Genomic DNA, 115,343 nt, shown 5'->3' on the forward strand with positions numbered 1-115,343 from the left:
TACGACACCCTCATGGCCGACCAACTCGACACCGCCATCGAACAACACGGCAAAGGCGACCTCACCCACCTCCTCACCGGCAACGACACCTGGACTCGGGATGCGTGACACCGACGCCGGCGGTGACCACGGTCCGGTCGGCCGGAACTTCCTGAGCGACAACACCTTCGGCGCCTCTCCCGAGATCGGGGAGGCGGTGGCGGCGGCCGCGGCGGGGCACGCCATGCCGTACGGCGCCGACCCCTACACGGAGGCCGCCCGCCGACGGCTCAGGGACGTCTTCGAGCGGGATCTCGACGTCTTCCCGGTCTCCTCCGGCACTGCCGCCAACGGCCTCGCCCTGGCCGCCCTCGCCCGTCCCTGGGGAAGCGTGCTGTGTCATTCCGGCAGCCACGTGCACCACGACGAGTGCGGGGCCGCCGAGTTCTTCACGGGCGGTTCCAAGGTCGTCACCGTCCCCGGCGCCGACAGCAAGGTCGACCCCGAGGCCCTGCTGCGTGAGATCCGCCGTCGCGCCGGTGACGTGCACAGCGTGCAGCCCTCGGCGCTGAGCATCAGTCAGGGCACCGAGACCGGTGGCGCGTACACGGTCGAGGAGATCCGCAGGCTCTGCCTGATCGCCAAGGCCGCCGGGCTCGGCGTCCACATGGACGGAGCGCGCTTCGCCAACGCGCTGAGCCATCTCGACGTCAGCCCGGCGGAGATGAGCTGGAAAGCCGGCGTGGACGTCCTGTCGTTCGGTACGACCAAGAACGGCACGATGACCGCCGACGCGGTCATCTCCTTCGACCCGGCCCTCTCCGCCGAGCTGGCCGCCCGCGCGAAGCGCGCCGGTCAACTCGCCGCCAAGGCGCGCTTCCACGCCGCGCAGCTCGCCGCCTACCTGACCGACGGGCTCTGGCTGCGCAACGCCCACCGGGCGAACGCCCTGGCCTCGCGCCTCCGGGAGGGACTCGAGGGCGTACCGGGCGTCGAACTGCCCGGCGCGGAGCCCCGGATGAACCTGGTCTTCTGCGTGCTCGCGCCCCAGGTCACCCAAGGGCTGCTCGCGGACGGCTACACCTTCTACCACGACCGCTGGGAGCCGGGCGTCGTCCGGTTCGTGACCTCGTTCTCGCACTCCGCCGCCGACGTCGAGGCCCTGCTGGCCGCGATCCACCGGCACGCGGCCGAGCCACCCAGGGGCCGGCCCCCGGCAGTCCAGCGACCGGGAGTCCAGCCACCAGCGGTCCAACCGCCGGCGGCCGAGCCACCCGTCGAACCCCCGAGGCCGGGTGTCCCGCGCCCGCGCGACCGGTCACGCCACCACTGCGTACGGGAGTGATCCCGGCCCGCCGCCCTGCGAAGGGGAGTCAGGACGAGCCGGAGAAGCGGGAGCCGGACGCCGTCAGGGCGGGCTCCGGGCGGGCCGGGCCGTTCAGCAGGGTGTGCAGCAGCGCGGGCCGACGCTCCGGGGAGACGTCCGCGAGGAGGGTCGCCAGGACCGCCATCCGGGTCTGTCCCGCCCGCAGCGTTCCGGCGGGTACGGCTCCGGCGGCCACGAGGTCCACCGCGCCGCCGCCCGTGTACAGCTCGGCGATCGGGCCGGAGGGGACCCGCGTGCTCAGGGCCACCAGGGCGCCCTGGGCGACGGCCGCGCCCACGGCCGTGGCGATCTCGGGGGTGGCGTTGCCCGCCCCCGTGCCGACGAGCACGACGCCGCCCGCGCCGGCCGCGACGGAGGCGTTCAGGAACAGCGGGTCGCCGTCGCTGTGGTGCATGACCACGTCGACCCGGGGCAGGTCCGCCGCCTCGGGGTCGGCCGCGGGCAGCGGCAGCGGGGCGGGCCGGTCCGGGGTGCGGCGCATGTGGACGCTGCCGAAGCCGACCTTCCCGAGCGCGGTGTCGGAGGGGTCCGCGAACGCGTCCGCGGCGAGGGTCTGCGTCTTCACCGTGCCGCGCGCCGCGTGCACCCGGCCGTCGAAGACCACGAGCACGCCGAGGTCGCGCACCGAGGCGGCGACCTGGAGGGCGTCGTACACGTTGCCGGGGCCGTCGCCGTCCCCCGTGCCGAGCGGGCGCTGGGCGCCGGTGAAGACGACCGGACGGGGGTCCGCGTGGTGCAGGTCCAGGAAGAAGGCGGACTCCTCCAGGGTGTCCGTGCCGTGCGTGACCACGACGCCGTCCACGCCGGGGTCGGCGAGCGCCGCGTGGACCGCGCGCAGCAGGGTGAGCTGCCGCGCCGAGGTCATCCGGGAGCTGTTGACGTTGAACAGGTCGACGACCTCGACCGTCACGCCCTCGGGCAGCGCCGAGGTGGCCAGGACGTCGTCCCCGGACGCGTCGGCGGCGTAGCCGGTGCCCTGCCAGCGGCTGGCTATGGTGCCGCCCGTGCTGATGAGGGTGATCCGGCGGGGCCGGTCGTCGCGTGTCCACTGCATGGCTGTCTGTCCCGGAGATCGAAGGTCGTCGCCTTCGCAACGATAGGTCAGCTGGTGGGCAAGGTGATTGCGAGTTCGCGGCCGGAACCATGAATTCCGCTGTGCATAATTGCGCCATGGACCGGATCGACCGCAGTATCTTGCGCGAGCTTCAGGACGACGGCCGGCTGACCAATCTGGAGCTCGCCCAGCGCATCGGCCTCAGCGCCTCCGCCTGCCTGCGGCGCGTGCGCCAGCTGGAGGACGACGGGGTGATCCAGGGGTACCGCGCCGTGATCGACCCCTCGGCCGTCGGACGCGGCTTCGAGGTCCTCGTCTCGATCGAGGTCCGGCGCGACCGCGAGACCGTCGAGGCCTTCGAGGCCGCCCTGCAGGACATCCCGGACGTCGTCGAGGCCTACCGCCTCTTCGGCAGCCCCGGCTGCCTCCTGCGGATCGCGGTCGCCGACCTCGCCGCGTACGAACGCCTCTGGATCGAGCGGCTGACCTCGCTCGCGGGCGTCACGGAGGTCAACTCGCAGATCATCATGAAGCGGGTCAAGGAACCGCGCGGGCTGCCGGTCGAACGCTGACGTCCCTGGGGGGGTGTTGACGTCTGTGGAGGGAACGCTGACGGGTCGCGGACGACCCCTCGGCGGGACCGGTCGGAGTCCCCTCGTGTCGGTGTTGGGCCGAACGGGTGAGAAACGGGAGGATGGGCGCATGAGTAGGTACGAGAGGTACGACGTCACCGACGAGCAGTGGGAGGGCCTCGCCCAGGTCGTCCCCCTGCGCGGCCGTGACGAATGGCCGTCCAGGATCGACCACCGCGCGATGGCCGACCCGTACGAGGCGGCCGAGCAGCGCCGCATGGTCGTCCTGCGCGTGCAGGTCTTCGCCGACGCCCGCGAGGTCGCCGAGTACCTCGTCGCCCGGATCCCGGTCCTCCTCGACCTGACCAGCGCCGACACCGACGTCGCCAAGCGCATCCTGGACTTCAGCAGTGGCGTCGTGTTCGGTCTCGGCAGCGGCATGCATCGCGTCGACCGCAACGTCTTCCTGCTCGCCCCGGCGGGTACGGAGGTCGAGGGCACGTCCGACGCGGCGGACGCGGAGGACGGGGACGACGCGACCGAGGTGATCGTCCCCCGATCGTAGGAAGATGGACAGGGCGTAACGGTTCGTCATCCACGGCTCTGCGTACGGTCCGATCATGGACCCCACCGGCGGCCCCACGCCCGATTCCGTCTCCGGCTTCTACCCCTCGCTCGCCTCGCCCGCCGCCGCTGCCCGCGCGCGTACGGCCCCGGTGCGGGCGCCCTTACGCGGCCCCGCCGGGGAACGGGCACCGGCCGGTGGTGGCGGCGAGGCGCGTGGCGCGACCGGCGGCGGCGAGGCGCGTGGCGCGACCGGCGGCGGCGGTGAGGCGCGTGGCGCGGCCGTGGGTGGCCAGGTGGCCTCCTCCGCGCGCCGTCCCGCCCGCCCCGCCGTCACCGAACTCCGGCTCTCCGCCTTCGCCACCCACCGCGCCGCCGTCCACCCGCTCGGCCCCGTGACGCTCTTCACCGGGGCGAGCGGCAGCGGAAAGTCCAGCGCCCTGCGGGCCTACGAGGCGCTCGCCCGGCTAGGCGCGGGCGAGGACCTGGCCACCGCGTTCCCCGACGCCGTCGCCTGTGTGCCCGAACGGGCCCGCCCCGACGCGGAGGGCAGGCGTGGCTTCCGGATCGGCTGCACCGTCGACGGACCCGCCGGACCCGTCCGCCTCGACCTCGCGGTCCAGGCCGAACCCACACTCCGTATCGTCGGCGAACGGCTCACCTGCCGTGGCCGTACGCTGCTCACCACCGCGCTCCGCGACCCGGGCCGCAGCACCGTCCAGGCCGAATGGCACACGGCCGGCACCACCCCCGTCACCCGCGCGCCCTTCCCCGACGACCTCCTCGGCACCGCGCTGCTGCCGCTGCGGGTGGCCGGCAAGACCCCGGGGCAGCTGGAGGTGCTGGCTGCGGCCGAGCAGGTCGTGGTGGCGCTGCGCTCGGTGTTCCCCTGCGATCCCCGGCCCGCCCGGATGCGGGGGCCGGTGCCGATCGGGGAGGGGCGGCTGCGGCGAGGCTGCGACAACCTGGCCGAGGTGCTGCACCGCACCGCCGCCGAGTGCGCGCGCCGCCATGCCCGGCTCGTGGCCGCGGCGAACGCCGGCTGCGCGGGCGTCGTGACCGGTCTGCGGGCGGAGGAACTGCCCGACGCGACCGTACGGGCGCTGCTCGAACGCGAACCGGGAGGCGCCACGCGGCCGGGCCCGGCGGGCTCCTCGGCGTGGCCCGGGAGAGCGGAGTGGCCCGGGAGAGCGGAGTGGCCCGGGGGTGCGGAGCGGGCCGGGGGTGCGGTGGTGCCGGCGCCGCGCCGGGCGTCCTTCGCCACGCCGCTCGGTCGGCTGGGCGACGGCGAGCTGCGCTATCTCGCGCTCGCGCTGGTCCTCCTCACCGGGCCCGGGGTGCTCGCCATGGACCAGCTCGGCGAGGTGCCCGCCGCGATGCGGACGCTGACCGTCCTCGCCGACGGACTCGACCGGTCGCTCGACGGGCCGCAGCTGCGCGCGCTGTTCGGCCTCGCCGCCGACATCTGCGCCGACGGGCACATCCGGCTCGTCGGCGCGGTGGGGGAGCCGGCGGCGGGACACGCGCGTGAGACACCGGGGGTGTCGGTGGTAGACCTGGGGCGTGAGTGAACTGGATGTAGCGGGATTGCAGCGCAGGCTGGCCGACTTCGCGGCCGCGCGGGAGTGGCAGCCGTTCCACACCCCGAAGAACCTGGCGGCGGCGCTCAGCGTCGAGGCGGCCGAACTCCTCGAGATCTTCCAGTGGTTGACACCCGAGCAGGCGGAGCGGGTGATGGACGAGCCGGAGTCCGCGCACCGGGTCGAGGACGAGGTCGCGGACGTGCTGGCGTATCTGCTGCAGTTCTGCGGGGCGTTGGGCGTCGATCCGCTCGCCGCGCTGGCGGCGAAGATCGACAGGAACGAACTCCGCTTCCCCGCCGCACGACCCCCGGGCCGGAACGGGAGCAGCTGACGCCCCCGGGCCGCCGGAACGGGAGCAGCTGACGCCCCCCGGATCGAAAACGGTTTTCGTCACTCTTCGGAGTGATCGGGATTTCCCCATCGAGCTTCCTGTCCACAGATTTCCGAATTCCTCTGGAGTTTGGGCTCAGGCACCTTCACGCTGGGTAATGGAGTCAGTGGGCAGTAAGTCGTATGAACGGGGGCGGCGTCCATGGAAGCGGAGCGACTGATCGCGACAGGCCGGAACGCGCTCGCACGGAGCGACACGGCGTGGGACATCCTGGCGGAGGCCTGGCAGGCCCAGGCCCTCGCACAGGCGATAGGGAGTCATCTGGCCCTCTGCGGCCCGCAGGAGGTGCGGAGCGAGGCGCGGGGGCTGAGCGAGATCGTCGGCGGGCTCGGGGTCGTCACCGACCACCCCGTCCTCGGGGCGGCGGCCGGGCCGAGGGCCGCCCAGCTCACCGAAGTGGTCAATCCGCGCGTGGCGTTGACCGCGCTCGGGGCGCTGCTGGGGGAAGTGGGGATCGCGCTGGTCGGCGTGGCCTGCGCGACCGACGAGGAGGGGCTGTACTGGCAGTGCATCGAGGCCATCGACGCCGCCGACGAGTCGAACGACCGGGTGCGCGGGATGCTGCGCAGGCTCGCGGTGCGGGAGCGGGACCGGCCGCCCGATGCCGCCCGGGGCCGGGCGGGGTCGTCATGAGTCGCCCGCGGGCGGCCGGGGCGGGGTCAGTCCGCGCGAGGCTCGTCGCGCGCGCCCGTCTCCAGCCGGTCGGTCGAGGACTGAAGGTCGGCGTCGAGCCGCGACAGGTCGGCGGTGAGCGCCTCCATCAGCTCCTCCATCTGCTGCAGCAGGCCCTTGGGGGCGCCGGAGCCCTTCTGCTCGGGCACGGACTGCTGCACCGGCTGCTCGGGCATCGCCCTTTCGGGCGCGGCTTCCTGGGACATGGCGGCCTCCTCGGCCCTGGCCCTTCCCCCGGGGGGAGGGGCCACACGGGAGAACGACGCACCGGCAGCGGCCGCCGGCACGCGGGCGCCGGGCGGTCCGGCTCCGCCCGAGCCAACGACGTGCGCCGGGCCACGGTCACTGGGCAGCCGGGCCGCGCCCCGCCAGGGGGCGGGATATTCACCCGACCGGGCCGGAGCGGCCGTGCGGCTGACGGGGAGGTTGACGGCCGCCCGGAGGTGCAGGATGGAGGCATGGATCTTCGAATCTTCACCGAGCCCCAGCAAGGGGCGGACTACGACACCCTGCTCACGGTCGCCAAGGCCACCGAGGACCTCGGTTTCGACGCCTTCTTCCGGTCCGACCACTACGTCAGCATGGGCTCCGCCGACGGGCTGCCCGGGCCGACCGACGCCTGGATCACGCTCGCCGGGCTGGCCCGGGAGACCCGCCGGATCCGACTCGGCACGCTGATGACCGCCGGTACGTTCCGGCTCCCCGGCGTCCTGGCCATCCAGGTCGCCCAGGTCGACCGGATGTCCGGCGGCCGGGTCGAACTGGGCCTGGGGGCGGGCTGGTTCGAGGAGGAGCACCGGGCGTACGGGATCCCGTTCCCCAAGGAGAAGTTCGGCCGACTGGAGGAGCAGCTGGCGATCGTCACGGGCCTGTGGGGCACCGCGCTCGGCGAGAAGTTCTCCTTCGACGGCGAGTTCTACCAGCTCACCGACTCGCCCGCGCTCCCCAAGCCGGCGCAGGAGCGGATCCCGGTGCTGGTCGGCGGGCACGGGGCGACCCGGACGCCGCGGCTGGCCGCGCGGTACGCCGACGAGTTCAACATCCCCTTCGCCTCGCTGGAGGACAGCGAGGCGCAGTTCGGGCGCGTCCGGGCCGCCGCCGAGGCCGCCGGACGCCGGGCCGACGAGCTGGTGTACTCCAACGCCCTGGTGGTCTGCGTCGGCAAGGACGACGCCGAGGTGGCCCGCCGCGCGGCGGCCATCGGGCGTGAGGTGGCGGAGCTGAAGGCGAACGGGCTGGCCGGCTCGCCGGCCGAGGTCGTCGACAAGATCGGGCGGTACGCGGCGATCGGGGCGTCCAGGATCTATCTCCAGGTGCTCGACCTGGACGACCTGGACCACCTGGAGCTGATCTCCGCCCAGGTCCAGGCTCAGCTCGGCTGAGCGGAGGCGCACCGATGAGGCCCGTCCCCACCCTCGCCGAGGCGCTCGACCGCGAGGTGCTCGTCCTCGACGGCGGGCTCGCCCACCAGCTGGAGGCCCAGGGCTGCGACCTGGGCGACGAGCTCTGGTCGGCGCGGCTGCTCGCCGACGGGCCCGAGCAGATCGGGGCGGCCCACACCGCCTATGTGCGGGCGGGCGCACGGGTGCTGATCACCGGGAGCTACCAAGCCACCTTCGAGGGCTTCGCCCGGCGTGGTGTCGCCCGGGCGGAGACGGCGCGGCTGCTCGGGCGGAGCGTGGAGCTGGCCCGGGCGGCGGCGGAGGGCGCGGCGGCGCCGGTCTGGGTGGCCGCGTCGGTGGGGCCGTACGGAGCGATGCTCGCCGACGGCAGCGAGTACCGCGGCCGCTACGGCCTCACCGTGCGCGAGCTGGAGCGGTTCCACCGGCCCCGGGTCGAGGCGCTCGCGGCGGCCGCGCCGGACGTGCTGGCGCTGGAGACGGTGCCGGACACGGTCGAGGCGGAGGCGCTGCTGCGGGCCGTCGAGGGGTGCGGGGTGCCGGTCTGGCTCTCGTTCACCGTCGCGGGGGAGCGGACCCGGGCCGGGCAGGGGCTGAGCGAGGCGTTCGGGCTCGTGGCGGGGAACGACCAGGTGATCGCCGTCGGGGTGAACTGCTGTGAGCCGGCGGACGCGGCGCGGGCCGTGGAGATCGCCGCCGAAGTGACGGGCGGGCCGGTCGTCGTCTACCCCAACAGCGGGGAGGAGTGGGACGCCGGAGCCCGTGCCTGGCGCGGCACCGGCTCCTTCGACCCGGGGCGGATGAGCCACTGGCCCGCGGCCGGGGCCCGTCTGCTCGGCGGCTGCTGCCGCGTGGGACCGGACCGTGTCGCGGCCCTGTCCGCCGCGCTGGCGTCCCGGGCGCGGTGACGGGCGACCGCCCTCTGCGGTGACGGGGAGACCGCCGCCGTGCGGGGGCGCGAGCGGCGTGACTCGGCCCCGCACCCGGTGCGGGTACGGGGCCGAGAGGACGGTGCCCGGAGGCGGGTGCGTCAGCCGTCGGTCGCCGTACGGCGGCGCTTCCACCAGACCAGGGCCGCGCCCGCCGCCGCGAGGACGGCGGCCAGCCCCACGAGCAGCCCCACGGGCGTGTCGGAGCCCGTGTCGGCGAGGCCGCCGTCAGGGTCCTTCGCCGGCGGGGTCTGACCGCCGCTGCCGTTGCCGTTGCCCGGCGTCGACGGGCTCGGTGCCGGGGTCGACGGCGGGTCGGTCGGATCGGGGTCGCCGGGGTCGCCGGGGTCGGACGGGGTGGGCGTCGGCGTGGGGTCGGTGGAGCCGGAGTCCTTGCCGGTGTTGTTGCCGCCGAGGAAGGCGGTGTCGGTGTCGGCGTAGGCGGTGGTCGACTTCACGGCCGCGTTCACCGTGTCGGGCATCTCCGGGTTCTCGGCCTCGAAGCGCGCCTTCGGGATGTTCTGCTTGGGCTGCTTGGAGAAGTCCACGCCACCCAGGTAGAAGGAGAACTCCAGGACCGAGCCGTCCTGCGGGTACTCCCGCTTGAAGTGGAAGTCGCCCTCGCGGTACGACTTCATGTAGTCCGCGTAGATCTTGTCGCGGTCCCACTTCGTGCGCGCGGGCCACGCGCTCGCGTCGTCCGAGCCGATGATCTGGTGGAAGTCACCGGGCTTCACCGCGTCGCGCTGCTTGATCCACTCCGCGGCGATCCGGGAGGTGTAGACGCTGCGCAGATCGGCGTACTGAGGCGCGGTGTTGACGAGCTTCTCCACCTCGGGGATCGCGATCTGCTGGATCTGCCGGAAGTTGTACTCCTGGACGGCCTCGGGCTGCTTGCACTTGAAGCCCTCGTCGAAGTCGATCTTCGCGGCCTTGACGTCCATCGGCGCGTCGAGGATGTAGAGCTTGCCGTCCTCCTCGCGGACCTGCGCCGGAGCCGGCTCGATGTAGTAGCGGTACGTCTTCCAGCAGGGGGCCCCGTTGACGTGCTGGAAGGAGTCCCACAGCCGGTTGCCGACCGGGTTGTCCGGGACCATCACCCGGGCCAGGTCGTGCTTCATCTCCAGGTCGGCCTCCAGCAGGATCCGGCCCGCGTCGGTCTTGGCGAGCTTGTCGTCGGTGACCTGGTCCGGCTGGTCGGGGTTGAGGTTCACCCAGAACCGGTTGGGGTGGAGCGCCAGCCACGTGAACATGGCGTCCGAGGAGAGGTCGATCTTCGCCCCGCCGCCCCACGAGGGGTTCTCGTCCTCGTCGTCGTTCATCCGGGCCTTGAAGCCGTAGTCCATGCCCTCGCCCTTGACGGGCTCGGTGATGTACCGCAGTTCCATGGTGGTGAAGTCGATGCCACCCGGCCCACGCATCCGGAAGGGCGCGCCGGGCGCCTGCCGGGCGGCCGCCTGGCGGCGCTGGGCCTCTTCCTTCGTCCGACCGGAGTTGCGGGCGAAGTCGTTGGCCGCGCCCCGGGAGCTGCCGCAGCCGGCCGCCTTGGCCGAGGCCAGGGTGGTGGGGCAGGTCTTGCCGCTGAAGGCCGGGTCCTTGCGCGTGTACTGGGGGTGCGGGGTGTACTTGGCGTCCGGCACCGCACGGTGCTGGTACCAGGAGACGCCGTGCGCCCGCAGCCGCGCCTCGACGGCCTTGGTCGGCGGCTCGCCGAAGACGTACACGACCCGGTAGCCGCGCTTGGCCAGGGCCTTGTCCACGAGCAGCTGCTTGCTGTCGATCTGCTTGGTGCCGGACTTGAACTCGTAGATGACCTTGTCGCGGCCGGTGGTCTTGATGGCGTCGAAGCGACGGTCCTTCTTGACGTTGTCCTCGCCCAGCTCCTCGACCAGTTCCTGGAAGAGCTCGGGCATCTCCTCGGCCATCGAGTACTGGCAGTACCAGTTCTGTCCGCCGAGCTTGAAGTACCGGGCGACCTCGCGCTCGTAGGCGTTACCGCCCCGGCTGTTGGCCTCACCGTTCACGTAGAAGCTGTTCACGTACTCGTTGAAGGTGCCCGGATAGGGCCGCGTCCCCGCCTGGTTCTGCTTCCAGTACGCCCAGGCGTGCTCGGGCGAGGCGTTGGGGTACTTGCTCGGGTCGCCCACGATCTTGTCCAGCTTCTCGGGGCTGGGCAGGTCGAGACCGGAGAGGCTCTTGCGCGGATTGTCGAAGGAGTACGTGCGCCTGGTGTCCCCGAGAGTGCGCCACTGGTACTTCCCCGCGGGTTTGAAGCCGGGCAGGCTTCCCAGGCGGGGAGCCTGGTTCGGCGTCTGGTACATCTCGGTACAGCGCTTGGCGGCGGCCGCGGCCTCCTGGACGTTGTCCAGGAGCGGCAGACCGCCGGAGAGGATGCCGACGCCCAGGGCGAGGACGGCCGCACGGCCGAACCAGCTGGAGCGCCGCGATATGGCGGTGGTCAAGGTGACGGTCCCATGGTCAGGGGGCCACGGGTCGATGGTGGGTGTCCGCCTCGTCGGTCGCGCGCGGACGCGTACAGGCCACGGCCCCCGTGGAAGTGACCTGTTGGGGACTCACCATAGGAGGAGTGATGTGAAGATTCTGGCAGGGACACGCCAAGGTTCTGCGACGTAACTCGCTTGCCCGCCCCGCCAGTTCACCTCCCACGGCCACCCGCTGTCTAGAGTGGCGGGCATGTCAGACCATACGAACGGGGCGACGGACGACACCGCGGACGAGCCGGGCGGGCAAGGCGGGCAGGGAGAACAGGGCGAGCAGGGCGGGCAGGTGGCCGCCTGGATCGACGACGTACCGGCGCGCGTGATGCGGCTGGACACCTGGTACACCCCGGAGGAGTTCCACCCGGACCTGTCCGCGGAGTCGCTACGGCTCCTGGAGGACGCCCTCGTGTTCGCGTACCGGCCCGAAGGCACGCCCGAGTCCGAGGACTTCCTCCAAGGGGCGATGGCCTACCTCGGCGAGGCGCTGATGGCGGTCGGCGGCGGCCGCTGGGGATGGCGCGAGGGCCGGCCGGTCGTCCTGCCCGACCCCGGTCTCGGCGCCCCGGCCGCGATCGACCCGCTGGAGCTGATCATCGCCGCGCAGGAGCGGGCCGAGCCCGGTGCCTTCACCGAGGCCGCCGACCGACTGCACGCGGCGGTCGCCGCCCGCCGCGCGCGCGAGCCCGGCTGGAAGCCGGTCAAGGAGCCGACACCCGGCCTGGATCCGACGGCCCCCGGCGCCCCGCACCCCTGGCTCGCGCGCTGGCTCACCGAACGCCGCGACAGCTTCCCCGCGTGGACGGCCGCGACCCGCACCGACGCGGGGGCCTGGGACTTCTCCCCGGAGTCGCTGGAGACCCTCGGGCGACTCACGACCGAACGGTTCGGCACCAAGGCGGCGTTCAGGGCCGCCGAGGACTCGGCCTTCGTCCAGGGCGCGGTCTGGTACGTCGGCGAGGTCGCCGTCCGCCACCGCCACGGCGCCTGGACCTACCGCAGGGCGGCCGAAGGGATCCCCAGGGAGGAGGTGGAGAAGAACATCTACCTGGAGCGGCCGTTCGTCCACCAGCCGACCCTTCGCAACGGCGTCGGCGAGGTGCCGTTCTACGCCCTGCTGGCCACCGTCGGCGACGAGGACCCCGCGGTACTCACCGAGCGCCTCGCCCGCTACCGCGACGACGACCCCGACGACGAGCCGGTGGAGTACCGGGGCACGTGAAAATGCCTGGTCGGAGCGGGGGCACCGGGTCATACTCGGACGCGTGTTCCTGACGATCAGTACCACCGGCACCCCCGAACGTCCCGCGACCGATCTGGGCTTCCTGCTGCACAAGCATCCCGACAACGCGCAGACGTTCTCGACCTCGCACGGCACGGCGCACGTCCTCTACCCCGAGGCCACCGCCGAGCGGTGCACGGCCGCCCTCCTCCTGGAGGTCGACCCCATCGGTCTGGTGCGGCGCGGCAGGGGCAAGGGCCGGGGCGGCGCCCCCGACTCCGCGCTCGCGCAGTACGTGAACGACCGGCCCTACGCCGCGTCCTCGCTGCTCGCCGTCGCCCTCGCCACCGTCTTCAAGAGCGCCCTGCACGGCGCCTGCAAGGCGAAGCCCGAGCGGGCGGCCGCGCCCCTGCCGCTGCGCATCGAGGTCCCGGCGCTCCCCGCGCGCGGCGGAGCCGACCTCGTCCGCACGCTCTTCCGTCCGCTCGGCTGGGACACGGTCGAGGCCGTGCCGGTGACGCTGGACACGGCGTTCCCGGAGTGGGGCGACTCGCGGTACGTCCGCCTCGTCCTCGAAGGGGAGCTGCGGCTCGCCGACGCGCTGAACCAGCTGTACGTCCTGCTGCCCGTCCTCGACGACGCCAAGCACTACTGGGTCTCGCCCGACGAGGTCGACAAGCTGCTGCGGGCCGGTGACGGCTGGCTGGCCGACCACCCCGAGCAGCAGCTGATCATGAGCCGCTACCTCGCCCGCCGCCGGGGCCTGACGCGGGAGGCCATGGAGCGCCTGGAGCTGGCGCGACTCGCCGAGAGCGACGGGCTCGACGCCGAAGACCTGGACAACGCCGTCGAGGACGGCGAGGACGTCGACGGCACCAACGACAGCGACGAAAGCAACGGCGCCGTCTCTCCCTCCGTCTCCGTCTCCGTCGACGGGGCGGCCGGCACGGCGGAGAAGCCGGTGCCGCTCGCCGAGCAGCGCCGTGCGGCGATCCTCGCCGCGCTGCGCGCCGCCGACGCGGCCCGTGTGCTCGATCTCGGCTGTGGGCAGGGGCAGTTGGTGCAGGCGCTGCTCAAGGACGTGCGCTTCACCGACATCGTCGGCGTCGACGTGTCCGTGCGGGCCCTGACGGTCGCCGGGCGGCGGTTGCGCCTCGACCGGCTCGGCGAGCGGCAGGCCGGCCGGGTGAAGCTGATCCAGGGCTCGCTCGCGTACACCGACAAGCGGCTCACCGGCTACGACGCGGCGGTCCTGAGCGAGGTCGTCGAGCACCTCGACCTGGAGCGGCTGCCCGCGCTCGAGTACGCGGTGTTCGGCTCGGCGCGCCCCCGGACGGTCCTGGTGACCACGCCGAACGTCGAGTACAACGTCCGCTGGGAGTCGCTCCCGGCCGGGCACGTGCGGCACAGCGACCACCGCTTCGAGTGGACCCGTGAGGAGTTCCGCGGCTGGGCCGACCGCGTCGCCGAACAGTACGGGTACGGCGTCGAGTTCACGCCCGTCGGCCCCGACGACCCCGAGGTCGGCCCGCCCACCCAGATGGCCGTCTTCACCCAGCGGACCACCACGACCCCGAAGGAGGAACAGGCATGACCACCGGGTCCCACGAGTCGACCGAGCCCACCGGGCGCACCGAGCCCAGCCGCGCGACCGAGTCGATCGCGCCGACCGAGCCGATCGGGCCCACCGGGCGCACCCGGCCCACCGAGCCGACCGCGCCCACCCGGCCGACCGGGTCGACCGGGCCCACCGAGCCGATCGAGCCCACCCGGCCGACCGGGCCGACCGCGCCCGCCGAGTCCACCGGCCGGGGCGCCGGTGTTCGCCGGCTGCCGGTGACCGACCTGGCCCTCGTGGTCCTGATCGGCGCGAGCGGCTCCGGCAAGTCCACCTTCGCGCGCCGCCACTTCAAGCCCACCGAGGTCATCTCCTCCGACTTCTGCCGGGGCCTGGTCGCCGACGACGAGAACGACCAGAGCGCCAGCAAGGACGCCTTCGACGTCCTGCACTACATCGCGGGCAAGCGCCTGGAGGCGGGCCGGCTGACCGTCGTCGACGCCACCAACGTCCAGCAGGAGGCCCGGCGGCAGCTCGTCCAGCTGGCCCGGCAGTACGACGTCCTGCCGATCGCGATCGTGCTCGACCCGCCCGAGGAGATCTGCCAGGCCCGCAACGCGGCCCGCCCTGACCGCGCCGACCTGCCCCGTCACGTCGTCCAGCGCCACCGCCGCGAACTGCGGCGCTCGCTGCGCGGCCTGGAGCGCGAAGGCTTCCGCAAGGTGCACGTGCTGCGGAGCGTCGAGGAGGTGGAGGCCGCCCAGGTCGTCCTGGAGAAGCGGTTCAACGACCTGCGCCACCTCACCGGTCCCTTCGACATCATCGGTGACATCCACGGCTGCCGCTCCGAGCTGGAGACCCTGCTCGGAAAGCTCGGTTACGTCGACGGCCACCACCCCGAGGGCCGTACGGCGGTCTTCGTCGGCGACCTCGTCGACCGGGGCCCGGACAGCCCCGGCGTCCTGCGCCGCGTGATGTCCATGGTCGCGGCCGGCGACGCGCTCTGCGTGCCCGGCAACCACGAGAACAAGCTCGGCCGGTGGCTCAAGGGCCGCAAGGTCCAGGAGACCCACGGCCTCGCCGAGACCATCGAGCAACTGGGCGGCGAGAGCGAGGAGTTCCGCGCCGAGGTGGGCGCCTTCATCGACGGCCTCGTCAGCCACTACGTCCTCGACGAGGGCAAGCTCGTGGTCTGCCACGCCGGTCTGCCGGAGAAGTACCACGGCCGGACCTCCGGCCGGGTGCGCTCGCACGCGCTGTACGGGGACACCACGGGAGAGACCGACGAGTTCGGGCTGCCCGTCCGCTACCCGTGGGCCGAGGACTACCGGGGCCGCGCCACCGTCGTCTACGGCCACACCCCCGTCCCGAACACCTCCTGGGTCAACAACACCATCTGTCTGGACACCGGCGCCGTCTTCGGCGGGAAGATGACCGCGCTGCGCTGGCCGGAGCGCGAACTCGTCGACGTACCGGCGGAGAAGGTCTGGTACGAGCCGGCCAGGCCGCTCGTCACCGACGCGCCCGGTGGCCACGAGGGGCGTCCGCTGGACCTCGCCGACGTGCACGGACGCCGGATCGTGGAGACCAGGCAGATGGGCAACGTGTCCGTCCGCGAGGAGAACGCGGCGGCCGCGCTCGAAGTCATGAGCCGGTTCGCGGTCGACCCGCGGCTGCTCGGCTACCTGCCGCCGACGATGGCGCCGACGGCGACCTCGAGGCAGGACGGCTACCTGGAGCACCCCGCCGAGGCGTTCGCGCAGTACAGGGCGGACGGAGTCGGGCGGGTCGTGTGCGAGGAGAAGCACATGGGCTCGCGGGCGGTCGCGCTGATCTGCCGCGACGCGGACGCCGCGCGCGAGCGGTTCGGGGTCGACGGCCCCACCGGGGCGCTGCACACCCGCACCGGGCGGCCCTTCTTCGGCGATCGGGAGGTGACCGAGGAGGTCCTCGCGCGGCTGCGGACGGCGATCACCGCCGCCGGGCTGTGGGAGGAGCTCGACACGGACTGGCTGCTGCTCGACGGCGAGCTCATGCCCTGGTCGCTGAAGTCGGCCGGGCTGCTCCGCTCGCAGTACGCGGCCGTCGGCGCGGCCTCCCGCGCCGTCTTCCCCGGCGCGCTCGGCGCGCTGGAGCAGGCGGCGGCGCGCGGGCTCGCGGGCGTGGACGCGCTCCTGGCCAAGCAGCGGGAACGGGCCGAGGACGCCGAGGCGTTCACCGAGGCCTACCGTCGCTACTGCTGGCCGACGCAGGGGCTCGACGGCGTGCGCTTCGCGCCGTTCCAGGTGCTCGCCGCGCGCGGCCATTCGCTGGCGGACGTCCCGCACGACCAGCAGCTGGGCCTGCTCGACCGCCTGGTGGACGCCGACCCGACCGGGCTGCTCCAGGTCACGCGTCGGCTGATCGTCGACACCGGGGACGAGGAATCCGTACGCGCCGGTGTCGACTGGTGGCTGGAGATGACCGGGGCAGGCGGCGAGGGCATGGTCGTCAAGCCGCTCGCCGCGCTGGTCCGCGGCTCCGGCGGCCGGCTCGTCCAGCCGGGCGTGAAGGTCCGCGGCCGCGAGTACCTGCGGATCATCTACGGCCCGGAGTACACCCGCCCGCAGAACCTGGAGCGGCTGCGCAACCGTTTCCTCGGCCACAAGCGCTCGCTGGCGCTCCGTGAGTTCGCGCTGGGCCTGGAGGCGCTGGACCGGCTTGCCGCGGGCGAGCCGCTCTGGCGGGTGCACGAGGCCGTCTTCGCCGTCCTGGCCCTGGAGTCGGAGCCGGTGGACCCGCGTCTGTGACGGAGCCCCCCGCGCGTGACGGGCGGCTCGTCGTGGTGGGAGCCCGCGCGTGACGGGCGGCTCGTCGTGTTCGGAGAACCACGCGCGAGCCGCCCGGCTCCGTCAGGATGGGCGCATGGGATTCCATGTCGATTCCGAGACCGGGCGGCTCCGCCGCGTCATACTGCACCGGCCCGATCTGGAGCTGAAGCGGCTGACACCGTCCAACAAGGACGCTCTCCTCTTCGACGACGTGCTCTGGGTGCGCCGCGCCCGCCAGGAGCACGACGGCTTCGCCGACGTCCTGCGCGACCGGGGCGTCGAGGTCCATCTCTTCGGGGATCTCCTCGCCGAGACCCTCGCCCTGCCCGCCGCCCGCAAACTCGTCCTCGACCGCGTCTTCGACGAGAAGGAGTACGGGCCCCTCGCCGCCGACCACCTCCGCGCGGCCTTCGACTCGCTGGACGCGGCCACGCTCACCGAGGCGCTGGTCGGCGGCGCGACGAAGCGGGAGTTCCTGGCGGCCCACCGCGAGCCGACGTCGGTCCGCTTCCACGTCATGGACCTGGACGACTTCGTGCTCAGGCCGCTGCCGAACCACATCTTCACCCGGGACACCTCCGCCTGGATCTACGACGGCGTCTCCATCAACGCGATGCGCTGGCCCGCCCGCCGGCGCGAGACCGTCCACTTCGAGGCGATCTACAAGCACCACCCCCTCTTCACCGGCCCCGAGGCGGGCAACTTCCACCTCTGGTCCGAGGGGCAGGCCGACTACCCGTCCACCATCGAGGGCGGCGACGTCCTCGTCATCGGCAACGGCGCCGTCCTGATCGGAATGAGTGAGCGGACGACCCCGCAGGCGGTGGAGATGCTGGCCCGGGGGATGTTCGCGGCCGGCTCCGCCCGGACGATCGTCGCCCTCGACATGCCCAAGCGCCGGGCGTTCATGCACCTGGACACGGTGATGACCATGGTCGACCACGACACCTTCACCCAGTACGCGGGGCTGGGCATGCTCCGCTCGTACACGATCGAACCGGGCGACGAGGGCCAGTCCCTTCGGGTCACCGACCATCCGCCGGAGCACATGCACAGCGCGATCGCCGCCGCGCTCGGCCTCCAGGACATCCGGGTGCTCACCGCGACGCAGGACGTCCACGCGGCGGAGCGCGAGCAGTGGGACGACGGCTGCAACGTCCTCGCCGTCGAGCCGGGCGTGGTCGTGGCGTACGAGCGGAACGCGACCACCAACACCCATCTGCGCAAGCAGGGCATCGAGGTGATCGAGATCCCGGGCAGCGAGCTCGGCCGGGGGAGGGGCGGCCCGCGCTGCATGAGCTGCCCGGTGGAACGCGACGCCGTGTGACCGACGCCGGGTGAGGGCCGGTGGCGTGAGGAGCGGCGCGTGAGGTCGACACCGGGCGGGGCGGCCGGGGCGAACAAGTGGGCGGGCTCACTGTATAGCCATACTGGATTACGTATAGACTTCCAGTGCGCAGCCCCGCTGACATGTCCGCCGCCGTCCCCGACCGTATCCAGGAGCGCCCCATGGCCACCGACCTCATCGGCCGCCACTTCCTCAAGGAGCTGGACTTCACCGCCGAGGAGTTCCGCGGTCTGATCGACCTGGCCGCCGAGCTGAAGGCGGCCAAGAAGGCGGGCACCGAGGTCCAGCGGCTGCGGGGCCGGAACATCGCTCTGATCTTCGAGAAGACCTCCACCCGGACCCGCTGCGCCTTCGAGGTCGCCGCCGCCGACCAGGGCGCCTCCACCACCTACCTGGACCCCTCCGGCTCGCAGATGGGCCACAAGGAGTCGGTCAAGGACACCGCCCGGGTCCTCGGCCGGATGTTCGACGCCATCGAGTACCGCGGCGACAGCCAGGCCAAGGTCGAGGCGCTCGCCGCGCACGCCGGCGTCCCGGTGTTCAACGGCCTCACGGACGACTGGCACCCCACCCAGATGCTCGCCGACGTGCTCACCATGACCGAGCACACGGACAAGCCGCTCGACGCGCTCGCTTTCGCCTACCTCGGCGACGCCCGCTTCAACATGGGCAACTCCTACCTCGTCACCGGCGCCCTCCTCGGCATGGACGTCCGGATCGTGGCCCCCCGGGCGTACTGGCCCGCCGAGGCGATCGTCTCCGCGGCGCGCGCCCTCGCGGCGACCAGCGGCGCGACGATCACCCTCACCGAGGACGTCGCCGAGGGGGTCCGGGGCGCGGACTTCGTCGCCACCGACGTCTGGGTCTCCATGGGGGAGCCCAAGGAGGTCTGGGACGAGCGGATCGCCGACCTCGTGCCGTACGCCGTGACCATGGACGTCCTGCGCGCCACCGGCAACCCGGCCGTGAAGTTCCTGCACTGCCTGCCGGCCTTCCACGACCTCGGCACGGCTCTCGGCCGTGACATCCACGCCCGGCACGGGCTGACCGAGCTGGAGGTCTCCGACGAGGTCTTCGAGTCGGAGCACTCCGTCGTCTTCGACGAGGCCGAGAACCGGATGCACACGATCAAGGCGGTCCTCGTCGCCACGATGGCCCCCGGGGGATCCGCGCAGGGCGGCGCCGCGCAGCCCCTGGAATAGCGATACGCCCGATTGGGTGGATATGTGGCCCGATGGTTACCATCGGTCGAAAGGTGGGGTTCGAGCTCGCACGCTCGGACCCCTCTCGCGCGTCCGGGCCCCGCCTGCCCTGTTCGACCCGCTCCCCGTGCGACCAGAGATGAGTACCCCCGCATGTCCCCGTCCGCGCCGCGGATCAAATCCCCCCAGCAGCTGATCGCCGAATCCGGCGCGGACCTGGAAGGCCATGGCCTCAAGCGCACCATGGGCCTCTTCCAGCTCGTGTGCTTCGGCGTCGGCGCGATCGTCGGCACCGGGATCTTCGTCGGGCTCTCCGACAGTGTCGCCGAGGCCGGCCCCGCCGTCGTGGTCTCCTTCGTCCTCGCCGCGATCACCTGCGTCTTCACCGCCTTCTCCTTCGCCGAGCTGGGCGGTGCGATCCCGGTCTCCGGTTCCTCCTACTCCTTCGCGTACGCGAGTCTCGGCGAGCGGGCCGCCTTCCTCGTCGGCTGGTGCCTGCTCCTGGAGTACGGCGTCTCGGTCTCCGCGGTCGCGGTCGGCTGGAGCCAGTACCTGAACGAGCTCCTCGACAGCCTCGTCGGGCTGCGCCTGCCGGAGGCGCTCTCCGCCGGACCCGGCGACGGCGGCGTGATCAACCTGCCCGCCGTCGTCGTCATCGCGCTCGCCGCCGTGCTGCTGGTGCGCGGGGTCCGTGAGAGCGCCCGGGCGACGGCCGCGATGGCCGTGCTCAAGCTCGGGATCCTGGTCCTCTTCTGCGTGATCGGCTTCACCGCCTTCGAGGACGGCAACCTCGCGCCGTTCGCCACGCACGGCGCGGCCGGGATCACCGCGGGGGCCTCCGTGGCGTTCTTCTCGTACATCGGTTTCGACGCGATCACCACCGCCGGCGAGGAGGTCAAGAACCCCCGCCGCAACATCCCGATCGCCATCCTCGTCTGCATCGGCGTCGTCACGCTGCTCTACTGCGCGGTCGCGCTCTCCGCGATCGGCGCGCTCGGCGCCGACGCCGTCGCCGACAGGCCGGCCGCGCTCTCGCTCGTCGTCGACCAGGTCACCGGGTCCTCCATCGGTGGCGGGATCATCGCCTTCGGCGCGGTGGTCGCGATCGCCTCCGTCGTCCTCGCGGTGATGTACGGGCAGACCCGCATCCTGATGTCGATGTCCCGCGACGGGCTCGTCCCCCGGGTCTTCGAGCGGGTCTCGCCGAAGAGCGCGACGCCCGTGGCCAACACCTGGATCGTGGCGGCCGTCTTCGCGGTCCCCGCCGCGTTCGCCTCGCTCGACGTGGTGGTCGGCCTGACGACCATCGGCACCCTGGCCGTCATGGCCGTCGTCAACATCGCGGTGATCGTGCTGCGGCGCCGCGACCCGGAGCTGCCGCGCTCCTTCCGGGTGCCGCTCCATCCGCTCAGCCCGATCCTCGGGGTCGGCTTCTGCCTCTACCTGATCTGGGGCACGGGCTGGGCGACCTGGGTCCAGTTCGTGGTCTTCCTGGCCGTCGGCGCGCTCGTCTACACGTTCTACGGGCGCCGCAACTCGCGGCTCGCCCTCAGCGCCCCGGCCGACGCTGCGCCGGCACCGCGGGAAGGGTGAACCAGACCGCCTTGCCGTGCGCGGTGGGGCGGTGGCCGCAGTCGCTGCTGAGCGCGCGGATGAGGAGCAGTCCGCGGCCGTGCTCCTGCCAGGGGTCGGGCATCTCGACCGGCCCGGTGCCGATCAGCTCGTGCGGGCCGACCGGGTGCCGGTCGTGCACCTCGACCTGGCAGGCGCCCGGCATCAGCTCGACGACCAGCTCGATGGGGTCCCCGTCGTCCGTGTGCTCCACGGCGTTGGCGACGAGCTCGGCGGTCAGCAGCTCGGCGGTGTCGCTGTCGGCGGGCGCGGCCAGCTCCACCAGGGCGGTGCGGACCAGGGCGCGCGCCAGCGGCACCGCCGCGGTGGTGTGCGGAAGCTCGATGCGCCACGAGGTGCGGGCGGGGGCATCGGGTGCTTCGACCATGGCAGGGTCCGTTCGCCGAGGGCTGGGGGAGGGGGGAGGGGTGTCCCGGGACGTCCTGCTTTCCACCCTACGAAGCGCCCCGGCGCCATTCATGGGCACCCCCTCCTTCGTGGCGGGGCCCGGCGGCCCCAAGGCGCCGGGACCTTCGGCCCCGCACCGGCCGGCGGCGCGCCCCACACCGGCCGGCGGCGCCCCACACCGGCCGGCGGCACCCGCGCCCCGGCATATCGCGTACTCGTGACGACAGTCACGATGCAGTGATACGCTCCGGTGAGGAGGAAGGGAGGGCGTCGCCCATGAGCCCCTTTACCGGCTCCGCACCCCGCACCGAGCGCTGGCGGCATCTGCGCCTGACCGTCGACGACGGCGTCGCCACCGTCACCCTCGACCGCCCCGAGAAGCTCAACGCGCTCACTTTCGGCGCCTACGCCGACCTGCGCGACCTGCTCGCCGAGCTCTCCCGAGAGCGGGCCGTCCGCGCCCTCGTCCTCGGCGGCGAGGGGCGCGGCTTCTGCTCCGGCGGAGACGTCGACGAGATCATCGGCGCCACGCTCGCCCTGGACACCGCCCAACTGCTCGACTTCAACCGGATGACCGGCCAGGTGGTCCGCGCGATCCGCGAGTGCCCCTTCCCCGTGATCGCCGCCGTCCACGGTGTCGCGGCCGGCGCGGGAGCCGTGCTGGCCCTCGCCGCCGACTTCCGGATCGCCGACCCGACCGCCCGGTTCGCCTTCCTCTTCACCCGCGTCGGTCTCTCCGGCGGCGACATGGGCGCGGCGTACCTGCTGCCCCGGGTCGTCGGCCTCGGCCACGCGACCCGCCTCCTCATGCTCGGCGAACCGGTCCACGCGCCCGAGGCGGAACGCATCGGCCTGCTCAGCGAGCTCACCGAGGAGGGCGCCGCCCCGGCCCGCGCCGCCGCGCTCGCGCGCCGCCTCGCCGACGGACCGGCCCTCGCCCACGCCCAGACCAAGGCCCTGCTCACCGTCGAGCTCGACATGCCGCTCGCCGCCTCCGTCGAGCTGGACGCCGCCACCCAGGCGCTGCTGATGAACGGCGAGGACTACGCCGAGTTCCACGCCGCCTTCACCGAGAAACGCGCCCCGAAGTGGCGGGGGCGCTGACCGTGCCCGCGACCGGGGCCCGGCCGGCCCCCGCCGCACCCCTCCGGATCGCCGTCGTCGGCGGGGGTCCCGGCGGGCTCTACGCCGCGGCCCTGCTCAAGCGGCTCGACCCCGCCCGCGAGGTCACCGTCTGGGAGCGCAACGCCCCCGACGACACCTTCGGCTTCGGTGTCGTCCTCTCCGACGAGACCCTCGGCGGCATCGAGCACGCCGACCCCGTCGTGTACCGGGCCCTGCAGAACGAGTTCGTGCGGTGGGACGACGTCCACGTCGGCCACCGCGGGCATCTCCTCACCTCCACCGGCCACGGTTTCGCCGCCCTCGGCCGCCGCCGGCTCCTGGAGATCCTGCACGACCGCTGCGCCGGACTCGGCGTACGGCTCAACTTCCGCACCGAGGCCCCGCCCGCCGCCGAGCTGGCCGCCGACCACGACCTCGTCATCGCCGCCGACGGCGTCCACAGCGCGACCCGCGAGGCCCACGCGGACGTCTTCCGCCCCCAGGTCACCACCCACCGCTGCCGCTACATCTGGCTCGCCGCCGACTTCGCCCTCGACGCCTTCCGCTTCGAGATCGCCGAGACCGAGCACGGCGTGATGCAGCTCCACGGCTACCCCTTCTCCGCCGGCCCGGCACCCGACCACCGGCCCTCGACGGGGCCCGCCGGATCGCCGTATCCGCTCGGAGCCTCCACCGTCATCGTCGAGATGCGCGAGGAGGTCTGGCGGGCCGCCGGATTCGACGAGCTGGACGCGACCGAGTCCACCGCACGCTGCGCCAAGCTCTTCGCCGACGTCCTCGGCGGCCGGCCCCTGCGCTCCCACCGCTCCACCTGGACCGCCTTCCGCACGGTCGTCAACGCCCGCTGGTCCCACGGCACCACCGTCCTGCTCGGAGACGCCGCCCACACCGCGCACTTCTCCATCGGCTCCGGCACCAAGCTCGCCGTCGAGGACGCCCTCGCGCTCGCCGCCTGCGTCGAGGAACAGCCCACGATCGCCGAGGCGTTGACGGCGTACGAGGCCGAGCGCAGGCCGGTCGTGGAGTCCACCCAGCGCGCGGCGGCCGCCAGCCTGCGCTGGTTCGAGGAGATCGACGGCCATCTCGACCAGCCGCCCCGCCAGTTCGCCTTCAACCTCCTCACCCGCAGCCGCCGCGTCACCCACGACAATCTGCGGCTGCGCGACCCCCGGTTCACCGACTCCGTGGAGCGCGACTTCGGCTGCCCGCCGGGCACCCCGCCGATGTTCACCCCCTTCCGACTGCGCGGGCTGACCCTGCGCAACAGGGTCGTGGTCTCGCCCATGGACATGTACGTCGCCGAGGACGGCCTCCCCGGCGACTTCCACCTCGTCCACCTGGGCGCGCGGGCGCTCGGCGGCGCCGGGCTCGTCATGACCGAGATGGTCTGCGTGAGCCCCGAGGGCCGCATCACCCCCGCCTGCACCGGCCTGTGGACCGACGAACAGGCCGCCGCCTGGAGCCGGGTCACCGCCTTCGTCCACACGCAGGCCCCCGGCACCGCGATCGGCGTCCAGCTCGGCCACTCCGGCCGCAAGGGCTCCACCCGCCGCATGTGGGAGGGGATCGACCAGCCGCTCCCCGAGGGCAACTGGCCGCTCACGGCCGCCTCGCCGCTGCCCTACCGCCCCGGCGTCAACCAGGTCCCGCGCGCCCTGGACCGGGCGGGCATGACGGCCGTGCGCGAGGAGTTCGCCGCCGCCGCCCGGCGCGCCGCCGGCTGCGACTTCGACCTCCTCGAACTGCACTGCGCCCACGGCTACCTGCTCTCCGGCTTCCTCTCCCCGCTGACCAACCACCGGGACGACGCCTACGGCGGCCCGCTGGAGAACCGCCTCCGCTTCCCGCTCGAGGTCTTCGACGCCGTACGGGAGGTGTGGCCCGAGGACCGCCCGATGACCGTGCGCCTCTCCGCGACCGACTGGGCGGACGGCGGGACCACACCGGAGGACTCCGTCGAGATCGCGCGCGCCTTCGTCGCCCACGGCGCCGACGCCCTCGACGTCTCCACCGGCCAGGTCGTCCCCGACGAACGCCCCGAGTACGGCCGCTCCTACCAGACCCCGTACGCCGAACGGATCCGAGGCGCGCTCGGTGTCCCGGTCGTCGCGGTCGGCGCGATCTCCTCCTGGGACGACGTGAACTCCCTGCTCCTGGCCGGCCGCGCCGACCTCTGCGCCCTGGCCCGCCCCCACCTGTACGACCCGCACTGGACCCTGCACGCGGCGGCCGAGCAGAACTACCAGGGCCCTGCGGCGCCCTGGCCCGCCCCGTACCGCGCGGGCAGCCGCACACCCCCGGCCGGCCGCACGGACGCCCCGAAGCCGCGGCTCACCCTGAACTGACGGTCAGGACGTCACCGTGAACTCCGCGCCCCGGTCCCGCAGCCGCTCGTGGAGCTCCGCGAAGACCGCCGCCGAGCGGGCGCCCGGCCAGTCCTGCGGCAGCAGCTCCGCCGGCAGGACGGGGTCCGCGTACGGCAGTCGGCGCCAGGAGTCCAGGGCGAAGAGGTAGTCGCGGTAGGCATCCTCCGCCGAGCCGGGCGTGGCCTTCCAGGCCCGCAGCACCGGCTCGTGCGCGGCCAGGAAATCCTCGTGGAGCTTGGCGATCGACGGCAGGTCCCACCAGCGCGCCACCGCCTCCGCCGTCGGCGCGTACCCCAGGTGCGCGCCCCGGAAGAGGTCCACGTACGGGGAGAGCTCAAGCCGCTCCAGGGTGTTCCGGGTCTCCTCGTAGAGCCGCGCCGGGGCGATCCAGACCCCCGGCGCCGCCGTGCCGAAGCCGAGCCGGGCGAGGCGCGAGCGCAGCAGATGGCGCTTGTGACGCTCCGCCTCGGGGACCGTGAAGACGGCGAGGACCCAGCCGTCGGAGAGCGCCGGTTCCGTACGGGCGTAGATCCGGCGGTCTCCGTCGTCCAGGAGCTGGCGGGCGTCGTCCGACAGCACGTAGCCGGCCGCGCCGTCCGCTGTCCGCCGGGGCAGCAGCAGCCCCCGCCGCTTCAGCCGGGACACCGAAGAGCGCACCGACGGCGCGTCCACACCGAGCACCGCGAGGAGGCGGATGAGCTCGGCCACCGGCAAGGGCTCCTCGCCCGGCGCGAGGCCGCGGCCGTACGCGCCGTACAGCGAGACGATCAGGGAACGGGGGGTGTGCTGCTCGGCCACGTGATCACTCTAGGCGGTGTCCTCGGCGCCCGCCCGCAGCCGGAAACGCTGGAGCTTCCCGGTGGCCGTCCGGGGCAGCGCGTCCAGGAAGACGATCTTCCGCGGGCTCTTGTACGGCACCAGCCGGGACCGTACGAATGCCCGCAGCGCCCCCGCGGTCTCCGCGTCGCGCGGCACCCCGTCCCGTACCACCGCGTACGCCACCACGATCTGGCCGCGCAGCGCGTCCTCGTGCCCCACCACCGCCGCCTCGACCACGTCCGGGTGGGCGAGCAGCGCCTCCTCCACCTGGGGGCCCGCGATGTTGAACCCCGCCGAGATGATCATGTCGTCGGCGCGGGCCACGTAGCGGAAGTAGCCCTCGGCGTCGCGGACGTACGTGTCGCCCGTGACGTTCCAGCCCCGGTGGACGTACTCGCTCTGGCGCGGGTCGGCCAGATACCGGCAGCCGACCGGGCCGCGCACCGCGAGCAGCCCCTCCTCGCCGTCCGGGAGCTCGGCGCCCGAGCGGTCCACCACCCGCGCCTGCCAGCCGGGGACCGGTCGCCCCGTGGCGCCCGGGCGGATGTCGCCGTCGGCCGCCGAGATGAAGATGTGCAGCAGCTCCGTCGCCCCGATGCCGTTGATGAGCTTCAGGCCGGTGCGCGCGTGCCAGGCGTCCCAGGTCGCGGCCGGCAGGTTCTCGCCCGCCGACACGCAGCGGCGCAGCGAGGCCAGCACGGCGACGTCGTGACCGCCGTGCCGGTCGATCTCCTCCAGCATCACCCGGTACGCCGTCGGCGCGGTGAACAGCACCGACACCCGGTGCGCGGCGATCGCCTCCAGCAGCTGCTTGGGGCCCGCCTGTTCGAGCAGCACCGCGCTCGCCCCGGCCCGCAGCGGGAAGAGGACGAGTCCGCCGAGCCCGAAGGTGAAGCCGAGGGGCGGGGAGCCGGCGAAGACGTCGTCCGGCTCGGGGCGCAGCACGTGCGCGGAGAAGGTGTCGGCGACGGCGAGCACGTCCCGGTGGAAGTGCATGCACCCCTTGGGGCGCCCGGTGGTGCCGGAGGTGAAGGCGATCAGGGCCACGTCGTCGGCGGCGGTCTCCACCGCCCGGTAGGTGCCCGGCGCGGCGGCGGCGCGGGCGAGCAGGTCGTCCGGGGCGTCGCCGCCGAAGGCCGTGATCGCGAGCCCCGGCACCTCGGCCTCGACCAGGTCGTCCACCGTCCGGACGTCGCAGAGCGCGTGCGTGCAGCGGGCCATCTCGCACATGACGGCCAGTTCCCGGCTGCGCTGCTGGGCCAGGACGGTGACGGCGACGGCGCCGGCCTTCATCACCGCCAGCCAGCAGGCGGCCAGCCAGGGGGTGGTCGGGCCGCGCAGCAGCACCCGGTTGCCGGGCAGGACACCGAGCTCGGCGGTGAGGACGTGGGCGATCCGGTTCACCCGCTCGCTCAGCTCGCCGTACGTCCAGACGGCGCCGTCGCCGTCCCGGAAGGCCGGGCGCTCGGCGCCGAAACGTTCCATCGTGCGGTCGAGCAGCTCGGTGCCGCAGTTGAGCCGCTCCGGGTAGGCGAGCCCCGGCAGATCGAAGAGCAGCCGGGGCCACTGGTCGGCGGGTGGCAGATGGTCGCGCGCGAAGGTGTCGTGGTGGGCCGAGGGGGTCAGCTCCATGAGTTCGTCCCCTTGTCGTGGTGGGGTCGCCCCACGAGCGTATCGTGATGGTGACGACAGTCAACGGTGCGCGATAGAAGTGATGTCGGAGAGCGAGACAGAGGGAGACAGGGGTCCGAATGTCCGTATTCTCACTCGATCCACAGCAGACCACCCGCTGCGCGGAGCTTCGCGCGCTGGCGGCCGAACGGCTGCGACCGCTCGCCGACAAGGGCGAACCCGGCCGCGTCAACCGCCCCCTCGTGGCCGCCCTCGGCGAGCACGGTCTGCTCGCCGGGCTCTTCGACGCGGGCGCCCTCGGCCTCTGTCTGCTCCGGGAGTCCCTCGCCCACGCCTGTACGGAGGCCGAGACCGCCCTCGCCCTCCAGGGCCTCGGCGGCCACCCCGTCGCCGCCTTCGGCAGCAGCGAGCAGCGGGCCCGCTGGCTCCCCGAGATCGTCGCGGGCCGCGCCGTCGCCGCCTTCGCGCTCAGCGAGCCCGACGCCGGCTCCGACGCGGCGGCGCTCGCCCTGGAGGCCCGCCCGGACGAGGCGGGCGGCTGGCGGCTGCACGGCGAGAAACGCTGGATCTCCAACGCCCCGGAATCCGACTTCGCCACCGTCTTCGCCCGGACCACCCCCGACGCGGGCGCCCGGGGCGTCACCGCCTTCCTCGTCCCCGCCGACCGGCCCGGCCTCTCCGGCAGCCCCCTGGACATGCTCGCCCCGCACGCCATCGGCACCCTGGTCTTCGACGGAGTCCCGGTCGGCCCCGCGGACCTCCTGGGCGAGCCCGACCAGGGGTTCCGCGTCGCCATGACCACGCTCAACCGCTTCCGGCCCAGCGTCGGCGCCTTCGCGGTCGGCATGGCCCAGGCGGCATTGGACGCCACCCTCGCCCACACCGCCACCCGAGCGGCCTTCGGCGGCGTGCTCGGCGACCTCCAGGCCGTCGCCCACCAGGTCGCCGAGATGGCCACCCGTACGGAGGCCGCCCGGCTCCTCGTCTACGCGGCGGCCGCCGCGTACGACGCCGGGGCGGACGACGTGCCGCGCCGCGCGGCGATGGCGAAGCTGCTCGCCACCGAGACGGCCCAGTACGTCGTCGACGCGGCCGTCCAGCTGCACGGCGCACGCGCGCTGCAACGGGGCCACCTGCTCGAACACCTCTACCGGGAGGTGCGTGCCCCACGCATCTACGAAGGCGCCACCGAGGTCCAGCGCACGATCATCGCCAAGGAGCTGTACAAGGAGCTGCACAAGGCCACAGCGCTCGACGAAGCCCCCTCGGAGCGGGGGCGCGCCGCCGAGCCCCGCCGCCCCCAGGAGGCCACGGCATGAGCCTGCACCGGCACAACCCGGCCGAACTCTCGCCGCCCACCGGCTTCTCCCACGCCGTCACGGCCAGCGGCTCCCGACTCGTCCTCCTCGCCGGGCAGACCAGCCTCGACCGCGAGGGCAAGGTGGTCGGAGAGACGCTGCCCGAGCAGTTCGAGACCGCCCTGACCAACCTGCTCACCGCGCTCCGCCACGCCGGCGGCTCCCCGGCCGACCTCGCCCGCGTCACGGTCTACGCCACCGATGTCGCCGACTACCGGCGCCACGCCTCCGAACTGGGCCGGATCTGGCGGCGGTTGGCGGGTCGGGACTACCCGGCGATGGCCGTGATCGGTGTCGTACGGCTGTGGGACGAGCAGGCGCAGGTGGAACTGGACGGCCTCGCCGTCCTGGAGTGAGGCCGCCCCGCTTGATCAACTGGAGAGTCGCAGGACCCGGGCTTAGTGTCGAAAGGTGGACTGACCGGCCCACAGCGCCTCACGGAGCGAGGGCGCGATGCCCATGAGTACACCGAACCCGACGCCCCACCCGGCACCGAGCACGACGCCCGGGAAGAGCCGAGACGGAAAGGGCATAGCCCTCTTCCTCATCGCCTCCTGCCAGCTGATGGTCGTTCTCGACATCACGATCGTCAACATCGCGTTGCCCCACATCCAGAGTTCGCTGGAGTTCTCGACCACGAGCCTGTCGTGGGTGGTCAACGCCTACACGCTGACCTTCGGCGGACTGCTGCTGCTCGGCGGACGCGCCGGTGACATCCTCGGCCGGCGCCGCGTCTTCGTCTTCGGCATCCTGCTCTTCGGCTTCGCCTCGCTGCTCTGCGGACTGGCCCAGAACGACTGGCAGTTGCTCGCGGCCCGGGCCCTGCAGGGCGTCGGAGGCGCGATCGCCTCGCCGACCTCGCTCTCCCTGATCACCACGAACTTCGAGGAAGGCCCGGAACGCAACCGGGCGTTCGGCGTCTTCGCGGCCGTCTCAGCGGGCGGTGGCGCGATCGGCCTCGTCGCCGGCGGACTGCTCGTCGAATGGCTCGACTGGCGCTGGATCTTCTTCGTCAACGTGCCGATCGCGCTGCTCATCGCGCTCCTCACGCCCCGGCACATCAAGGAGTCCGAACGCCACCCCGGCCACTTCGACTTCACCGGAGCGCTCACCTCCACCCTCGGCATGGTGGCGCTGGTGTACGGCTTCATCCGCGCCTCCCAGGAGGGCTGGCGCGACCCGTGGACGCTGGCCTCGTTCGGCGCGGCCGTCGTCCTGCTGATCCTGTTCATCCTGGTGGAGCGGCGCTCCCGGCAGCCGATCACCCCGCTGCACATGTTCGCCGACCGCAACCGGGCGGGCACGTACGCGATCATGCTCTGTCTCGCCGCGGCGATCTTCGGGATGTTCTTCTTCCTGACGCTCTGGGTCCAGGACGTCCTGCACTTCAGCCCGTTGACCACCGGCCTCGCGTTCCTGCCCGTCAGCGCGATCATCGCCGTCGGCGCCGGGACTGCCTCCCAGCTGCTGCCCAAGTACGGGCCCAAACCCTTCATGGTGGTCGGCTCGCTGCTGGCCGCGGCCGGCCTCTCCTGGCTGACCCTGACCGACATCGACTCCACCTATCTGGGCAGCATCCTCGGGCCGATCCTGGTCTTCGGCATGGGCATGGGCCTGATGTTCGTCTCGCTGACCATCATGGCGCTGTCCAACGTGGCGCCGCGGGAGTCGGGAGCCGCGTCCGGGCTGCTCAACGCCACCCAGCAGGTCGGTGGTTCGCTCGGGCTCTCGATCCTGGTGACCGTCTTCGGCACCGCCAGCCGCAACGAGGCGAAGGTGCAGGTCCCCGCCTTCCTCTCGCAGGCCGGACCGCTGGAGAAGGCCGAGTTCGCCAGGACCGGGCAACTGCCCCCGCCCTACGCCGACCAGGTGCTCACCTCCGGCGTCTCCTCCGGCTTCATCACGGCGGCCGCCTTCGCCATCGTGGCGTTCTTCGTCGCCGTCTTCGTGATCCAGGTCCGGCCCTCGGACATCGAACGCCTCAAGGGCGGCATGCCGCCGCCCGGCTGACCCGTGGCCATGGTGGCGGGCCGTGCCGGCGAGTGACGCGACGTACGATCGGGGACGTTGTCGTACTCACTCTCCGAGGGAGATCTCCCATGGCCCAGATCGCGTTCAAGGGCAACCCCGTGCAGGTCAACGGCGAACTGCCCGCCCCCGGCAGCATCGCCCCGGCGTTCTCGCTCGTCGCCAAGGAGCTGACGGACAGCACGCTGGACGAGTTCGCCGGTCGTCGCAAGGTGCTGAACATCTTCCCCAGCGTCGACACGGGCGTCTGCGCCGCCTCCGTCCGCGCCTTCAACGAGAAGGCCGCCGACCTGGACAACACGGTCGTGCTCTGCATCTCCGCGGACCTGCCCTTCGCGCAGGCCCGCTTCTGCGGCGCCGAGGACCTGCGGAACGTGAAGACGCTCTCGACCCTGCGCGGCCGTGAGTTCCACACCAACTACGGCGTCGAGATCGCCGACGGCCCGCTGGCCGGCCTGACCGCCCGCGCGGTCGTCGTCCTGGACGAGAACAACGAGGTGCTCCACTCGGAGCTCGTACCCGAGATCGCCACCGAGCCCGACTACGAGGCGGCGCTCGCAACCCTGAAGTGACCCCGGGAGGGGCGGGGGCCGTGCCCCCGCCCCTCGCGACGCTCCCACGACCGTGGGGTGAACTCTGGCGGAAGGTTCGATCCAGGGCGATTCGCAGGGCGCCGGCGCCGGGGATAGTGGTCCCGGTCAGCTGGTTTTCCTCCGACTTCCCGCGATGGCGGGGCCGGGGCGTTCGTGTGGGGGTTCGATGGCGAGATGGGATGCGGTCAGGGTCCGGCAGGGTCTCGTCGACAGCTGTTCCGCCGCGGAGCAGGCCGGTGACCAAGCCCTGCGCAGAGGCAGGCCGCGCGAGGCACGGCGGCACTACGAACGGATGCTGGCGGAGTCGATCCGGCTCGCCGAGCAGTTCCCCGACCTCTCCACCCGGCGGGACCTGAGCGTCGCGTTCCACAAGTACGGCGACTTCTGGGCCGGTGCCCACCGCCTCGACCAGGCCGCGCAGGCGTACGCGGAGGGCCTGGCCATCGCCGGCCGGCTGCGCGAGGAACACCCCGACGACATCCGCCTGCTGCGGGACCTGAGGTTCGGCGAGTTCAAGATGGGCGAGACCGCCCTGAGGACCGGCGGGGCCGCCGCCCTGCACACCGCGCACGACCACTTCACGACGGCCCTCTCCCTCGCCGAGCACGTGGTGGAGAGCGAGCCGCACCACCCGGGGGACCGCCGCGAACTGGGCGTCGTCCAGGAGCACCTCGGGCTGCTGGCGACCGAACGCCAGGAGTTCGACGAGGCCGCCGAGTGGTACGCCCGCGCCCTGGCCGTACGCCGTGAACTGGCGGCCGAACTCCCCGGCGACCCCCGAGCCCGCCGCGACCTCGGCGTCCAGTACGAACGCCTCGGCGACCTGGCCCTGCGCCGCCGCGACCTGGAGGCGGCCCGCGCCCACTACGACGAGTCCCTCTCACTGCGCCGCTCTCTGCTCGGCGACGACCCTCGCGACCTGGCGACCCAGCGGGACCTGAGCATCGTCTGCGAACGCCTCGGCGACGTGGCCCTCCTCACCGACGGCCCGGAGCAGGCCCGCCCGTGGTACGACGACAGCTTCGCCATCCTGGACGCCGCCTACGGTCCCCGGCACCCGGAGACCCGCACCCTCCGCAAGAAGCTCCGCAGCCGGCCGACCGCCCCGAACTGATACCGGCGAAATCGCCACACAACGACTTTGCCATCTCTTTACAACGGAACCCCCCGCTGCCTCGTCTCTCTCCTCGATCCACCGCAACACCCCCTTGAGAAGAGAGCGACACATGCGCCGAACACTCCTCAGTGCCCTGGCACTCACCTGCACCGCACTGGCGGCGGGCACCGCGCCCGCCCTCGCCGACGCCCCCAAGCCGGCCCCGGCGAGCACCCCGGCCGCCACGAGCGCCCCGGCCGCCCCGGCCGCCGCGAGCACCCCGGCCCCGGCGAGCACCCCCGCTCCCACGGGCGCCCCGGCCACGGCCGAGCCGTCCGCGGCCCCCGCCGCACCCTCCGAGGTCGCCGCCACCAGGAGCCCCACCTCGCCTCCCCGCCCCGGCCAGGTCGCCGTCGTGCCCAGCGGCGCGCCCGACACCGGTGACGCCACGCCCGCGTCCGCGAACTCCGGAGCCCAGGCCGGGCTGATCGGCGGCGCCGCCGCCGTGGTGCTCGCCGGTGGCGGCGCCGCGTTCGTCCTCGTACGCCGCCGGCAGGCAAACGACGCATGACCTCCCTCTCCAGGCGCGCCTTCGCCACCCTCGCGACGGCGTCGCTGCTCGCGAGCTGCGGCTCCCCGACGACGAGCCGGGGCACGACCGCACGCTCGCCGAGCACGCCCCCTCCTACCCCGCGAACGCCCCCGAACCCGGCGCGGCCGCCCGGCCGTTCGGTCCCGGTCGGCCTGCGGATCCCGGCCATCGAGGTCGACACCCCGCTGATGCGGCTGGGTCTTGCCCCGGACGGCAGCGTGGAGGTACCGCCGATCGCCGCGGACGACCTGGCGGGCTGGTACCGGCATTCGCCGACGCCGGGTCAGGTCGGCCCGTCGGTGATCCTCGGCCATGTCACGGTCGGCGCCTGGGGTGACGGGGTCTTCCGTCACCTCGCGCGGCTGCGGCGGGGCGAGCGGATCGAGGCGCGCCTGGAGAACGGCACCACGGCGGTCTTCACCGTCGACGAGGTGCGGACGGTCGCCAAGGCCGCCTTCCCCTCCGACGCGGTCTACGGGAACGTGGACCGCCCCGAGCTGAGACTCATCACCTGCGGCGGCCCCCGCACCGGCGACGAGTACCGTGACAATGTGATCGTCTTCGCCGCGCTGTCGTCCGACAGCCCCGATCACGACCGTGGAGAGCGGTGAAACGGTCCCGCGAGAAGGCGGCGTCCGAGCTGTTCGCCGCCCTCTATCCGCGCCTCGCCGGCTGGTGCCGACGGCTCGTCGACGACGACGAGACGGCACACGAGATCGCGTCCGAGGCGTTCACCCGGCTCTGGGCCCGCTGGACCTCCGTCGCGGAGCCCCAGGGATTCCTCTACGTGACGGCGGCCAACCTCGTCAGGGACCACTGGCGCAAGCTCGAACGGGAGCGGAGGGCCGTGCACCGCGTCGGCGTCGAAGTCACGGTCGGCCCCCGGGTCGAACCTCCCGACCCTTCCGTACGGCTGCTGGTGCAGTCGCTGCCGGAACGACTGCGCGTCCCGATCCTGCTCCACTACTACGCTGACATGTCGATCCGGGAGGTGTCCGTGCTCACCGAGCGCAAGGAGGGAACCATCAAGGCCGACCTCCACGCGGCCCGAGAACTGCTCCGCGCCCACTTGGGGAGAAGCCTTGATCGCGCACTCTGACGAAGGGCCGGACGTCGAACCCGGTGACCCCCTCGCCGTCCTCCTGCGCCCGTCCGCCACCGACCTCGGCCCGCCCGCCGGGCGTTACGAGGCGATCCGCCGTGCGGCGGCCCGCCGCAAGCTCCTGCGCGCGGCGGCCGGCGTCGGCGCTGCGTGCGCGGTCGCCGCCCTGGTCGCGCTGCCGTTGCACCTCACGTCCGGCGGGGCCCCCGTCACCCCGACGGTCCCCCTCGCCCCGCCCCCGGCGACAAGCTCCCCGCACGAGCCCACCCGTTCGGCCTCCCCGCAGGACCCCACCCCTCCGACCGCATCGGAGGAAGCCACCCGCACGGCCCCACCGCGGGAGCCCACCCCCAGGGCCACCCCGGAAGGGCCCACACCTACGACCACTCCGGAGGAGCCCGCCCGGACGGCCTCGCCGGGCCAGGCCCGCCCCACCCCCACCGCACCCGCCACCACCGGCCCCCAGGCCGACCCCGGGTCGGCGCCCCGCACCCCGCTCCCCTCGACACCCCCGTCCCCTCGCGGTTGAGCGGGGGGCGGGGGGAGCGGAGGGAGCCGGGGGAGTCGAGGCAGGGGCACGACACCGCGCCCGGTCAGATGTCCCGGAAGATCTCGATCTGCGCGCCCACCGAGTTCAGGCGCTCCGCCAGGTCCTCGTAGCCACGGTTGATGACGTAGACGTTGCGCAGGACCGACGTGCCTTCCGCCGCCATCATCGCCAGGAGGACGACCACCGCCGGGCGCAGGGCCGGCGGGCACATCATCTCCGCCGCGCGCCAGCGGGTCGGGCCCTCGACCAGGACGCGGTGGGGGTCCAGGAGCTGGAGGCGCCCGCCGAGGCGGTTGAGGTCGGTGAGGTAGATCGCCCGGTTGTCGTAGACCCAGTCGTGGATGAGGGTCTTGCCCTGGGCCGTCGCCGCGATGGCCGCGAAGAACGGCACGTTGTCGATGTTCAGGCCGGGGAACGGCATCGGGTGGATCTTGTCGATCGGCGCCTCCAGCTTGGAGGGCCGGACCGTCAGGTCCACCAGGCGCGTACGGCCGTTGTCCGCCGCGTACTCCGGCGAGCGATCGTGGTCGAGGCCCATCTCCTCCAGCACCGCGAGCTCGATCTCCATGAACTCGATCGGGACCCGGCGGATCGTCAGCTCCGACTCGGTCACCACGGCCGCGGCCAGCAGGCTCATCGCCTCGACCGGGTCCTCGGAGGGGGAGTAGTCCACGTCCACGTCGATCTGCGGCACACCGTGCACGGTCAGCGTCGTCGTGCCGATGCCGTCCACCCGTACGCCCAGCGCCTCCAGGAAGAAGCAGAGGTCCTGGACCATGTAGTTGGAGGAGGCGTTGCGGATGACGGTCGCGCCGTCGTGGCGGGCCGCGGCGAGCAGCGCGTTCTCCGTGACGGTGTCCCCGCGCTCGGTCAGCACGATCGGGCGGTCCGGCGAGACCGCCCGCTCGACCTGCGCGTGGTACAGGCCCTCGGTGGCCGTGATGTCGAGGCCGAAGCGGCGCAGCGCGATCATGTGCGGCTCGATCGTGCGCGTACCGAGGTCGCAGCCGCCCGCGTACGGCAGCTTGAAGCGGTCCATGCGGTGCAGCAGCGGGCCGAGGAACATGATGATCGAGCGGGTGCGGATCGCCGCCTCCGCGTCGATCGAGTCCATGTCCAGCTCGGCCGGGGGCACGATCTCCAGGTCGACCCCGTCGTTGATCCAACGGGTGCGCACACCGATGGAGTTGAGGACCTCCAGGAGCCGGAAGACCTCCTCGATGCGGGCGACACGGCGCAGGACCGTACGGCCCTTGTTGAGGAGCGTGGCGCAGAGCAGCGCGACACACGCGTTCTTGCTCGTCTTGACGTCGATGGCCCCGGAGAGCCGGCGGCGGCCGACCACCCGCAGATGCATGGGGCCGGCGTAACCGAGGGACACGATCTCGCTGTCGAGTGCTTCGCCGATGCGTGCGATCATCTCAAGGCTGATGTTCTGGTTGCCACGTTCGATCCGGTTCACGGCGCTCTGGCTTGTGGCCAGGGCCTCGGCGAGCTGCGTCTGCGTCCAGCCCCGGTGCTGCCGGGCGTCACGGATGAGCTTGCCGATGCGTACGAGGTAGTCGTCTGCCATGCGCGTCACGTTATCTCAGATATGAGATGGGGCTCGCGTGGGGGTGGGCCGTCAGGGTGACGCGCTGTGCGCGGTCGGGTGACGCGGTTCGTACAGCGGCAGTTCGGCGCCGCTCGGCAGCCGCACGGCGCCGAGCAGCCCCCAGCCCTGGTCGCTGATGGGCCGTGAGATCTCGGCCCCGCGGTCCTCCAGGGTGGTGAGCGTGCCGGCGATGTCGTCGCACATCAGATAGAACTCGTGCTTCGTCTCACCCGCCGTCGGGTGCACCGCGACCTCGGCCGGCGGCAGCCTGAAGATGAGCCAGCCCTCGCCCGCGTCGACGTGGTCGAGGCGCAGGACGTCCTTGAGGAAGGCCCGGTCGGCGTCCGCGTCGGGGGTGTAGAGAATCACATGCGCACCGCTGAACATGCTCCGATCCTCAGCCGCGGCACGATCCGCGGCAATCCTTTCGCGGCCGTACGGGTCGTTGAGCGGGGTTATTGCCCCTGATGACGGTTCAGGTCGTACGGTCCCGCCCTGGCCCGCGCCTACGCCGCCGCTGGGGCGCGGTGGTGGCTGGGGCGGGTCCCGTACACCCGCTGGAAGGCCACGCTCAACCCGAACGCGCTGCCGTACCCGACCTGCCGGGCGATCGCCTCGACCGTGGCGTCCGTGCGCGCCAGCAGATCGGCCGCCAGGGCCAGCCGCCAGCCCGTCAGATAGGCCATCGGAGGCTCGCCCACCAGGTCGGTGAACCGGCGGGCGAGCGTCGCCCGCGACACACCCGCCTCCTCGGCGAGCGCCGCCACGGTCCACCGCTGGGCGGGCCGGTCGTGGATCAGCCGGAGCGCCCGGCCCGCGACGGGGTCGCCGAGCGCGCGGTACCAGCCCGGCGGATCGGCCTCCGGGCGACCGAACCACTCCCGGAGCGTGGACAGCAGCAACAGGTCAAGGAGCCGGTCGAGTACGGCCTGCTGCCCCGGGTCGTCGCGGCCGATCTCGGCGGCCGTCAGCTCCAGGATCGGGCCGGGCGCGCCCTCGTGGCGGACCACCAGCACCCGGGGGAGCGCGCTCAGCAGCCGCTCCGAGACCCGCCCGCCGACCCGGTAACTGCCGGTGAGCAGCACCGTCGGGCCGTCCACACTGTTCCCGCACATCCGCAGGCCCAGGACGACGTCCTCGCTGATCTCCTCGCCGTCGGCCGTCGTGCACCGGTCGGGACCCTCCCGCACGTACAGCGGCGTGGCCTCAAGACCGTCCTCGTCGCTCACGGAGAACGGCTCCGGACCGACCACGACGGCCACGTCACCCGGCCCGAGCGCGACCGGCGCCTCCTCGCCCCCGGGATCGACGAGTCCCGAGCCCCGCAGCAGCGTGATCAGGGTGAGCGGTGCGCGGTCGGCGAAACGGACCGCCCACGGGGGCGCCAGGTGGTTGCGGCTGAACAGCGCGCCCTCGGACCTCACCTCGTACAGCAGGCTCCCCAACGCATCCATCCGGCAAGGTTAGACGCTCAGACATCGGATTGAGCCGACAGGCCATTCTCCGCCTCGTGGTCGGCGCGTTTGACTCGTTCCATGACGAACGACGTGACGACGAAGAACGCGCGTACGACACCTGCGCACACGACGAACGCGCACACCGCGGACCCGAAGCCGATCCTCGTCCTCGGCAGCACCGGCAAGACCGGCCGCCGAGTCCTCGCCCGCCTGCGGCACGCCGGCCACGAGGTCCGCGCCGGCTCCCGCAGGGGACCGACCCGCTTCGACTGGACCGACGAGTCCACCTGGGAGCCCGCGCTGAAGGGCGTCGGCGCGGCCTATCTGGTCGACTCGCAGACCGAGGACGCGGCCGACTCGGTGCGCGCCTTCGCCCAGCTGGCCTCCGCGCGCGGGGTCGAGCGCCTGGTCCTGCTCTCCGCGAACGACTGGGTGGTCCCGGAAGGGGAGGAGAAGCTGCCCAGCGAGCGCGCGGTACGGGAGTCGGGCGTGGCCTGGACGATCGTGAAGCCCGCCTGGTTCGCGCAGAACTTCAGCGAGGACCCGTACTACCTGGGCCAGCTCCGCGACGGCGAGTTCGTGAGCTCCACGGGGACGGGCCGCGAAGCGTTCGTCGACGCCGACGACATCGCCGATGTCGCGGTGGCCGCCCTCACCGAGGACGGCCACGCCGGCGAGACGTACCGACTGGCCGGGCCCCGCCTGCTCTCCCTCGACGAGGTCGTCGAGGAGATCGCCCGCGCCACGGACCGGGACATCGTCCACCGCGCGGTCCCGCCGGAGGACTTCGTGGCCGTCGGCGCACGGCAGGGACTGCCGGAGGGGTACGTGAACCTGCTCGACGACCTCTACAGCTGGATCCGCGAGGAGCGCTTCGCCCAGCTCGCCGACGGGGTGCGGCGCGCCCTGGGCCGCGAGCCGCGCGACTTCGCCGACTACGTCCGTACCACCGCGGCGACGGGCGTCTGGCACGCCTGACCCGTCCCTCGCGGGTCGGTCACAGCTCCACCGAGAGGTGCGCGGACAGGGCGCGGAGGAAGTCCGGCGCGTCGAACATCGCGCCGGCCACACTGTCTCCGGCCCCGAAGGAGCGGCCGGATGACACCGATCGCAGGCATGCCGGGCATGACCGAGCGGCGGGGATGCACTAGAGTTATCTCGACATCGAGATAACTGCTTACGGCGCGCCGCAGCCGCCCACCCGGTAAGGGTTACCTAACTAAGCCTTACCTTAGCGGATCGGCGAGGAGTCGTGGCGGCAGCATGGCGGTAATACGCGCACATTGATGAAGGAGACTGTCGTGTCGGCGAACAGCTTCGACGCCCGCAGCACGCTGCGCGTGGGCGACGAGTCGTACGAGATCTTCAAGCTGGACAAGGTCGAGGGCTCCGCGCGCCTTCCCTACAGCCTGAAGGTCCTCCTGGAGAACCTGCTCCGCACCGAGGACGGCGCGAACATCACCGCCGACCACATCCGGGCCATCGGCGGCTGGGACTCGCAGGCCCAGCCCAGCCAGGAGATCCAGTTCACGCCGGCCCGCGTGATCATGCAGGACTTCACCGGCGTTCCCTGTGTCGTCGACCTCGCCACCATGCGCGAGGCCGTCAAGGAGCTCGGCGGCGACCCGGCGAAGGTCAACCCGCTCTCCCCGGCCGAGCTGGTCATCGACCACTCGGTCATCGCCGACAAGTTCGGCACGAAGGACGCCTTCGGCCAGAACGTCGAGCTGGAGTACGGCCGCAACAAGGAGCGCTACCAGTTCCTGCGCTGGGGCCAGACCGCCTTCGACGACTTCAAGGTCGTCCCGCCCGGCACCGGCATCGTCCACCAGGTGAACATCGAGCACCTGGCCCGTACCGTCATGGTCCGGGGCGGCCAGGCGTACCCCGACACCCTCGTCGGCACCGACTCCCACACCACCATGGTCAACGGCCTCGGTGTGCTCGGCTGGGGCGTCGGCGGCATCGAGGCCGAGGCCGCCATGCTCGGCCAGCCGGTCTCCATGCTGATCCCGCGCGTCGTCGGCTTCAAGCTGACCGGCGAGCTGCCGGCCGGCACCACCGCGACCGACCTCGTCCTCACGATCACCGAGATGCTGCGCAAGCACGGCGTCGTCGGCAAGTTCGTCGAGTTCTACGGTGAGGGCGTCGCCGCCACCTCGCTCGCCAACCGCGCCACCATCGGCAACATGTCGCCGGAGTTCGGCTCCACCGCCGCGATCTTCCCGATCGACGGCGAGACGCTGAAGTACCTCAAGCTCACCGGCCGCTCCGAGCAGCAGGTCGCGCTGGTCGAGGCGTACGCCAAGGAGCAGGGCCTCTGGCTGGACCCGGCCGCCGAGCCCGACTTCTCCGAGAAGCTGGAGCTCGACCTCTCCACGGTCGTCCCCTCCATCGCCGGCCCGAAGCGCCCGCAGGACCGCATCGTCCTCGCGAACGCGGCCGAGCAGTTCAAGCAGGACGTCCGCAACTACGTCGACATGGTCGACGAGGCGGGCCAGGAGTCCTTCCCGGCCTCCGACGCCCCCGCCGTCACCAACGGCGTCCCGTCGAACCCGGTCCAGGTGACCGCCCCCGACGGCACCACCTACGAGCTGGACCACGGCGCCGTCACCGTCGCCGCGATCACCTCGTGCACCAACACCTCGAACCCGTACGTGATGGTCGCCGCCGCGCTCGTCGCGAAGAAGGCCGTCGAGAAGGGCCTGACCCGCAAGCCGTGGGTCAAGACCACCCTCGCTCCGGGCTCGAAGGTCGTCACCGACTACTTCGACAAGGCGGGCCTGACCCCCTACCTCGACAAGGTCGGCTTCAACCTCGTCGGCTACGGCTGCACCACCTGCATCGGCAACTCCGGCCCGCTGCCGGAGGAGGTCTCCAAGGCCGTCAACGAGCACGACCTCGCGGTCACCTCGGTCCTCTCCGGCAACCGGAACTTCGAGGGCCGTATCAACCCCGACGTCAAGATGAACTACCTGGCGTCCCCGCCGCTGGTCGTCGCGTACGCGCTCGCGGGCTCCATGAAGGTGGACATCACCAAGGACGCGCTCGGCACGGACACCGAGGGCAAGCCGGTCTACCTGGCGGACATCTGGCCGTCGGAGGCCGAGGTCAACGACGTCGTCGCCAACGCCATCGGCGAGGACATGTTCAACAAGTCCTACCAGGACGTCTTCGCGGGCGACGCCCAGTGGCAGGCGCTGTCGATCCCGACCGGCAACACCTTCGAGTGGGACACCGAGTCCACCTACGTCCGTAAGCCCCCGTACTTCGAGGGCATGACGATGGAGACCACCCCGGTCTCCGACATCGTCGGCGCGCGGGTCCTGGCCAAGCTGGGCGACTCGGTCACCACCGACCACATCTCCCCGGCCGGCGCCATCAAGGCCGACACCCCGGCCGGCAAGTACCTCACGGAGCACGGCGTCGAGCGCCGCGACTTCAACAGCTACGGCTCCCGCCGAGGCAACCACGAGGTCATGATCCGCGGCACGTTCGCCAACATCCGCCTGCGCAACCAGATCGCGCCGGGCACCGAGGGCGGCTACACCCGCGACTTCACGAAGGAAGGCGCCCCCGTCTCCTTCATCTACGACGCCTCGCGCAACTACATCGAGCAGGGCACCCCGCTCGCGATCCTGGCGGGCAAGGAGTACGGCTCGGGCTCGTCCCGTGACTGGGCCGCCAAGGGCACCGCGCTCCTCGGCGTGAAGGCCGTCATCGCCGAGTCGTACGAGCGCATCCACCGCTCGAACCTCATCGGCATGGGCGTCCTCCCGCTCCAGTTCCCCGAGGGCGCCTCGGCGTCCTCCCTCGGCCTGACCGGCGAGGAGACCTTCTCCTTCACCGGCGTCGAGGAACTGAACAACGGCACGACCCCGCGCACGGTCAAGGTCACGACGGACACGGGCGTCGAGTTCGACGCGGTCGTCCGCATCGACACCCCGGGCGAGGCGGACTACTACCGCAACGGCGGCATCATGCAGTACGTCCTCCGCAACCTGATCCGCGGCTGACCCACCTGCTGCCCCACGCAAACGGGCCCCGCTCCTCGGAAGAGGAGCGGGGCCCGTTCGTGCGTCGTTCGTCAGGCGCCGAAGACGGCGTCCGTCAGAACAGCAGGCGGTACGCGTTCCAGCCGCCGGTGCCGATCAGCGCCTTGGGCTTGAACGGGGCCGAGGCGACGCCGGAGCCCGAGTAGCGGTACAGCTTGCCGGCGCTGTCGCGGGCGACCAGGTCGGTGATGCCGTCCAGGTCGATGTCACCCACCGAGACGAGCGAGTTGAAGGCGTTCCAGCCGGCGCCGATCTTGGTGCGCGCCTGGAACGGCGCCTTGTAGTTGCCGGTGCCCTTGTACAGCCACAGGATGCCCGAACCGTCGCGCGCGACGATGTCGTCCTTGCCGTCGTTGTTCAGGTCGCCCTTGCCGGCGATCTGGGTGTAGGCGTTCCAGCCCGCACCGACCTTGACGCGGCTGGTGACCTTGCCGTCACCGTAGCCCAGGTAGATGTACAGGACGCCGGAGTTGTCGCGGGCGAGCAGGTCGTCCGCGGCTGCGCCGCCCAGGTTGCCCGTCGAGATCACCTTGTTGTAGACGCCCCAGCCGCCGCCCACGCGCCACGGGTCCTGGCCGAACTCCAGGTACTCGAGCGCGCCGTTGGTGACGGCCCAGATGCCGTCCGCGCTGCCGTCGGCGTCGCGGTCGACCTGGGTGATCTGCTTCGTGTACTCCCAGCCCGAGCCGGTGAACATACGGGTGTCGAGACCGCCGGTGCCGGTCGGCGCGTAGCCGTACATGAAGCCGGTGCTGTCCACGCCGTACAGGGCGTTGACCTGGGCGTCGGACGAGGTGGTGGTGTTGAAGGCGCTCGCCGCCGGCGCGGACTGCTGGACGGCGTCGGCGGAGCGCGGCTTCGGGGCCTCGGTCGCCATCGCGCTGGTGGTCGTGGCGACCAGGGCCGCCGTTATCGCCGCGACCGTGACACGGGACAGGATGCCCGTGGTGTTCAGGCCAGAAGTCTTGGCCACGTATTACTCCCGTTTTTTGTGGAAATGGGTCCGCCCAACCCCCTGAGGGGCGCGGCGGACCACTCATGCCCACTGATCTTTGCACAAGATGTTCACAGGCCAACTGGTTTGTGACGTAGCTGTTTCAGAAGCGTTCATATGCCCGTTCTGTCCCGTCCTTCTGCCCCGACCGTCACTCTCGGCGCAAACGCAGCAGGCCCCGCTCCTCCGAAGAGGAGCGGGGCCCAGAAGCCCGAAGCGGCGGCTGTCAGAACATGAAGCGGTACGTGTTCCAGCCAGCGTTACCGATCAGGGCCTTCGCCTTGAACGGGGCCGCGGCGTTGCCGGTGCCCGAGTAGCGGTAGAGCTTGCCGCCCGTGTCGCGCGCGACCAGGTCGGCGCGGCCGTCGAAGTCCAGGTCGCTGACGCCCACGAGGCTGTTGAACGCGTTCCAGCCGGCACCGATCTTGGTGCGGCCCGCGAACGGGGCCTTCTGGTCGCCGGTGCCCTTGTAGAGCCACAGCACGCCGCCACCGTCGCGCGCGACGATGTCGGCCCTGCCGTCACCGCTCAGGTCGCCGACGCCGGCGATCTGGGTGTACTGGCCCCAGCCGGCGCCGACCAGCACGCGGCCGGTCAGCTTGCCGTCGCCGTAGCCGAGGTAGATGTAGAGCTTGCCCGACGCGTCGCGGCCGAGCATGTCCGGAGCCGCGGCACCACCGAGGTTGCCCGGGACCAGGACCTTGTTGTAGATGTTCCAGCCCTTGCCGACGCTGATGCCGCTGTCCTCGACATCGCCGTTCGCGTAGACCAGCTCACCGTCGTTGGTCCAGGCCCAGAGGTCCTCGGCCACACCGTCGCCGTCGTTGTCGGCCTGCTGGGCGTCCTTGAAGATGTCCCAGTCGGACGTCTGCAGCTCGCGAGCCTCGTAGCCGCCCGCGTTGTTCGGCGCGTACCAGTACATGTCGGCGCCGGAGACCGCCCCCAGCCAGCGGTAGTCGGCCTCGGCCGCCGACGCGGCCGCCTTGTTCGCCTTCGGAGTCGCGAGGGCCTGGGCAGCCGCCGACACGGCCTTCTCCGCGGGCTTCGGGGCCTCGGCCGCGATCGCGCTGGTGGTCGTGGCGACCAGGGCCGCCGTTATCGCCGCGACCGTGACACGGGACAGGATGCCCGTGCTGTTCAGGCCAGAAGTCTTGGCCACGTAGTACTCCCGTTCGGTGTGGGGAAATGGGTCCGCCGCGCCCCCGGGGGGACGCGGCGGACCACTGATTCACCTGGATCCTGGCACAGGATTTTCACGTGGCGGCGGGGCTGTGACAGAACTGTTTCGGTTGAGTGCTCATGTTTGGCCGGAGTTAGCTGAGTAGTTCCACTTCAGCCAACTTCGCGTCCCTGGCCAGCATCAGACGGTACGTCGGGTACGAGCCAGGTGCCCGGATCGTGAAGGCCCTCGTCTGGCGGTCCCACGTGAACGACTCGCCCGACCTCTTGTCCAGGTCCGTCCACGTTCGTCCGTCGCGTGAGCCCTGCAACACCCAGCCCCCCGGCGCCGACTTCGCCTCCGCCGACGTCAGGGTGTACTGCACCGCCCGCGTCCGCTCCGCGACCGGCAGGTCCACCGCCGTCGCCGCCGACACCGGCGCCGACGTCGCCGAGGTGTTGTCCGTCAGCGGGCCCGTGCCCGTCGTCGCGTCCTTGCGCGGGGACGGGGCCTTGCCGGGCGGGGTGATCGAGACCGGGCCCGCCTGCTTGCCCGTGCCCCACGACGACGGCCTCGGGCCCATGTCGAAGGTGAGCGTGCCGCCGCGGGCCAGCACGCCGTGCGGGAGCGCCGTGGAGTTCCAGCGCTTGCCGTTCAGCTTCACGCCCTGCACGTAGATGTTCTTCGCGCTGTTGCGCGGCGCCTCGACCACCAGCGTGCGGCCGCTGTCCAGCCGGAGCGTCGCCTTGGTGAAGAGCGGCGAACCGATCGCGTACTCCCCGCTGCCCATCACCAGCGGGTAGAAGCCCAGCGCGGAGAAGAGGTACCAGGCCGACTGCTCGCCGTTGTCCTCGTCGCCGTGGTAGCCCTGCCCGATCTCGCTGCCGGTGTACAGACGGGAGAGGACCTCGCGGACCTTCTCCTGCGTCTTCCAGGGCTGCCCGGCCGCGTTGTACATGTACGGCACGTGGTGGGCGACCTGGTTGGAGTGGCCGTACATGCCCATCCGGACGTCCCGGGCCTCCGTCATCTCGTGGATGACGCTGCCGTACGAGCCCACGAACTCCGGGCTCGCCGTCTCCGGCGTCGAGAAGTACGTGTCCAGCTTCTCGCCCAGACCCTCACGGCCGCCGTACAGCCGAGCCAGGCCCGCCGAGTCCTGCGGCGCGGTGAAGGCGTACCCCCAGCCGTTCGTCTCCGTGTAGTCGTGGCCCCAGATCCGCGGATCGTACTGGGCCGACGGGACGCGCCAGTCGCCCTTCAGATCACGGCCCTGGAAGAAGCCGGCCTCGCTGTCGAAGAGCGAGACGTAGCTCTGAGCCCGGGACAGGAAGTACGCCGCCTCCTCCTGGTACCGCTTCTTCCCGGTCTTCTTGTGCAGCGCCTGCGCCATCTTGGCGATGCCGTAGTCGTTGAGGTACCCCTCCAGGGACCAGGACAGGCCCTCGTGCGTCTCCGTCGACGCGTAGCCCAGGAAGGGAGAGGTCTCCATCCCCTTCCGGCCCACGCCCCGGTTCGGCGACACGACCGTGGCGTTCTTCAGCGCCGCCTCGTACGCCGCCTCCGCGTCGAAGTCCACGCCCTTGACGTACGCGTCCGCGAAGGCCACGTCCGAGGACGTGCCGGTCATCAGGTCGGCGTAGCCGGGGGAGGACCAGCGGGAGATCCAGCCACCGTCCTTGTACTGCTGCACGAAGCCGTCGACCAGCTCACCCGCCTTGGACGGGGTGAGGAAGGAGTACGCCGGCCACGTCGTGCGGTAGGTGTCCCAGAAGCCGTTGTTGACGTACACCTTCCCGTCCACGACCTTCGCCCCGGTGTGCGTGGGGGTGTCCTCGCCGGTCATCGGGGAGAACGGGCTCGCGTACTTGTGCGTCGCGCCCACCTTCTCGAAGCCCGAGTTCGGGTAGAGGTAGAGGCGGTACAGGCTGGAGTACAGGGTCACCAGCTGGTCGTGGTCGGCGCCCTCGACCTCCACCCGGCCGAGGATCCGGTCCCAGGCGTCCTGCGCCCGGTCCTTCGCCGTCTCGAACCGGCTGCCGGCCGGGAGCTCGTCCGCGAGGTTCGCCTTCGCCTGCTCGACGGAGATCAGCGAGGTCGCCAGCCGCAGCGTCACCGTACGGTCCGCGCCCGCGTCGAAGCGGAAGTGGCCCTTCACGCCCTGCGCCGCGGAGCCGGTGACCGGCGCGTCGAAGACGCCGTACACGAACATCCGGGTCGCGCCGGTCGACAGGCCGCTCTTGACGTCCGAGAAGCCGGTGAAGGAACTCGTCGCCGGGTCGAGCGTCAGACCGCCCTGATCGGTGACGTTGTCGAAGACCACGCTCGCGTCCCCACCCGGATAGGTGAAGCGCATCATCGCCGCGTGGTCCGTCGGGGTCATCTCGGCCTTCAGGCCGTTCTCGAAGGTGACGCCGTAGTGGTGCGGGCGGGCCGTCTCCCTCTCGTGGCGGAAGGCCAGCGCCCGTGCCGTCCGGTCCGTCGCCGGAGCACCGGCCGCCGCCGAGGGCATCAGCTGGAAGGTCTGCCGGTCGCCCATCCAGGGGCTCGGCTCATGGCTCGCGGCGAAGGCCTGCACCGTCGGCAGGTTCTCCGCGTTGTTGCCGCGCGCGTACTCGTACAGCCAGCTCTGGGAGGCCGCGTTGGTCACCGGCGTCCAGAAGTTGAAGCCATGCGGGACGGCCGTGGCCGGGAAGGTGTTGCCGCGCGAGAACGAGCCGCTGGAGTTCGTGCCTCGGGTGGTCGAGGCGTAGTCGGAGAGCCGGGCGAGCCGCTTCCGCGGCGCCTCGGGCTTCAGGCTGACGTCGTCGATCCAGCCCTGGAACTTCGCCGGGCCCTTGGGGGAGTCGTACGCCACCAGGATCCGGTCCACGGTCTTCCCGGCCGCGACCGCGCCGATCCGCGCGGACACCTGGTTCCACTGGTTGACGTAGAGCCGCTTGGCCGCGCCCTGGCCCTGCGGCGAGAGCAGGCCGCCGTGGGAGTCGGTGGCCCGCAGGTCGCTCAGGTGGGTGCCGTCGGTGAAGGCCAGGTCCACGGCGACGTTCGTGGCGGGGTAGTTGAGGTCCGTCTCGGGGAGCGAGGGGAAGATCCGGTACGACAGCTCGGTGTCCCGCTCGATCCGGGTGTCCACGTCGAAGACCCGGTTGTACGAGTACGCCCGGCCGGCCGGCTTGTGCGTACCGGCGTAGCGCAGCGCGCGCGTGCCGGTGAAGCCCGCGTTCGCCTTGGCGGTCGGCGAGCCGCCGGGGCCGCGGTCGACGTGGCTGCGCATCTCCTCGGGCACGGGGGCGGAGGTGTCCCCGTTCGAGAACTGAACGTCGGCCAGCTGGGTGAGGCTCGCGCCGCTGTTCTTCGTGAACTCCAGCCGGTAGTGCGCGTACGCCGTGTCGTTGGCGAAGTCGAACGTCCGGGTCTCGAAGCGCTTGGCGAAGCTCTGGCCCGCCCGCGTGTCGAGGACCGTCCACTCCTCGCCGTCCGCCGAGCCCTTGAGGGTCCAGTCGCGGGGGTCGCGCTCGGCCGCGTCGTTCGCCGACGTCAGCGCGTACGTGACCACTTTGGTGGGCGCGTCGAGGTCGAATTCGATCCAGGCCGTGGGCGCGAAGACCAGCCATTTCGTGGACGGCTGGAGATCGACCAGATTCTCCTTCGTCTCGCCCGAGCCGGCGTTCTCGCCGCTGGCCCGCAGCGTGACCACCTTGTCGGTGACATTGCCCGGTATTCCACTGGCGAAGCCGCCGTCGACCCCCGACGCACGCGGGGCGCCGTCCGTTCCGACGTCCACCGAATTACGCCAGGTGGGCTGTGTTTCGTCCGATTCGAAGGAGGTGGTGAACTCCCTGGACGATGTGTCCGTTTGGCCGGGAAGTGCCTGTGCCACCGAGGGCGCCGAACTCAGTACCAATGCCGTCGACGCGAGCAGCGCGGCGGCTCTGAGGCGGGGGTTCCGGGACCGTGATCGGGTGCGAATTCTGGGCTCCATGCCGTGTCGCCGCTCCTGCCGCTGGAATAGGACAACGTTGTCATCTGAATGGCGCAGGCTCCAGTAGGAGGCCAAGTGGCAGGTGGTGTCAAGGGTGTTGACGGCAAGTCGTGGGATGAATCGGCACTTATGCGCCGTCATAATCCGTGAGGTCTCAACTCGGGAAAGACTGGCGCGGAAACCGGCTTTCGATCTTGCTCCGTGGACGGGAAGTGGACTATACCTGTCGGCGTCTGGACCGTCGTACCTCTCACCCGGCGGCACGACACAACGTACGTGTACGACCCAAGCTGCATTCGAATGCGGTGGCGGGGCCCTTCGCCTGTGGCGAGCAGAAAACGGGCGACCGGTACACCGCCTGAGTCCTGAATGAAGGCGAGGACTTGAGCATGGGATCCACCTCCGCGCACAACGACGAAGGCCTCGGCCGCCGCGATCTGATCAAGCGCTCCGCCGCTCTCGGTCTGATCTCGGTGCCGACGATGAGCTTCCTCTCCGCCTGCGCCAGCGGCGGCACCGCCGACGGCGGCGACAAGGTCGAGAAGGGCACGAAGTCCGAGAAGAACCCGCTCGGTGTCAACGGGTCGGCTCCGCTCGACTTCGTCCTCTTCGACGGAGGCTTCGGCCAGCAGTACGCCAAGGACGCGGTGAAGATCTACGAGGGCACCTACCCTCAGGCCAAGGTCAAGTTCACCGCCACCCAGAAGATCACCACCGAGCTGCAGCCGCGGTTCAACGGCGGCAACCCGCCGGACCTCATCGACAACTCCGGTGCCGAGCAGATGGACATGGGTGTCCTCGTCGGTCAGAAGCAGCTGGCCGACCTCACCGCGCTGCTCGACGCCGCCTCGATCGACGACCCGAGCAAGAAGGTCCGCGACACCCTGCGGCCGGGCATCGTGGAGATGGGCCAGTTCGACGGCGCCCCGGTCTGGGTCCTCTACTACGCGTACACGATCTACGGCGTCTGGTACTCCCAGAAGCTGCTGGACTCGCTCGACGCGAAGTACCCCGAGACCTGGGACGAGATGCTGGCCGTCTGCGAGAAGGCCAAGAAGAAGGGCATCGCGGGCTGGACGTACGCCGGCAAGCACCCGTACTACGTCCCCTTCTCGCTGTACCCGATGATCGGCAAGGTCGGTGGTCGCGAGGTCCTCGACGCGATCGACAACCTGGAGCCGAAGGCCTGGGAGCACCCCGCCGTCAAGGCCTGCTTCGAGGCGTACTACGAGCTCCAGCGGAAGGGCTACATCCTCCAGGGCACCCCGGGCCTCGACCACATCCAGTCGCAGACGGCCTGGACCGAGGGCAAGGCGCTCTTCATCCCGAACGGCTCGTGGGTGGAGAACGAGGCGGCGAAGACCATGCCGGCCGACTTCAACCTCGCCGTCTCCGCCCCGACCGGCATCGACTCCTCCGACAAGATGCCGTTCGGCACGATCTGGGCCTCCGGCGGTGAGCCCTTCATCGTCCCGGCCAAGGCGAAGAACGCCGAGGGCGGCATGGAGCAGCTGCGCATCATGCTCAGCGAGGCCTCCTCGAAGAACTTCACCCAGTCCGTGAAGTCGCTGACCGCCTTCAACGGCGGCACCGACGGCATCGAGCTGACCCCGGGTCTGAAGTCCGGCGTCGCGGCGCTCGACAAGGCCGGAGAGAACGTCGTCAACCCGCGTCTGCAGGACTGGTACGTGGCGCTGCAGAAGGAGAAGATCGGTGTCGCCGGCATCGGCGAGATGATGGCCGGCCGGGCGACCCCGGCCGAGACGATCAAGAAGATCCAGAAGTTCGCCGACGAGGCGGCCAAGGACTCCTCCATCAAGCACTACAAGCACCAGTGAGCTGTGCCGGGGCCCCTTCCCGCCGACCGGGAGCGGGCCCCGGCTCCTTGCGTACGGCACTCACGCCGCGCACGGCACCAGCGGCTACTCCGCGGGAAGATCGGGGTCGGTAGTAATGCAACACGGCAAGTACCGTTTCATCGTGGGGTTCCTGGCGGTACCCCTGGCCATGTACGCGTTGTTCGTCATCTGGCCCTTCATCCAGTCCATCTACTACTCGTTCACGGACTGGAGCGGTCTCAGCCCCGAATTCCGGATGGTCGGGTTCGACAACTACAGCCGCATGCTCGACGACGAGGTGTTCTGGAAATCGCTCCAGCACAGCCTGACCTTCGCGGTCGTGCTGCCGCTGGTCACCGTCGGCCTGGCGCTGTTCTTCGCGTTCATGCTCAATGTCGGCGGTCGGCGCCGCCGGGGAGCGGCCATCGCCGGTGTGCGCGGCTCGTCGTTCTACAAGATCGTGTACTTCTTCCCGCAGGTGCTCTCCATCGCGATCGTGGCGCTGCTCTTCCAGTTCGCGTACAACCCCAACAGCGGAGCGATCAACTCGGTCCTCAAGGGGGTCGGACTCGGCAGCATCCAGCCCGACTGGCTGGGTGACCCGAACCTGGCCCTCATCTGTGTGATGGTCGTCCTCGTCTGGTCCACGGTCGGCTTCTTCGTGGTCCTCTTCTCGGCCGGCATGGCCTCGATCCCCAAGGACTTCTACGAGGCGGCGCTGCTCGACGGCGCGAACCGCTTCACCACCTTCTTCAAGATCACCCTGCCGCTGCTCTGGGACACCGTGCAGTCCGGCTGGATCTACATGGGCATCCTGGCGCTCGGCGCCGAGTCCTTCGCCGTCGTCCAGATCATGACGGTCGGCCCCAACGGTGGCGGGCCGGACTACTCCACCATCGTGCTGCCGCTGTACGTGTACCAGAAGGCCTTCCGTGACGGTCAGGCCGCCTACGCGACCACGATCGGTGTCGCGCTGCTCGTCGTGACGCTGCTCTTCGCGGCGGTCGTCATGCGGCTCGGCCGGCGCGAGCGGCTGGAGTACTGATGCGGTGTCTTCCCGGTGGACAGCGCCCGGACCCCCAGCAGGAAAGCAGCTCGGTCACGGTGGCCGGCACGACAGCACGAGGTGACCTCCGGTGAAAGCCATCGACACCCCTCCGGCCGGTGCGGCGCTGCCCGAGCCGCCCGAGCCCGGCGCCACGAAGGTGACGGGGAGCGCTCCCGCTCCCCGCAGGACGAGCAAGGCGGAGGGCGCGACCCTCAACGTCTTCTCGCACGGGATCCTGATCATCTGGGCGATCATGGTGGTCATGCCGCTGCTGTGGGCGGTCATGACCTCCTTCAAGACCGACCGGGCGATCTTCACCTCGCCCTGGGCGCTGCCCGACAAGCTGCACTTCGAGAACTGGTCGCGCGCCTGGACCGAGGCGCACATGAGCGACTACTTCCTGAACACCATTCTGGTGGTGGGCGGTTCGCTGATCGGGACGCTGCTCTTCGGCTCGATGGCCGCCTACGTGCTGGCCCGGTTCGACTTCCCGGGCAACCGCTTCATCTACTTCCTCTTCATCGGAGGGATGAGCTTCCCGATCATCCTGGCGCTCGTGCCGCTGTTCTACGTGCTGCAGAACATGGCCCTGCTCAACACGCTGCACGGCCTCGTCCTGGTCTACATCGCGTACTCGCTGCCGTTCACGGTCTTCTTCCTCACCGCCTTCTTCCGCACGCTGCCGACCTCGGTGGCGGAAGCGGCCTTCATGGACGGCGCCTCGCACACCCGGACCTTCTTCCAGGTGATGCTGCCGATGGCCAAGCCGGGCCTGATCAGCGTGGGCATCTTCAACTTCCTGGGCCAGTGGAACCAGTACCTGCTGCCCACGGTGCTCAACACCGAGCAGGACCAGAAGGTGCTGTCGCAGGGCCTGGTCCAGCTCGCCGTCAGCCAGGGGTACAAGGGCGACTGGTCGGGACTGTTCGCCGGCCTGGTCATGGCGATGCTCCCCGTCCTCGCCGCGTACATCGTCTTCCAGCGCCAGGTGGTCGCCGGACTGACGGCCGGCGCGGTGAAGTAGAGCTCACCGAGCGTCACGGAGGGCGGTCCCCGAGCAGGGGGGCCGCCCTTCGGCATCCTCCCGGAGGAGGTCCCGCGCGGGGCGCCCGTACCCCCGCTGACCCGCGGGTTCACCGCGGAGCCGGGTACCCTGAAGCGTCACCGGAACCGTCGGTCTTCGCCTGTTTTCGACCGGAGAGGACCGGTGCCGCCGCCGAGCTCATCCGAGCCTCCTCTGGCTCAAGGTCTTGACGGGGGACAACCCCAAAGGCTCAGCTTAGAGTTCACAAGTTGGAGAACAAGCTGGGGTCTCACAGGCGCGGCCCCGGCCGGGGGCGGTGATCACACCGTCCGTCGCAGGCGGGAGTGGATGAGTCGATGGAGACTCCGGGGTCGCAGACATCGCTGCACAGGGCCAATCTCGAGCGGGTGGTCCGTGCGGTAAGAATGGCGGGCTCGCTCACCCAGGCCGAGATCGCCCGGGCGACCGGCCTGTCCGCCGCCACGGTCTCCAACATCGTGCGGGAGCTGAAGGACGGCGGCACCGTCGACGTCACCCCCACCTCCGCGGGCGGCCGCCGGGCGCGCAGCGTCTCGCTCTCCGGCGACGCGGGCATCGTCATCGGCGTCGACTTCGGCCACACGCATCTGCGGGTCGCGGTGGGCAACCTCGCCCACCAGGTGCTCGCCGAGGAGTCCGAGCCACTGGACGTGGACGCCTCCTCCGCCGAGGGCTTCGACCGGGCGGAACGCCTGGTCATGCGGCTCATCGGCGCCACCGGCATCGGCCGCGACAAGGTCGTCGGCGTCGGTCTGGGCGTCCCCGGCCCGATCGACGTCTCCTCCGGCACGCTCGGCTCCACCTCGATCCTGCCGGGCTGGAGCGGCATCAACCCGGCCGAGGAGCTCTCCGGCCGGCTCGGGGTGCCCGTGTACGTCGACAACGACGCCAACCTCGGCGCGCTGGGGGAGCTCGTCTGGGGCAGCGGCCGGGGCGTGAAGGACCTGGCCTACATCAAGGTCGCCAGCGGCGTGGGAGCCGGCCTCGTCATCGACGGGCGGGTCTACCGCGGCCCCGGCGGCACCGCGGGCGAGATCGGGCACATCACGCTCGACGAGTCCGGCCCCGTGTGCCGCTGCGGCAACCGCGGCTGCCTGGAGACCTTCGCGGCCGCCCGCTACGTCCTGCCCCTCCTCCAGCCCGGCCACGGCCCCGATCTGACCATGGAGCGGGTCGTCCAGCTGGCCCGCGAGGGCGACCCCGGCTGCCGCCGTGTCATCGCCGACGTCGGCCGCCACATCGGCAGCGGGGTCGCCAACCTCTGCAACCTGCTCAACCCCAGCCGGGTCGTCCTCGGCGGCGACCTCGCGGAGGCCGGTGAGCTGGTCCTGGCGCCCATCCGGGACTCCGTCTCGCGGTACGCCATCCCCAGCGCCGCCCGCCAGTTGTCGGTGGCCCCCGGGGCGCTCGGCGGCCGCGCGGAGGTCCTGGGCGCGCTGGCTCTCGTACTGAGCGAAATGGGCGATTCGACCCTGCTGGAGAGCGCCTTGCCCGGTGCCGCGCAGGCCTCGACTCCTGCCTTCACTTAGATAACGAATGGCACCGTTGCCATCTCGTTAAGGATTTACTTCTTGACGATGTCCCCGCGGCCGAGTTGACTTCCAGCCACCTCGGCCGCAACGTCGCGGCCTCGTCAGGGAGGCAACCCCACATGAACGCATTGACGCGTCGCATCGTCATAGGCACGGCCGCGGTTTCCATGGCCCTCTCCGTCGCCGCCTGTGGCAAGGCGGGCGACAGTGACTCGGGCAACGGCAGCGGCGGCGACAGCAAGACCATCGGTCTGCTGCTGCCGGAGAACAAGACCACGCGTTACGAGACCTTCGACCGCCCGATCATCGAGGCGAAGATCAAGGCTCTCTGCTCGGACTGCGAGGTCAAGTACAACAACGCCGCGCAGGACACCGAGACGCAGAAGAAGCAGTTCGACGCGCTGGTCACGCAGGGCGTGAAGGTCATCATCCTGGACTCGGTCGACTACAAGGCCACCAAGTCCTGGGTCCAGCAGGCGGAGAAGAAGGGCGTCAAGGTCGTCGCGTACGACCGTCTGGCCGAGGGCCCGATCTCCGCCTACGTCTCCTACGACAACGAGAAGATCGGCCGCCTCCAGGGCGAGGGTCTGGTGAAGGCGCTCGGCGACAAGGCCAAGGACGCCAACGTTGTCATGATCAACGGCTCGCCGACCGACCCGAACGCCCCGCTGTTCAAGAAGGGCGCCCACAGCGTCCTCGACACGGCCGTCAAGAAGGTCGTCTACGAGCAGGACATCCCGGACTGGTCCCCGGACGAGGCCAACAAGAAGATGGGTGCCGCCATCGACTCGCTGGGCAAGACGGGCTTCCAGGGCGTCTACTCGGCCAACGACGGCATGGCCGGCGGCATCATCACCGCCCTCTCCAAGCAGGGCATCAAGGTCCCGGTCGGCGGCCAGGACGCCGAGCTCGCCGGTCTGCAGCGGATCCTGAAGGGCGACCAGTCCTTCACGATCTACAAGCAGATCAAGCCGGAGGCCGAGACCACCGCCGAGATCGCGGTCCGCCTCCTCAAGGGCGAGAAGATCGACGACCTCGTTCCCACCAAGGTCACCAGCCTGACCGGTGAGTTCAAGGACATCCCGGCGAAGCTGTACGACGCCCAGGTCGTCACCAAGACCGAGATCGCCGGCACGATCATCAAGGACGGCGTCTACAAGGCGGCCGACATCTGCACCGCCGAGTACAAGGCGGCCTGTGAGGCGGCGGGCATCAAGTAACCCCCGCTGCCGGCACGGCCCTTCGGACCTCTCGACCCCCCTCCGAACGGCCCCCCGGTCCGGTCCGGCGCCCCGCCCCGTTCCACGCCCCGCAAGCGGGGGCGGGGCGCCGGACTCCTCTCACAGCCCCCTCTGTGCTCTTCGCACCACCATCCCCGCCGGTCAGGCGGCGAAGGAGATGATTCACGTGTCCGCTACGCCCGTGCTGGCGTTGCGCGGAGTCTCCAAGCGGTTCGGCGCCGTCCAGGTGCTCACCGACGTAGAACTGGAGATCCACGCCGGTGAGGTCGTCGCCCTGGTCGGCGACAACGGCGCCGGCAAGTCGACTCTCGTCAAGACGATCTCGGGTGTTCACCCGATCGACGAGGGCGCGATCGAGTGGGACGGCCGTCCCGTCCAGATCGCCAAGCCCCAAGACGCCCAGAGCCTCGGGGTCGCCACCGTCTACCAGGACCTGGCGCTCTGCGACAACCTCGACGTCGTCGCCAACCTCTTCCTCGGCAGCGAGCTGAACTCCGGCTCCGTCCTCGACGAGATCGCCATGGAGAAGCGCGCCAAGGAACTCCTGGACACCCTGTCCATCCGGATTCCTTCGGTCCGTATCCCCGTCGCGGCGCTCTCCGGCGGTCAGCGCCAGGTCGTGGCCATCGCCCGCGCCCTCATCGGCGACCCGAAGATCGTCATCCTGGACGAGCCCACCGCCGCCCTCGGCGTCGAGCAGACCGCACAGGTGCTCGACCTCGTGGAGCGGCTGCGCGAGCGCGGTCACGGAGTCATCCTCATCAGCCACAACATGGCCGACGTCCGCGCCGTCGCGGACAAGGTCGCGGTCCTCCGCCTGGGCCGCAACAACGGTGTCTTCGACGTCAAGGACACCACCCACGAGACGATCATCGCCGCCATCACCGGTGCCACGGACAATGCCGTGACCCGTCGGCAGGCCCGCACGGCCTCGGCCACGGCCACGAAGGAGGACGCGAAGTGAGCGACCTCGCCAAGACCCCCGAGACGCCGGAGAGCACCGGCACCCCGGCGCCCGAGGCCACCGTGCCCGACAGCGCGGCGCCCGAGGCCGCGGCGCCCGAGGCAGTCGTGCCCGCCCAGGCCGTCGCCACGGAGCCCTCCGCCGCCCCCATTCCCGCCGTCGACCCGCGCCTGCTGGTCCGCGAGGAGGGCATCAAGGGCTACTGGACCGAGTTCTCCCGCAAGATCCGCGGCGGCGAGCTCGGCTCCCTGCCCGTCGTCCTGGGCCTGATCGTCATCGCGATCGTCTTCCAGGTCCAGAACAGCAACTTCCTCTCCGCGAGCTCCGTCGCCAACATCGCGGTCTACTCCTCCGGCCTCGGCATCATGGCCGTCGGCATCGTCTTCGTCCTGATCCTGGGCGAGATCGACCTGTCGATGGGCTCGGTCGCCGGCGTCGGCGCCGCCGTCTGGGCGGTGCTCAACGTCACCAACGGCATGAACGACATCCTGTCGGTCGTCATCGCCGTCGCCTCCGGCCTCCTCATCGGCCTGCTGCACGGCTTCTTCTTCGCCAAGATCGGCGTCCCCGCCTTCGTGGTCACCCTCGCCGGCTTCCTCGGCTGGAGCGGCCTGCAGATCTGGCTGATGGGCAAGGAGGGCTCGATCAACGCCCCCTCCGGCTCGATCGTCGAGAGCCTCACGGCGTACTACTTCGAGGACAAGGCCGCCGCGTACGGCCTCGCCCTCGTCGCGGTCCTCGCCTACGCCGGTTCCCTGCTCCTGGACGCCAAGCGCCGCAAGGCCGCCGCCCTGCCGTCCCGGCCGGTCAGCGAGATCGTGCTGCGCACCGTCGTCGTCGCCGTCCTCTGCTTCGTCGGCGCCTACGTCCTGAACGAGCCCGAGGGCGCCCGCGGCCTGCCGCTCGCCCTGGTCCTCTTCCTGGCCGTCCTGGTGATCGCCGACTTCGTCGCCCGCCGCACGCTCTTCGGCCGCAAGGTCTTCGCGGTCGGCGGCAACGCCGAGGCCGCCCGCCGCGCCGGCATCAACGTCGACCGGATCCGGATCGTCGTCTTCGGCCTCTCCGGCATGCTCGCCGCCTTCGGCGGCCTCTTCGTGGCCAGCCTCTCCGGCGGCGCCACCAAGAGCCTCGGCAGCGGCAACACGCTGATGCTGGTCATCGCCGCCGCCGTCATCGGCGGTACGAGCCTCTTCGGCGGCCGCGGCAAGGTCTGGTCGGCGCTCCTCGGCATGATCGTGATCCAGTCGATCCAGCAGGGCCTGAACATGATCGGCATGGCCAACGAGATCCAGTACATGATCACCGGCGCGGTGCTCCTCGCCGCCGTCGTGATCGACTCGATCTCGCGCCGCACGCAGAAGACCGCGGGTCGCGCGTAACGAACCCCACAGTGTCCGGCGCCGGAGAACCGGTGCCGGGCACTGCTGCGTCCGGAGCTGTGAACCGGCCGTACGCTCAACGGTGTGTCGGCCACACGCGCGACGCGCACCCCGCCGCCCGAGACCCAAGATCGGGAGCGGAACATTAGACTCGACGAATCGGCAAGCTCGACCAGCTCAATGGCAAGGAGGCACGGGTGGCATTGCTGACCCGTATCAGGGGACCGCGCGATCTGGACCGGCTCTCCCCGGAACAGCTGGACCAGCTGGCCGAGGAGATCAGGACGTTTCTCGTGGACGCCGTCTCCAAGACCGGCGGTCACCTGGGGCCCAACCTCGGCGTGGTCGAGCTGACCATCGCCCTGCACCGCGTCTTCGACTCCCCGAAGGACAAGGTCCTCTTCGACACCGGACACCAGAGCTACGTCCACAAGCTGCTCACCGGCCGTCAGGACTTCTCGAAGCTGAAGATGAAGGGCGGCCTCTCCGGCTACCCCTCGCAGGCCGAGTCCGAGCACGACGTCATCGAGAACTCGCACGCCTCCACGGTCCTCGGCTGGGCCGACGGCCTGGCCAAGGCCAACGAGGTGCTGAAGAAGGACGACCACGTCGTCGCCGTCATCGGTGACGGAGCCCTGACGGGCGGCATGGCCTGGGAGGCGCTGAACAACATCGCCGCCGCCAAGGACCGCCCGCTGGTCATCGTCGTCAACGACAACGAGCGTTCCTACGCCCCGACGATCGGTGGACTCGCCAACCACCTCGCCACGCTCCGTACCACGGACGGCTACGAGCGCTTCCTCGCCCGCGGCAAGGACATCCTGGAGCGCACCCCCGTCGTCGGGAAGCCGCTCTACGAGACGCTGCACGGCGCCAAGAAGGGCCTGAAGGACTTCATCGCCCCGCAGGGCATGTTCGAGGACCTCGGCCTGAAGTACGTCGGCCCCATCGACGGTCACGACATCGAGGCCCTGGAGTCCGCCCTGACGCGCGCCAAGCGCTTCGGCGGCCCGGTGATCGTCCACTGCCTCACCGAGAAGGGCCGCGGCTACCAGCCCGCTCTGCAGGACGAGGCCGACCGCTTCCACGCCGTCGGCAAGATCCACCCCGACACCGGCCTGCCGATCGCCTCCTCCGGCGCCGACTGGACCGGCGTCTTCGCCCAGGAGATGGTCGAGCTCGGCAAGGAGCGCGAGGACATCGTCGCCATCACGGCGGCCATGCTCCAGCCCGTCGGCCTCGACAAGTTCGCGAAGGCCTTCCCCGAGCGCGTGTACGACGTCGGCATCGCCGAGCAGCACGGCGCGGTCTCCGCGGCCGGGCTCGCCACCGGTGGCCTGCACCCCGTCTTCGCCGTCTACGCGACGTTCCTGAACCGCGCCTTCGACCAGGTCCTCATGGACGTGGCCCTGCACCGGTGCGGCGTCACCTTCGTCCTGGACCGGGCCGGCGTCACCGGCACCGACGGCGCCTCCCACAACGGCATGTGGGACATGTCGATCCTCCAGGTCGTCCCCGGCCTGCGACTCGCCGCCCCGCGCGACGCCGACCAGGTCCGCGCCCAGCTGCGCGAGGCCGTCGAGGTCACCGACGCCCCGACCGTCGTCCGCTTCTCCAAGGGCGCCGTCGGCCCCGCCGTACCGGCCCTGCGCCGCGTCGGCGGCATGGACGTGCTCCGCGAGCCGGGCACCTCCCGGCCGGACGTGCTCCTGGTCTCGGTCGGCGCGCTCGCGCCGATGTGCCTGGAGATCGCCGACCTGCTCGACAAGCAGGGCATCTCCACGACCGTCGTCGACCCGCGCTGGGTCAAGCCGGTCGACGAGGCTCTCGCCCCGCTCGCCGAGCAGCACCGGGTCGTCGTCACCGTCGAGGACAACAGCCGCGTCGGCGGCGTCGGCTCGGCCGTCTCGCAGGCCCTGCGCGACGCGGGCGTCGACGTACCGCTGCGCGACTTCGGCATCCCGCCGCGCTTCCTCGACCACGCGTCGCGCGCCGAGGTGATGGCCGAGATCGGCCTGACCGCCCCGGACGTCGCCCGTCAGGTCACCGGCCTCGTCTCGCGCCTCGACGGCCGCTACGAGGCCAGCGAGCGGGCCGTGGAGCCCGCCCGCGACTGACGGTCGTCACCGCGCGTCACCATTGGGCCGGTCGGAGCACCCCAGGGGGTGACCGACCGGCCCTTTCGTGTGAATCGGGTTCCGTCGACAGGCGCCACTCCTTCGGGGTCTCGATCATGGGGGTCGGGACCGACGGCACGGAGGTACGACGGTGAGTACGGACCAGCAGCCACGCGCGAACTCAGGAATCTTCCGGACGAAAACGGTCGAACAGTCGATCCGTGACACCGAGGAGCCGGAGCACGGACTCAGGAAGTCCCTCTCCGCCTGGGACCTGACCGTCTTCGGCGTCGGCGTGATCATCGGCACCGGCATCTTCGTCCTCACGGGCAAGGTCGCCAAGGAGAACGCGGGCCCCGCCACCGCGCTCGCCTTCATCGCCGCCGGCATCGTCTGCGCGCTGGCGGCCCTCTGCTACGCCGAGTTCGCCTCCACCGTCCCGGTCGCCGGGTCCGCGTACACCTTCGCGTACGCCTCCATCGGCGAACTCCCCGCCTGGATCATCGGCTGGGACCTCGTCCTGGAGTTCGCGCTCGGCACCGCGGTCGTCGCCGTCGGCTGGTCCGGCTACGTCCGCTCGCTCATGGACAACGTGGACTGGCATCTACCAGCGGCCCTGGAAGGCCCGGACGCACCCGGCGGGACCTTCGACATCCTCGCCTTCCTGCTGGTCCTGGTCCTCACCGTGGTCCTCGTCCTGGGCATGAAGCTCTCCGCCCGGATCACCGCGCTCGTCGTCGCCATCAAGGTCACCGTGGTCATGATCGTGATCATCGCGGGCCTCTTCTTCATCGTCGGCGACAACTACGACCCGTTCATCCCCGACCCGGTGACCCCGCCCGCCGGATCGGGCTGGGACGCCCCGCTGGTCCAGACGATCTTCGGGTACGAGCCCACCAACTTCGGTGTCATGGGCATCTTCACCGCCGCGTCCGTCGTCTTCTTCGCCTTCATCGGCTTCGACGTGGTCGCCACGGCCGCCGAGGAGACCAAGCTGCCGCAGCGGGACATGCCGCGCGGCATCCTCGGCTCGCTCCTCATCTGCACCGTGCTCTACGTCGCCGTCGCCCTCGTCGTCACCGGCATGCAGCACTACAGCGAGCTGTCGGTCAGCGCCCCGCTCGCCGACGCCTTCAAGGCCACCGGGCATCCCTTCTTCGCCGGCATCATCAGCTTCGGCGCCGCCGTCGGCCTCACGACGGTCTGCCTCATCCTGCTGCTCGGCCAGACCCGGGTGTTCTTCGCGATGAGCCGCGACGGGCTCCTGCCGCGGTTCTTCTCCGTCACGCACCCGCGCTTCAGGACCCCCTACCGGCCGACGATCCTGCTCGGCGTGATCATCGCGATCGTCGCCGGCTTCACCAGCATCAACGAGCTGGCGACGCTGGTGAACATCGGCACGCTCTTCGCCTTCGTGGTCGTTGCCTTCGGTGTGATCGTCCTGCGCCGCACCCGCCCCGACCTGCCGCGCGCCTTCCGCACCCCGTGGGTCCCGGCGCTGCCGATCCTGTCGATCGCCGCCTCGTTCTGGCTGATGCTCAACCTGCCGGGGGAGACCTGGTTCCGCTTCGCCGTGTGGATGGCGATCGGCATCGTCGTCTACTTCCTCTACGGCCGCTCCCACAGCCGCCTCGGGAAGGCAGGCCCGGGCGCGACGTACTAGACGCCCCCGGCGGCCCCCGTGCGGGCCCCGTCAGTCCTCGCGGACCGCGCGCGGGCCCACGCACCGGGCCCCGTGCTCGCCCACCCGCCGCCGCAGCTCCCGGTCGGCCGTGACCACCAGGCACGGCCGGCCGGCCGCGTCCCGGGCCAGCTCCACGATGAGGTCGTCGCCGCTGCCGGGCGCGTCCTCGACCCGTACCCCGGCCACGGGCTCCACGCCGCGCGCCCGCCCCTCCACGACCAGTACGATCTCGAACGGGCCGCCCTCGGGCACGCCACCGGCCGCGAGCCGGTCACGCAGCCGCTCGGCGGCGGCCCGCCGGTCGCGCCACCATCCGTCGGGCACCGAGCCGACCACGTTGGCGCCGTCGACGATCAGCAGAGGAAGCTCCTGGTCCATGCGGACAGGATGTCAGCCCGCACCGGCGGCGTCGGGCGCTCCCGGCACCCGATAAAGTCGGCGAACAGCAGTCCGAGCGGACCTGCGAATTCCACTGCTGACCTGTCGACCGGAGCGCTGGACCCCATGGCAAATCGATCCGAGGACCCGACCCGCCGTCCCCACGGGCCGTCCACCGTCCCGACCCAGCGCGGGGGCTGGCTCACCCGTGGCGTGGAGGGCCGCTTCAGCGCGTACCTGATGGGCAACGGCGAGGTGCTGCGCTGGACCGAGGGCACCGACGGACGGTGGAGCGGCCCGGTCTCCCTCGGCGGCGGGGGGCTGCACCCGATCCTGTCGGTCGGGCAGGGCGAGGACCGGTACGTCCACCTCGTGGGGCTGCGCCCGGTGGCCGACGCCGACCAGGAGGACCACGTCGAGCTGGTGCACTCCACCCAGTTCCAGACGGGGCGGCCGGCGGTCGAGTGGCGTTCGATCCAGCACTCCAATGGAAAGAGCCACCCGTGGACCGGCAACCCGGCCGTCGCGGTGGACGCCCGGGGACGCGCGTACGTCTTCACCAAGAACGGCGGCGGTGGACTGAGCGTACGGGCGCAGAAGGACGGCGGCGGCTGGCACCCGTGGTGGGACCTGTGGGGCAACCGCTCCGACCCCTCGCCGGTCGCGGCCACCAACGGCGCGGGCTTCGTCGAGCTGCTGTCGGCGAAGCCGGAGGGGCTGCTGCGCTACGAGCAGCAGGAGTCCGGCGGCAAGCCGGTCCGGCACGACGTGGTGCCCGCGTCGGTGACCTTCGGGACCCTCGCGGCGGTGACCGGGCCCTCCGGGCACGTCACGCTCTTCTACCTCGACGACGCACAGCGCGTCTGTGTCTGGTCGCCGGGGCGCTCGCTGGCGCCGACGCCCTTCCTGGACGCCGTGGGCACGGGACCGCTCGCCGCGACCCCGTGCCGGATCGACGGCTTCGACTGCACGGTCCTGGCGCAGCAGTCGGCCGACGGACGGCTCGCCCTGGTCGCGTTCCCCGCCGAGCAGGAGACCGCCGCCGGCAAGTGGACCGAGACGGGCGAGGCCCACGGCCCGCTGACCACGACCCTCGCGCAGGGCCTGGACGGCGGTCTGGTGGCCATGACGATGGCGGAAGGGGCCTCGGGTCCGCTCCTGCTCACGATGCGCCAGAAGACCGCCTCCGACGGCTTCCAGCTCGGCGCCTGGAACCGGCTGACCTGAGGCCGGCGGACCCACGGGCTCACGGACCCACGGGCTCACCGGCCGACGGAGACGTACGAGAACACGGAACGGCCCCGGCACCTTGGAGGTGCCGGGGCCGTTCGCGTCGTTTCGCGTTACGCGGGGACGCTCGCCACGCCCTGCGCGAGGAACGGCTTGCCGTTCACCCGCTGGGAGACGCCCTCACGGTCCAGGTACGGCGTGATGCCGCCCAGGTGGAAGGGCCAGCCGGCGCCCGTGATCAGGCAGAGGTCGATGTCCTGCGCCTCGGCGACGACACCCTCCTCCAGCATCAGGCCGATCTCCTGCGCGACCGCGTCCAGGACGCGGTCGCGGACCTGCTCCTCCGTCAGGACGACGTCGCCCTGCTCGAGGAGGGCGGCGACCTCGGGGTCCAGCTCCGGCTTGAAGTCGTTCTCGGCGGAGTAGACGTAGAAGCCGCGCTTGCCGGCCTTGACGACGGCCGCCAGGTTCGGCGAGACGGTGAAGCGCTCCGGGAAGGCGCGGTTCAGGGTCTCGGAGACGTGCAGACCGATGGCCGGGCCGACGAGCTCCAGGAGGACCAGCGGCGACATCGGCAGACCGAGCGGCTCGATGGCCTTCTCGGCCGTCTCGACCGAGGTGCCCTCGTCGATGACGTTCTGGATCTCGCCCATGAAGCGGGTCAGGATGCGGTTCACGACGAACGCCGGGGCGTCCTTGGTGAGGACCGCGGTCTTCTTCAGCTTCTTCGCGACACCGAACGCGGTGGCGAGGGAGGCGTCGTCCGTCTGCTCGCCGCGCACGATCTCCAGGAGCGGGAGGATCGCGACCGGGTTGAAGAAGTGGAAGCCGACCACGCGCTCCGGGTGCTGGAGCTTGGAGGCCATCTCCGAGACCGACAGCGAGGAGGTGTTGGTGGCGAGGATCGCGTGCGCCGGGGCGACCGCCTCGACCTCCGCGAACACCTTCTGCTTGACGGACATCTCCTCGAACACGGCCTCGATGATGAAGTCCGCGTCCGCGAAACCCTCGGCCTTGTCCAGGACACCGGAGACCAGGCCCTTGAGACGGTTGGCCTTGTCCTGGTTGATCCGGCCCTTGCCGAGCAGCTTCTCGATCTCGGCGTGGACGTAGCCCACACCCTTGTCGACGCGCTCCTGGTCGATGTCGGTCAGGACGACCGGCACCTCCAGACGGCGCAGGAAGAGCAGGGCCAGCTGGGAGGCCATCAGGCCGGCGCCGACGACACCGACCTTGGTGACCGGGCGGGCCAGCGACTTGTCCGGGGCACCGGCCGGCCGCTTGGCGCGCTTCTGCACCAGGTTGAAGGCGTAGATGCCGGAGCGCAGCTCGCCGCCCATGATGAGGTCGGCGAGCGCCTGGTCCTCGGCGTCGAAGCCGGCCTGGAGGTCGCCGTCCTTGGAGGCGGCGATGATGTCCAGGGCGCGGTACGCGGCCGGGGCGGCGCCGTGCACCTTGGAGTCGGCGACGAACCGGCCCTTGGCGACGGCCTGGTCCCAGCCCTCACCGCGGTCGATCTCCGGACGCTCCACCGTGACCGAGCCGTTGAGGACGGAGGCGGTCCAGATCAGCGACTGCTCCAGGAAGTCCGCGCCCTCGAAGATCGCGTCGGCGATGCCGAGCTCGAAGACCTGCTTGCCCTTGAGCTGACGGTTCTGGTTCAGCGAGTTCTCGATGATGACCGAGACGGCCTTCTCCGCGCCGATCAGGTTCGGCAGGATCGTGCAGCCGCCCCAGCCGGGGACCAGACCGAGGAAGACCTCGGGCAGCGAGAACGCCGGCAGCGCCTTGGAGACGGTGCGGTAGGTGCAGTGCAGACCCGCCTCGACACCGCCGCCCATCGCCGCGCCGTTGTAGTACGCGAAGGTCGGCACGGCCAGCGCCGAGAGGCGCTTGAAGACGTCGTGGCCGCCCTTGCCGATGGCGAGCGCGTCCTCGTGACGCTTCAGCAGCTCGACGCCCTTGAGGTCGGCGCCGACGGCGAAGATGAACGGCTTGCCGGTGAGACCGACACCGACGATGGAGCCCTCGGCCGCCTCCTTCTCGACCTGGTCGATGGCGGTGTTGAGGTTCGCCAGGGACTGCGGCCCGAAGGTGGTCGGCTTGGTGTGGTCGAAGCCGTTGTCCAGCGTGATCAGCGCGAACCGGCCCGCGCCCGCGGGCAGTTCGAAGTGCCGTACGTGGGCGCTGGTGACGACCTCGTCGGGGAAGAGCTCCGCGGCGCCCTTCAGAAGCTCGGCGGTGGTGCTCACTTGCCCTCCCAGTGGGGGTTTTCCCAGATGACCGTGGCGCCCATGCCGAAGCCGACGCACATCGTGTTGAGGCCGTAGCGGACCTGCGGGTTCTCCTCGAACTGGCGGGCCAGCTGCGTCATGAGACGGACGCCGGAGGAGGCCAGCGGGTGACCGTAGGCGATCGCGCCGCCGTACTGGTTGACGCGGGCGTCGTCGTCGGCGATGCCGTAGTGCTCCAGGAACGCCAGGACCTGGACCGCGAAGGCCTCGTTGATCTCGAAGAGGTCGATGTCCTCGATCGAGAGACCGGCCTGGGCGAGCGCCTTCTCCGTCGCGGGGATCGGGCCGTAGCCCATGACCTCGGGCTCGACGCCGGCGAAGGCGTACGAGACGAGACGCATCTTCACCGGGAGGTCGTGCTCGCGGGCGAAGTCCTCGGAGGCGATGATCGAGGCGGTGGCGCCGTCGTTGAGACCGGCCGCGTTACCGGCGGTGACGTTGCCGTGGACGCGGAACGGCGTCTTCAGGTTCGCCAGCGACTCCATCGTGGTGCCCGGACGCATCGGCTCGTCGGCGGTGACCAGGCCCCAGCCGGTCTCGCCGGCTTCGGCGTTGGTGCGGCGCACCGAGATCGGCACGAGGTCCGCCTGGATCTTGCCGTCGGCGTACGCCTTGGCGGCCTTCTCCTGCGAGCGCACGGCGTACTCGTCGGCGCGCCGCTTGGTGATGCTCGGGTAGCGGTCGTGCAGGTTCTCGGCGGTCATGCCCATGAACAGGGCGGACTCGTCGACGAGCTTCTCGCTCACGAAGCGGGGGTTCGGGTCGACGCCCTCGCCCATGGGGTGACGGCCCATGTGCTCGACACCGCCGGCGATGACGGCGTCGTAGGCGCCGAAGGCGATGGAGCCGGCGACGCTCGTCACGGCGGTGAGGGCACCGGCGCACATGCGGTCGATGGAGTAGCCCGGGACGGACTGCGGCAGCCCGGCGAGGATGCCCGCGGTGCGGCCGAGGGTCAGACCCTGGTCACCGATCTGCGTGGTGGCGGCGATGGCGACCTCGTCGATCTTGGCGGGGTCGAGACCGGGGTTGCGTCGCAGCAGCTCCCGGATGGCCTTCACGACGAGATCGTCGGCGCGGGTCTCGTGGTAGATGCCCTTCGGGCCCGCCTTGCCGAACGGGGTGCGGACGCCGTCGACGAAGACGACGTCCCTGACGGTACGAGGCACGATGGCTCTCCTCCAGGGTGCGGGATGGCACTGCTGCCGGCACGCGCCTAAGCGCGCGCTTGCTCCCCCCATGCTACTTGTGGGTAACCAAGCTGCCCACCCCCCTGGGCCGGAGCGGTGAAGGTCACACTGGCGGAGGGTACGCCGACGCCCCCGGCGGATGCGCGGGGGCGAGGGGTGGGCGTGGCGGGGCACGGCGCGCGGACGCGCGGCGGGGGCGCCCGGGGCGGAAGTCCGGTTACGCCGCCTGGGTCGTCAGGGCCGTTGTCAGGAGGGGGGTCACCAGGTCCACCTGCCAGGGGCGGGCGCCGTAGCCCGCGAGGGCCGCGGACACCGTGTCCGGGGTGGGCGGGGTCGGCGGTTCCCAGCAGACGCGGCGGACCGTGTCGGGAGTGATCAGGTTCTCCTGGGGGAGGTTCAGCTCCTCCGCGAGGGCCGAGATCGCCGTGCGGGCCGCCGAGAGACGGGCCGCGGCTGCCGGGTCCTTGTCCGCCCACGCGCGCGGCGGGGGCGGTCCCGCGACCTGCTGGCCGGGCTGCGGGAGCTCGCTGTCCGCCAGGGCCCTCGCCCGGTCCACGGCCGACTGCCACTGCTCCAGCTGACGCCGGCCCATGCGGTGCCCGAATCCCGGCAGCGCCGTCAGCGCCGCGACGTTCGCCGGCACCGCCAGCGCGGCCTCCACGATCGCCGCGTCGCTCAGCACCTTGCCCGGCGACACGTCACGCCGCTGCGCCACCTTGTCGCGGGCCGTCCACAGCTCCCGTACCACCGCCATCTGACGGCGGCGACGGACCTTGTGCATGCCGGACGTACGGCGCCAGGGGTCCTTGCGCGGCGGGGCGGGCGGGGCCGAGGCGATCGCGTCGAACTCCTGCAGCGCCCACTCCAGCTTGCCCTGCCGGTCGAGCTCCTTCTCCAGCGCGTCACGCAGGTCGACGAGCAGCTCGACGTCCAGCGCGGCGTACCGGAGCCAGGGCTCGGGCAGCGGGCGGGTGGACCAGTCCACCGCGGAGTGCCCCTTCTCCAGGGCGTACCCGAGGACGGACTCGACCATCGCTCCGAGACCGACCCTCGGGAAGCCCGCGAGCCGGCCGGCCAGCTCGGTGTCGAAGAGCCGGCTCGGCACCATGCCTATGTCCCGCAGGCACGGCAGGTCCTGGGTCGCGGCGTGCAGGATCCACTCGGTCCCCGCCAGCGCCTCGCCGAGGCCGGACAGATCGGGGCAGCCCACCGGGTCGACGAGCGCGGTGCCCGCGCCCTCGCGGCGGAGCTGCACGAGATAGGCGCGCTGGCCGTAGCGGTAGCCCGAGGCGCGCTCGGCGTCCACGGCGACGGGCCCGCGGCCCGCGGCGAACGCGGCGATCACCTCGGCGAGCGCCTCGTCGGTCGCCACGACGGGCGGCATGCCCTCGCGGGGCTCCAGCAAGGGGATCGGCAGCCCGTTCGCAGGGACGTCGTCGTCCGGGGGAGCGCCCCCGGTGGTTCGCAGTGCTGTGTCTGCTGCGGTCTCTTGGGCGTCGGTCACGTGTCAAGGGTATCTGTGAACGGCAAGCGCCTGTCGACGGAACGTTCCGTCGACAGGCGCCGATGTTTCGTCAACCGCTCGGGTGCTCTGTCCGAGGAGTCCAGGGGCTCGGTGGATCCGGTCGACTCAGTGGATGATCCCGGTGCGCAGCGCCACCGCGACCATGCCGGCCCGGTCCCCGGTGCCCAGCTTGCGGGCGATCCGGGCGAGGTGGCTCTTCACGGTCAGGGCGGACAGGCCCATGGACACGCCGATCGCCTTGTTCGACTGGCCTTCGGCCACCAGCCGGAGCACCTCGACCTCACGGCCGGAGAGCTCGCGGTAGCCGCCCGGGTGGCTCGGAGCACCCGGGGGGCGGCGGTGGCCGAGACGGGCTGCCGCGGCGCCGATGGGGGCGGCGCCGGGGCGGGTGGGGTGCCCGATGTTGGTCCGCGTACCGGTGACGACATAGCCCTTGACGCCACCGGCCAGCGCGTTGCGCACCGCGCCGATGTCGTCGGCCGCCGAAAGGGCCAGGCCGTTCGGCCAGCCCGCCGCGCGGGTCTCGGACAGCAGCGTGAGGCCGCTGCCGTCGGGAAGGTGGACGTCGGCCACGCAGATGTCGCGGGGGTTGCCGACGCGAGGACGGGCCTCCGCGATGGACGACGCCTCGATGACGTCGCGTACGCCGAGGGCCCACAGGTGGCGGGTGACGGTGGAGCGGACGCGCGGGTCGGCCACGACGACCATGGCGGTCGGCTTGTTCGGGCGATAGGCGACCAGGCTTGCGGGCTGCTCGAGGAGAACGGACACACGGCCTCCTGGGGAGATGCGGGACGGAGCCGGCTCGGGGAAGAAGCCGGGGGCGAACCCGTGCGGTGAAGGGGTCATTGACCTCTTCGGCAGCTCTGCCGCCCGCCTTTAGGGAAAGATCACGATTTGGTGAGTAACAATTCGGGCAATTCGGACGCGTGATCGATCATCCTACGAGTGAGCCTCCGCCCGGGCGGCCCCCGGAGGCTCCCGCCGGGCGGCCCATGAGCCTCCGTCCGGGCGCCCCCACCGGGCCCGCCTACGGCTGCTGCGGGCCCCTGCGCTGCGGGAGTGAGACGACGCCGCCGCCCGTGGTCGTCCCCGCCCCCGGGTCGGGCGTCGACGGCGGCAGGCCCGCGATCTGGCAGAGGAGGTCGCACCAGGCAGCCAGATGCGCCCCGGTGTCCGGCACGCCGCCGACGGCCTCCTGCGGGGTCCACGAGGCCCGGATCTCGATCTGGGTCGCCGGGCGCCGCTCCGCCAGACCGCCGAAGTAGTACGAACCCGCCTGGGTGACCGTCCCGCTCGCCTCCCCGTAGTCAAGGCCGCGCGCCTCCAGCGCTCCGGTCAGCCACGACCAGCAGACCTCCGGCAGCAGCGGGTCCGCGGCCATCTCGGGCTCCAGCTCCGCCCGTACGAGCGTCACCAGCCGGAACGTACCCTTCCAGGCGTCGTGCCCCGCCGGGTCGTGCAGCAGTACGAGCCGGCCGTCGGCCAGATCGTCCTCGCCTTCGACGACGGCCGCCTCCAGCGCGTACGCGTACGGGGCCAGGCGCTGCGGTGGCCTGGTCGGGTCGATCTCCAGCTCCGGCCGCAGCCGAGCCGCCTTCAGGGCGTCGACCGCCCTCGTGAAGGCGGGTGGCACCGCGTTGGCCTCCGTGTCGTCCGTACCTCCGTCACCGTCGGAATGATCGGAAAAATGTCCCTGAGCCGCAGCCATGCGGGGAAGAGTAGGCGGAACGGGGGCCTCGCGCAGGGAGGGACACCCCGCCCCGGGCGGGTGGCTTCCGCGTGCATGCGAAGATTCTGGGCGTGAGCGCCATTGACCGCCCCGAGGGCCAGCAGACGAAGCACCAGCCGCAGACGTACGACTCCGCCTTCCTGAAGGCCTGCCGGCGTGAGCCCGTGCCGCACACGCCGGTCTGGTTCATGCGCCAGGCGGGGCGCTCGCTGCCCGAGTACCTGAAGGTCCGCGAGGGCATCCCGATGCTCGAGTCCTGCATGCGGCCCGAGCTGGTCACCGAGATCACGCTGCAGCCCGTGCGCCGCCACAAGGTGGACGCGGCGATCTACTTCAGCGACATCGTGGTCCCGCTCAAGGCCATCGGCATCGACCTCGACATCAAGCCGGGCGTCGGACCGGTCGTCGCCGATCCGATCCGCACCCGCGCCGACCTCGACCGGCTCCGCGACCTGACCCCCGAGGACGTCCACTACGTCACCGAGGCCATCGGGATGCTCACCGGCGAGCTGGGCTCCACCCCGCTCATCGGTTTCGCCGGCGCGCCTTTCACCCTCGCGAGCTACCTCGTCGAGGGCGGCCCGTCCCGCAACCACGAGCACACCAAGGCGCTGATGTACGGCGACCCGCAGCTGTGGGCCGACCTGCTCGACCGTCTCGCCGAGATCACCTCGGCCTTCCTCAAGGTGCAGATCGAGGCCGGCGCCTCGGCCGTCCAGCTCTTCGACTCCTGGGTGGGCGCCCTCGCCCCGGCCGACTACCGCCGCTCGGTGATGCCCGCCTCCGTCAAGGTCTTCGACGCGGTCGCGTCCTACGGTGTGCCGCGCATCCACTTCGGCGTCGGTACGGGCGAGCTGCTCGGCCTCATGGGCGAGGCGGGCGCCGACGTGGTCGGCGTCGACTGGCGCGTCCCGATGGACGAGGCCGCCCGGCGCGTCGGCCCCGGCAAGGCGCTCCAGGGCAACCTGGACCCGGCCGTGCTGTTCTCCACTCCCGAGGCCGTCGAGGCCAAGACGGACGAGGTCCTGGCCGCGGCCGAGGGCCTTGAGGGGCACGTCTTCAACCTGGGTCACGGCGTGCTGCCGACGACGAACCCGGACGCCCTGACGCGCCTGGTCGAGTACGTCCACACCAGGACCGCCGCCGTCTGACGTCCCGTACGCCCGGAAGGGGCCTCCCCGATCGGGGAGGCCCCTTCCGCGCGTCCACGCGAGCCGTACGCCTCAGCCAGTCTCCCGGACCGCCGCCACCGCCTTCCGCGCCGCGACCAGCACCGGGTCCCACACGGGGGAGAACGGGGGCGCGTAGCCCAGGTCGAGCGCTGCCACCTGCTCCACCGTCATCCCAGCCGTCAGCGCCACCGCCGCGATGTCCACCCGCTTGGCTGCCCCCTCGCGGCCCACGATCTGCACCCCGAGCAGCCGGCCCGTACGGCGCTCCGCGAGCATCTTCACCGTCATCGGGGCCGTGCCCGGGTAGTAGCCGGCCCGGCTGGTCGACTCGATGGTCACCGTGACGTAGCGGAGCCCCACCTCCCGGGCCTCCTTCTCGCGCAGCCCCGTGCGCGCGATCTCCAGGTCGCACACCTTCGACACCGCCGTGCCCACGACGCCCGGGAACGTGGCGTATCCGCCGCCCACGTTCGCGCCGATGATCTGACCGTGCTTGTTGGCGTGCGTGCCGAGGGCGATGTGCCGCTCGCGGCCCGAGACCAGGTCGAGCACCTCGACACAGTCGCCGCCCGCCCAGATGTTCTCGTGGCCCCGCACCCGCATCGCGAGGTCGGTGAGCAGTCCGCCGTGCGTGCCCAGCGGAAGCCCGGCCTTGGCGGCGAGCTCCGTCTCCGGTACGACGCCCATCCCGAGGATGACGACGTCCGCCGGATACACGGCGTCGTCCGTGGCGACCGCCCGGACCCTGCCGTCGTCACCCGTGAGGATCTTGGTGACCGGCGCGGAGCCGACCGTCGTGATCCCGAGGCCGTCCATCGCCTCGTGGACCAGGCGTCCCATGTCCGGGTCGAGCGTCGCCATCGGCTGCTCGCCCCGGTTGAGGACCGTCACCTCGTAGCCCCGGTTCAGCAGCGCCTCTGCCATCTCCACGCCGATGTACCCGGCGCCCACGACCACGGCCCGCCGGCCCTCCGTACGCGCCAGGGAGTCGAGCAGCGCCTGCCCGTCGTCCAGGGTCTGCACCCCGTGCACCCCCGGCGCGTCGATCCCCGGCAGCGGCGGCCGCATCGGCCGCGCGCCGGTCGCGATCACCAGCTTGTCGAACTCCGTCCACCCTTCGTCGCCCGACTCCAGGTCCCGCGTCCGCACCCGCCGCCCATGCACGTCGAGCTCGACGACCTCCGTGCGCATCCGCAGGTCGATGTCCCGCTCCCGGTGTTCCTCCGGGGTACGCGCGATCAGCTCGTCGCGCTCGGAGACGGCGCCGCCGACCCAGTACGGGATGCCGCAGGCCGAGAACGAGGTGAAGTGACCGCGCTCGAAGGCGACGATCTCCAGTTCCTCGGGGCCCTTGAGCCTGCGCGCCTGCGACGCGGCGGACATGCCCGCCGCGTCCCCGCCGATGACCACCAGTCGTTCGCTCATACGAACACGCTACGTCGGCCCGGCCGTTCAGTCCGTCACTCCTGCGATGTGCCGGGCCCGGCCGGGGATGTGGGGGAGGCCGGGGAGGGTGGGGATGTGGGGGAGGCCGGGGAGGCTGGTGCGGTCGGTGCGGTCGGTGCGGCCTGGGCGGTCTGGGGCGTTCTCGCGGTGGGGAAGGCCGGCAGACCGTTCGTCGCGGGATCCCGCTCCGCGGCGAGGCGGCGTGCCGCGCGCCGGGGCCGGACCAGGTGACGCCACACCAGGTGGCAGACGAGGGCCACCGCGAGCCACGGCGCCAGCGCCGCCAGCACGATCCCGACCCAGGCCAGCGACGCCACCAGCGCGTCCCAGCCGCCCCCGAGGGCGTCCAGGAGGCCCGGCCGGTCCTCGGACTCCGCCGGCTTCGCCGCCTCCTTCTCGGTGAGGCCGAGGGTGATCGTCGCCATCGACGTACGGTCCTTCAGCGAGGCCTGCTGCGCCAGCAGCGACTCCAGGTCGGCCTGACGGCGGCTCAGCTCGCCCTCCAGGGTGACCACGTCGCTCAGCCGGGTCGCGCGGTCCATCAGCTTGCGGACCCGGTCGACGCTCGCCCGCTGTGTCGCGATCCGGCTCTCCACGTCCACCACCTGCTCGGTGACGTCCTTGGCGTCCGCCGTCCGGGAGAGCAGCTTCCCGGCGCCGGCGAGCTCGGCGAGCACCGACGCGTACGAGCCCTGCGGCACCCGCAGCACGATCCGTGAGGTCACGTGCGTGTCGTCGATCCGCTCGGTCGACTCGGTGGCGACATGGCCACCCGCGTCCTCGGTGACCCTGCGGGCCGTGGCCAGCGCCTTCGTCGCGTCCTCGACCTCGACGGCCAGCTCGGCCGTACGGATGACGTGCTGCTGCGCCGGGGCCGCGGAGGGCTTCTTCGCCTCCGCCGCGCCGCCGCCGGCCCCCTTGTCCGCCTCGTACCCCTGGTCCGCCGCCCCTTCGGCGCCCTCGGCCGGCTTGGCGGCGTTCATGCCCTGCCGGTCGGCGCCGCTGTCGGACGCGCCGCCGGCGCAGCCGGTCAGCGCCAGCGAGACCGTCAGCAACGCCACGGCCGCTCTTCGCGCTCCTCGCACGGGATCCCCCCTCGGGATGGTGATGCCTGATGCCGGTTCGACGTGCGGGGCGGCCTCCCGGGTTGCCCTCGCCCGGTAGCGAAGCGGTCACGTTCTGGCCTCGGAACGGGTTTGAGAGAGTGGAGCCATGAACGCGGACACCAGGGACAGCAGGGCGCGGGCGCACGTGGTCGTCGTCGGAGGGGGGATCGCCGGGCTCGCGGCCGCCCACCGACTGGTCTCGGCCGGACTGCGGGTGACGTTGCTCGAAGGCGGCGACCGGGTCGGCGGCAAGCTGCTCGCGGGCGAGATCGCCGGCGCCCCCGTCGACCTCGGCGCCGAGTCCCTGCTCGCCCGACGCCCGGAGGCGCTCGCACTCACCCGCGCCGTGGGGCTCGGGGACCGGCTCCGCCCGCCCGCCACGACCACGGCGTCGGTCTGGAGCCGGGGCACGCTCCGCCCGATGCCCAAGGGCCACGTCATGGGCGTTCCCGGCGACGCGGCGGCCCTCACCGGGCTGCTCTCCGAGGAGGGCCTGCGCCGGGTCGAGCGCGACCGCGAGCTGCCCCCCGCCGAGATCGGCGAGGACATCGCCATCGGCGCGTACGTCGCCGAGCGGATGGGCCACGAGGTCGTCGACCGGCTGGTGGAGCCGCTGCTCGGCGGGGTGTACGCCGGTGACGCCTACCGCATCTCCCTGCGCGCCGCCGTCCCCGCGCTCTTCGCCGCCGCGCGCCGACACCCGACGCTCACGGACGCCGTGCACGCCGTCCAGCGCGCGGGCGCCGCGACCCCGTCCGACGCGGCGGGCGCCGCGACCGGCCTCGGCGGCTCCGCCTTCGCCGGCATCGAGGGCGGCATCGGCACCCTCCCCGAGGCCGTCGCCACGGCGGTCCGCGCGGCCGGTGGCGAGATCCTCACCCTCATGCCGGTGACGGACGTCCGGCGCGTGTCCGTGGCGAGCGCCGCCGACGGGACCGCCCACGACGGGACCGCCCAGGCCCGGACCGCCCACGACGGGACCGCCCACGACGGGACCGCCCAGGCCCGGACCGAGTGGCGGGTCGTCGCCGCGGACCGGGAGTTCCGCGCCGACGCGGTCGTCGTCGCCGCGCCCGCCTGGGCCGCCGCCGAGCTGCTCGGCCGGGAGGTCCCGGCGGCCGCCGGGGAGCTGGCCGGGGTCGAGTACGCCTCGATGGCGCTCGTCACCCTCGCCTTCCGGCGTCAGGACGTGCGCGAACTCCCCGGTTCCGGCTTCCTCGTACCGCCCGTCGACGGGCACACCATCAAGGCGTCCACCTTCTCCAGCCAGAAGTGGCGGTGGGTCTCCGACGCGGCCCCCGACCTCTTCGTCCTGCGGACCTCCGTCGGCCGCTACGGCGAGGAGGAGCAGGTCCTCCGCGACGACGCCGACCTCGTCGAGACCTCTCTCAAGGACCTCGCCGCCGCCACCGGGCTGACCGCCCGGCCCGTCGCCACCACCGTCACCCGCTGGACCGGCGGCCTCCCGCAGTATCCCGTCGGCCATCTCGCCCGGGTCGCCCGCATCCGCGACGCGGTCGCCGAGGTTCCCGGACTGCGCCTCGCCGGAGCCGTGTACGAGGGCGTCGGCATCCCCGCCTGCATCGCCTCCGGCCACCGCGCGGCCGACGAGATCGTGCAGGAGATCGGGGACAGGAACCGAGACCGGAACCGAGACCGGAACGGGGACCCGATCGAGGACGAGATCATCGCCACGTCGGAAACCACCCACCCTGGTGCTGGGCACTGTCCGTGACGGGCGAGAATAGGCGTATGAGTGCGCCCGAAAAGATCCCGAACGCCGGTAAGAAGGCGAAGGACCTCAACGAGGTCATCCGCTACACCCTGTGGTCTGTGTTCAAGCTGCGCGACAACCTGCCCGAGGACCGCGCCGGCTACGCCGACGAGGTCCAGGAGCTGTTCGACCAGCTCGCCGCCAAGGACATCACCGTCCGTGGCACGTACGACCTCTCCGGTCTGCGCGCCGACGCCGACGTCATGATCTGGTGGCACGCCGAGACGAGCGACGAGCTCCAGGAGGCGTACAACCTCTTCCGCCGCACCCGGCTGGGCCGCGCTCTGGAGCCGGTCTGGTCGAACATGGCGCTGCACCGCCCCGCCGAGTTCAACAAGTCGCACATCCCGGCCTTCCTGGCCGACGAGACCCCCCGCGACTACGTGAGCGTCTACCCCTTCGTGCGCTCCTACGACTGGTACCTGCTGCCGGACGAGGACCGTCGCCGGATGCTCGCGGACCACGGCAAGATGGCGCGCGGCTTCCCGGACGTGCGGGCCAACACGGTCGCCTCGTTCTCGCTCGGCGACTACGAGTGGCTCCTCGCCTTCGAGGCCGACGAACTGCACCGGATCGTCGACCTCATGCGCCACCTGCGGGCTTCCGAGGCGCGGATGCACGTCCGCGAGGAGGTCCCCTTCTACACCGGCCGCCGCCGCTCCGTGGCGGACCTGGTGGCGGGCCTCGCCTGACGGCGGGCCCTACCGACTCGGTGACGGCCCGGCGACCAGCCGGGCCGTCATCCCTTGACCCGGAAGATCAGACGGCGGACGGAGTTCCGACCGCCGCTCCAGCGACACCGGGTCCGGCTCCGGGTGCGGCGCGCAAGACGCGCGCCGCACCGGCGTCTTTTCGGGGGTGCCGGGTACGGCGGTGTCGGGGGCGGACGGGTCGGGCGCCGAGGCGCCCGGCGCGGACGTGTCCGACGCGGTCGTGCCCGGCACGGCCCCCGTCAGCAGGTAGTTCTCCAGGAACCCGTTGACGCAGGCGTTCGCGCCGCCCCCGATGCCGTGCGTTCCGGCGTCCCGCTCGGTCACCAGGGCCGCCCCCGCCAGCCTGCGCTGGAGCTCCAGCGCCCCCGCGTACGGCGTCGCCGCGTCCCGCTCGGCGGCCAGGATCAGTACCGGCGGCAGCACCCCGGGAGCGGTCCGCACGTCCAGCGGCTTCTGGCGGGGCGCCTTCCAGTACGCGCAGGGCAGATTGGCCCAGACGTTGTCCCAGGTCTCGAAGGGGGCGACCGCCGCGAGGCGGGTGTTGTCCCGGTCCCAGACGGCGAAGTCCTCCGGCCACGGCGCGTCGTTGCACTCCACCGCCGAGTAGACCGCCGCCGCGTTGCCCGTGTCCGCCGTGACCTCCGTGTCGGGCGCCGCCTGCGCGACCAGCGGCTTCTCGTCGCCCCGCAGATAGCGGGCGAGCGCCGTGGCACGCGGTGGCCAGTACCCGTCGTGGTACGCGGCCTGGAGCATCGCCCCGTGCAACTGGCCCGGGCCGACACGTCCGCCGGCCGGTTTCACCGCGAGTTCGGCGCGGACCTTCTCGTAACTCTCCTGGACCTCCTGGGCCGTCGTCCCGAGGCCGTACACGTCGTGGTGCCGGGCGACCCAGGCGCGGAAGTCTGCCCAGCGGCCCTCGAACGCCCGTGACTGGTCGAGGTTGCTGAGGTACCAGACCTTCTGCGGCGCGGGATCGACGGGCGCGTCGAAGACCATCCGGCGCACCCGGTGCGGGAAGAGCGTGGCGTACAGCGCGCCGAAGTACGTGCCGTAGGAGGCGCCCATGTACGTCAGCCTCGGCTCGCCGAGCGCGGCGCGCAGCACCTCCAGGTCGCGGGCGTTGTTCAGCGAGTGGTAGTGCCGCAGCGCCGGGCCGGTGCGGGTCGCGCAGCCCTGGGCGAACGTCTTCGCGCGGGCGATCCGCTCCCGCTTGAAGACCTCGGACGGCTGGGTGGGCGCGAGGGTGGGACCCGTCCGTCGATCGGCGGGGTCCTGGCAGGAGACCGGCGCGGAGCGGCCGACACCGCGCGGGGCGTAGCCGACGAGGTCGTACGCGGCGGCGATCCTTTTCCAGGCGGGGACTTCGGCGACCAGGGGGAAGTACGTCGACGAGGCGCCGGGACCGCCCGGGTTGAAGACGAGCGCGCCCTGACGGTCGGCGGCCGGGCCGGAGGCCTCGATCCGGCTGACGGTGAGCGGGATCCGGGCGCCGTCGGGGTCCGCGTAGTCGAGGGGCACCCGGACGGTGCCGCACCGCACTGACGCCGGGAGCTTCTCGACCGCCGCGCAGTCGCCGAAGCGGATGCCTTCGGCGGCGGCGCGACGGGCGGCGGCGAGGACGCCGCCGGCCTCGGCGGGCGGGGCGTCCAGCGCGGGCGCGACGGTGAGGGAGGACAGCAGCAGCGACCCGACGGTTCCGGTCAGCACGAGGGCTTTCACGACAGGATCGTTGGAGCGGACGGGACGTGTGTAAAGGACCGTCGGGGTGTGTCGGGCGAAAGGAACCCGATCAGCCGCTGGAGCCCCCTCCGCAGCTCGAACCGCCGCTGCTGCTGCTGGAGCAGGAGCTGCCGCCGCTGCTCGAACTGGAGCAGCTGGACCCGCTGGACCCGCTGGACCCGCTGGACCCGCCGGAGCAGGCGCTCGCCGCACAACTGCCGCCGCCGTAACCGGAGTCCGTACCGCCGCCCCCGCCGCCGCCTCCGCAGCCGCTCCCGTTGCCCGGGGTCCCGGCGCACCAGTACAGCGAGGTGAGGACGACCGCGTCCGAGCCGGAGGACCGGGTGGTGCCGCCGGCGCGCACCATGACCGGGCGGGGCATCCGGGCCGCCGCGATCAGCTGGGTGCGCAGACCCTCGTCGGGTACGGCGCGCAGCCCGTGCAGCGCGACCTGGTGTCCGGCGTCGGGCGCGTAGACGTGCTCCCGCTGGTACGCGAGGGCGGCGCGGCGGCCGCCCCGGGTGGCGCGGCCGGTGTTGTACGCGCCGCAGACGAGGGCGATGAGGAAGCCCACGAAGAGGACGGGCGCCACCTTGAAGGCGAAGGGCAGTTCGTACGAACCGCTGTCGACGCCCACCGACAGGACGACGGAGAGGACGAGGAGACCGAACGAGCCGAACGCGAGGGCGAGGCAGTCGCGCCGCCCGGTGCGGCGGGCCTCGGGGTCCACCATGAGTCCGCGCGCGGCGAGCCCGTCGCCGATCTCCTGGACGGCGGGGCTGCGCATCACGGCGAGACGCAGTTCGTGCAACGCCCCGTGCGGGGCGGCGGCGAGCTCCTGGAGCACGGCACGTTCGACGTGGTCGCGCGGGGCGGCGCCGGGGCGCGCGACGACGATGCCCGGGCCACCGACGGCGATCCGGCCGTCGGCGTGCAGGGCGGCGAGCGCGGAGTCGACGACCCGGGGCGGGCCGCCGATGAGGAACGCGGACTCGCAGAGGTCGTGGGCGTGACCCCCGCGGTCGGCGCGGTCGGCGCGCAGGCGGACGATCAGCAGGACGGAGCCGATGATCACGGCGGCCCACAGGAGCAGGGCGAACAGGTTCATGGGGGTGTCACCTCCGTACGAGTGCGGCGCGGGCGGCACGCGCCGCGCGGACGAGCCGGCCGGAGAGGCCGGGCGGGCGGGTGCCGGCGCGCTCCTGCCACCAGCGGGTGAGCCGGCGCCGGACGACCGGGTCCTCGGGGTCGCCGGAGACGAGCAGGTGCGCGACGAAGTCGAGGGCGTCTCGGCGGTAACCGCCGGACATGGGGCGGTTCCGGGCGTAGGCGCGGAACGCGGGGCGGTAGCCGTCGCCGAGGATCTCGGGCAGTTCGGGCGCGATCTTGGCGACCACCTCGCTCCGCTTGCCGACGAGGGCGCGGCTCTGCACCCCGATCCGCCGCGAGTCGAAGCCCTCGGGCACGGGAGTCCCGGCGACGAGCGCGGACAGCAGCGCGGCCTCGGCCACGGCGACCCGCTCGCGCGCGGCGTCGCCGCGCGGTGCGGGGGCCGCCGCTCGGACGGTCACGGCCCGGGGCGACGCCGCCGGGGCCGTCGTCGCGGTGGCCGGAGGCGCCGGGGCCGTCGTCGCGGAGGTGGGACGCGCCGGGGCCGTCGTCGCGGCGACGGGACGCGCCGGGGCCGTCGTCGCGGTGGCCGGACGCGCCGGGGGCGCGTGAGCCGGCTCCGCCGTGTCGTCCGCCGCGGGCGCGCGGCGGGACCGCGGCATCAGCCCGCCCGAGACACGTGCACCCGCGCCGATCAACAGCCCGCCCCCGCCCTCGCCCCTGGGCGGCCCGGAGGCCGCGGAGGCCGCCGTCTCCGTGGCGGCCGCGGCTGTGGTGGGCTCGGTCTCGACGGGGCGGGCGGGGGCGTGGGCCACGGGGTGCCCGTCGGTCGAGACGTGCCCGCCGGCCGCGATGTCCGCGTCGGTCGCGGCGGGCCGTCCGGCGGTGACGTCGCCGTCGGTCGCGGCGGGCCGTCCGGCGGTGACGTCGCCGTCGGCTCCGGTGGGTCGTTCGGCGGCGCGGGCCGCCCCGGCTGCGGCCGCCCTCGTTCCGGCCGCCACGCGCCCCCTGATCGTGGCCAGTTCCGAGGCCAGCTCCTCGGCCGGGGGGAAGTTGTCGTCCCGCTCCAGCAGGACCCCCGGCGGGGAGACGCGGGAGGCCAGGTCGGACAGGATGTCCAGGACCGGCTCCGGGACCGGGTGGGCGTGGGTGTCGTGCCAGACGCCGTCACGGGCGAGGCCGCCCGCCACGTGCACGTACGCGATCGCCTCGACCGGCAGCTCGGCGAGCGCCTTCGACGGGGACTCGCCCCGGTTGACGTGGTTGGTGTGGAGGTTGGCGACGTCGATCAGGAGCCGTACCCCCGTACGCTCCACCAGCTCCGCCAGGAACTGACCCTCCGTCAGCTCCTCGCCGGGCCAGGCGATCAGGGCCGCGATGTTCTCCAGGGCCAGCGGCACGGGGAGGGAGTCCTGGGCGATCCGTACGTTCTCGCAGAGCACGTCCAGGGCGTCCCAGGTGCGGGGCACGGGCAGCAGGTGGCCCGCTTCGAGGACCGGCGTCGCCGTCAGGGCGCCCCCGGCCCTGACGAAGGCGATGTGCTCCGAGACCAGGGGCGCCCCGAGCGCGGTCGCCGTCGCCGCCAGCTCCGCGAGCCGCCCGGCGTCCGGTCGGTCGGCGCCGCCGAGGCCCAGCGAGACACCGTGCGGGACGACCGTGACGCCGCGCGCCCGCAGTCGCGCCAGCGCGTCGGGCAGATGGCCCGCGCACACGTTCTCCGCGACGACCTCCACCCAGTCGACACCGGGCAGCGCCTCCACCGCGGCCGCGATCTCCGGCCGCCAGCCGATGCCGACGCCGAGCTCGGTCCCGCGTCCTGTCCGGCGTTCCGTACCGCGTTCCGCTATGTGCTCCGCTGTGGGTGCCGTTCCGTGCTCCGCCGTGACTTCCGTCCCGAGTTCCGTCATGTCCCCCTCCTTCGGTCCCCCACGTGATGGCCCGGCCGAACCCGTTCGAATCCAGTCAGGGGGACGTTCAGAGGTTGATTTGAGGTTCCGGCGGCGCGGAGGGGCTCTCGGTGCCACGGCCGCAGGGCCGCACGGCCGCACGGCCGCGTGGCCCCACCGTCCCAGCGGCCCCGCCGGGCCCTACGGCATCGAGTGCGGCGTCACGATCCCCGCCTCAGGCGCCGGACGCGACGTGAACGACTGGTCCGTCCCCGTCGGCCGCGCGGGCGAGGGCACCGCGGGCGACGGAACGACGGGCGGCCCGGTCGGCGGCGCCGTCTTCCGCCCCGCCGCCTCGTTCGCCAGCGCGTCGAAGTCGACCATCCCGGTCGCCTCCAGCATCGTGATGTGGTCGAGCACCGTCTGGTTCGCGTCACTCGCCAGCTGCCGGATCAACGAGTTGCGCGTGGTGTGCCGGACCTCGGCGATCAGCGCGAACACCTTGCCGTGCGCGTTGCGCAACAGGTTCGCGAACTTCCGCTCGTACTCCTCCCCGCTCGCCGCCGTCAGCTCCCGCAGCCACCCCTGCTGCTGGTCGGTCGGCTGGTTCGGCAGCTCCACGCCCAGCTTCGCCGCCACGGTCCGGGCCCGCCGGTCCAGGTCGGTGTGGCCGACCACGAGATGGTCGCCGCACTCCACCATCGCCCGGCTCGGCGCGCGCTGGATGGCCTGCTGGCCGGCCGGCAGCTCCCACAGCCCGGCCAGCCGCACCTTCACCAGGAAGTCCCGGTCCGTGGCGGACAGCGGCCCCCACTGTGTGGGCACGCTCGACACGTTCAGATTGGCCTGACCGGTTCCGGACCGGTCGGCGTAGGACCAGACGGGGAAGGCCAGCGCACCGACCGTGGCGACGAGCGCCGCGATGATGAGGGCCGTGCCGTTGACGCGTAGCGACAAGGTGTCTCCCGAGCGTTCTCTTCGGTGCCGGTGTGGGTCACCGGAGTGGGTCACCGCAGACTGAACAGCCAACCAGGCAGTCGTTCAACCCACTTGGCGGTATCGGGAGATACGTGCGAGAGGACGGCCGCGTTCAGTCGCCGACCGAACAGACCCCCAAGGACGCGAACACGGCCGGGTCACCCCTGGCCGAGGCGGAGGTGCGCGCCGAAGCGGTCGCCTCCCTCGGCGACGAAGGTGGGGCCCGGGGCGATCTCGGTGAACCCCGCGTCGCGGACCACCGGGAGGCCGCTCGTCGTCAGGTCCGCCCAGCGCGCCGGGGTGGCCGGGCGGACGGCGAGCGGGAAGCCTGCCTCGCGCCAGGCCTTGCGCTCCGTCTCCGGCAGTTCCCACCACAGCAGCTGCGCCGCGTGCCCCGCCTGGGCCATCGTCTTGCCCGCCGACATGTCCAGGTGCGGGTTGAGCCAGAGCGTCACCGTCCCCGGGGCGGGCGCGCCGGGGCCCGCCGGGTCCTCGAGTTCGGTGCCGGACACCTGGAGCTTCGCCAGCTCCTTGGGCCAGCCGTCCAGCGGGATCGGCGGGAACACCCGTACCTCCGCCGCCTCACCCGTCACCGTGATCCCCGGGAGCGCCTCCGCGCGCCGCCACTCCGAACCGCGCGCCCGGCGCACGACCTTACGGATCCGTGCGTCCTGCCAGTCCGCCATCGCCCGAGCCCACTCCCCGTCCCCGGTCGAGCGCTCGTCGGCGAGGATCTCCAGGACCGCGCGGGCGGCGGTCTGAAGGGCGTCGGTACGCGCCGGCGGTTCGGCCCGTTCGATGCGTACGACGAGGGGCAGGACGAACTGGGGCTTCTCGTCGCGGACATCGGCGTGGATCTCGGTCTCGTTGCTGCTCACCGGGCAAGTCTGCCACTGCGCGCGCAGACGCTTCTTGGCGGATCGGCTCGTTCCGGGACAGGATGCCTCCCATGAAGAGCGACCTTTTCTCCGCCGAACACCTCGCCGAGACCGCCGCGTTCCCGGGAATGAGCCTGCAGAACGCGAAATGTGTCAAGTACGTCGTCAGCGGAGAGATGCACGCCCGCCAGGGATCGATGATCGCCTTCCGCGGCGACCTCCAGTTCGAGCGCAAGGGCCAGGGCATCGGCGGCATGCTCAAGCGCGCCGTGACGGGCGAGGGTCTCGCGCTGATGGCCGTGCGCGGCCAGGGCGAGGCCTGGTTCGCGCAGGAGGCGCAGAACTGCTTCATCGTCGAGATGGAGCCGGGGGACGCGCTCACCGTCAACGGCCGGAACGTGCTCTGCTTCGACGCCACCCTGTCGTACGAGATCAGGACGGTGAAGGGCGCCGGCATGACCGGCGGCGGCCTCTTCAACAGCGTCTTCACGGGCCAGGGCAAGATCGCCCTGGCCTGCGAGGGCACCCCGATCGTCATCCCGGTCACCCCCCGGTCCCCGGTCTGCGTCGACACCGACGCCGTGGTCGGCTGGAGCGAGCAGCTGCAGACCTCGCTCCACCGCTCGCAGTCCGTCGGCTCGATGATCCGCGGCGGCTCGGGCGAGGCCGTCCAGCTCCGCCTCGACGGCCAGGGCTTCGTCATCGTCCGGCCGAGCGAGGCCACCCCGCAGAAGGCCGCGTCCCACTGAACCTGGAGCGGGTGGGGCGCCGTTACGGCCCGCGCGGGCCGTGGGTGCTGCGCGAGGTGGACCTCGACCTGCCCGTCGGCGCCCTCGTCCGGCTCACCGGCACCAACGGCAGCGGCAAGTCGACCCTGCTGCGGATCCTCGCGGGCATCGACGCGCCCACGGAGGGCCGGATCACCGGTCGGCCCCGGCGCACGTCGTACGTACCGGAGCGCTTCCCGGCCGCCCTGCCCTTCACCGCGACCGGCTATCTGACGCACCTCGGACGCGTCCAGGGCCTGCGCCGGGCCGACGCGGCCGCGCGGGCGGGGGAGTGGCTGGAACGCCTCGGCGCCGGCGCCTTCGCGGACACCCCGCTCGCCGAACTCTCCAAGGGCAGCAGCCAGAAGGTCGCCGTCGCCCAGGCCCTGCTCGCGGCCCCGGACCTGATCGTCCTGGACGAGGCGTGGACCGGCCTGGACACGGCCGCCCGGCACGCACTCGACCGCGCGGTCCGCGAGCGGGTCGCGGCCGGCGGCACGGCGGTCTTCGTCGACCACGACCCGCGCCGGCTGGCGGGGGAGGCCGACGCGGAGTACGAGGTGGCGGCGGGGGGTCGGGTGAGGGTACGGGCGGGGGCACCGGCGGGGGTGCGGGCATCCGGGCGGACTTCCGGGCCGGCCGCACGGCGGACCTCCGCGCAGGCTGCTGGGCGGAGTTCGGCGATGGCCGCGGACGGGCCTGGCGCAGCGCCGCCCCGCGCGCGGATCGTCGCCTCGGGCGGTCGGCCGCTCCCGGAAGGGCTGCCGGGAGCACTGTCGTACGAGGCCGGATCCGACCGTACGACGACGGTGTACGCCGTCGACGCCACGCACTCCGACGCACTGCTGCGGGCGCTGCTCGACGCCTCCTGGCACATCCACGAGCTGAGCACCGAAGGCGCCCGGACATGACCACCGCACTGCTGCGCTACCAGACCGGCCTGCTGCTGCGTTCCCAGCGCTGGCTCGCACCGCTTCTCCTCTACGCGGTGTTCCTCGCCGTCGGCGTGCGCGCCGGGGAACCTGTGCTCGGCGCCCTCGGCTACGCGGCCGCCGTGCTGCTTCCGGTGACCGCCTGGGTGGTACGGATCTGCCTCACCCAGGAACCCGTCGCCGCCCGGAACGTGGTGGCGGCGGCCGCCGGGCGGCGGCGGGCGCACCTGGCCGCGGTGCTGGCCGCCGTCGCGTGCGCGGCACCGTCGGGGGCGGTCGCGGTGCTGGGCGTGACGGCGGTGGCCGACCTGCGCGGCGTCGGCCCGGCGGAGGCCGTCGCCTCCGGGCTCCTTGCCGCCACGGCCTGCGTCCTGACCGGCGCCGCCGTCGGCACCCTCGCCAGCCGACCGCTCCTGCGCTCACGGGGCTGGTCCCTGGCGGCACTGGTCCTCGGCTCGCTCCTCGCCCTCGTGACGACCGGCTCCCCGGCGAAGCACGCCGTGACGGGCCTGGTCACCGGATCGCGCACCACGACGGTCACGATGCCGTGGCTCGCCCTCCTCGGCGCTCTGGTCCTCGCCGCCCTCGCGGTGGCGGTGAGCGTCAGGGCCACCGCCCGGCGGGAGTGAGTACGCTGGCGAGCATGGACCCGTACTGCGAACCCGCTCGCGCCGAGACGGCGGAGACGGCGGCGACCGGCGGTACGACTCGTACGACGACCGGCCCGACGGCGGCCGAGGGGCCGCCGTACGCCGAGTGCGTGCTGTGCCGGAAGCCGACGGAGTACCCCGAGTCGACCAAGGGAATCACCCTCTGCCCGGTCTGCGCCTGGCGGGAGGCCGAGCGGACGGCCTGCTCGGGCTAGGTCGTGTCCGGAAAGCCAGGACAGTGCGCCGGTGGGAAGTCCGGTGAGACTCCGATGGAACTCCGGTGGCTACCGGGCGCGATCCGTCGCCGGCCCGGCGGCTCCCGTGCCAGCCCCTCGTGTGGTCTCCGCCGGCGCCGCCATCAGCTCCGACACCTTCACGAAGCGGTAGCCCCTGGCCCGCAGTTCGGGCACGATCCTCCGGATCGCCTGCTCCGTGACGGGAGCGGCGCTGCGCGTGCAGTGCATGACCACGAGGGAGCCGGGCCGCACCCCGTCGAGGACCTGCTCGGCGACCGCGTCGCCGTCCTCGGCGAAGGCGTCGCCACTGACCACGTCCCACTGGACCGCCGTGACCTTCGCGGGCGCGAGCGCGCGCAGGGCCCCGTCGTCGTAGCAGCCGCCGGGGAAGCGGAAGTACGGCACGACATTGCGCGCCCCCGCCTTCCGGAAGGCGTCGAAGGCCCGCCGTACGTCGGCGGCCATGTCCTGCTTCGCGACCGTCGGCAGGCCGTAGCAGGGCGTGGCGAAGGCGTAGTGGCTGTAGGAGTGGTTGGCGATCTCGAAACGGGGGTCGGTGCCGATGGACCGGGCCTGGTCCGGGTACTCCTCGGCCCACCGGCCGGTCATGAAGACCGTCGCGTCGACCTTCAGCCGGCGCAGCGTCTCGATCAGCGCCGGGTTGTCGAAGCGCTCGCCGCCGGCGGCCCGCCGCCCCTGGTCGGCCGTCATGTCGGCGTCGAAGGTGAGCGCGACGACCTTGTCGCCGCCCTTGCGGGCGCGCTCGAACACCGGCGTGAGCCCGCCGGGCCCAGGAGCCATGGTCGGCGGCGCCTTGCGCGCCACGCCGGGCCCGGGCGCGGCCCCGGCACTCGGCCCGGCACTCGCTCCCGCCCCGGCACTCGCACCCGTGCCCGGTGTGGTGCTCGCACGCGCCCCGGAGCTCGACGGCGCGGCGGACGACGGGTCCTCAGGCGCCGACGCCAGGTCGGCGGCGCCCCCGCCGCAGCCGACGAGTACGGCACCCAGGAGAGCAAGCGCCGACATTTTTCGTACAGAAATGGTCACTCACGGAAGTTAACCGATCAGGTGGCGAGCAACAGCCTTCGGCACTCCGCCACGTCGAAGCCACCCGGCGGGTACTGCGGGTCCAGGGCGGAGAGGTGCTCCAGGAGGAGCTTGCTGATCGCCCAGTTGCGGTACCACTTACGATCGGCCGGGACCAGGTACCAGGGCGACGCCTCCGTCGAGCAGCGTTCCAGAGCGCGTGCGTACGCCTCCTGGTACGCGGGCCACAGCGCCCGCTCCTCGATGTCGCCCGCGTTGAACTTCCAGTGCTTGTCCGGGTTGTCCAGACGTTCCATCAGACGGGCGCGCTGTTCCTCGTACGAGATGTGGAGGAAGACCTTCACGACGGTCACGCCGTCCTCGGTCAGGGACTCCTCCCAGCGGTTGATCTGGCCGTAGCGGCGGCCGAGGTCGCGGCGCGGTACCAGTTCGCGGACGCGGGCGATGAGGACGTCCTCGTAGTGCGAGCGGTCGAAGATGCCGATCTCGCCCGGCACCGGCAGCGCCCGGGAGATCCGCCAGAGGAAGGGGTGCCCGCGCTCCTCGGCCGTCGGCGTCTTGAAGGCGCGGATCCGGCAGCCGGAGGGGTTGAAGAAGCCGATGACGTGCTTGACCGTGCCGCCCTTGCCGCTCGTGTCCATGCCCTGGAGGACGAGCAGCAGCCGGCGCCGGTCGCCGGCCGTGCTCGCCGCGTACAGCCGCTCCTGGAGGTCGGCGAGGTCGGGACCCATGAGGGCCGTGGCCGCGATCCCGTCCATCTTGGTCCGCGGCCCGACGGGAGTCTCCGAGGCGGAGTACGTGGACAGGTCGACCGGCTTGCCGACGGGCAGCCGCAGGACGTCCCGAACGGCCGGCTCCGCCGACTGCTTCGACTTCCGAAACCCGTCCTGCTCCTTGCCGCCCTTGCCGCCCTCCTGCTCCTGCTCCCGTTCCTCGTGCTTCTTCTTCGCCTTGTCCTTCTTGTGCTTCTTGTCCTTGTCTTTCTTGTCCTTCTTGTCTTTCTTCGCCACCTCGCGACCCCTTCCCGTCCGCCCCGCGCCTTCCCCCGATCCTGCGACGGAAAGCGCGGCTGCGCGACCGGGCGTCGGCGGCTAGGTCAGCACCATGGACCCCGCACGGCGAACGTCGTCCCGGGCGTATAGCAGTTGACGTACATGGTCGTGCCGTCCGGGGAGAACGTCACGCCCGCGAACTCGCCCCACTCCGGGGCCTGGGGCGTGCCGATGTTCTGGGCCCCGCGGGCCATCGCGTACACCTCGCCCTTCCGCGTCAGCCCGTACACGTGCTGCGCGCCCTCGCCGTCCTCGCAGACCATCAGGCCGCCGCTCGGGGCGAGGCAGATGTTGTCCGGTGACTCGCCGGGAAGCCGGATGTCCGTGCTCGGGCCGAAGACGACGACGAGGGTCAGCCGGCGCCGGTGCGGCTCGTACCTCCACACCTGTCCGTAGTGCGTCGCGCCCGAGCCGTCGGCGGTACGGGCGAAGGACGAGACGAAGTAGACGGACCGGCCGCCCCAGTAGCACCCCTCCAGCTTCTGCGCGTGCGTGATGCCGCGCGGCCCGAAGTCCTGGAGCCTGATGGGGGTCTCGGCCGCCTGCGGGTCCGGTACGGGGACCCACTCGACGCCGTCGAAGCTCGCCCCGGTCTCCTGGATCACGGAGAGGTCGGGCACGCCCGGCACCCGCATCGCCTGGAGGGCGCCGCCGGCGCGCAGCGATCCGTGGCCGCCCAGGGGCGCCTTGGGCAGGAAGCGGTAGAAGAGCCCGAACGGCTTCTCGAAGGCGTCCTCGGTCTCGTACACGATCCCGCTCCGCGGGTCGACGGCGATCGCCTCGTGCTGGAAGCGGCCCATGGCCGTGAGCGGGACGGCTCCGGTGCGGTGCGGGTCAGCGCCGTCGACCTCGAAGATGAAACCGTGGTCCTTGGTGTAGCCGTTGGTCCCGGCCCGGTCCTCGGTCTCCTCGCAGGTGAGCCAGGTGCCCCAAGGGGTCGGCCCGCCGGCGCAGTTGACCGCGGTGCCGGCGATCGCGACCCGCTCGTCGATGACCTCGCCCCGGCCGTCCAGCGTGAGCGCCGTACAGCCGCCCTTGGCCGCCGGGTCGTACGTCAGGCCCTGGACCGTCGGGACGCCGATCCTGCCGGTGACGCGGTTCTCGTGGTTGCGGACCAGGTGGACGCGGCCCCGGCGGCCGGCGAAGGCGCCCATGCCGTCGAAGTTGCTGGGGACGCGGCCCTCGCCGGAGCGCAGCGCGTCGCCCTCGCGGGAGAGGACCGTGTAGCGGAAGCCCTTGGGGAGGTCGAGGAGGCCGGCGGGGTCGGGGAGGAGGGGGCCGTAGCCGGCGTGGCCCCGGGCGGCGGCCGTACCGGCGAAGAGCTCACCGAGGGCGCCCGAGAAGGCGATACCGGCGACGGAGGCACCGGTGCGGGAGAGGATCTGACGTCGTGTCGCAGACATGCGGAGGCAACCCACTTCTGTTGGCGGACAGGAGAGGTGTGACGTGTGACCCGCAGTGTGTATCACGCGGTCTGGTGACACGTGAACCCATGCGGGCCTACACGGCCTCACTCGGCATCAAGAGTTGTACGGATCAGACCAGTTCGGCGGTCAGGGTGATCGTCGTGCCCGTGAGCGCCTGACTGACCGGGCAGTTCTTCTTGGCTTCCTCGGCCAGCGAGCGGAACTGGTCCGCGTCCAGCCCCGGGACCTCGCCGCGGACCGTCAGGTGGATGCCCGTGATGCCCTCGCCCGGCTGGAAGGTGACATCGGCCTTGGTCTCCAGGCGGGTCGGCGGGTTGCCCGCCTTGGCCAGGCCGTTGGAGAAGGCCATCGAGAAGCAGGACGAGTGCGCGGCGGCGATCAGCTCCTCCGGGCTGGTCCTGCCGTTCGGCTCCTCGGCGCGGGACGGCCAGGAGACCTCGTACGAACCGAGGCCGGAGGAGTCGAGGGTGACGACGCCCTTGCCCTTGAGGAGGTCGCCCTCCCAGACGGTGTGGGCGTGGCGGACGGTGGCCATGTGAATCCCTTTCGATCGGGTACGGCCCCCAACCTACTGCTCGACCAAGCCCTTCGCGTCCCGTGCCAGTGCGGTGAGCCGGGAGATCGCCCGGAAGTACTTCTTGCGGTACCCGCCCTTCAGCATCTCTTCACTGAAGAGCTGGTCGAAGGGGAGCCCGGAGGCGAGCACCGGGACCTCGCGGTCGTACAGCCGGTCGGCGAGGACGACGAGGCGCAGCGCGGTCGACTGGTCCGGGATCGCGGTCACGTCCGTGAGGCAGACCGCCGTCAGATCGTCGGTGAGCGCGCCGTACCGGCTGGGGTGGACCTTGGCCAGGTGGTCGAGCAGGTGCGGGAAGTCGTCGAGCGAGGCGCCGGGGGTCGCGTACGCCGCCTTCGTCACCTGTTCGTCGGAGTACGGGGCGGGGGCCTCGGGCAGTCCGCGGTGGCGGTAGTCCTCGCCGTCGATGCGCAGCGGACGGAAGTGGGCGGAGAGGCCCTGGATCTCGCGGAGGAAGTCGGCGGCGGCGAAGCGGCCCTCGCCCAGCTTGCCCGGCAGCGTGTTGGAGGTGGCGGCGAGCGCCACGCCCTCCTCCACCAGTCGGCTGAGCAGGGAGGAGACGAGGACGGTGTCGCCCGGGTCGTCCAGTTCGAATTCGTCGATGCAGAGCAGCCGGTGTCCGCTCAGGGTGCGCACGGTCTGCTGGAAGCCGAGCGCGCCGACCAGGTTCGTCAGCTCCACGAAGGTGCCGAAGGCCTTGAGGCCGGGCTCGGCGGGCGTCGCGTGCCAGAGGGAGGCGAGCAGGTGGGTCTTGCCGACGCCGTAGCCGCCGTCGAGGTACACCCCGCGCGGCCCTGTGGGGGCCGCGGGCTTCTTGGCGAACCAGCGGCTGAGGGCCGGGCGCTTGCCGGAGCCGGTGGCGTGGGCGCCGCCGAGTCCCTCGGCGAAGGCGCTCAGGACCCTGACCGCGTCGGTCTGGCTGGGCTGGTTCGGGTCCGGTATGTACGTGTCGAAGCGCACCGAGTCGAATCGTGGCGGCGGGACCATCTCCGCGACGAGCCGGTCGGCGGGGACATGGGGCTCCCGGGCGCAGAGGGAGACCGGGGCCGCTTCGGTGGAAGCCGCTTCGGTCATGGCGCGGGGGGCGTGGGAGGCACGGGTCGACACAGTTCCCCACTCTATGCGCCGTGTCAGACTGCGAGGATGCGACGCCTGTTCCCTGTGACGGACATGACAGCCAGCGATGCCCCGGGCCGCGCGGACGTAGGGGGCCGCGACGCCACGGGTGGGGGTGCGACGGCCGGTGACGCTATGGACAGCGGGGCCATCGGCCGCGATGCCACGCGCGGGGGCGTGACGGCCGGTGACGCCATGGACAGCGGGGCCATCGGCCGCGACGCCACGAGTGGGGGTGTGACGGCCGGTGACGCTACGGACAGCTGGGCTACCGGCCGCGACGCCGCGGACCGTGAGGGTCTCCTCGACAGGGAGTGGTCCCTGGACGAGCTCGCCGACGCCTATCCGTACCCGGCCCTCGCCCCCGGCGAGAGCTGGCTGCGCGCCAACATGGTCTCCTCCCTCGACGGCGCCGGCCAGCACGACGGCCGCTCCCAGCCGCTTTCCTCGGACAGCGACATGCGGATCTTCGGCACCCTGCGCGGCCTCGCCGACGTGATCGTCGTCGGCGCGCAGACCGTACGGCAGGAGGGGTACCGCCCCGCCCGCGCCCGGGACGCCTTCGCGGCCCGCCGGGCGGCCGCCGGGCAGGGGTCCGCGCCGGTGATCGCCGTGGTCAGCGCCTCCCTCGGCCTCGACTTCACGCTGCCGCTCTTCACCGAGCCCCTGGTCCCGACCCTGATCCTGACCGGCGCCGAGGCGCCCGCCGCGCGCGTGGCCGAGGCCCGGGCGGCAGGGGCGGAGGTGGTGATCGCGGGCGAGGGGCCCGGCGTCGAGCCGGCCCGCGCGGTGGCGGCGCTCGCCGAGCGGGGGCTCCGGCGGCAGCTGACCGAGGGCGGCCCCCGGTTGCTGGGCCAGTTCGTGGCGGCCGGGGTGCTCGACGAGCTGTGCCTGACGGTCTCGCCCACGATGACGGCGGGCGCCGCCCAGCGCATCGCCGGAGGGCCGTCGGTGGCCGTCCCGCAGCGGTTCGCCATGGCGTCGCTGCTGGAAGAGGCCGGGTTCCTTTTCACCCGCTACCGTCGGATCTGACAATCGGCGGAATTTGTCGTTCCGGTTAGCTTCCGCTGGGCACACTTACCCCCGAAGACCCCGTAGACCCCTTGCGGGCGCGGGGAAGGATGGTTTCCGCAGAAGGGCTCCTGAGGTGTTCACAAGCGTTCTGATGATCGAGAAGCCCCTCACGTCCGTCGACGTGGAATTCGTCACCACCCTGCACGGCGACGAGGACGTGTCCTTCATCGTGCTGATGCAGCCCCGTGGTGACCAGGCCGATGTACTGCTGCGTGCCATCGACGACGTCGCCATGGGCGACCTGAAGGAAGCGGCCCGCGAGGGTGAGGAACCCGAGGGCAAGGCGGCCCGCGTCCCCGCCGAGCAGGCCCTGGAGTACTCCCTCCAGGGGTTGCGGAACGCGGGGTGCGAGGCGGTCGGGCAGGTGGTCGAGGACCACCCCCTCGACAAGATGAAGGCCGTGGTCGACGAGTCCGCCGCCGACGAGGTCATCGTCCTGACGGCCCCGCACTACGTGGAGGAGTTCTTCCACCGGGACTGGGCGTCGAGAGCCCGGCACAAGGTCGGCGTACCGGTCCTGAAGCTGTTCGCGCACAGCGAGGCGGAGAGCGTCTGAGGAGTGCAGGGGCCGCCCGGCGCGCCGTAGCGGTGGCCGCCGTCTCCGCGCCGCCCGCACGGGCGGCGCGAAGACGCGCGGGGGACGGCGCACTGTGGTCAGCCGGGGGCTGTCACAGCGAGCCACTAGGCTGGGGACCTCCTGTACGTCGTCCCCCGGGGAGAACACTCATGGCACCCGCCATCCCTGCCGCCATGGAACGGCCGCACTTCATCGGCATCGGCGGTGCCGGAATGTCGGGCATCGCGAAGATCCTCGCGCAGCGCGGGGCGAAGGTCGCCGGCAGCGACGCCAAGGAGTCCGCGACCGCCGAGGCGCTGCGCGCGCTCGGGGTCACGGTGCACATCGGGCACTCCGCCGCCCACCTCGCCGACGACGCCTCCGCCGTCGTCGTCTCCAGCGCCATTCGCGCGGACAACCCCGAGCTGGCCCGCGCCGCCGAGCTGGACATCCCGGTCGTCCACCGCTCCGACGCGCTCGCCTCCCTGATGGACGGCCTGCGCGCGATCGCCGTCGCCGGTACGCACGGCAAGACGACGACCACGTCCATGCTGGCCGTCGCGCTCACCGAGCTCGGTCTCGACCCCTCGTACGCCATCGGCGGCGACCTCGCGGGCCCGGGCACGAACGCCCGCCACGGCGACGGTCAGGTCTTCGTGGCCGAGGCCGACGAAAGCGACCGCAGCTTCCAGAAGTACGACCCCGAGGTCGCGATCGTCCTCAACGTCGAGCTGGACCATCATGCGAACTACGCCTCCATGGACGAGATCTACGAGTCCTTCGAGGCCTTCACCGCCAAGATCCGCCCCGGCGGCACCCTCGTCGTCGGCGAGCACCCCGGCGCCCTCGAACTGGCCGGGCGGGTCGCCGGCGACCGGGACCTGCACGTGGTCACCGTCGGCGAGGCCCAGACCTCCGACGTGTGGATCCGTTCGATCGTCCCGAACGGCATGACCAGCGAGGTCGTCGTCGTCATGGACGGTGTCGAGCACACCTTCACCGTCTCCGTCCCGGGCCGCCACTACGCCCACAACGCGGCCGCCGCCCTCGCCGCCGGCTCCCGGGTGGGCATCGACCCGGCGGAGCTGGCCCAGGCCCTCACCGCGTACACCGGGGTCGGTCGACGCCTCCAGCTCAAGGGCGAGGCGGCCGGCGTGCAGGTCATCGACTCGTACGCCCACCACCCCACCGAGATGACCGCCGATCTGGAGGCCATGCGCGGCGCCGCCGGGGCCGCGCGCCTCCTCGTGGTCTTCCAGCCCCACCTCTTCTCCCGCACCCAGGAGCTCGGCAAGGAGATGGGCGACGCCCTCGCCCTCGCCGACGCCTCCGTGGTCCTGGACATCTACCCGGCCCGCGAGGACCCGATCCCGGGCATCACCAGCGAGCTGATCATCACGGCGGCCCGCGCGGCGGGCGCGGACGTGACGCCGGTGGCCGACAAGGACACGGTCCCGGAGGTCGTGGTGGGAATGGCCAGGCCCGGTGATCTCGTTCTGACGATGGGCGCGGGCGACGTCACGGACCTCGGTCCGCGGATCCTCGCCCGCCTGTCGAGCTGAGGAGCGTGTGATGGCGTCGTACGAGGTCGAGAAGCCGGACGAGCAGTGGCGCGCGGAGCTGACCCCGCAGGAGTACCAGGTCCTGCGCCAGGCCGGCACCGAGCCCGCGTTCCGGGGTGAGTACACGGACACGAAGACCGAAGGCGTGTACTCCTGCCGGGCGTGCGGCGCCGAGCTGTTCACGTCGACGGAGAAGTTCGAGTCGCACTGCGGCTGGCCGTCGTTCTACGACCCGAAGGAGAGCGAGGCGGTCGAGCTGATCCAGGACCGCTCACACGGCATGGTGCGTACGGAGGTCCGCTGCGCGCGCTGCGGCTCGCACCTGGGCCATGTCTTCGAGGGCGAGGGGTACCCGACCCCGACCGACCAGCGGTACTGCATCAACAGCATCTCGCTGCGGCTGACGCCGGTCGAGGGCTGACGCCCATGGTCGACGGCTTACGCCTTGGGGGCGCCGCGCCGGCGGCACGGCGCTCGGGGCGCCGGCGGCCCCCGACTCTCCTTCGACCCGAGGTGGACGCGTGAGGGCCCCCGTACACGTCGTCTACGCACATCCCAGCGAGCGGAGCTTCACGCGCGAGGTGCTCGACGCGTTCCTCGGCGGCCTGGTCGACAGCGGTCGTCCGTACACGGTCTCGGACCTCTACGCGATGGACTTCCGCTCGGAACTCACGCCCGCCGAGTACGCGCGCGAGTCGGGAGCCGACGTCGAGGCGCCCGTCCCCGAGGACGTCGCCGCCGAGCAGGCCGCGCTCGCCGCCGCCGACACCTGGGTGTTCGTCTACCCGGTGTGGTGGGCGGACTGCCCGGCCCGCCTCAAGGGCTGGTTCGACCGCGTCTGGACGGTGGGGTTCGCCCGGGCGACCGTCGGCCCGCGGACGGTCGCCGAGAAGGCCCTGGTGCTCTGCACGGCCGGGTACGACATCGCGGAGCTCCAGGCCTCCGGCTGCTACGGGGCGATGCGGACCGTCATGCTCACCGACCGGATCGGCGAGCGGGCGACGGCGAGCGAGTTCGTCCTCCTCGGAGGCTCGGCCGGCAGCGGCGGAGAGTGGCCCGCGCTCAAGGCCGAACACTTGGCGCGGGCGGCGGAGTTGGGCCGCTCGCTCTGAGATCCTGCGGGGTGCCGACCGGGTTCAGCTGCTGCGGGCGGCCTCGGCGGCGTCGGGACTCCGTGTCGGCTCTTCGGCGGCGTCGGGACTCCGTGTCGGCTCTTCGGCGGCGTCGGGACTCCGTGTCGGCTCTTCGGCGGCGGTCGTGTCCCCGCGTCCGCGCCGGGCCAGATCACCGACCGCCAGCGTCAGGACGCCTGCCAGAAGGCCCCAGAACGTCGACCCGATGCCGAAGAGCGTGAAGCCGGACGCGGTCGCGAGCAGGGTGACGACGGCCGGTTCGCGGAGCCGGTCGTCGCGGAGGGCCGAGGTGAGCGAGGATCCGATGGTGCCGAGCAGCCCGATGCCCGCGATGCCCAGGACCAGGGCCGGCGGCATCGCGGTCAGCAACCAGCCGACCGTACCGCCGAAGAGGCCCACCAGCAGGTAGAAGACGCCCGTCCAGACACCGGCGACGTACCGCTTACCAGGGTCGGGGTGGGCGGCCTCGCCGCTGCAGATCGCCGCGGTGATGGCGGCCAGGTTCAGACCGAAGCAACCGAACGGCGCGAGAACGGCGTTGACCGTGCCGGTCCAGGTCAGCAGGGGCGAGATCGGCGTGGCGTAACCGGCGTTGCGCAGCACGGCCACCCCCGGCAGGTTCTGCGAGGCCATGGTCACGGCGAAGAGCGGCAGGCCGACGCCGACGAGGACCTGCCAGTCGAACTCGGGTCGCACGAAGGACGGTTCGGCGAGTGCGAGCTCGAAGCCGTCCAGCTTCCACGAGCCCTGCCACGCCGTGGCGGCGACACCGACGGCCAGCGCGGCGACGACCGCGTAGCGCGGGAACCAGCGCCGGCCGGCCAGATACGCCAGGAACATCGGGACGGCGACGGCCCCGTTCAGCTCCATCTGCGTGAACAGCTCGGTGCCGAACTGCAGGAGGACACCGGCGAGCAGCGCGGAGGCGAGCGGGACCGGAATCCGGTTCATGATCCGCTCGAACCAGCCGGTGACACCGCTGATCGCGATGAGCACGGCGGAGAGCAGGAACGCCCCGACCGCCTGCGCCATCGTCACGCCCTGCAGACCGGTGGCGAGCAGGGCTGCGCCGGGCGTCGACCAGGCGGTGACGACCGGCGCGCGGTAGCGCAGGGACAGTCCGATACAGGTCACCCCCATCCCGACACCGAGGGCGAAGACCCATGACGTGAGTTCGGCGGAGGTGGCCCCCGCGGCCTTGGCGGCCGTGAAGACGACGGCCACGGAGCTGGTGAACCCGATGAGGACGGCGAGGAATCCGGCGGAGACGGCGGTGGTCGGCGCGGCGGATCGGAGGTGTCGTATGAATGCCATGGCATGGGCATCCTGGCACACCGCCGCCCGGCCGCCGGAGGGGTTTTCCACAGGCCTTGTCGTGGGGGCGGGGATGGCCGCAAGATCCAGGAGTGATCCATTTTGGGGAGGGGAAATGATCAAGGGAGACAACGCGTTCGTTCCGACGGTGCCGCTGCGGATCGCGGTGCGGGGCGGAGTGGACGTCGCGGCGCTGCTGCTGACGGAGACCGGCCGGGTCCGGGGGGACGCGGACATCGTGTTCCACGGGGCGCCGGTCCATCCCTCGGGCGCGGTGAGGCTGTTTGGGGAGGAGAGCGGCACGGGCACGGTGTGGCTGGACACCGGCCTCACGGCGGTCGAGGGGCAGATCGCTCGCGTGCTGGTGGTCGGGTCGACGGATAACGGCGCGCTGCGGGACGCGCGGGGGCTGTCCGTGGAGGCGTTCGCGCCGGACGGCACGTCGGTCGCCGCGTACGAGGTGACGGACGCGGGCGGCGAGACGGCGATGGTGCTCGCGGAGCTGTACCGGCGGGCGGGGGGCTGGAAGTTCCGCGCGGTGGGCCAGGGTTGGCTGAACGGACTGGCGGGCTTGGCGAGGGACTACGGCGTGGACGTGGCCGACGAGCCCCCGGCTCCGGTCCCGGCGGCGCACCAGCCCCCGGCGCCGGCGCCGCCTCCGGTCCCGTTCCAGGTGCCGCCGCAGGTCCACCCGCCGGCGTCGGTTCCGTTCCAGGCGCCCACGTCGGCTCCGCCCCAGGCGCCTCCGCAGGTCCAAGCGCCCACGTCGGTCCCGTTCCAGGTGCCGCCGCAGGTCCACCCGCCGGCGTCGGTTCCGCCCCAGGCGCCTCCGCAGGCACCGGTGCCCGTCGCGTACCAGGTTCCGGCTCCGGGGCCCGCGGGGGTGACTCCGCCGGGTCCGGCCGGCCCCCAGCCGGGTCTGCCCGACTGGACCTTCGGTGGGGTGTTCCCGCCGTACACGCAGACCGGCCGGGACAACGACGTGATCACCGTGGAGGGACTCCCGCCCGGACCGGTCGTGCTCGAACTCGACATACGCGGAGACGGCTACACCGGCCTGTGGACCCTCACGCGGCTGAACAAGGAGGGAGAGAACCTGGTCAACAGCACCGAGGAGAACTTCCACGGCCGGATGCTCGCCCAGGTCCCCGGAAACGGCCGACTGCGCCTGAAGCTGCACGCGGAGGGCCCCTGGCAGTTCCAGGTGCTGCCGCTGGCCGCCGCGACGCGCCTGTCGGAGCAGGAGGTGGAGAGCCGCGGCCCCGACGTCCTGCTGCACACGGGCGGCGCCGCCGATCTCGCCCTCCACTACCGGGGCGACGACAACCTGATCGTCCACCTCTACGAACTCGACGGGCACGACGACCCCACGACCCTGCCCTCGTACGAGAACGCGGTCAACGAGATCGGGAAACGGCGGGAGACCGTCCCGCTGCCCGAGGGCCCGGTCATCGTGCACATGGAGATGGCGGACGGCTCGTGGCGGGCCCGGCTGAAGCACCTCCAGCCGCACAGCCGGCCCTTCAGCGACGGCCATGTGGCGCCGGTGACGGACATAGGCAAGGCCCAGGGCTGGCTGCGGCGGGGGAGGCGGTGAACCCGGGGTCAGACCGTGGCCGGCTCCAGTAGGTCCCAGCGGTTGCCGTAGAGGTCCTCGAAGACCGCCACCGTGCCGTACGGCTCGTGGCGCGGCTCCTCCAGGAAGCGGACGCCCGCCGTGGTCATGCGGGTGTGGTCGCGGGCGAAGTCGTCGGTGTGGAGGAAGAAGCCGACCCGGCCGCCCGTCTGGGCGCCGACGGCGGACTCCTCCGCCGGGTTCTTCGCCCGGGCCAGGACCAGGGCCGTGCCGGCGGGGCCACCCGGCGGGCGGACGACGACCCAGCGGGTGCCGTCGCCGCGGTCGGTGTCCTCGACGAGGTCGAAGCCGAGGGCGTCGGTGTAGAAGGCGACGGCCTCGTCGTAGTCACGGACGACGAGGGTGACGAGAGCGATGAAGGACATACCCAGAGGTTATACGTATGACCGGACGGGTGCCACGCGGTGCGAGAATGCAGCGCATGGACGCCCAGCTGCTCGCCGAGCTCACCGACCGCGCCCGGCTCCTCGCCGTTCCCGGCCGGCGGCGGATCCTCGGGCTCGCCGGGGCGCCCGGCGCCGGGAAGTCCACGCTCGCGGCCCGCCTCGTCGACCGGCTCGACGGACTGGCCGTCCTCGTGCCGATGGACGGCTTCCACCTCGCGCAGGCGGAGCTGGAGCGGCTCGGCCGGGCGGGACGCAAGGGGGCACCGGACACGTTCGACGCCGCCGGGTACGCCGCCCTGCTCGCCCGCCTCCGAGCCCCCGAGCCCGACACCACGGTCTACGCCCCCGCCTTCGACCGCGCCCTGGAGGAGCCCGTCGCCGGAGCGGTGCCGGTCGCGGCGGACATCCCGCTCGTCGTCACCGAGGGGAACTACCTCCTGCACGACGCGGGCCCCTGGGCCGCCGTCCTGCCGCTGCTGGACGAGGCGTGGTTCCTGGAGCTGGACGACCGGAGCCGGGCCGCCCGGCTCGTCGAGCGGCACGTCCGCTTCGGCAAGGACCGCGCCCACGCCGAGCGGTGGGTCCGCGACTCCGACGAGGCCAACGCCCGCCTCGTCGCCGCCGGCCGCGACCGGGCCCAGCTCGTCGTCCGCATGACGTAGCCACGCCCGCGCCCCTCTAGGCCCTGTCGCGGGCGTGCTCCGTCGCCGCTCGGGCCAGGGCTCGGACGACGGCGTGCGGGCGGGTGCCGTCGCCCGCCAGTTCCGGCTGAAAGAGGGTCGCCAGGAAGAAGGGGTGGCCGGGCAGTTCCGCGATGCGGACCTGACCGTCCTCGTCCTCGCCCGTGAACCACAGACCGTGCGCCGCCAGGGTGTCCAGATGTCGGCTGTCCGGGCCGTAGCCGCAGTGGTACCGCTCCGTCGTCCGCTCGGCGCCGAGGACCGCCTCCGCCAGCGAGCCCGGCGTCACCCGCACCACCCCCTCGTGTCCGACCAGCGAGCAGGCGAGCGGCGCGATCAGCAGGTCGTCACCGGCCGCCGACGGGTCGTTCTCGGCGTGCGCGGCGGCGGTCAGGCCGCAGACGTCCCGCGCGAACTCCAGCAGCGCGTGCTGGAACCCACCGCAGGTGCCCAGGAACGGGATTCCGTCCTCGCGGGCCGTGCGGATCGCCGCCAGCGCGCCCGCCTCGCTCTCGTACGGGCTTCCCGGCAGCACCCACACCGCGTCGAAACCCGACACCGCGCCCGGCTCCTCCGCGTCGCCGGTCGGGATCCAGTACGCGTCGAGGACGAGGCCGTCCCGGTCGGCCAGCGCGTCGAACAGGGAGGGGACGCGGACATGGGACCTCACGTGCGGGGACCGGTCGCCGACGAGGGCGACGCGGGGGGTGTGCGTCGGTGTCTGGTTCATGACGACCATGCTCGACGGGCGCTCCGGTCCAGGTCCAACGATGATTCCTGCACCTCCGATCGCCTTCGCTGATGGAGGTTGCCGACCTGTCCACCTGTCCGCCTGTCCGCCTGTCCGCCTGTCCGCCTGTCCGCCTGTCGGCATGGCGAGGGGAGTGGGGGCCGGGGCGGTCGCCGGGGCCGTTGCGGAAGCCGGGACGCCGCCGAGGTAGCCTCGCCCTCGCGAGCTGTCCGAGCCGCCTGGACCTCCCGGACTTCTGACCCCATGGACCCGCACCACCTCCGTACGTTCGTCACCGTCGCCCGACTCGCCTCCTTCTCCGAGGCGGCCCGCGCCCTCGGCTACACCCAGTCCGCCGTCTCCCAGCACATCGCCGCCCTGGAGCACGACCTCGGCCTGCCGCTCCTCGCCCGCCGCCCCGTCGTCCCCACACCGGCGGGAGAGCGCCTCCTCGAACACGCCGGTGCGCTGCTCCTCCGGATCGACGCCGCCCGCGCCGACCTCGGCCGGTTCGCCGCCGCACCGATCCGGACGCTGACCCTCGCCGCCTCCCCGCTCGCCCCGCACCCCCGTGTCCTCGCCGCCCTGGCCGGCCTCCCCACCACCCTCGGCGTCACCCTGCGGACCCTGCCCCGCGACGAGGTGCCCGCGGCCGTCGCCACCGGAGCGGCCGACCTCGGCCTGGTGGACGGACCGGCCGCCGCCAGCGACCCGTTGCGGCTGCCGGACGCCGGCCCGCTCACCGCCGTCCGCGTCGCCGAGGAGCCGTTCGCCGTCGTCCTGCCCGCAGGACATCCACTCGCCGGCCGCCCCGGACTGCGGCTCGCCGACCTCGTCGACGCCCGGTGGCTCGACGCCCCCGACGCCGGCGTCCCGCTCGACCGGCTGCGCTCCGCGAACGGCGGCCCGGTCGGCCAGGGCTTCCGTGCGGCCCTGCGCCACGAGGGCACCGACAGCCGCGTCCTCGGCGCCCTGGCCGCCGCCGGGCACGGCCTGACGCTCCTGCCCGTCTCGCTCGCCGCCGAGGTCACCGGAGCCGTCGCCGTACCGCTGGTCTCCCCGCGCCTCGTCCACCGCGTCGAACTCCTCCACACCGGAGCCGAACCCGAGGGCCCCCCAGCGGAGTTGGCCCGACGACTCGCCGACTGAGCGGGCGCAGGGCCTAGGCTGGTGTCACGGCGAGAGGGAAGGCGGGCGGACGTGGGGTTGTTCCGGCGAGGGCCACGGCGTGACGGTGACGACGCGCCCAGGGACCCCGAGTTCTCGTACTTCTCCGTCCGCGAGGCCGCGCTCTTCCGCAGCCGCGTCCGCGAGGCCTTCGCCGAACTCGGCCTCGAAGTCACCGTCTACGCCGACATGGTGCGCGACGCCGACGGCCGCGCCTTCGGTCTCGGCAACCTCGCCGCCGTCTGTCACAACGACCGGCGCGGACCGCGCGCCTGGCCCGCGCTGATCCGCCGCCACGTGGATCTGGTGCTGCGGACCATGGACGGCCCCTCGGCGCTCGACACCCTGCGGCCCGAGCAGATCCGCTCCCAGCTCTACCCTCGGGTGGTCAGCGGCGACGGCATCGACGCCGGGGCCTTCGGCTACGCCCGCAGCGTCGCGCCGGGACTGTACGAGATCCTCGCCCTCGACCTCCCCGAGAGCGTCATGATGCTCACCGACGAGGCGCTCGAACCCCTCGGCGACCTCGACGACCTGCGCGACCGTGCGCTCGCCAACCTGCGCGGGCTGCCCGTCGAGGGGCACGAGACGGTCCGGGACGCCGACGGCATGTGCTTCGAGGTGGTCCTCGGCGACTCCTTCTACACCGCGAGCCGCGTCCTCGACCTGGACGCCGTCGTGAGGCGGGTGACCGGGCAGCCGCTCGGCGAGCACGGGGCGCTCGTCGCCATGCCCTTCCGGCATCAGCTGGCCTTCCACCCGATCCGCGACACCACGATCGTCCCCGCGCTCGGCGCGATGGCCTCCTTCGCCGCCTCCGGCTACGAGGACACGCCCGGCGCGATCAGCCCGTACGTCTTCTGGTGGCGCGGCGGGACGCTCACCCAGCTCAGCGACCGCGACGGGGACGGCGGCGAGCTGCGGATCGTCGTCGGCGAGGACTTCCACGAGCTGCTCGAACGCCTCATCGCCCAGGGCCCGGGGCAGGGCCCCGACCTACGCTGAGCGGTCGCGTCCCCTGCCCACGACGGGCAGGATGACCCCATGTCGAGTACGCCCGAGTCCGGTACGCCCAAGCCAGGTAGGCCCGAATCCCGTACGCCCAAGCCAGGTAGGCCCGAATCCCGTACGCCCGAGTCCGGTACGCCTGCGTCGAGTACGCCCGAGTCCGGTACGCCTGAGTCGAGTACGCCCGAGTCCCGTACGCCCGCGCCGTTCACCGCCGACGACTACCGCGCGCGGATGACCCGTGCCGCCGAGGCCGCCGCCGAGGCCGGGCTCGCCGGTGTCCTCGTCGCGCCCGGCCCCGACCTGGTGTACCTGACCGGCTACCGGCCCACCGCGACCACCGAACGCCTCACCGCCCTCGTCCTCACCCCCGGTCAGGACCCGGTCCTCGTCGTGCCGACCCTGGAGGCCCCGGACGCCGAGAAGGCCCCCGGCGCGGCCGCGCTCGTCCTGCGCGACTGGACCGACGGCATGGACCCGTACGCCGCCACCGCGCCCCTCCTCGACATCGACGGGCGCTTCGGCGTCAGCGACAACGCGTGGGCGATGCACCTGCTCGGCCTCCAGAAGCAGCTGCCGGGCACCTCCTACGTCTCGCTGACCGAGGCACTGCCCATGCTGCGGGCCGTGAAGGACGACCACGAGCTGGAGCGGATCGCGGCGGCCGGCGCCGCCGCCGACCAGGCGTACGGAGAGATCCTCAAGGTCGCCTTCGCCGGCCGCAGGGAGAACGAGGTGGCCGCCGATCTCGCCGCGCTCCTCATGCGGTTCGGCCACTCGCAGGTCGACTTCACCGTGGTCGGCTCCGGCCCCAACGGCGCCAACCCGCACCACGAGGCGGGCGAGCGGGTCATCGAGCGCGGGGACATGGTCGTCCTCGACTTCGGTGGCCTCAAGCACGGGTACGGCTCCGACACCACCCGTACCGTCCACGTCGGCGAACCGACCGCCGAGGAGCGGCGCGTCCACGACCTGGTGCGGGAGGCGCAGCAGGCCGGCTTCGAGGCCGTCCGGCCCGGCGTGGCCTGCCAGGACGTCGACCGAGCGGCCCGCAAGGTGATCACGGACGCCGGTTACGGCGAGTTCTTCATCCACCGCACCGGCCACGGCATCGGGGTCACGACCCATGAACCGCCGTACATGATCGAGGGCGAGGAGCGCCCGATCGTGCCGGGCATGTGCTTCTCCATCGAGCCGGGCGTCTACCTGCCGGGCCGCTTCGGCGTCCGCATCGAGGACATCGTGACGGCGACGGAGGACGGCGGCCGCGACGGCACCGGTTCCGGCCGTCGCTTCAACCACACACCGCACGAGATGGCGATCGTCGAGTAGCCCCCCGGGCCCCCGCCAGGTCACCCGTCCGTCAGGACCACCGCGCACTCCGCCGGCAGCCGCAGCAGGCCGTCGGCGCCCGGGGCCTCGACCGGCTCCCAGGCCGCGAGGACCCTGTCGCGGCCGTTCGTGCCCAGCGGGATCTCCGCCGGCTCCTTGCCCAGGTTGACCGCGATCCGCAGCACCCCGCGCCGGAACGCCAGCCAGCGGGCCTCCTCGTCGAACGCGACCCGGACCGACGCCAGGTCCGGGTCGGTGAGATCCGGCAGGGTGCGGCGCAGCGCGATCAGCTCCCGGTGCCAGGCCGCGAGGCGGCTGTGCGGGGCGCGCTCGCGTTCCGTACGGTCCAGGACGGAACGGTCCCGGGTGGACGCGTCCTGCGGGTCGGGGATGTCCTCCTCCGCCCAGCCGTGCTCCGCGAACTCCCGCCGCCTGCCCCGCCGTACCGCCTCCGCGAGCTCCGGATCGGTGTGGTCGGTGAAGTACATCCAGGGTGTCTTCGCACCCCACTCCTCGCCCATGAAGAGCATCGGCACCGACGGCCCGGTCAGGACCAGCGTCGCCGCGCAGGCCAGCAGCCCGGGGGAGAGGGTCGCCGAGAGCCGGTCGCCCAGCGCGCGGTTGCCGACCTGGTCGTGCGTCTGCGCGTACCCGAGGAAACGGTGCGCGGGCGTACGGACCCGGTCCACCGGACGCCCGTGGCGGCGGCCGCGGAAGCTGGAGTACGTACCGTCGTGGTAGAAGACATGGGTCAGCGTCTTGGCGAGCGCGGCCAGCGGGGCGCGTGCGAAGTCGGCGTAGTAGCCCTGGGACTCACCGGTCAGCGCGGTGTGCAGGGCGTGGTGGAAGTCGTCGTTCCACTGGGCGTGCAGGCCCAGGCCGCCCGAGACCCGCGGGGCGGTCGTGCGCGGGTCGGCGAGGTCGGACTCGGCGATCAGGAAGTGCTGACGGCCCTGCTCCCGCGCCAGTTCGTCGACCGCCTCGCTCAGCTCCTCCAGGAACGTCAGCGCCCGGTCGTCCACCAGGGCGTGCACGGCGTCGAGGCGGAGCCCGTCGATCCGGTAGTCCTGGAGCCAGGCGAGCGCGCTGTCCCGCAGATACGCGCGGACCTCGTCCGAGCCCGGCGCGTCCAGGTTCACGGCCACGCCCCACGGCGTGTGGTGGGTGTCGGTGAAGTACGGGCCGAAGGACGGCAGATGGTTCCCGGACGGGCCGAGGTGGTTGTGGACCACGTCCAGGATCACGCCCATCCCGAGCCCGTGTGCCGTGTCGACGAAGCGCTTGAGCGCCGTCGGCCCGCCGTACGGCTCGTGGACCGCCCACGGCGCGACGCCGTCGTACCCCCAGCCGCGCGTTCCCGGGAAGGGGCAGAGCGGCATCAGCTCCACATGGGTGATGCCGAGCCCGGCCAGCTCCCCGAGCCGCTCCGCCGCCGCGTCCAGGGTGCCGTCCGGGGTGAAGGTCCCGACGTGCAGCTCATACAGGACGGCGGCGCGCAGCCGCAGCCGCGGGGCCTCGTTGAACCAGACGTACCCGGAGTGGTCGACGACCGCGCTCAGGCCGTCAGGACCGTCCGGCTGACGGCGTGAGCGGGGATCGGGCAGGACCGGCCCGCCGTCCAGGGCGTAGCCGTACCGGTCGCCGTCCCCGGCGGACACGACACAGGTCCACCAGCCGGCCCGCTCGGCGTCCCGCTCCATTGGGTGTCCCGTTCCGTTGAGCTCCAACGTCACCTGGTCACGGGCCTGCGGGGCCCACACCTCGAACAGCACCGGCCGATCCCCTCGTCTCGTCGAGTGGTCCACGCGTCGGAACAGGACGGCGTCCCGTTCTCCACGGCGTCCACGCCGTCCATCCTGGCAGTCAGGACTGTGCCCCGCCCGGCGTGTCCCACACGAAGTCGATCCGCCGATCGAAGTTCACCTCACCGGCCCGGTCACCGTCCTGGTCGGGCCGGTACGCGACCTCCGGCGGCCGTGCCGTGGTGGTGACCGACGATCCCCGGCCCCGTTCTGGACACCTCGGGCCTCTCGGACGGACAATCACGGATGTGACAACCCCTTTCGAGTTCTCCACGCATCCCGCTCGGCTCTCCGACGCCGAGCGGGACCGCGCGCTGGAGCTGCTTCGTGAGGGTGCCGCGCAGGGCAGGCTCTCGCACGACACCTTCCTGTTCCGGATGGAGCGGGCTCTCGTCGCGCGCCGCTCGGACGAACTCGCGCTCCTCACCGCCGATTTGCGGACCGAGTCCGGCTGGACCCGCCGGGTGGTCGGGGTGGTGGAGAAGATGTCCGCGTTCACGGCGAAGCTCGGCCGTGCCTGGCACACCGAGCGCCTGCCGAAGCTGCTGCTCCCCGAACCGGGGCCGTATCCGCTGCGGATCGGCCGCGACCCGATGAACGGGCTGCGGCTCAGCCACGAGACCGTCTCCCGGATGCACGCCGAACTCTCCCTCCAGGGCGGTCTCTGGGTCCTGCGCGACCTCGGCTCGACCAACGGCACGACCGTCAACGGACGGCGGGTCACGGGAGCGGTGGCGGTCCGGGCGGGGGACGCGGTCAGCTTCGGGCAGATGTCCTTCCGGCTCTCCGTGCGCTGAGTCCCCCGGCCCCCGGCTCCCGACCCCGGCTCCCGACCCCGGCTCCCGACCCCGGCTCCCGACCCCGGCTCCGGGCCTCGGCACCCGACCCCGGCTCCCAGCCTCGGCCGCCGGCCCCCGACCCCGGCCTCGGCTCCCGGCTCCCGGCTCCTGGCTCCTGGCTCGTGGCTCCTGGAAAAATCTCCCTTTCGTACGGGGGACATCCCCTACGGGTGGGGGTAGCCCCCCTTCGGTACGCGGGGGTCCACCAGTGACCGCGTCCCGCCTCCGACGGGACGCTTCTCACCATGAGAAGAACAGGTGTCCCGGTGACGGTCCGTACGGCGCAGTGGTGCGCGACCCACCCGTGGAAGGCGATCTCCGGCTGGGTGCTGCTGCTCGCCCTCTGCGTCGGCGCGGGGGCGGCCGTCGGCACGAACAAGGGGACGTTCGCCGACTTCTGGGTCGGGGAGGCGGGGCGGGCGGAGGCGATGGCCTCGGGCAGCGGACTGACGCCCCCGCCGGTGGAGCAGGTGCTGATCGAGCGGAAGGCGACGGCGGGGGCGGGGGCCGGGGCGGGAGCCGGGGCGGGCGAGCCGGCTGCCGCCGCGAGCGAGATCCGCCGGAGGATGGCGGCGCTGCCGGCCGTCGAGTCGGTCGGCGCACCCGTCGCCGCACCGGCAGGCGACGACGCGGTGCGGCACGGCGCGCGGGCCGGGGCGGGGGAGGGCGCGCGGGACGGTGCGCGGGAGGGTGCGGAGGACGCGGTGAGGGTCGCGGTCACCCTGCGGGGGGACCGGGAGACGGCGAAGAGGGACGTCGGGGCGCTGCTGGCCGAGACCGCCGCCGTTCAGCGTGCCCACCCGGGCCTGACGGTGGAACAGACCGGCAGCGCCTCCCTCTCCGTGGCGGTCAACGACAAGCAGGGGCGGGATCTCCGGCGGACCGAGATGATCAGTCTCCCGGTCACCTTCCTCATCCTCCTGGTGGTCTTCGGCGCGGTCCTCGCCGCCGGGATCCCGGTCGTCCTCGCGCTCTTCGCCTTCGTCGGCGCCGTCGGCCTGTACGGGGTCGCCTCCTGGGTCTTCCCGGACGCGGGCGGCGCTGCGCTCAGCGTCATCTTCATGATGGGCATGGCGGTCGGCGTCGACTACTCGCTCTTCTACCTCAAGCGCGCCCGGGAGGAGCGGGAGCGCTCGGGCGGCACGATCACGCACGCCCGCGCCGTCGAACTGGCGGCGGCCACCTCCGGCCGGGCGGTCGTGGACTCGGGGCTTGCCGTCGCCCTCTCCCTCGCCGGTCTCTATCTCGTCGGGGACGTGATCTTCTCCTCGATCGCCACCGGGGCGATCCTCGTCACGCTGGTGGCGGTCGGCGGCTCGCTGACCGTGCTGCCGGCGCTGCTCGCCGCCCTGGGCCACCGGACGGACGGCGGCCGGCGCGCCGGCCGGCGGCTGGCCGCCCGGGGCCGCGTGCGCGGCGAGGGCCGCGTGTGGGCCGCGCTGCTGCGGCCGATCGTGCGCCGACCGCTGGTGGCGCTGCTCGCCGGCGCCGCCGCGACCGTCGCGCTCGCCGCGCCCGCGCTCGGGATGCGGCTGGGCACCGAGGGCAAGGAGACCTTCCCCGACAGCATCCCGGCGGTGGCGGCGTACGACCGGCTCGTGGCCGCCTTCCCGTCCGAGGGCCCCGCGCATCTCGTCCTCGTACGGGGTGAGGACCCGGTCACGCCGCTGCGGAAGCTGGCGGCGGCGACGCGCGGCGACGCGCTGTTCGCGCAGGACGCGGCGCCGGTGGTGCGGAGGGCGGAGGACGGACGTACGGCGCTGCTGGCGCTGCCCGTCCCGTACGCGGCCAACTCGCCCGAGGCCGGCCGCTCCCTGCAACGGGTGCGCGAGGTGCTGCTGCCCGCCGCCGTCGAAGGCGCCCCCGGGATCGCGTGGGCGGTGTCGGGCGAGATCGCGGCGGGCGCCGACTACGCGGCGCATCAGGAGGAGCGGCTGCCCTGGGTGATCGTCTTCGTCTCGCTGGCGACGCTGGCGGTCATGTACGCGGCGTTCCGCTCGGTGGTGATGGCGGCGCTCGGCACCGTCCTCAACCTGGCGGCGGTCCTGGTGGCGTGGGGCGTGCTCACCCTGGTCTTCCAAGGGACGTGGGCACAGGGCCTGTTGGGCTTCGAGTCGCTGGGCTTCGTCGGCTCCCGTACGCCGCTGATGGTCTTCGCGATCCTGGTGGGGCTCTCCACGGACTACCAGATCTTCGTGGTCAGCCGGATCCGCGAGGCCGTGCGGCGTGGGGTGCCCACCCGGGAGGCGGTGGTCGACGGCATCGCCGGTTCGGCGAGCGTGGTGACGAGCGCGGCCGTGATCATGGTCTCGGTCTTCGCGAGCTTCCTCTTCATCGACCGTATCGAGATGAAGCAGATGGCGGTGGGCCTGACGGTCGCCGTCCTCTTCGACGCGATCGTGCTGCGCGCGGTGATCCTCCCTTCGGCGCTGGCCCTCCTCGGCGACCGCGCCTGGTGGCCGCACCGCCCGACCGGGTCCGCCCCGCCCCCGCCCCGGCCGGCGTCGCCTCAGGAGCCGACGCCTCCGAAGCCGACGGCGCCCGGCGAGCGGCTCCTCGTCTGAGCCGCGCCGGGCGCCGGGGCGTCAGTCCGTCGTGCCGCCCGTGTTCCGGATCATCCGGCGCAGCACCTTCAGCGTGGTGACGTAGTCGGCGTCGTCGATGCCCTCGTGGATGCGGGCGAGGATCGCCGGGGCATGGCCCTTCATGGTCACGCGGGCCTCGTCGCCCTCGTCCGTGATCCACAGGCGGTCCTCGGCGTCCCGCGTCAGCCAGCCGCGCTCCAGGAGCGGCCGGGCCGCCGCCACGAGGTCGTCCTCCGGCCTGAGGTAGGTGCGCATGGCCTGTTCGAGTTCCGGGACGGTCATGCCCCGGCCGTCGGGGGAGATGTCGTTCTTCGACAGGTGGCGCAGCAGCCAGAACTGAGGCTGGCTGAAGCCGTGCTCCGCCTGCCGGGCCCGCGTGAACGCGACGAGGGCCCGGTTGGCCAGGCCCGTCCAGTACGCGGCCGGCTGAGCGGCGAGTTCGGCGTCGGAGAGGTGTTCGGTGGTGGTCATCGCGAGCCCCCTGGGAAGGTTCGTTCGGATGGTCGTACCGTAGAACCTGAAGTTTGGTTGAGGTCAACCGCTCGTCGACTGCCGGTCGTTCACCCGTTCGGCGGTATGCGGGCTGCGGCGCGCCATCGCAGGTGGTCAGGTGGGGGGACCTACGCACGCCGGACCGACAGGGGGCGCGATGCGCGACGAGTCCAAGCCCGGGATACGGACCGACGGCTGGTCGGAGCTGCCGCCCATGCGGCCCGGGCTCCCACCGATCACCCCGGACCGCGCCACCCTCGCCGCCCCGACCGGGTCGGCGACGGCGGCCGCCGAGCGCGTCCGGGCCGGCGGCCCCTCCGCCGCCGAGCGGTCGCCCAGCCGGACCGTCGCCCCGAGCCCTCTCGACCCCGGGGTCACCCGGGATCCGCACCGCGTCCACCGCGTCCTGCGTGAGGAGTTCCCGCTCACCTTCGACCCCCTGCTGCGCGCCTGGGTCCTCAGTCGGTACGCCGACGTGGCCACCGCCCTCACCGACGCCCGGTTCACCCACGGCCACCGCCCCGGCGACCCGCCCTGCGCCCGCACCCACGTCGACGTCGACGAGGAGGAGCTGCGCAGCGTCACCGCGCGCACCGCCCTCGTCCTGGCCCGCCGGATCGCCGACCGGCCGCAGGCCGACCTGGTCGCCGAATTCTGCCACTGGCTGCCCGTCGGCGCCGTCGCGGCCGCCGTCGGTGTGCCCTACCGGGACATGATGCGCCTGGTCCGGGGCCGCGCCGCCTCCGCGCTCGCCGGTCAGTGCACCGCGCAGATCGCCGTACGGGAGAAGGCCCTGGCCTCCTTCCTCGCCAACGTCCTCGCCGACCCGGACCACGCGAGGGAGCTGAGCGACGCGCCCTCCGGACAGCTCGCCCGGGCCTGGACCGAGTCCCTGCGCCGTGACCCGCCCGTCCAGATCGCGGTCCGGCGCACCGCCGCCGAGGTGCGGGTCAGCGGCGGCACGATCCCGGCGGGCGAGCCCGTCGCGCTGCTGATCGGCGCCGCCTGCCGGGACCCGGAACGCTTCCGCGAACCCGACCGCTACGACCCGCTGCGCGACGACCCCGGCCAGCTCACCTACGGCAGCGGCGCCTGCCCGGCCGTCCTCCTCGCCGGCCTCGAAGCCGAGTACGCCCTGCGCGCGCTCCTCGACGCCATGCCCCGTCTCCGGTTCTCCGACGGCTTCCGCCCCGAACGGACCGGCCTGATCACCCGCGCACCACGGAGTCTCCTCGTCAGACCAGGCGGCTGAGCAGCGCCACCGGACGCGCGTCGAACAGGTCCAGCGGCTTCACCGCACCGCCCTCGAACTCACGTGTCCCGTCGAGGAGATCGCGCCAGCGGCCCGGCGGCAGGACGAGCTCCGTGTCCTGCCAGCCGCCCTCCTCCACCAGCCGCAGCGGCAGCCGCGTGACCGCCGTGACCACCTCCGGCGAGGCGCCCGTGGTGCCGCGGGCGAAGGCCAGGCAGTGCGCCGCCGCGGCGCCGGTCACCGTCAGCGGGACGTACGAGTCGGGCGCGGTGAAGGCCTCGGGCCGCTGCCGCCGCAGCGCCAGCGCGGCCCGTACGACCGCCGTCTTCTCGTCGTCCTCGCCGACCGCGAACGGCTGCCGGTTGTCCGGGTCGACCAGCGCCCGGTACTCCCGCTCCGTCCCCTGGTACAGCTCCGGCACCCCCGGCATCGTCAGCTGGACCAGTGTCGCGCCCAGCATGTGCGCCCGGATGTGCGGCTCCAGCGCGAACGCCGCCTCCGAGGCCGCCCGCAGCGGGATCCGGCCCGGCCCGGCCGCCACGAAGTCGGTCACCGCCCGCTCGTACGCCGGGTCGGGCTCCGTCCAGCTCGTGTGCAGCCCCGCCTCCCGTACGGACTTCAGCACCGCCGGGCCGATCCGCCCCGGGTCCGGGGCGCCGAAGCCGAACGCCGTCTGCCACGCCGTCCATGCCAGATGCGGATCCGGCGCCACGACACCCGCCACCTCGTCCAGCAACTCCCGCCACACCTGCGGGCATTGAGCGAGCACGGCGATCCCGGCGCGGACGTCCGCACTGCGCTTGGTGTCGTGCGTGGACAGCACCGTCCCGGTCGCCGGCCAGTCCCGGGAGAGCCGCAGGCAGTACGCGTGGAACTCCTCCGGCCCCACGGCCGGCCGGCCGGGGTCGCCGCCCACCTCGTTGGCGGAGAGGAGCGGGGTGTAGCGGTAGAAGGCGGTGTCCTCCACGGACTTGGCCCGCAGCGCCGACGAGGTCTGGGCGAACCGGGCCCGGAACGCCCGGTGTTCGGGTCCGTCGCCCAGCTGCCCGAGCGCCAACTCCCGTACGGTGTCCACCGCGTCGGCCTCCTCCGGCACCGCGAAGGCCGCCTTCGCGCCGCGTGCCGCCTCCGGCGGCAGGACCGAGGCGGCGTCGGTGCGGTAGAAGCGGTAGACCGGTACGCGGACCAGGAGCTCGCGGATCGCCGTCAGGAGCGCCCAGGGCGCGTGGTCGCGCAGGGCCGGGTCGGCCGCGCAGATCCGCTCCGCGAGCCGGGTCAGGGCGGCGGTCTCGGCGGCGAGGTCGTGCGTCACGACCTCGTACGCGGCGCGGCGGGCGGTCGCGTCCCACGAGCCGCCCCTGTCCCCGGCCCGCCCGACGAACTCGCGGTACAGATCGGCGAGTTCGTCGGCGCCGAAGCCGTCCGTGAAGACGCCGTCCACCTGGTGCAGGGCGTCGTAGCCGGTGGTCCCCGCGACCGGCCAGGTCGGGGGCAGCGGCTCCGTGCCGGTGAGGATCTTCTCCACGACCGTCCAGCACCGGCCGTCCGTCGCCTCCCGCAGCCGCTCCAGGTAGCCCTCGGGATCGGCGAGCCCGTCCGGGTGGTCGATCCGCAGCCCCTCGATCACTCCGTCCCGTACCAGCCGCAGGATCGTGCCGTGGGTCGCGTCGAAGACCTCGGGGTCCTCGACGCGGACCCCGATCAGCTCCGAGATGGTGAAGAAGCGGCGATAGGTGAGCTCCGTCCGGGCGAGGCGCCACCAGCCGAGCCGGTACCACTGGGCGTCGAGCAACTCGGCGAGCGGCAGCCCCTCCGTGCCCGCGCGGAGCGGGAACGACTGGCCGTCCACGTGCAGCGCGCCGTCCGCGACCCGCATACGGTCCCGGAGCTCGGGCAGCCGGGCGGGCAGCACCGGCAGCAGGACGCGTCCGTCCCCCGCCGCCCAGTCGATGTCGAACCAGCGGGCGTACGGCGAGTCCGGGCCGTCGCGGAGCACCGAGCGCAGCGCGTGGTTGTGCGTGGCCGACGCCGCCATGTGGTTGGGCACGAGGTCCACGACCAGGCCCAGACCGTGCGCGCGGGCGGTCGCCGCGAGGGCCCGGAGCCCCTCCTCGCCGCCCAGCTCGGCCCGGACCGCGCCGTGGTCGGTCACGTCGTACCCGTGCGACGACCCGGGCACGGCCTCCAGGACCGGCGAGAGGTGGAGGTGGGAGATCCCGAGGCCGGCGAGGTACGGGACGGCCCGCTCGGCGGCCGAGAAGGGGAAGTCCGGCTGGAGTTGGAGCCGGTAGGTGGCGGTGGGCGTGGTCCGGGCGGACGGCGGGTGCGGGAGCGAGGGCGTCATGCGAACGTACGTACCCGGCGAGAGGCCTTCTGTGTCATCGCCTCATGCGTCCGTTCGGGTGTATCGCGTTACGTTCTGGCGATGCTCCGCACGTATCGCGACACGTTCTCCCTGCTCGGACCGGTCCTTCCGGTCGTGTCGTTCCTGGGGCGACTGCCCACCGCCATGTGCCAGCTCGGCAGCCTGCTCCTGGTCGCCGAGACAAGCGGATCCCTGACGACGGCGGGGCTCGCGGGCGGGGCGCTCGCGGCGGGGCAGACGGTCGCGGGCCCGGTCATCGGCCGCCTCGCGGACCGCCGCGGGCAGCGCGGGGTGGTGCTCGCCGCCTCCCTGGCCAACGCGGTGGCCGTCGCCGGGCTCGTCGTGGCGGCTCTGGCGCAGGTGGCGACCGGTTGGCTGTGCGTCCTCGGCGCGCTCGCCGGGGCGTCCGTCCCGCAGGTCGGACCGCTCGCCCGGAGCCGGTCGGTGGCCCTGGCCCGGCGTTCGGGCGCGGACGACCGACTGGTGGGCACGGTGCTCTCGTTCGAGGGCACGCTCGACGAGGTCTCCTTCGTCCTGGGGCCCGCGCTGGTGGGCCTCGCCGCGGCGCTCGCCCATCCGGCGGCGGCGCTCCTTCTGGCCGCGGCGCTGCTCGCGACGTGCGGCACGGCGTTCGCGCTGCATCCGTCGGCGACCGGCCCCACCACCCGTACGGACGCCGCCGAACGAGGTCGGCTGCCGAGCGCCGCGTACGCCCTGCGGGCCGCGATGGTGCTCCAGGGTGCCATGTTCGGGGCCTCGCAGGCCGGGATCACGGCCCTCACCGAGAAGGTCGGGGCGCCGGAGCAGGCGGGGCTCGTGTACGCGGCGATGGGGGTGATGAGCGCGGCGGTGGGGCTTTCGATGGCCGCCGTGCCCGCGCGGATCGGACTGCGGACGCGATGGCGGGCGGCCACGGGCGCGCTCGTCGTGCTGTCGGTCCCGCTGCTGTTCGTGGACTCGCTGCCGGCGCTCTACGGGGTGGTGACGGTCCTGGGCGCGGCCTACGCGCCGCACCTGATCACCGTCTTCGGCCTGACGGAACGCACGGTCCCGGCGTCGCGGCTGGCCGAGTCGATGGCCTTCCTCACCAGCGGCGTGGTCGGCGGCCAGGCCCTCGCCCTGGCCCTCGGCGGTCGGCTGGCGGACACGCACGACGCGGCGGCGGCGTTCGCGGTGGCGGTCGGCGCGGCGGCGCTCTGCGTGCCCCTCGCCGTCGGGTCCCGCCCGCGCTCCTGAACCCTCGGGCCCTCCACGGCGGGCGGAGGCCGTCCCGAGAGGGACCGCCTCCGCCCCGGTGTTCCGTGCCTACGCCGGGCGCTTGAGGACCGTCATGCTCAACGGGGCCAAGGAGACCCGTTCGCCCGCCGCCACCTTCGGGCCCTCCTGCGGAGGGACACCCTCCGGGTGGGAGGTGTCCACGACCACGCGCCAGCTCTCACCGTGGTTCATCGGCACCTCGAACTCCAGCTCCTGCGACGACGCGTTGAACATCAGCAGGAACGAGTCGTCCGCGATCCGCTCCCCCTGCACCCCCGGCTCCGAGATCGCGTTGCCGTTCAGGAAGACCGACAGCGCCTGCGCGTGCGCGGCCTGCCAGTCCCGCGACGTCATCTCCTCGCCCTCCGGCGTGAACCAGGCGATGTCCGTCAGCTCGTCGTGCGTGCCCTCCACCGGACGCCCGTGGAAGAAGCGGCGCCGCCGGAAGACCGGGTGGTCCCGCCGCAGCCGCACCATGGCCCGGGTGAACTCCAGGAGGGTGCCCTCCTCCGACGCGTCCGGCTCGGGCCAGCGCACCCAAGCGACCTCGTTGTCCTGGCAGTACGCGTTGTTGTTCCCGCCCTGCGTCCGCCCGAACTCGTCGCCGTGGCTGAGCATCGGCACGCCCTGCGAGAGCATCAGCGTCGCGAGGAAGTTCCGCATCTGCCGGGCCCGCAGCTCCCGGATCCCGATGTCGTCCGTGTCGCCCTCGGCCCCGCAGTTCCACGACCGGTTGTGGCTCTCGCCGTCCCGGTTGCCCTCGCCGTTCGCCTCGTTGTGCTTGCCGTCGTAACTGACGAGGTCGCGCAGGGTGAAACCGTCGTGGCAGGTCACGAAGTTGACCGAGGCGAGCGGCCGGCGGCCGTCGTCCTGGTACAGGTCGGACGAGCCGGTGAGCCGGGAGGCGAACTCGGCCAGCGTGCGCGGCTCGCCGCGCCACAGGTCCCGCACGCAGTCCCGGTACTTGCCGTTCCACTCGGTCCACAACGGCGGGAAGTTGCCCACCTGGTAGCCGCCCTCGCCGACGTCCCACGGCTCGGCGATCAGCTTCACCTGGCTGACCACCGGGTCCTGCTGCACCAGGTCGAAGAAGGACGACAGCCGGTCCACCTCGTGGAACTGCCGCGCCAGCGTCGCCGCCAGGTCGAAGCGGAAGCCGTCGACGTGCATCTCCGTCACCCAGTACCGCAGGCTGTCCATGATCAGCTGCAGCACGTGCGGGGACCGCATGAGCAGCGAGTTCCCGGTGCCGGTGGTGTCCGTGTAGTACCGGCGGTCGTTCGAGAGCCGGTAGTACGAGGGGTTGTCCAGGCCCCGGAAGGAGAGCGTGGGCCCCAGGTGGTTGCCCTCCGCCGTGTGGTTGTAGACCACGTCGAGGATGACCTCGATCCCCGCCTGGTGCAGGGCCCGCACCGCCGACTTGAACTCCAGGACCTGCTGGCCCCGGTCGCCCCAGGAGGCGTACGCGTTGTGCGGGGCGAAGAAGCCGATGGTGTTGTAGCCCCAGTAGTTGGCGAGGCCGGCGTCGACCAGCCGGTGGTCGTTGACGAACTGGTGCACCGGCATCATTTCCAGCGCCGTGACTCCCAGTTCCTTCAGGTGCCCGATCACCGCCGGGTGCGCGAGCCCCGCGTACGTCCCGCGCAGCTCCTCCGGCAGCTCCGGGTGGAGCATCGTCAGGCCCTTCACATGGGCCTCGTAGATCACCGTCCGGTGGTAGTCGGTGCGCGGCGGCCGGTCGTCACCCCAGTCGAAGTACGGGTTGACCACCACGGAGCTCATCGTGTGCGGCGCCGAGTCGAGGTCGTTGCGCGAGTCCGGCCGCCCGAAGTGGTAGCCGTACACCGCCTCGCCCCACTCGATCGAGCCCGAGACCGCCCGCGCGTACGGGTCGAGGAGCAGCTTCGCCGCGTTGCAGCGCTGTCCCTGCTCCGGGGCGTACGGTCCGTGGACCCGGAAGCCGTACCGCTGACCCGGCATCACTCCCGGCAGATAGGCGTGCCGGACGAAGGCGTCCGTCTCGCGCAGCTCCACCGCTGTCTCCGAGCCGTCGTCATGGAGCAGACACAGCTCGATCCGTTGGGCGGCCTCAGAGAAGACCGCGAAGTTGGTTCCGGCGCCGTCGTACGTGGCGCCCAGGGGATATGCCTCTCCCGGCCAGACCTGCATAGATAAGACTCTTCCATTCTGATCCGGGTGGTGGGGTGCACTCCGGCCAGATCCTGCCCGAAAGAGGGCCGGGGGCGGGCGACCCGACACGCCGGGCGCGGCGAGCCGGCCGGACGGCCGGGCGGTATCGGCCATCCCGGGGCGGCCCGGCGCCCCCGCGTCAACGGCGGGGCGCCCGCCGCCCCCGTCGTGCGGGTCGACATCCTGTTCCCCACCGTCCCGTCCCCGGCCGGTCGTCGAGCGCCGGCCACCGGCCGGGCTTCCCGCGCGCACCCAGGGACGTTTCCGCTATGAATCCGCTCACTCCGGCCGATCCCGGCGGACGGAACGGCGCTCCGAATCAGGGGAGTTGAGCAACCAGCCTGTCCATCCGGCTGCACCGCCTCCCGCTCGCGGAGTACCCTTCCTTGATCGTTGACAGACGGTCGGATCGGGCGTCCAGGAGCAGAAGGCGGTGCGCGGGTGAGCTCGGGAGGTCTGGAGCTGCCCCCAGGTGACGCGGGTCACGAGGGG

95 protein-coding genes and 1 pseudogene (1 of these 96 running past the window's edge) are annotated in these 115,343 nt (G+C 72.3%); 59 read left to right on the forward strand and 37 right to left on the reverse strand.

The annotated features are described in order from the left end of the window. Positions 1–100: 100 nt before the first annotated feature. Positions 101–1,324, forward strand: a complete 1,224-nt coding sequence (locus ACIPPS_RS30985) for a threonine aldolase family protein (RefSeq protein ID WP_401438983.1) — start codon at positions 101–103, stop codon at positions 1,322–1,324. Between the two features lie 28 nt (positions 1,325–1,352). On the opposite strand, the gene ACIPPS_RS30990 is transcribed toward ACIPPS_RS30985, so the two are convergent. Further along, positions 1,353–2,420, reverse strand: a complete 1,068-nt coding sequence (locus ACIPPS_RS30990; protein WP_401438986.1) for an asparaginase — start codon at positions 2,418–2,420, stop codon at positions 1,353–1,355. Positions 2,421–2,536: 116 nt separating this feature from the next. On the opposite strand from ACIPPS_RS30990, the gene ACIPPS_RS30995 reads away from it, so the two are divergent. The 5 genes from ACIPPS_RS30995 (at position 2,537) to ACIPPS_RS31015 (ending at position 6,163) form a co-directional block, all read left to right on the forward strand. Then, positions 2,537–2,992, forward strand: coding sequence for an Lrp/AsnC family transcriptional regulator (locus tag ACIPPS_RS30995; RefSeq protein ID WP_401438988.1), 456 nt, complete (start codon positions 2,537–2,539; stop codon positions 2,990–2,992). A 130-nt stretch (positions 2,993–3,122) separates the two neighbouring features. Further along, a complete protein-coding gene (locus ACIPPS_RS31000) occupies positions 3,123–3,557 on the forward strand; it encodes a cell division protein SepF (protein ID WP_401438991.1) in 435 nt (144 codons plus the stop codon). A gap of 55 nt (positions 3,558–3,612) precedes the next feature. Next, a complete protein-coding gene (locus ACIPPS_RS31005; protein ID WP_401438993.1) occupies positions 3,613–5,127 on the forward strand; it encodes an ATP-binding protein in 1,515 nt (504 codons plus the stop codon). Beyond that, positions 5,120–5,470, forward strand: a complete 351-nt coding sequence (locus tag ACIPPS_RS31010) for a nucleotide pyrophosphohydrolase (protein ID WP_401438995.1) — start codon at positions 5,120–5,122, stop codon at positions 5,468–5,470. Before ACIPPS_RS31005 ends, ACIPPS_RS31010 begins: the two co-directional genes overlap by 8 nt. 201 nt (positions 5,471–5,671) lie before the next feature. Next, entirely contained in the window at positions 5,672–6,163 is a 492-nt protein-coding gene (locus ACIPPS_RS31015; protein ID WP_401438997.1) for a DUF6099 family protein, read from the forward strand. Positions 6,164–6,189: 26 nt separating this feature from the next. Here ACIPPS_RS31015 and ACIPPS_RS31020 read toward each other — a convergent pair whose 3' ends face one another. Then, positions 6,190–6,408, reverse strand: coding sequence for a hypothetical protein (locus tag ACIPPS_RS31020; RefSeq protein ID WP_401439000.1), 219 nt, complete (start codon positions 6,406–6,408; stop codon positions 6,190–6,192). Positions 6,409–6,660: 252 nt separating this feature from the next. Here ACIPPS_RS31020 and ACIPPS_RS31025 point away from each other — a divergent pair, with 252 nt between their 5' ends. Beyond that, on the forward strand, positions 6,661–7,584 hold the full coding sequence (locus ACIPPS_RS31025) for an LLM class F420-dependent oxidoreductase (protein WP_401439002.1): 924 nt from the start codon (positions 6,661–6,663) through the stop codon (positions 7,582–7,584). A gap of 14 nt (positions 7,585–7,598) precedes the next feature. Beyond that, positions 7,599–8,510 carry a homocysteine S-methyltransferase gene (gene mmuM, locus ACIPPS_RS31030; RefSeq protein WP_401439004.1) on the forward strand — a complete coding sequence of 304 codons (912 nt, stop codon included), beginning with the start codon at positions 7,599–7,601 and terminating at the stop codon, positions 8,508–8,510. Between the two features lie 122 nt (positions 8,511–8,632). Here mmuM and ACIPPS_RS31035 read toward each other — a convergent pair whose 3' ends face one another. Then, entirely contained in the window at positions 8,633–10,993 is a 2,361-nt protein-coding gene (locus ACIPPS_RS31035) for an LPXTG cell wall anchor domain-containing protein (protein WP_401439007.1), read from the reverse strand. Between the two features lie 232 nt (positions 10,994–11,225). Here ACIPPS_RS31035 and ACIPPS_RS31040 point away from each other — a divergent pair, with 232 nt between their 5' ends. From ACIPPS_RS31040 to ACIPPS_RS31065, 6 genes are all read left to right on the forward strand, one after another. Further along, the gene (locus ACIPPS_RS31040) at positions 11,226–12,251 is read left to right on the forward strand and encodes a hypothetical protein (RefSeq protein ID WP_401439010.1); all 1,026 of its coding nucleotides are present in this window, start codon (positions 11,226–11,228) and stop codon (positions 12,249–12,251) included. A 43-nt stretch (positions 12,252–12,294) separates the two neighbouring features. Next, positions 12,295–13,845, forward strand: coding sequence for a 3' terminal RNA ribose 2'-O-methyltransferase Hen1 (locus ACIPPS_RS31045; RefSeq protein WP_401439013.1), 1,551 nt, complete (start codon positions 12,295–12,297; stop codon positions 13,843–13,845). After that, positions 13,842–16,598, forward strand: a complete 2,757-nt coding sequence (locus ACIPPS_RS31050) for a polynucleotide kinase-phosphatase (RefSeq protein WP_401439016.1) — start codon at positions 13,842–13,844, stop codon at positions 16,596–16,598. Before ACIPPS_RS31045 ends, ACIPPS_RS31050 begins: the two co-directional genes overlap by 4 nt. A 115-nt stretch (positions 16,599–16,713) precedes the next feature. After that, entirely contained in the window at positions 16,714–17,946 is a 1,233-nt protein-coding gene (locus ACIPPS_RS31055) for an arginine deiminase (RefSeq protein ID WP_401439019.1), read from the forward strand. A gap of 182 nt (positions 17,947–18,128) precedes the next feature. Beyond that, entirely contained in the window at positions 18,129–19,169 is a 1,041-nt protein-coding gene (argF, locus tag ACIPPS_RS31060) for an ornithine carbamoyltransferase (protein WP_401439258.1), read from the forward strand. A 153-nt stretch (positions 19,170–19,322) separates the two neighbouring features. Further along, positions 19,323–20,762, forward strand: a complete 1,440-nt coding sequence (locus ACIPPS_RS31065) for an amino acid permease (protein ID WP_401439022.1) — start codon at positions 19,323–19,325, stop codon at positions 20,760–20,762. Here ACIPPS_RS31065 and ACIPPS_RS31070 read toward each other — a convergent pair. Further along, positions 20,719–21,168 (reverse strand): ATP-binding protein, encoded by a 450-nt coding sequence (locus tag ACIPPS_RS31070; RefSeq protein ID WP_401439025.1) that lies wholly within the window; start codon positions 21,166–21,168, stop codon positions 20,719–20,721. The genes ACIPPS_RS31065 and ACIPPS_RS31070 overlap by 44 nt on opposite strands. 296 nt (positions 21,169–21,464) lie before the next feature. On the opposite strand from ACIPPS_RS31070, the gene ACIPPS_RS31075 reads away from it, so the two are divergent. Beyond that, complete coding sequence (locus ACIPPS_RS31075) at positions 21,465–22,292, forward strand: enoyl-CoA hydratase family protein (protein ID WP_401439028.1); 828 nt, start codon at positions 21,465–21,467, stop codon at positions 22,290–22,292. A gap of 2 nt (positions 22,293–22,294) precedes the next feature. Then, complete coding sequence (locus ACIPPS_RS31080) at positions 22,295–24,658, forward strand: bifunctional salicylyl-CoA 5-hydroxylase/oxidoreductase (RefSeq protein WP_401439031.1); 2,364 nt, start codon at positions 22,295–22,297, stop codon at positions 24,656–24,658. 3 nt (positions 24,659–24,661) lie between these two features. Here ACIPPS_RS31080 and ACIPPS_RS31085 read toward each other — a convergent pair whose 3' ends face one another. Together ACIPPS_RS31085 and ACIPPS_RS31090 are read right to left on the reverse strand one after the other, a co-directional pair. Then, positions 24,662–25,477, reverse strand: a complete 816-nt coding sequence (locus tag ACIPPS_RS31085; protein WP_401439034.1) for a PaaX family transcriptional regulator C-terminal domain-containing protein — start codon at positions 25,475–25,477, stop codon at positions 24,662–24,664. Between the two features lie 9 nt (positions 25,478–25,486). After that, positions 25,487–27,130, reverse strand: a complete 1,644-nt coding sequence (locus ACIPPS_RS31090) for an AMP-binding protein (protein ID WP_401439037.1) — start codon at positions 27,128–27,130, stop codon at positions 25,487–25,489. Positions 27,131–27,249: 119 nt separating this feature from the next. Here ACIPPS_RS31090 and ACIPPS_RS31095 point away from each other — a divergent pair, with 119 nt between their 5' ends. The 9 genes from ACIPPS_RS31095 (at position 27,250) to ACIPPS_RS31135 (ending at position 34,428) form a co-directional block, all read left to right on the forward strand. Then, positions 27,250–28,449, forward strand: a complete 1,200-nt coding sequence (locus ACIPPS_RS31095; RefSeq protein WP_401439040.1) for an acyl-CoA dehydrogenase family protein — start codon at positions 27,250–27,252, stop codon at positions 28,447–28,449. Next, the gene (locus tag ACIPPS_RS31100; RefSeq protein WP_401439043.1) at positions 28,446–28,844 is read left to right on the forward strand and encodes a RidA family protein; all 399 of its coding nucleotides are present in this window, start codon (positions 28,446–28,448) and stop codon (positions 28,842–28,844) included. The genes ACIPPS_RS31095 and ACIPPS_RS31100 overlap by 4 nt, the downstream gene beginning before the upstream one ends. A 103-nt stretch (positions 28,845–28,947) precedes the next feature. Beyond that, on the forward strand, positions 28,948–30,498 hold the full coding sequence (locus tag ACIPPS_RS31105) for an MFS transporter (protein WP_401439046.1): 1,551 nt from the start codon (positions 28,948–28,950) through the stop codon (positions 30,496–30,498). A gap of 89 nt (positions 30,499–30,587) precedes the next feature. After that, complete coding sequence (tpx, locus tag ACIPPS_RS31110) at positions 30,588–31,088, forward strand: thiol peroxidase (RefSeq protein ID WP_401439048.1); 501 nt, start codon at positions 30,588–30,590, stop codon at positions 31,086–31,088. A 187-nt stretch (positions 31,089–31,275) separates the two neighbouring features. Then, on the forward strand, positions 31,276–32,223 hold the full coding sequence (locus tag ACIPPS_RS31115; protein WP_401439051.1) for a tetratricopeptide repeat protein: 948 nt from the start codon (positions 31,276–31,278) through the stop codon (positions 32,221–32,223). Between the two features lie 112 nt (positions 32,224–32,335). After that, a complete protein-coding gene (locus tag ACIPPS_RS31120; RefSeq protein WP_401439053.1) occupies positions 32,336–32,776 on the forward strand; it encodes a sortase-dependent protein in 441 nt (146 codons plus the stop codon). Further along, the gene (locus ACIPPS_RS31125) at positions 32,773–33,408 is read left to right on the forward strand and encodes a class F sortase (protein WP_401439055.1); all 636 of its coding nucleotides are present in this window, start codon (positions 32,773–32,775) and stop codon (positions 33,406–33,408) included. Before ACIPPS_RS31120 ends, ACIPPS_RS31125 begins: the two co-directional genes overlap by 4 nt. Next, positions 33,405–33,896, forward strand: coding sequence for an RNA polymerase sigma factor (locus tag ACIPPS_RS31130; RefSeq protein WP_401439058.1), 492 nt, complete (start codon positions 33,405–33,407; stop codon positions 33,894–33,896). The genes ACIPPS_RS31125 and ACIPPS_RS31130 overlap by 4 nt, the downstream gene beginning before the upstream one ends. After that, positions 33,880–34,428 (forward strand): hypothetical protein, encoded by a 549-nt coding sequence (locus ACIPPS_RS31135; RefSeq protein WP_401439061.1) that lies wholly within the window; start codon positions 33,880–33,882, stop codon positions 34,426–34,428. Before ACIPPS_RS31130 ends, ACIPPS_RS31135 begins: the two co-directional genes overlap by 17 nt. A gap of 64 nt (positions 34,429–34,492) precedes the next feature. Here the strand turns inward: ACIPPS_RS31135 and ACIPPS_RS31140 are convergent, their stop codons facing one another. The 3 genes from ACIPPS_RS31140 to ACIPPS_RS31150 all read right to left on the reverse strand — a co-directional run bounded on the left by ACIPPS_RS31140 (position 34,493) and on the right by ACIPPS_RS31150 (position 37,497). Beyond that, positions 34,493–36,022, reverse strand: a complete 1,530-nt coding sequence (locus ACIPPS_RS31140) for a helix-turn-helix domain-containing protein (protein ID WP_401439063.1) — start codon at positions 36,020–36,022, stop codon at positions 34,493–34,495. Between the two features lie 51 nt (positions 36,023–36,073). Next, on the reverse strand, positions 36,074–36,430 hold the full coding sequence (locus ACIPPS_RS31145) for a VOC family protein (RefSeq protein ID WP_401439066.1): 357 nt from the start codon (positions 36,428–36,430) through the stop codon (positions 36,074–36,076). Positions 36,431–36,549: 119 nt separating this feature from the next. Next, positions 36,550–37,497, reverse strand: a complete 948-nt coding sequence (locus ACIPPS_RS31150) for an AraC family transcriptional regulator (RefSeq protein WP_401439069.1) — start codon at positions 37,495–37,497, stop codon at positions 36,550–36,552. A gap of 81 nt (positions 37,498–37,578) precedes the next feature. On the opposite strand from ACIPPS_RS31150, the gene ACIPPS_RS31155 reads away from it, so the two are divergent. Then, positions 37,579–38,478 (forward strand): NAD(P)H-binding protein, encoded by a 900-nt coding sequence (locus ACIPPS_RS31155; RefSeq protein ID WP_401439071.1) that lies wholly within the window; start codon positions 37,579–37,581, stop codon positions 38,476–38,478. A 323-nt stretch (positions 38,479–38,801) separates the two neighbouring features. After that, positions 38,802–41,516, forward strand: a complete 2,715-nt coding sequence (gene acnA, locus ACIPPS_RS31160) for an aconitate hydratase AcnA (protein WP_401439073.1) — start codon at positions 38,802–38,804, stop codon at positions 41,514–41,516. Positions 41,517–41,610: 94 nt separating this feature from the next. Here acnA and ACIPPS_RS31165 read toward each other — a convergent pair whose 3' ends face one another. The 3 genes from ACIPPS_RS31165 to ACIPPS_RS31175 all read right to left on the reverse strand — a co-directional run bounded on the left by ACIPPS_RS31165 (position 41,611) and on the right by ACIPPS_RS31175 (position 47,690). Further along, the gene (locus ACIPPS_RS31165; RefSeq protein WP_401439075.1) at positions 41,611–42,528 is read right to left on the reverse strand and encodes an FG-GAP repeat domain-containing protein; all 918 of its coding nucleotides are present in this window, start codon (positions 42,526–42,528) and stop codon (positions 41,611–41,613) included. Between the two features lie 247 nt (positions 42,529–42,775). After that, positions 42,776–43,708 (reverse strand): FG-GAP repeat domain-containing protein, encoded by a 933-nt coding sequence (locus ACIPPS_RS31170; protein WP_401439077.1) that lies wholly within the window; start codon positions 43,706–43,708, stop codon positions 42,776–42,778. A gap of 154 nt (positions 43,709–43,862) precedes the next feature. Next, on the reverse strand, positions 43,863–47,690 hold the full coding sequence (locus tag ACIPPS_RS31175; RefSeq protein WP_401439080.1) for a GH92 family glycosyl hydrolase: 3,828 nt from the start codon (positions 47,688–47,690) through the stop codon (positions 43,863–43,865). Positions 47,691–48,079: 389 nt separating this feature from the next. Between ACIPPS_RS31175 and ngcE the strand changes: the two genes are divergently transcribed. From ngcE to ACIPPS_RS31220, 9 genes are all read left to right on the forward strand, one after another. Beyond that, positions 48,080–49,528: an N-acetylglucosamine/diacetylchitobiose ABC transporter substrate-binding protein gene (gene ngcE / locus ACIPPS_RS31180; protein WP_401439083.1), complete on the forward strand. Its 1,449-nt coding sequence runs from the start codon at positions 48,080–48,082 to the stop codon at positions 49,526–49,528. 115 nt (positions 49,529–49,643) lie between these two features. Beyond that, the gene (locus ACIPPS_RS31185; protein ID WP_401439086.1) at positions 49,644–50,573 is read left to right on the forward strand and encodes a carbohydrate ABC transporter permease; all 930 of its coding nucleotides are present in this window, start codon (positions 49,644–49,646) and stop codon (positions 50,571–50,573) included. Between the two features lie 91 nt (positions 50,574–50,664). Next, on the forward strand, positions 50,665–51,600 hold the full coding sequence (locus tag ACIPPS_RS31190; RefSeq protein ID WP_401439088.1) for a carbohydrate ABC transporter permease: 936 nt from the start codon (positions 50,665–50,667) through the stop codon (positions 51,598–51,600). 356 nt (positions 51,601–51,956) lie between these two features. Next, positions 51,957–53,168: an ROK family protein gene (locus ACIPPS_RS31195; RefSeq protein WP_401439091.1), complete on the forward strand. Its 1,212-nt coding sequence runs from the start codon at positions 51,957–51,959 to the stop codon at positions 53,166–53,168. Between the two features lie 122 nt (positions 53,169–53,290). After that, positions 53,291–54,391: a substrate-binding domain-containing protein gene (locus tag ACIPPS_RS31200; RefSeq protein WP_401439093.1), complete on the forward strand. Its 1,101-nt coding sequence runs from the start codon at positions 53,291–53,293 to the stop codon at positions 54,389–54,391. 178 nt (positions 54,392–54,569) lie between these two features. After that, positions 54,570–55,376 (forward strand): ATP-binding cassette domain-containing protein, encoded by an 807-nt coding sequence (locus ACIPPS_RS31205; RefSeq protein WP_401439095.1) that lies wholly within the window; start codon positions 54,570–54,572, stop codon positions 55,374–55,376. Next, positions 55,373–56,755, forward strand: coding sequence for a sugar ABC transporter permease (locus ACIPPS_RS31210; RefSeq protein WP_401439098.1), 1,383 nt, complete (start codon positions 55,373–55,375; stop codon positions 56,753–56,755). Before ACIPPS_RS31205 ends, ACIPPS_RS31210 begins: the two co-directional genes overlap by 4 nt. A 197-nt stretch (positions 56,756–56,952) precedes the next feature. Further along, positions 56,953–58,872, forward strand: a complete 1,920-nt coding sequence (gene dxs, locus ACIPPS_RS31215; protein WP_401439101.1) for a 1-deoxy-D-xylulose-5-phosphate synthase — start codon at positions 56,953–56,955, stop codon at positions 58,870–58,872. Between the two features lie 187 nt (positions 58,873–59,059). Beyond that, positions 59,060–60,535 carry an amino acid permease gene (locus ACIPPS_RS31220; protein WP_401439260.1) on the forward strand — a complete coding sequence of 492 codons (1,476 nt, stop codon included), beginning with the start codon at positions 59,060–59,062 and terminating at the stop codon, positions 60,533–60,535. A gap of 30 nt (positions 60,536–60,565) precedes the next feature. On the opposite strand, the gene ACIPPS_RS31225 is transcribed toward ACIPPS_RS31220, so the two are convergent. Next, complete coding sequence (locus tag ACIPPS_RS31225) at positions 60,566–60,934, reverse strand: NTP pyrophosphohydrolase (protein ID WP_401439104.1); 369 nt, start codon at positions 60,932–60,934, stop codon at positions 60,566–60,568. A gap of 126 nt (positions 60,935–61,060) precedes the next feature. On the opposite strand from ACIPPS_RS31225, the gene ACIPPS_RS31230 reads away from it, so the two are divergent. Then, complete coding sequence (locus ACIPPS_RS31230) at positions 61,061–62,161, forward strand: hypothetical protein (protein WP_401439107.1); 1,101 nt, start codon at positions 61,061–61,063, stop codon at positions 62,159–62,161. 116 nt (positions 62,162–62,277) lie between these two features. Here the strand turns inward: ACIPPS_RS31230 and ACIPPS_RS31235 are convergent, their stop codons facing one another. The 5 genes from ACIPPS_RS31235 to ACIPPS_RS31255 all read right to left on the reverse strand — a co-directional run bounded on the left by ACIPPS_RS31235 (position 62,278) and on the right by ACIPPS_RS31255 (position 68,884). Beyond that, positions 62,278–64,416 (reverse strand): 3-hydroxyacyl-CoA dehydrogenase NAD-binding domain-containing protein, encoded by a 2,139-nt coding sequence (locus ACIPPS_RS31235; RefSeq protein WP_401439109.1) that lies wholly within the window; start codon positions 64,414–64,416, stop codon positions 62,278–62,280. Continuing rightward, positions 64,413–65,627, reverse strand: a complete 1,215-nt coding sequence (locus ACIPPS_RS31240) for a thiolase family protein (protein WP_401439112.1) — start codon at positions 65,625–65,627, stop codon at positions 64,413–64,415. Before ACIPPS_RS31240 ends, ACIPPS_RS31235 begins: the two co-directional genes overlap by 4 nt. Before the next feature lie 238 nt (positions 65,628–65,865). After that, positions 65,866–67,152, reverse strand: a complete 1,287-nt coding sequence (locus tag ACIPPS_RS31245) for an HRDC domain-containing protein (protein WP_401439115.1) — start codon at positions 67,150–67,152, stop codon at positions 65,866–65,868. Positions 67,153–67,278: 126 nt separating this feature from the next. Beyond that, positions 67,279–67,944 (reverse strand): response regulator transcription factor, encoded by a 666-nt coding sequence (locus tag ACIPPS_RS31250; RefSeq protein ID WP_015037008.1) that lies wholly within the window; start codon positions 67,942–67,944, stop codon positions 67,279–67,281. Positions 67,945–68,203: 259 nt separating this feature from the next. Further along, positions 68,204–68,884 (reverse strand): DUF3000 domain-containing protein, encoded by a 681-nt coding sequence (locus ACIPPS_RS31255; protein ID WP_401439117.1) that lies wholly within the window; start codon positions 68,882–68,884, stop codon positions 68,204–68,206. A gap of 92 nt (positions 68,885–68,976) precedes the next feature. Here ACIPPS_RS31255 and hemE point away from each other — a divergent pair, with 92 nt between their 5' ends. Continuing rightward, on the forward strand, positions 68,977–70,056 hold the full coding sequence (hemE, locus tag ACIPPS_RS31260; protein WP_401439120.1) for a uroporphyrinogen decarboxylase: 1,080 nt from the start codon (positions 68,977–68,979) through the stop codon (positions 70,054–70,056). Positions 70,057–70,128: 72 nt separating this feature from the next. On the opposite strand, the gene ACIPPS_RS31265 is transcribed toward hemE, so the two are convergent. Together ACIPPS_RS31265 and ACIPPS_RS31270 are read right to left on the reverse strand one after the other, a co-directional pair. Next, positions 70,129–71,502 (reverse strand): FAD-dependent oxidoreductase, encoded by a 1,374-nt coding sequence (locus ACIPPS_RS31265; RefSeq protein ID WP_401439123.1) that lies wholly within the window; start codon positions 71,500–71,502, stop codon positions 70,129–70,131. 35 nt (positions 71,503–71,537) lie between these two features. Beyond that, positions 71,538–72,584: a DUF4349 domain-containing protein gene (locus ACIPPS_RS31270; RefSeq protein ID WP_401439125.1), complete on the reverse strand. Its 1,047-nt coding sequence runs from the start codon at positions 72,582–72,584 to the stop codon at positions 71,538–71,540. A gap of 151 nt (positions 72,585–72,735) precedes the next feature. On the opposite strand from ACIPPS_RS31270, the gene hemG reads away from it, so the two are divergent. Both hemG and hemQ read left to right on the forward strand, forming a co-directional pair. Then, positions 72,736–74,364 carry a protoporphyrinogen oxidase gene (gene hemG, locus ACIPPS_RS31275; protein ID WP_401439128.1) on the forward strand — a complete coding sequence of 543 codons (1,629 nt, stop codon included), beginning with the start codon at positions 72,736–72,738 and terminating at the stop codon, positions 74,362–74,364. A 17-nt stretch (positions 74,365–74,381) separates the two neighbouring features. Further along, complete coding sequence (gene hemQ, locus ACIPPS_RS31280) at positions 74,382–75,095, forward strand: hydrogen peroxide-dependent heme synthase (protein ID WP_401439130.1); 714 nt, start codon at positions 74,382–74,384, stop codon at positions 75,093–75,095. Between the two features lie 9 nt (positions 75,096–75,104). Here hemQ and ACIPPS_RS31285 read toward each other — a convergent pair whose 3' ends face one another. The 5 genes from ACIPPS_RS31285 to ACIPPS_RS31305 form a co-directional block, all read right to left on the reverse strand. Next, positions 75,105–76,835, reverse strand: a complete 1,731-nt coding sequence (locus ACIPPS_RS31285) for an alpha/beta hydrolase (RefSeq protein ID WP_401439133.1) — start codon at positions 76,833–76,835, stop codon at positions 75,105–75,107. A 70-nt stretch (positions 76,836–76,905) separates the two neighbouring features. Further along, a complete protein-coding gene (locus tag ACIPPS_RS31290) occupies positions 76,906–77,943 on the reverse strand; it encodes a TIGR04222 domain-containing membrane protein (protein WP_401439135.1) in 1,038 nt (345 codons plus the stop codon). A 7-nt stretch (positions 77,944–77,950) separates the two neighbouring features. After that, positions 77,951–79,852, reverse strand: a complete 1,902-nt coding sequence (locus ACIPPS_RS31295) for a DUF692 domain-containing protein (RefSeq protein WP_401439137.1) — start codon at positions 79,850–79,852, stop codon at positions 77,951–77,953. A gap of 180 nt (positions 79,853–80,032) precedes the next feature. Further along, positions 80,033–80,788 carry a DUF4142 domain-containing protein gene (locus ACIPPS_RS31300; RefSeq protein ID WP_401439139.1) on the reverse strand — a complete coding sequence of 252 codons (756 nt, stop codon included), beginning with the start codon at positions 80,786–80,788 and terminating at the stop codon, positions 80,033–80,035. Between the two features lie 179 nt (positions 80,789–80,967). Next, positions 80,968–81,687: a peptidyl-tRNA hydrolase gene (locus ACIPPS_RS31305; protein ID WP_401439141.1), complete on the reverse strand. Its 720-nt coding sequence runs from the start codon at positions 81,685–81,687 to the stop codon at positions 80,968–80,970. A gap of 71 nt (positions 81,688–81,758) precedes the next feature. Between ACIPPS_RS31305 and ACIPPS_RS31310 the strand changes: the two genes are divergently transcribed. Genes ACIPPS_RS31310 through ACIPPS_RS31325 form a run of 4 tightly spaced genes read left to right on the forward strand, consistent with a single transcriptional unit; the run spans position 81,759 to position 84,251 of the window. Continuing rightward, complete coding sequence (locus ACIPPS_RS31310) at positions 81,759–82,436, forward strand: AIM24 family protein (protein ID WP_401439143.1); 678 nt, start codon at positions 81,759–81,761, stop codon at positions 82,434–82,436. Further along, positions 82,433–83,365, forward strand: a complete 933-nt coding sequence (locus ACIPPS_RS31315; protein ID WP_401439263.1) for an ATP-binding cassette domain-containing protein — start codon at positions 82,433–82,435, stop codon at positions 83,363–83,365. The genes ACIPPS_RS31310 and ACIPPS_RS31315 overlap by 4 nt, the downstream gene beginning before the upstream one ends. Then, positions 83,362–84,015 carry an ABC transporter gene (locus tag ACIPPS_RS31320; protein WP_401439146.1) on the forward strand — a complete coding sequence of 218 codons (654 nt, stop codon included), beginning with the start codon at positions 83,362–83,364 and terminating at the stop codon, positions 84,013–84,015. Before ACIPPS_RS31315 ends, ACIPPS_RS31320 begins: the two co-directional genes overlap by 4 nt. Positions 84,016–84,029: 14 nt before the next feature. Continuing rightward, complete coding sequence (locus tag ACIPPS_RS31325; protein WP_401439148.1) at positions 84,030–84,251, forward strand: hypothetical protein; 222 nt, start codon at positions 84,030–84,032, stop codon at positions 84,249–84,251. Positions 84,252–84,392: 141 nt separating this feature from the next. Here ACIPPS_RS31325 and ACIPPS_RS31330 read toward each other — a convergent pair. The 5 genes and pseudogenes from ACIPPS_RS31330 to zapE form a co-directional block, all read right to left on the reverse strand. Next, positions 84,393–85,298: pseudogene (locus tag ACIPPS_RS31330) on the reverse strand (polysaccharide deacetylase family protein); the annotation flags it as partial. A gap of 38 nt (positions 85,299–85,336) precedes the next feature. Next, a complete protein-coding gene (locus tag ACIPPS_RS31335) occupies positions 85,337–86,329 on the reverse strand; it encodes a PPK2 family polyphosphate kinase (protein ID WP_401439151.1) in 993 nt (330 codons plus the stop codon). A gap of 86 nt (positions 86,330–86,415) precedes the next feature. Further along, entirely contained in the window at positions 86,416–87,774 is a 1,359-nt protein-coding gene (locus ACIPPS_RS31340; RefSeq protein WP_401439153.1) for an alkaline phosphatase PhoX, read from the reverse strand. A 133-nt stretch (positions 87,775–87,907) separates the two neighbouring features. After that, the gene (locus ACIPPS_RS31345) at positions 87,908–88,333 is read right to left on the reverse strand and encodes an OsmC family protein (protein ID WP_401439155.1); all 426 of its coding nucleotides are present in this window, start codon (positions 88,331–88,333) and stop codon (positions 87,908–87,910) included. Between the two features lie 33 nt (positions 88,334–88,366). Beyond that, positions 88,367–89,449: a cell division protein ZapE gene (zapE, locus tag ACIPPS_RS31350; RefSeq protein ID WP_401439265.1), complete on the reverse strand. Its 1,083-nt coding sequence runs from the start codon at positions 89,447–89,449 to the stop codon at positions 88,367–88,369. Between the two features lie 237 nt (positions 89,450–89,686). Here zapE and ACIPPS_RS31355 point away from each other — a divergent pair, with 237 nt between their 5' ends. From ACIPPS_RS31355 to ACIPPS_RS31375, 5 genes are all read left to right on the forward strand, one after another. Then, the gene (locus ACIPPS_RS31355; protein WP_401439268.1) at positions 89,687–90,523 is read left to right on the forward strand and encodes a pyrimidine reductase family protein; all 837 of its coding nucleotides are present in this window, start codon (positions 89,687–89,689) and stop codon (positions 90,521–90,523) included. Positions 90,524–90,638: 115 nt separating this feature from the next. Further along, positions 90,639–91,121, forward strand: a complete 483-nt coding sequence (locus ACIPPS_RS31360; RefSeq protein WP_401439157.1) for an indole-3-glycerol phosphate synthase — start codon at positions 90,639–90,641, stop codon at positions 91,119–91,121. Between the two features lie 170 nt (positions 91,122–91,291). Next, on the forward strand, positions 91,292–92,683 hold the full coding sequence (gene murC / locus ACIPPS_RS31365) for a UDP-N-acetylmuramate--L-alanine ligase (RefSeq protein ID WP_401439160.1): 1,392 nt from the start codon (positions 91,292–91,294) through the stop codon (positions 92,681–92,683). A gap of 10 nt (positions 92,684–92,693) precedes the next feature. After that, complete coding sequence (msrB, locus tag ACIPPS_RS31370) at positions 92,694–93,104, forward strand: peptide-methionine (R)-S-oxide reductase MsrB (RefSeq protein WP_401439163.1); 411 nt, start codon at positions 92,694–92,696, stop codon at positions 93,102–93,104. Positions 93,105–93,204: 100 nt separating this feature from the next. Further along, a complete protein-coding gene (locus tag ACIPPS_RS31375) occupies positions 93,205–93,795 on the forward strand; it encodes an NAD(P)H-dependent oxidoreductase (protein ID WP_401439166.1) in 591 nt (196 codons plus the stop codon). Between the two features lie 24 nt (positions 93,796–93,819). Here ACIPPS_RS31375 and ACIPPS_RS31380 read toward each other — a convergent pair whose 3' ends face one another. After that, complete coding sequence (locus ACIPPS_RS31380) at positions 93,820–95,130, reverse strand: benzoate/H(+) symporter BenE family transporter (protein WP_401439169.1); 1,311 nt, start codon at positions 95,128–95,130, stop codon at positions 93,820–93,822. Between the two features lie 115 nt (positions 95,131–95,245). Between ACIPPS_RS31380 and ACIPPS_RS31385 the strand changes: the two genes are divergently transcribed. Beyond that, on the forward strand, positions 95,246–96,727 hold the full coding sequence (locus tag ACIPPS_RS31385; RefSeq protein ID WP_401439171.1) for a TerD family protein: 1,482 nt from the start codon (positions 95,246–95,248) through the stop codon (positions 96,725–96,727). Between the two features lie 8 nt (positions 96,728–96,735). On the opposite strand, the gene ACIPPS_RS31390 is transcribed toward ACIPPS_RS31385, so the two are convergent. After that, entirely contained in the window at positions 96,736–97,131 is a 396-nt protein-coding gene (locus tag ACIPPS_RS31390) for a VOC family protein (protein WP_401439174.1), read from the reverse strand. A gap of 47 nt (positions 97,132–97,178) precedes the next feature. Between ACIPPS_RS31390 and ACIPPS_RS31395 the strand changes: the two genes are divergently transcribed. Then, positions 97,179–97,814, forward strand: coding sequence for a nucleoside/nucleotide kinase family protein (locus ACIPPS_RS31395; protein ID WP_401439176.1), 636 nt, complete (start codon positions 97,179–97,181; stop codon positions 97,812–97,814). A 16-nt stretch (positions 97,815–97,830) separates the two neighbouring features. Here the strand turns inward: ACIPPS_RS31395 and ACIPPS_RS31400 are convergent, their stop codons facing one another. Then, complete coding sequence (locus ACIPPS_RS31400) at positions 97,831–98,562, reverse strand: hypothetical protein (protein WP_401439178.1); 732 nt, start codon at positions 98,560–98,562, stop codon at positions 97,831–97,833. A 264-nt stretch (positions 98,563–98,826) separates the two neighbouring features. Between ACIPPS_RS31400 and ACIPPS_RS31405 the strand changes: the two genes are divergently transcribed. The 3 genes from ACIPPS_RS31405 (at position 98,827) to ACIPPS_RS31415 (ending at position 102,069) form a co-directional block, all read left to right on the forward strand. Then, entirely contained in the window at positions 98,827–99,711 is an 885-nt protein-coding gene (locus ACIPPS_RS31405; RefSeq protein ID WP_401439181.1) for a LysR family transcriptional regulator, read from the forward strand. A gap of 51 nt (positions 99,712–99,762) precedes the next feature. Next, the gene (locus tag ACIPPS_RS31410) at positions 99,763–100,734 is read left to right on the forward strand and encodes a hypothetical protein (protein ID WP_401439184.1); all 972 of its coding nucleotides are present in this window, start codon (positions 99,763–99,765) and stop codon (positions 100,732–100,734) included. Positions 100,735–100,971: 237 nt separating this feature from the next. Further along, a complete protein-coding gene (locus ACIPPS_RS31415) occupies positions 100,972–102,069 on the forward strand; it encodes an aminopeptidase P family protein (RefSeq protein WP_401439270.1) in 1,098 nt (365 codons plus the stop codon). 20 nt (positions 102,070–102,089) lie between these two features. Here the strand turns inward: ACIPPS_RS31415 and treZ are convergent, their stop codons facing one another. Beyond that, complete coding sequence (gene treZ, locus ACIPPS_RS31420; RefSeq protein ID WP_401439187.1) at positions 102,090–103,841, reverse strand: malto-oligosyltrehalose trehalohydrolase; 1,752 nt, start codon at positions 103,839–103,841, stop codon at positions 102,090–102,092. Positions 103,842–104,119: 278 nt separating this feature from the next. On the opposite strand from treZ, the gene ACIPPS_RS31425 reads away from it, so the two are divergent. Further along, positions 104,120–104,668 (forward strand): FHA domain-containing protein, encoded by a 549-nt coding sequence (locus tag ACIPPS_RS31425; protein WP_401439190.1) that lies wholly within the window; start codon positions 104,120–104,122, stop codon positions 104,666–104,668. Positions 104,669–104,955: 287 nt separating this feature from the next. Then, on the forward strand, positions 104,956–107,274 hold the full coding sequence (locus ACIPPS_RS31430; RefSeq protein WP_401439193.1) for an MMPL family transporter: 2,319 nt from the start codon (positions 104,956–104,958) through the stop codon (positions 107,272–107,274). Between the two features lie 21 nt (positions 107,275–107,295). Here ACIPPS_RS31430 and ACIPPS_RS31435 read toward each other — a convergent pair whose 3' ends face one another. Then, complete coding sequence (locus ACIPPS_RS31435; RefSeq protein WP_401439196.1) at positions 107,296–107,766, reverse strand: MarR family winged helix-turn-helix transcriptional regulator; 471 nt, start codon at positions 107,764–107,766, stop codon at positions 107,296–107,298. Between the two features lie 178 nt (positions 107,767–107,944). On the opposite strand from ACIPPS_RS31435, the gene ACIPPS_RS31440 reads away from it, so the two are divergent. Continuing rightward, positions 107,945–109,039, forward strand: coding sequence for a cytochrome P450 (locus tag ACIPPS_RS31440; RefSeq protein WP_401439199.1), 1,095 nt, complete (start codon positions 107,945–107,947; stop codon positions 109,037–109,039). On the opposite strand, the gene treY is transcribed toward ACIPPS_RS31440, so the two are convergent. Next, on the reverse strand, positions 109,023–111,383 hold the full coding sequence (treY, locus tag ACIPPS_RS31445) for a malto-oligosyltrehalose synthase (RefSeq protein ID WP_401439202.1): 2,361 nt from the start codon (positions 111,381–111,383) through the stop codon (positions 109,023–109,025). The two genes, ACIPPS_RS31440 and treY, sit on opposite strands and share 17 nt — an antisense overlap. Before the next feature lie 81 nt (positions 111,384–111,464). Between treY and ACIPPS_RS31450 the strand changes: the two genes are divergently transcribed. Then, positions 111,465–112,640 (forward strand): MFS transporter, encoded by a 1,176-nt coding sequence (locus ACIPPS_RS31450; protein WP_401439205.1) that lies wholly within the window; start codon positions 111,465–111,467, stop codon positions 112,638–112,640. Positions 112,641–112,709: 69 nt separating this feature from the next. On the opposite strand, the gene glgX is transcribed toward ACIPPS_RS31450, so the two are convergent. Further along, positions 112,710–114,830 (reverse strand): glycogen debranching protein GlgX, encoded by a 2,121-nt coding sequence (gene glgX / locus ACIPPS_RS31455; protein ID WP_401439208.1) that lies wholly within the window; start codon positions 114,828–114,830, stop codon positions 112,710–112,712. 462 nt (positions 114,831–115,292) lie between these two features. On the opposite strand from glgX, the gene ACIPPS_RS31460 reads away from it, so the two are divergent. Further along, positions 115,293–115,343, forward strand: the 5' end (the start) of a protein-coding gene (locus ACIPPS_RS31460) for an SAV2148 family HEPN domain-containing protein (protein ID WP_401439210.1). It continues 1,200 nt past the right edge of the window; only the first 51 of its 1,251 coding nucleotides appear in the window; it begins with the start codon at positions 115,293–115,295; the stop codon falls past the right edge of the window.

Origin of the sequence: Streptomyces sp. NPDC090127, assembly GCF_044746945.1 — a bacterium.
Classification (GTDB): domain Bacteria; phylum Actinomycetota; class Actinomycetes; order Streptomycetales; family Streptomycetaceae; genus Streptomyces.

What these genes read in the sequence shown, in the direction of transcription:
- ACIPPS_RS31225 (WP_401439104.1), bottom strand. Translation starts at nt 60,934, where the DNA reads ATGGACCAGGAGCTTCCTCTGCTGATCGTCGACGGCGCCAACGTGGTC.
- mmuM (WP_401439004.1), top strand. Translation starts at nt 7,599, where the DNA reads ATGAGGCCCGTCCCCACCCTCGCCGAGGCGCTCGACCGCGAGGTGCTC.
- hemG (WP_401439128.1), top strand. Translation starts at nt 72,736, where the DNA reads ATGAACGCGGACACCAGGGACAGCAGGGCGCGGGCGCACGTGGTCGTC.
- ACIPPS_RS31095 (WP_401439040.1), top strand. Translation starts at nt 27,250, where the DNA reads ATGTCCGTATTCTCACTCGATCCACAGCAGACCACCCGCTGCGCGGAG.
- treY (WP_401439202.1), bottom strand. Translation starts at nt 111,383, where the DNA reads ATGACGCCCTCGCTCCCGCACCCGCCGTCCGCCCGGACCACGCCCACC.
- ACIPPS_RS31230 (WP_401439107.1), top strand. Translation starts at nt 61,061, where the DNA reads ATGGCAAATCGATCCGAGGACCCGACCCGCCGTCCCCACGGGCCGTCC.
- ACIPPS_RS31090 (WP_401439037.1), bottom strand. Translation starts at nt 27,130, where the DNA reads ATGGAGCTGACCCCCTCGGCCCACCACGACACCTTCGCGCGCGACCAT.
- ACIPPS_RS31125 (WP_401439055.1), top strand. Translation starts at nt 32,773, where the DNA reads ATGACCTCCCTCTCCAGGCGCGCCTTCGCCACCCTCGCGACGGCGTCG.
- ACIPPS_RS31100 (WP_401439043.1), top strand. Translation starts at nt 28,446, where the DNA reads ATGAGCCTGCACCGGCACAACCCGGCCGAACTCTCGCCGCCCACCGGC.
- ACIPPS_RS31155 (WP_401439071.1), top strand. Translation starts at nt 37,579, where the DNA reads ATGACGAACGACGTGACGACGAAGAACGCGCGTACGACACCTGCGCAC.
- ACIPPS_RS31435 (WP_401439196.1), bottom strand. Translation starts at nt 107,766, where the DNA reads ATGACCACCACCGAACACCTCTCCGACGCCGAACTCGCCGCTCAGCCG.
- ACIPPS_RS31310 (WP_401439143.1), top strand. Translation starts at nt 81,759, where the DNA reads ATGAAGAGCGACCTTTTCTCCGCCGAACACCTCGCCGAGACCGCCGCG.
- ACIPPS_RS31395 (WP_401439176.1), top strand. Translation starts at nt 97,179, where the DNA reads ATGCAGCGCATGGACGCCCAGCTGCTCGCCGAGCTCACCGACCGCGCC.
- ACIPPS_RS31205 (WP_401439095.1), top strand. Translation starts at nt 54,570, where the DNA reads ATGATTCACGTGTCCGCTACGCCCGTGCTGGCGTTGCGCGGAGTCTCC.
- murC (WP_401439160.1), top strand. Translation starts at nt 91,292, where the DNA reads ATGGCACCCGCCATCCCTGCCGCCATGGAACGGCCGCACTTCATCGGC.
- ACIPPS_RS31385 (WP_401439171.1), top strand. Translation starts at nt 95,246, where the DNA reads ATGATCAAGGGAGACAACGCGTTCGTTCCGACGGTGCCGCTGCGGATC.
- ACIPPS_RS31025 (WP_401439002.1), top strand. Translation starts at nt 6,661, where the DNA reads ATGGATCTTCGAATCTTCACCGAGCCCCAGCAAGGGGCGGACTACGAC.
- ACIPPS_RS31255 (WP_401439117.1), bottom strand. Translation starts at nt 68,884, where the DNA reads ATGGCTGCGGCTCAGGGACATTTTTCCGATCATTCCGACGGTGACGGA.
- ACIPPS_RS31400 (WP_401439178.1), bottom strand. Translation starts at nt 98,562, where the DNA reads ATGAACCAGACACCGACGCACACCCCCCGCGTCGCCCTCGTCGGCGAC.
- ACIPPS_RS31380 (WP_401439169.1), bottom strand. Translation starts at nt 95,130, where the DNA reads ATGGCATTCATACGACACCTCCGATCCGCCGCGCCGACCACCGCCGTC.
- ACIPPS_RS30985 (WP_401438983.1), top strand. Translation starts at nt 101, where the DNA reads ATGCGTGACACCGACGCCGGCGGTGACCACGGTCCGGTCGGCCGGAAC.
- ACIPPS_RS31070 (WP_401439025.1), bottom strand. Translation starts at nt 21,168, where the DNA reads ATGGTCGAAGCACCCGATGCCCCCGCCCGCACCTCGTGGCGCATCGAG.
- ACIPPS_RS31175 (WP_401439080.1), bottom strand. Translation starts at nt 47,690, where the DNA reads ATGGAGCCCAGAATTCGCACCCGATCACGGTCCCGGAACCCCCGCCTC.
- ACIPPS_RS31200 (WP_401439093.1), top strand. Translation starts at nt 53,291, where the DNA reads ATGAACGCATTGACGCGTCGCATCGTCATAGGCACGGCCGCGGTTTCC.
- ACIPPS_RS31120 (WP_401439053.1), top strand. Translation starts at nt 32,336, where the DNA reads ATGCGCCGAACACTCCTCAGTGCCCTGGCACTCACCTGCACCGCACTG.
- ACIPPS_RS31065 (WP_401439022.1), top strand. Translation starts at nt 19,323, where the DNA reads ATGTCCCCGTCCGCGCCGCGGATCAAATCCCCCCAGCAGCTGATCGCC.
- ACIPPS_RS31295 (WP_401439137.1), bottom strand. Translation starts at nt 79,852, where the DNA reads ATGACGGAACTCGGGACGGAAGTCACGGCGGAGCACGGAACGGCACCC.
- ACIPPS_RS31195 (WP_401439091.1), top strand. Translation starts at nt 51,957, where the DNA reads ATGGAGACTCCGGGGTCGCAGACATCGCTGCACAGGGCCAATCTCGAG.
- ACIPPS_RS31020 (WP_401439000.1), bottom strand. Translation starts at nt 6,408, where the DNA reads ATGTCCCAGGAAGCCGCGCCCGAAAGGGCGATGCCCGAGCAGCCGGTG.
- tpx (WP_401439048.1), top strand. Translation starts at nt 30,588, where the DNA reads ATGGCCCAGATCGCGTTCAAGGGCAACCCCGTGCAGGTCAACGGCGAA.
- ACIPPS_RS31115 (WP_401439051.1), top strand. Translation starts at nt 31,276, where the DNA reads ATGGCGAGATGGGATGCGGTCAGGGTCCGGCAGGGTCTCGTCGACAGC.
- ACIPPS_RS31105 (WP_401439046.1), top strand. Translation starts at nt 28,948, where the DNA reads ATGAGTACACCGAACCCGACGCCCCACCCGGCACCGAGCACGACGCCC.
- ACIPPS_RS31000 (WP_401438991.1), top strand. Translation starts at nt 3,123, where the DNA reads ATGAGTAGGTACGAGAGGTACGACGTCACCGACGAGCAGTGGGAGGGC.
- ACIPPS_RS31450 (WP_401439205.1), top strand. Translation starts at nt 111,465, where the DNA reads ATGCTCCGCACGTATCGCGACACGTTCTCCCTGCTCGGACCGGTCCTT.
- ACIPPS_RS31040 (WP_401439010.1), top strand. Translation starts at nt 11,226, where the DNA reads ATGTCAGACCATACGAACGGGGCGACGGACGACACCGCGGACGAGCCG.
- msrB (WP_401439163.1), top strand. Translation starts at nt 92,694, where the DNA reads ATGGCGTCGTACGAGGTCGAGAAGCCGGACGAGCAGTGGCGCGCGGAG.
- ACIPPS_RS31140 (WP_401439063.1), bottom strand. Translation starts at nt 36,022, where the DNA reads ATGGCAGACGACTACCTCGTACGCATCGGCAAGCTCATCCGTGACGCC.
- ACIPPS_RS31415 (WP_401439270.1), top strand. Translation starts at nt 100,972, where the DNA reads ATGACCCGTGCCGCCGAGGCCGCCGCCGAGGCCGGGCTCGCCGGTGTC.
- ACIPPS_RS31265 (WP_401439123.1), bottom strand. Translation starts at nt 71,502, where the DNA reads ATGAGCGAACGACTGGTGGTCATCGGCGGGGACGCGGCGGGCATGTCC.
- ACIPPS_RS31320 (WP_401439146.1), top strand. Translation starts at nt 83,362, where the DNA reads ATGACCACCGCACTGCTGCGCTACCAGACCGGCCTGCTGCTGCGTTCC.
- ACIPPS_RS31290 (WP_401439135.1), bottom strand. Translation starts at nt 77,943, where the DNA reads ATGAACCTGTTCGCCCTGCTCCTGTGGGCCGCCGTGATCATCGGCTCC.
- ACIPPS_RS31340 (WP_401439153.1), bottom strand. Translation starts at nt 87,774, where the DNA reads ATGTCTGCGACACGACGTCAGATCCTCTCCCGCACCGGTGCCTCCGTC.
- hemQ (WP_401439130.1), top strand. Translation starts at nt 74,382, where the DNA reads ATGAGTGCGCCCGAAAAGATCCCGAACGCCGGTAAGAAGGCGAAGGAC.
- ACIPPS_RS31150 (WP_401439069.1), bottom strand. Translation starts at nt 37,497, where the DNA reads ATGGATGCGTTGGGGAGCCTGCTGTACGAGGTGAGGTCCGAGGGCGCG.
- ACIPPS_RS30995 (WP_401438988.1), top strand. Translation starts at nt 2,537, where the DNA reads ATGGACCGGATCGACCGCAGTATCTTGCGCGAGCTTCAGGACGACGGC.
- ACIPPS_RS31015 (WP_401438997.1), top strand. Translation starts at nt 5,672, where the DNA reads ATGGAAGCGGAGCGACTGATCGCGACAGGCCGGAACGCGCTCGCACGG.
- ACIPPS_RS31430 (WP_401439193.1), top strand. Translation starts at nt 104,956, where the DNA reads ATGAGAAGAACAGGTGTCCCGGTGACGGTCCGTACGGCGCAGTGGTGC.
- zapE (WP_401439265.1), bottom strand. Translation starts at nt 89,449, where the DNA reads ATGACCGAAGCGGCTTCCACCGAAGCGGCCCCGGTCTCCCTCTGCGCC.
- ACIPPS_RS31185 (WP_401439086.1), top strand. Translation starts at nt 49,644, where the DNA reads ATGCAACACGGCAAGTACCGTTTCATCGTGGGGTTCCTGGCGGTACCC.
- ACIPPS_RS30990 (WP_401438986.1), bottom strand. Translation starts at nt 2,420, where the DNA reads ATGCAGTGGACACGCGACGACCGGCCCCGCCGGATCACCCTCATCAGC.
- ACIPPS_RS31440 (WP_401439199.1), top strand. Translation starts at nt 107,945, where the DNA reads ATGCGCGACGAGTCCAAGCCCGGGATACGGACCGACGGCTGGTCGGAG.
- ACIPPS_RS31405 (WP_401439181.1), top strand. Translation starts at nt 98,827, where the DNA reads ATGGACCCGCACCACCTCCGTACGTTCGTCACCGTCGCCCGACTCGCC.
- ACIPPS_RS31055 (WP_401439019.1), top strand. Translation starts at nt 16,714, where the DNA reads ATGGGATTCCATGTCGATTCCGAGACCGGGCGGCTCCGCCGCGTCATA.
- ACIPPS_RS31050 (WP_401439016.1), top strand. Translation starts at nt 13,842, where the DNA reads ATGACCACCGGGTCCCACGAGTCGACCGAGCCCACCGGGCGCACCGAG.
- ACIPPS_RS31345 (WP_401439155.1), bottom strand. Translation starts at nt 88,333, where the DNA reads ATGGCCACCGTCCGCCACGCCCACACCGTCTGGGAGGGCGACCTCCTC.
- ACIPPS_RS31325 (WP_401439148.1), top strand. Translation starts at nt 84,030, where the DNA reads ATGGACCCGTACTGCGAACCCGCTCGCGCCGAGACGGCGGAGACGGCG.
- ACIPPS_RS31390 (WP_401439174.1), bottom strand. Translation starts at nt 97,131, where the DNA reads ATGTCCTTCATCGCTCTCGTCACCCTCGTCGTCCGTGACTACGACGAG.
- glgX (WP_401439208.1), bottom strand. Translation starts at nt 114,830, where the DNA reads ATGCAGGTCTGGCCGGGAGAGGCATATCCCCTGGGCGCCACGTACGAC.
- ACIPPS_RS31005 (WP_401438993.1), top strand. Translation starts at nt 3,613, where the DNA reads ATGGACCCCACCGGCGGCCCCACGCCCGATTCCGTCTCCGGCTTCTAC.
- ACIPPS_RS31075 (WP_401439028.1), top strand. Translation starts at nt 21,465, where the DNA reads ATGAGCCCCTTTACCGGCTCCGCACCCCGCACCGAGCGCTGGCGGCAT.
- argF (WP_401439258.1), top strand. Translation starts at nt 18,129, where the DNA reads ATGGCCACCGACCTCATCGGCCGCCACTTCCTCAAGGAGCTGGACTTC.
- ACIPPS_RS31355 (WP_401439268.1), top strand. Translation starts at nt 89,687, where the DNA reads ATGGACAGCGGGGCCATCGGCCGCGACGCCACGAGTGGGGGTGTGACG.
- ngcE (WP_401439083.1), top strand. Translation starts at nt 48,080, where the DNA reads ATGGGATCCACCTCCGCGCACAACGACGAAGGCCTCGGCCGCCGCGAT.
- ACIPPS_RS31145 (WP_401439066.1), bottom strand. Translation starts at nt 36,430, where the DNA reads ATGTTCAGCGGTGCGCATGTGATTCTCTACACCCCCGACGCGGACGCC.